Below are 114,652 nucleotides of genomic sequence, written 5' to 3' on the forward strand. Positions count from 1 at the left end.
CCTTCATAAGCGGCCACGCCGACGACCAGCAGCAGGCCGGTCATCGTCCACAGCAGGCAGGCCAGGTAGATGCGGTTGAACACCACCGCGCAGCGTTCGGTCCAGCGCATCACCGACCAGCCGATCAGGGCGAACACCAGCGCAGCCATGCTGCTGTAGAGCACCCACCACAGCAGGGTGCTGATCACCGTAAGAAGCGTCATGTGATCTGCTTGAACCCCAGTTTGCGAAACAGCTTGGCCATCAGCCAGGCCGGGCCGACCAGCAGATAGGACAGATCGGTGAGGAAACTGGGCTTGCGGCCTTCATATTTGTGCCCGATGAACTGGCCGATCCAGGCCACCACGAACACGCCGATCGCGAGGTAGCACAGCTGCGCGGCGCCGAGCCGGTAGTACAGGAAATTGGTGAGCAGGCCGAACAGGGCGAACACGACCAGCAGGCCGAGCGCCAGCCGATGCGAGCGCCGCCAGTACCAGTAGAACGCCAGCACCATCACCAGCACCGCCCACGAGCCGGGACGCAACTGGCTGATCGGCACCGGGATCGCCCACAGCAGCGCGATCACCGACCACAGGATCGGCGGCACGCAGAACCAGTGGAACACCTGGTTGGTCGGGTTCTGGTGGTCGCTGCTGTAGCTGTCGAGCCAGTCCTGCATGGTGCGCATGGCGTTCCCCGTTGAACGTTTCAGTCGAGCCGGATGCCTGCCAGTCGCTGCAGGGCCTCGGCATATTTGGCGGCGGTGCGGGCGATCACGTCGTCCGGAATCACCGGGCCGGGCGCGGTCTTGTTCCAGTCCTGCGTCTCCAGCCAGTCGCGCACGAACTGCTTGTCGTAGCTGGGCGGACTGATGCCCACGCGGTATTCGTCGGCAGGCCAGAAGCGCGAGGAATCCGGCGTCAGCATCTCGTCCATCACGTACAGCTTGCCGCTGGCATCGGTGCCGAACTCGAACTTGGTGTCGGCGATGATGATGCCACGTTCGGCCGCATAGGCGGCTGCCCAGCGATAGATCGCCAGGGTGGCGTCGCGCACCTGGCCGGCCAGTTCGCCGCCGACCGCATCGATCACCGCGTCGAAGCTGACGTTCTCGTCGTGGTCGCCCACCGCGGCCTTGGTCGACGGCGTGAAGATCGGTTCGGGCAGTTGCTGCGCCTGCTGCAGGCCGGCGGGCAGGGCGATGCCGCACAGCGCGCCGGTGGCCCGGTAATCCTTCCAGCCCGAACCGATCAGGTAGCCACGGGCGATGCATTCCACCGGCACCGGCTTCAGCCGCCGCGTCACCACCGCGCGCTTTTCGTACAGCGCGAGATCGGTGCCCGGCGGCAGCACGTCGGCCAGCGGCACGTCGAGCAGGTGGTTCGGCACCAGGTGGGCGGTCTTGCCGAACCAGAAATTGGACATCTGGGTGAGCATTTCGCCCTTGCCCGGGATCGGGTTGGGCAGCACCACGTCGAATGCCGACAGGCGATCGGTGGCCACCATCAGCAGGCGGTCGTCGTCCAGCGCATAGACATCCCGCACCTTGCCGCGGTGGATCAGTTCGAGTCCGGGAAGGTTCGATTGCGGCAGGATGGTGGGCACGGCAGCGGGTTCCACATGGCGGGGAAGCGCCCATTCTAGCCGTTGCGGCACCGTCGCCGGTAACGCGCTGTGGGGTTTCGGGGGCACTGCTAGAATTGGCGTCCTTTGGCCCCATGTGTTGCCGATGCGCATTCCATTGATCGCGGTGCTGGTCCTGCTCGCCGCCCCCACGCTCCACGCCGGCACGCCGGCAGCCCCGGCCCGGCTCGGTCTGTGTGCCGCTTGCCACGGTGCCGACGGCCACGCCAGCATGCCCGGCGTGCCGAACCTGGCCGGGCAGCGGCTGGACTATCTGCGCGACGCGCTGAAGCAGTACCGCGACGGCCGCCGCAACATCCCGGTGATGCGCGCCGCGATCGGCCCGGTCAGCGACGCCGAGCTCGACGCGCTGGCGCGCTGGTACAGCGCGCAGCTTCCCCAACCGCAAGCCCAACCGCAAGGGCAGCCATGAGCTTCACTTATACGCTGTGGTTCGCGTTCTTCGGACTGATCATCGGCCACCTGCCCGGTGCGGTCACCGGCGCGGTGCTCGGTTTCATCTTCGACAACATGCGCTACAGCCAGCGCAAGAACGCCACGCCGGAAGCCGGCGGTTTCGTGGGCCCGCTGTTCACCCTGCTGGGCGCGGTGGCGAAGTCCGACGGCCGCGTGTCGGAGCAGGAGATCGCGATCGCCGAACGGCTGATGACGCGAATGAACCTGGATGCCGAGCTGCGCAAGCAGGCGGTGGTCAGTTTCAACGTGGGCAAACAGCCGGAGTTCGACGTCACTCGCACCATCGCCGAGTTGCGCAACTGGGTCGGCCTGCGTCGCGACCATGCCTTCCCCGTGCTCGACGTGGTGATCGAGACGGTGCTGGCCGAAGGCAATCCGCCGCCGGAGAAGATGTCGATCCTGCGCCAGCTTGCCTTCGCCCTGCGCATCAGCGACATGGAGCTGATGGCGCTGATGGCGATGAAGGGCTACGCGTGGAATGCCGGCCCCGGCGGTCCGCGCGGCGGCAACCAGCATTACGGCAGCGGCGGTGGCTACGTGCCGCCGCAGCGCACCCCGCAGGGGCCGGACCCGTACGCGGTGCTGGGCATCGACCGCAACGCCGACGAACGCGCGATCAAGCGCGCCTACCGCAAGCTGATCTCCGAACACCACCCCGACCGCCTCGGCGACCTGCCCGAAGACATGCGCAAGCGCGCCGAATCGCGCGCCAGCGAGATCAATGCGGCGTACGACCGGATCAAAGAGCAGCGCGGGTTCAAATAAAGTGAGATGTTCTCCCTCCCCTGCCTGCAGGGGAGGGCCGGGGTGGGGTCGCTCTTGATCTTCAAGTCAAAAGCGCGCCCCCTCACCTGAAGGACTTCTTTCGGTCGCCAACCTCTCCCTGCTGCGCAGGTGGAGGAGCCAGACGGCCATGTCGTGGCAGACTTTGCACTCCGTACTTACCCTCATTCCGGCAACTACCATGCCCAAGCAATCCCCCATCATCGCCCCCTCCATCCTCGCCGCCGATTTCGCGCGGCTCGGCGAGGACACCGCCGCGGCGCTGGCAGCCGGTGCCGACTGGGTGCACTTCGACGTGATGGACAACCATTACGTGCCGAATCTCACGATCGGGCCGATGGTGCTGCAGTCGCTGCGCAAGTTCGGCATCACCGCGCCGATCGACGTGCATCTGATGGTCAAGCCGGTGGACCGCATCGTGCCGGACTTCGCCAAGGCCGGCGCCAGCCTGATCAGCTTCCATCCGGAGGCCAGCGAACACATCGACCGCACGCTCGGCCTGATCAGGGAATCCGGTTGCCAGGCCGGCCTGGTGTTCAATCCGGCCACGCCGCTGGATCATCTCGACTACGTGATGGACAAGCTCGACATGATCCTGATCATGTCGGTGAACCCGGGTTTCGGCGGCCAGAAATTCATCCCCGGCACGCTGGACAAGCTGCGCCAGGTGCGCGAGCGGATCGAGGCCAGCGGCCGCGACATCCGGCTCGAAGTGGATGGCGGTGTCACCGCGCAGAACATCGGTGCGATCGCCGCCGCCGGCGCCGACACCTTCGTGGCCGGCTCGGCGATCTTCCACGCCGCGGACTATCGCGCCGAGATCGAGGCCATGCACCGGGCGATTGCCGGATCGCGCACATAAAAATCCCGACGCAGTGAACGGCTGCGCCGGGATAAACGTCGTCGGAGACGTGAGAGGAAACACCATGATTGGTGTGCCGGCACGGCCACTATGGGGAGGGACTCACGCCGTGCCGGCACGTTCCACGGCAAGGAACCGCACCAATCACAAGTTCTGACCGGGCTGGTCGGCTTTGGTTCCCGCGATGCGGGGCGAAACCGCCGCGCCGTCATTCAGTTTCAGCCGGCGCGCCTGCACCACGTAGCGCAGCGGGCCGCCCGGAACCACCGCATCGAACGGATAGCAGGTGACCAGCCACAGCCCGTCCATGCTGTCGCGGGGCGGAACGCGCGCCTGCCGACTGTCGATGACGCGGCTGTCCGTCACCACGTAGTCGCTGCTGCCGCGCGGGCCGTCCAGGGCCAGCCGGTCGCCCGGGCGCAGCGAGGGCAGGAAGCGGAACTGGGTGTCGCGATGCGCGCTGATCACGCCGAGTCCCGCGGCGCCCGGGCGCGCGCCGCCGGTACTCCAGCCCGGGCCGAACGCCAGCGCCTGGCCGCTGTCGCCATCCAGCACGATCAGGTCCTGATGCAGGCGCGGTACGCGCAGCCGCGCCAGCGGGGCGATGTCGGCCCACGGCCACGGCCGCTGGGAGATCCGTCCGTGATCGGAGCGCGTCCAAGCCCGCTCCAGCAGCAGCTGTGCCAGCGCGGCCTTGGCGTGAATCCAGACGCCGTCCAGGCCCAGTCCCGCGGCCAGCATCAGCGCGCCGAACATCAGCGCGCGCCATGCCCGCTGCCGGATCATCGGCATGCCCGTTGCCGCCACCACGCCAGCGCCGCCAGCAGCAGCGCCAGCAGGGCCAGCCAGAGTTCCAGCTCGGCCGCCGTGGCGGTTTGCGCGAAGTGGGTGCCGACGGGCATCACGTTGGGAATCTGCTGGTGCTTCAGTGCGGCATCGGCGCTGCGCGCCGGGGTCTGGTCCACCGCCACCAGGCTGGTATAGGCGCTGACCAGATGGGCGTCCAGCGCGGTGCGGGTGATCGCCTCGACCAGCTCCGGCGCATCGCCGCCGCGGGCCAGCTGGTCGGACAGGTCGGCGATGCGCGACTGCGCCCACAGCCGATCCAGTCCCGCGGCCGGCCTGGCGGCGGACAGATCCGCGGGCACCGTCCACGCCTGCTCGGCCAGCTGGCCGTGCACCTGCACGCGGTCGACCGGCGCGGCCAGCCTGGCGGTGACCAGCAGCGGCTCGCCCAGGTACAGGTCGGGCAACTGCCGCGGATAGACGTCGCTGCCGGCCGGCCAGTCCACCTTGAGGTCGCGCAGGGCAGGGTGGTCCAGCCGGGCCAGCAGGCTGACCATCGCCTTGCCCACGTTGCCGGTGTCGGTGACCAGGGTTTCGCTGCCGCGGCCATGACGCGCGGCGGCCTGCAGGAAGCCCGCGTTCGGCGCATTGCCGATGCCGATCGGGAACAGTCGCGAATCACCCAGCTGCTCGTCGATCAACTGCATCAGGCCGTTCGGATCGTCGACCGCGCCGTCGGTGGCGAACAGCACCTGGCGCACGTAGCCGGGCGGCGCGTGGCCGGCCAGCGCGAAGCGCAGCGCCGGCGCCATCTCGGTGCCGCCGTTGGCCTGCAACTGGTCGACCCAGGCGCGGGCTTTCTGCAACGCCTCGGGCGTGGCGGCCACCGCTTCGCTGGACCACGGGTTCAGTGTCGAATTGAATTCGGCCACGTTGAAGCGGTCGCCCGGCTGCAGCTGGCTCAGCGCCAGGTCCAGCGCCGCGCGCGCCTGGCGGATCGATTCGCCGCCCATCGAGCCGGAGGTGTCGATGATCAGGATCAGCTCGCGCGGCAGGCGCTGCGCCTGTTGCTGCGGCGGCATCAGCATCAGCATCGTGTAATGGGCGCCGTCGATGTCCTGGCGGAAGCTGGCCACGTTGGGCTGGGTTTGCGGCTGCGGCTGCCAGCTCAGCATGAAGTCGCGGTCCGGCAGCACGCTGGCGTCGCGCAGGCGGATGTCCCAGCGCTGGTCGTGCCGCGTGCTGATGATCGCGTGACTGGAGCTGTCCACGCTGGCCAGTGGCACGCCGGCATCCAGCTGCACCGCGATGTGCGTGCGCAGCGGCGCCTGCGCGTTGTCGTCGGCAAACACCTGCGGCGTGTCGATGCCGGCGTCGCCGGGCCGGGCGCCGTCGCGCATGTGGTAGCGCGGGGTGAAGGTCAGCGGAAAGCGCAGCGAGAACCTGCCCGCGCTGTAGTCGACGCGCTGCCAGTAGCGCAGCACGATCGTCACCGTTTCGCCCGGCGCCACGTTGGTCACCGCGGTGCGGAACAGGTTGCCCTCGTCGGCCTCGACCAGGGCCGCGCGCTTGCCGCTGTTGCGGGCCTGTTCGAACACCTTCTTCGCCGCTTCCTTGCGCTGGATGTCGGCCACGACGCGGCGTTCGCCGATCTCCAGCGACATCGAATACACCGCCGCACCGTCGGGCAGCGGCAGCAGGTACTGCGCCTCCAGCCAGTCCTTGCCGCTGTTGCGGAACTGCTGGCGCAGCTGGACTTCGGCAACCAGCCCGCTGACCTTGTACTCGACATCGGTGTCGAGACTGGCAAGCGCCTGCAACTGGCCGCTGGCATCGCGCCAGCGCAGCTCGCCGCTGCCCGGTTCGGTGGCGTGCGCGGCGAGCCCGAACGAGGGCCCGGCGAACAGCAGCCCGGCGAACAGCAGCAGGTGAAAGAAGAGTCTGGATGATGCGCGCATGGCCGTCCCTTGGTCGTTGGCGGGGTTGTTGGCGGGTGCTACGGCTGCATTGCCGCATCCGGCGCGGCGCGGGCCGCGTCGGGAATGCGGCGGCTTGCGGCGCAATCGGGGCAGAACGATGGCAGGCGCTACGGACAAAAAAATCCCCTCGCGAGGAGGGGACAAGGAACCACCATGGAGGACGGAACGGGGGAGGTCGGAACTAAAGCGGCTGCCAGTCCGCGTCGGGCTCGTCCTGGCCAACGCCCGCTGCGCTTCCCTGCGCAGCGAACGTGCCAGTGCCTTCCACGGCGGGCGGAAGCAGGCGGAACAGGGGGAATCGGTGGAGGGTCATGACAGTCTCCCGAATCAGGGGTGGAGCATCAGACGCCGAGCAGCAGGCCCAGCAGCAGGGCGCCCAGCGCCAGGGTGATGCGCAGCGGTTCGAAGCCGTGCAGTTCGGCATTCGCGTCGCGCGGGTCGGTATCGAGTTTCATGAGTTTTCTCGTCGGGGGGACGACTCCATCAAAACGCCGGTGGCGGCGCGTGCGGCGGCGGCGAGCGGCCGGTTTGCCGTTCGCTTGTGGCAAAACGCGGGCATTCGTCGCCGATGGCTTGCGTCCGGGTGCTTCGCATAGCACGCTGCGCCCACCATTCGAAGGGAACGCATCATGGGCCGCAGCATTGCCATCGTCGAAGACGAACCGTTGATCCGCGCCAACTACGTCGAGGCGCTGAACCGCTTCGGCTACGACGCGCGGGGCTACGGCTCGCGCCAGGAGGCGTCCAGCGCATTCGCGATGAAGCTGCCCGAGCTGGTGATCATCGACATCGGCCTGGGCGACGAGCCGGAAGGCGGTTTCGACCTGTGCCGCGAGCTGCGCGCGAAATCCTCGACGCTGCCGCTGATCTTCCTCACCGCGCGCGATTCGGATTTCGACGTGATCTCCGGCCTGCGCCTGGGCGCCGACGACTACCTCAGCAAGGACACCAGCCTGCACCAGCTGGCCGCGCGCATCGCCGCGCTGTTCCGCCGCATCGAATCGCTGAAGGCGCCGGCTTCCAGCGAGACGGTGATCGAGCACGGCCCGCTGAAGCTGGAATCCGAGCGCATGCGGATCACCTGGAACGACGAGGAGATCCCGCTCACCGTCACCGAGTTCTGGATGGTGCACACGTTGATCCGCTTCCCCGGCCACGTGAAGAACCGCGACCAGCTGATGCGCGAGGCGGAACTCGTCGTGGACGATGCCACCATCACCTCGCACATCAAGCGCATCCGCAAGAAGTTCATCGCGGTGGCGCCGGAGTTCGACGCGATCGAGACCGTGCACGGCGTGGGCTACCGGTGGAAGCCGTGACGCGTGGCGCATGGCTGGTCGTGGCGTTGTGCGGATGGGCCACGCTGGCGCAAGCCGCCACGCCGATGGATGACGTGCTGGCCCGCGGCGCCCGCGACGGCAGCGCTCCCGCATGGGCGATCAGCGTGGCCACACCGGCCGGCTGGACGCGCGACTGCTGCACCTACGCCCGCGCCATCGGCGTCAATGCGGTGCTGTACCAGGGCGAATGGAGCGGCAAGCCGCAGCGGGTGATGGTGCTCAACGTGTGGCCGCGCGAGCTGGGCACGCTGGCCGATGAAGTGCAGGCCGATCGCAAGCGCTACCTGCAGCACGACCCGGCCGGCAAGACCTCCACCTTCGTCGTGCGCCATCCGGCGATGCCGTGCGAGGCTTCGGTGTACGAAGGCAGCGACCACGTCGACGACGTGCTGGTGTTCTGCGACCCCGGCGCCGCCAGCGGCGTGCGGCTGAGCTGGTCGATGGCCTTCGACGATGCCGATCCCGCGCGCCAGGCGCTGCTCGATGACTTCATGCGCGTGGTGGTGGCCAGCCGCTGGATGAAGGACACCGCGGCGCCGGCCACGCATGCGCCCTGATCTTCCTCGCCCTGATCTTCCTCGCCCTGATCGACCGCTCCGATGAGCCTGCGCCGCAAACTGCTGCTGGTCGCGCTGTGCACGCTGGCCCTGCCGATCGCAGGCTGGCTGTACGTGCGGCAGATGGAAACGCTGCTGCGCGAGGGCCAGGCGCAGGCCCTGCTGGCTTCGGCCAATGCGGTGGCGCGCAGCCTGGTGGTGACCGGCGCGCTGCCGCCGGTGAGCGCCAGCAACTGGTACGTGGAATCGAGCGCGCAACCGATTACCGTCGACGGCTACGGCGACGACTGGGCGCCGCTGACGCCGTGGAGCCAGTCGCTGGGGTCGCACGGCAAACTGCTGCTGGCGGGCGACGAGGACTGGCTGTACCTGTATGCCGACGTGCGCGACACCCGTCGCACGCGCGCCGATGCCGATGATGCGAACGCGCTGGCGGCCGACCACCTGATCCTGGCGCTGGGCAATGCGAACGGCCAGCGCCGCTACCTGGTGGCCAGCGCGGCGCCCGGTGCGCTGGCGGCGCGTCCGCTCGATCCGCCGGTCGACGGCCTGCCCGAAATGATCCCCGCGCAATGGCAGGAGGATGGCAGCGGCTACCGCGTCGAACTGCGGTTGCCACGCAGCCTCGCCTTGCGCCGCCTCGGCGTCGGCATCTACGACGCGACGGCCGGCGGCGACCGCATGGCAGCCGACACGCGCCCGCTGCTCGACTACTCGGACAAGTTGTCCGGCGAACTGGCCCAACTGGTGCCCGACCAGGTGCAGGCGCGCGTGCTGGCGCCGCAGGGCTGGCTGCTGGGGCGCAGCGGAAGGTTGAACACCTTGCCGGGCAGCGATGGCCAGCCGGGCTGGTTCGCCGCGCTGGTCTATCGCTCGCTGCTGGCCAACCGGCTGGAGGATGCCAACCTGTGGGCGCAGGACGTGCCGCGGCTGGACAGCGGTGAAGTGCGCCGCGCCGCGGGCGGACAGCCTGCCACAGTGTGGCGCAGCGGCGAGGAGCGCGGCAGCGTGGTGCTGGCCGCCGCGGTACCGATCGAGCGGGCCGGCAAGGTCGATGGCGTGCTGCTGCTGGAACAGCCCAGCCGCACCGTGCCGCTGCTGGCCAACCGCGCCCTGCTCGGGCTGTTGCTGACCAGTTTCGGCGTACTGCTGGTGGCCGGCGGCATCCTGCTGTGGTTCGCCACGCGGCTGAGCCTGCGACTGGGCCGGCTGCGCAACGCGGCCGAGCGCGCCCAGTTCAACGACGGACGTCTGGACGGCCTTTTCGACAGCGGCAAGTTCCCGATGACCGACGCGCCGGACGAGATCGGCGACCTGGCCCGCAGCTTCGAGCGGCTGTTCGAGGTGGTCGGCAGCTATACCGACTACCTGCGCACGCTGGCCTCGAAACTCTCGCACGAACTGAACACGCCGCTGGCCATCGTGAAGTCCTCGCTGGACAACCTCGAACACGCCCTGCAGGCGCAGGACCGCCTGCCCGCCGACGCGCAGCCCTACCTGGCGCGCGCCCGCGACGGCGTGGCGCGGCTGGGCGCGCTGGTGCGCGCGATGAGCGAGTCGAGCCGGATGGAGCGTTCGATCACCGCGGCGGAGCCGGAAGATGTCGACTTGCGCGAGGTGGTGCGCGGTTGCGCCGAGGCCTACCGGCCGCTGATCGGAACGCGCCGCCTGGCCTGCGAACTCCCGACCGGCGCGATCAACCTGCACTGCGCGCCCGAGCTGATCGCCCAGGCGCTGGACAAGCTGCTCGACAACGCGCTGTCGTTCACCCCGCCCGACGGCTGGTTGCGCCTGAGCCTTGCCGCCACGCCCGACGGCGCCGAGATCGAGCTGGCCAACCAGGGCCCGCCGCTGCCGGCCGCGATGCAGGGCCGGCTGTTCGACTCGCTGGTCAGCCTGCGCGACAAGGCCACCCCCGGCGACGCGCCGCATCTGGGCCTGGGTCTGTACGTGGTGCGCCTGGTCGCCGAACGCCACGGCGGCGTGGCCAGCGCACGCAACCTCGACGACGGCAGCGGCGTGGCGTTCTCGCTGCGCCTGCACGGAATGCCGCGGCCGCGGTTGTGAACCGCGCCGTTCGTTCACGCTGTCGCCGGCTCTGCCCTACAATCGGCGATCCTGCCAACCACGGATTGAGCACGTGATCTCCCCAGACAAAATCAGCCGGGACGAATTCGACGCGCTGGTTGCCCAAGGCCACACGCGCATACCGCTGGTGCGCGAGGTGTTTTCCGACCTCGACACGCCGCTGTCGGTGTACCTGAAACTGGCCGATGGCCCGTACACCTTCCTGTTCGAATCGGTCGAGGGCGGCGCCACCTGGGGACGTTATTCGATCATCGGCCTGCCGGCGAAGCGGGTGTATCGCCTGCGCGGCCACGAGCTGGAGGTCGAGGACTCCGGCGAGGTCACCGAACGTCGCCACCTCGACGATCCGCTGGGCGAGATCGAGAAGCTGCGCGCGCAGTACGACGTGCCGCGGCTGCCGCAGCTGCCCGCGTTCTCGGGCGGCCTGGTCGGCTACTTCGGCTTCGAGACGATCGGCTACATCGAGCCCCGGCTCGCCCAGTGGGATCGTGCCGACGAGCTGGGCACGCCCGACGTGCTGCTGATGCTGGCCGAGGAAGTGGCGGTATTCGACAACCTCAAGGGCCGGCTGTACCTGATCGTGCACGCCGATCCGTCGCAGCCGCAGGCGTACGCCGAGGCGCAGCGCCGGCTCGATGCGCTGGTCTACCGGCTGCGCCAGGGCGGCGCGTCGTACCCCCAGCTGACCCAGTCGGTCGCGCTGGACGAGGGCGATTTCAAATCCTCCTTCACGAAGGAGGAGTTCGAGGCGATGGTCGAGAAGGCCAAGGAATACATCCGCGCCGGTGACATTTTCCAGGTGGTGCCGTCGCAGCGGCTCAGCGTGGGTTTCAACGCGCGACCGGTCGACGTGTACCGCGCGTTGCGCGCGCTGAACCCGTCGCCGTATATGTACTTCGTCGACCTGGGCGATACCCAGATCGTGGGTTCCTCGCCGGAAATCCTCGCCCGGCTGAAGGACGGCAAGGTGGTGGTGCGTCCGCTGGCCGGCACGCGCAAGCGCGGCGCCACCGAAGAGGAGGACCAGGCGCTGGAAGCCGAGCTGCTGGCCGATCCCAAGGAACGCGCCGAGCACGTGATGCTGATCGACCTGGGCCGCAACGACATCGGCCGGATCAGCGAGAACGGCACGGTGGAAGTCAGCGAATCGTTCGTGATCGAGCGCTACTCGCACGTGATGCACATCGTCTCGCAGGTGCAGGGCACGGCGAAGCCGAACCTGAGTTACATGGACGTGCTGAAAGCCACCTTCCCGGCCGGCACGCTCAGCGGCGCGCCGAAGATCCGCGCGCTGGAGATCATCCAGGAACTGGAGCCGTACAAGCGCAACATCTACGCCGGCGCGATCGGCTGGATCGGCTGGTGGGGCGACGCCGACACCGCCATCGCGATCCGCACCGCGGTGATCCAGAACGGCCGCCTGCACGTGCAGGCGGGCGCCGGCATCGTCTACGACTCCGACCCCGCGGCGGAGTGGGAAGAGACGATGAACAAGGGTCGCGCACTGTTCCGCGCGGTGGCGCAGGCGGCGAAAGGGCTATAGTTTTTCAGAAGTCGCTCGTTACCGATGGATGCGAGGAAAGCCCATTTTTGACTGGGAAGGCGATAAGAAAATATGCAGATCACGCCTCACCAAGCCAATTACTATGCTCACGCACTGACCAGCCGTGAGGATGCCGACGGCATCGGCGGTATTTCCCAGTCGCTGTTCGACGCCAGCGTCGATCTGAACCCGCATCAGGTCGATGCCGCACTGTTCGCCTGCCAGAACCCGCTGTCGCAGGGGGTGATCCTGGCCGATGAGGTGGGGCTGGGGAAAACTATCGAGGCCGGGCTTGTCATCTCCCAATGCTGGGCTGAGCGTCGTCGCCGCATCCTGATCATCGTGCCTGCCAACCTGCGCAAGCAGTGGCATCAGGAGCTGCAGGAGAAATTTGCGCTCGACGGCATACTGCTGGAGAGCAAGAACTATAGCGCCATGCGCAAGCAGACGGCCCAAAGTCCGTTCGATTCGCCTGATCGTCTTGTCATCTGCTCATACCAGTTCGCCAAGTCCAAGGCGGACGACATCGCCGCCATCGGTTGGGATCTGGTAGTGATGGACGAGGCACATCGCCTGCGCAACGTCTACAAGAAAGGCAATGTGATCGCCCGTACCATCAAGGACGCGCTGACGCATGTGCGGGCCAAGGTGTTGCTCACTGCCACGCCGCTGCAAAACACCCTGCTGGAGCTGTACGGCCTGGTCAGCATGATCGACGACCGTGTCTTCGGTGATCTCGACAGCTTTCGCTCGCAATTCAGCCAGCCCAGTGAAGGTGCACTGGCCAGCCTACGCAGTCGTCTCGGCAGTGTTTGCAAGCGCACGCTGCGCAGGCAAGTGCAGCAATACGTGTCCTACACCGCGCGGCGCGCGATCCTGCAGGAGTTCACCCCGTCGGTGGGTGAGCAGGAGCTCTCTCGTCTCGTGGGGGACTACCTGCGCCGCCCCAGCCTGAAAGCGTTGCCGGACGGCCAGCGCCAGCTGATTTCGCTAGTGCTGTGGAAATTGCTGGCCTCGTCATCCCATGCTATTGCCGGTGCGCTCGATACTATGGCTAATCGGCTGCAGGGCGTGCTGGACGAGGCGCCTGAAGTCGATTTGAGCGAAGCCCTGGATCAGGACTACGAGTCGCTTGACGAGACCGCCGACGAGTGGAGCACGGATGGCGTCAGCGAGGCGCCGCCGTCCGTGCAGGAGCGCGAAGCCATCGCCAGCGAGATGGCCGAGCTGCGCCATTTCAAGTCACTGGCCACCGGCATCCGCGAAAACGCCAAGGGCCGGGCGTTGCTCATCGCGCTGGACAAGGCCTTCGCCGAACTGAATCGGTTGGGCGCTGCGCGCAAGGCGATCATCTTCACCGAGTCGCGCAAAACTCAGGACTATCTGCTGTCGCTGCTCGCCGATACGCCCTACGGCGACGGCATCGTGCTGTTCAACGGCACCAACAGCGACTCCCGCGCCAAGGCAATCTACAAGGCATGGCTCGATCGCCACCAGGGCACCGACAAGATCACCGGGTCACGCACCGCCGACACCCGCGCCGCCCTGGTCGAGCACTTCCGCGACAATGGCACCATGATGATCGCCACCGAAGCGGGTGCCGAAGGCATCAACCTGCAGTTCTGCTCGTTGGTCATCAACTACGACTTGCCGTGGAATCCGCAGCGCATCGAACAGCGCATCGGTCGTTGCCATCGCTACGGGCAAAAGCACGATGTGGTGGTGGTCAACTTCGTCGATCGCTCCAACGAGGCCGACGCGCGCGTCTACGAGCTGTTGTCGCGCAAGTTCCAGTTGTTCGAAGGTGTGTTCGGTGCCAGCGACGAGGTGCTTGGGGCCATCGGCTCAGGCGTAGATTTCGAGCGTCGCATTGCCGACATCTACCGGAACTGCCGCGAGCCGGAGGCCATCCGCGCCAGCTTCGAACAGCTGCAGCTCGATCTCTCGAGCGAGATCAACGAGCAGATGGTCAGGACGCGCCAGATCCTGCTGGAAAACTTCGACGAAGACGTCCACGACAAGCTGCGCCTGCGTGCCGAGGACAGCACCAACACGCTGGATCGTTACGGCCAGATGCTGATGGCGCTTACTGAGTCCGAACTGGCCGAATGCGCCAACTTCGAAGCGGGTGGATTCGTGTTACGTCAGTTGCCCGATGCCAATCTGCGCGGCGTGGAACTAGGGCGCTACGAATTACCCCGTCGCAGCGGCGAGGCCCATCTGTATCGCCTCGGGCACCCGTTGGCCGAATGGCTGATCGATCGAGCCAAACAGCGAGAGCTGGAGGGCGCCCACCTGGTGTTCGACTACGACGCTTACGGCAAACGGATTACCACGCTGGAGCCGTTTCGCGGCAAGAGCGGTTGGCTCAGCGTTCACCGTGTCAGCGTCACGGCGCTCGGCCGCGAAGAGGCTCACCTGGTCGTGGCGGCGGTGACCGCCGGCGGCGTGGCGCTGGAGGAGGGCGACCCGGAAAAGCTGTTGCGGCTCCCGGCGGAGATGAAGCCGGCGGGCCTGTTCGGTCCGGGCGACGCAGCACTCGACCTGGAGGTCGAGCGTCGCACGCACGCGCTGATGCAGGGTATCAGTGAGCGCAACCTCGGCTATTTCGGGCAGGAAGTAGAGAAGCTCGATGCATGGGCGGATGATCTGAAACTGGGGCTTGAGCAGGAGATCAAGGCCGTCGATGTACAGATCAAGGAGACCCGACGCCATGCTGCGATTGCCGCTACGCTGGAGCAGAAGCTGGTACAGCAGAAGGCGCAGCGTGAGCTGGAAGGGAAGCGCAGCAAGCTGCGGCGTGAGCTGTTCCAACGGCAGGATGAAGTGGAAGCGCGGCGCAATGCGCTGATCGAGCAGTTGGAAGAGCAGATGCAGCAGAAAGTGACCCAGGAACTGTCGTTTCTCGTCGCATGGGAGCTGCGCTAGGTTTGGAGTGAATCGCCGGTCACATGGAAACAGGGGAAGGATCGTGAAAACGCTATCGGAAGAGCTTGCAGGGAAGGTAATGCCAGTGCTGGTCGAGCAGGGGCTATTCCTGCCGGAAGATGCGCAGCGCTACGAAGCCAAACTGGCCTCCGGGAAAATGAAGGCCGAAGACTGGCGCCTTATCGCTGAGAAGGCCGCCGCGAAAGAGGTGAGCCTGTGAGCGCCGGCGCGCTGCTTCAGCTGACGGTAGAACACCTCCGTGGCTCTGTTGTGCCGTTTTCCTTTTCATTCGAAAAGGGCAAGAAGCTCACCATCGTCTACGGTGAGAACGGCACCGGAAAATCCACTCTGTGCGATGCCTTCGATCTATTGGGCAACGGCAACGTCGGGTCGTTGGACGGCCGTGGCTTAGGGACGACCAAGCGTTACTGGCAGTCAGTCGGCAAGCTGCCGATTGATATCAAAGTATCCCTGTCTACGTCATCGGGTGACTGCACTGCTACGATCGGTAAAAAGGATGTGGTTGTAATCCCGGATGAGCACAGGCCGAGCGTAGAAGTGCTGCGCAGGAGCCAGATACTTGGCCTAGTGGAGGCCAAACCCGCCGAACGCTATGGCGCCATCAGTCGGTTCATCGATGTCTCGGGTGTGGAGGACTCCGAAAGCAGCCTCCGGAAGCTGATCCTGGAGGTCGTGCGAGAACAGCAGACAGCGCTGACGCGGGTGAACGAAAATCGGGAGCAGATCGAGCGATTTTGGCTGGCCGCAGGCAAGCCCTTGGCCGATGCACGCGCGTGGGCTGGGCTTGAGATTCAGAAGGACCCCGCCGACATTGATCGACGCAGAGTGGCGATAGACGGCCTAATTGCCACATGGGAGCCGGTTTCAAAATTTCCACTAAAGCACCAAATGCTCGCCGGCAAACTGAAGGCAGCGTCAGACGAGCTGGTCAGGGCAAAGGCCGCGCTGGCTGCAATCAACGAGGAGGCCGCCAGCGACTATCTTGCCGTGCTGGACATCCTGCAGGCGGCGCAACGTCATTTTAGACAGCACCCGGACCCCGCCGTTTGCCCCCTTTGCGAAAGCAGTGAAAAGGCGGCTGGACTAGCCGCCGAAGTGGATCGGCGTGTCAATGCGCAGCATCTGGCAGGCAAGCTGAAGGAATCGAAAAGCCAGGTCGACGCCAAGGAGCGTGAGGTCCAGCAGGCGATGCAGCGCATCACCGATCTGGAACAATCCGCTCGAAATGACGCGGCGGCACTGGAGGCCAGCTGCAAGCACAACGAACTACCTGCCGGTACAGCCTGCCCCGCATTCCCTGTTCCTGCCGATCTGGCGCAGTGGCAGACATGGCTGGATGACCAAGCTGCGCTTGTCGCTCAATGGCGCGAGGCGTCGGATGAGTGCGTGGATGCGAAGAAGTTCGTCACCACGTTGCGCACCTCGCTCGAAGCGCTGGAGTTGAACGAGCAGTTGGCAGGAGAGCTTGAGACGCTTCTGCCGGCACTTCAGCGTACGCTGGCCGTGGTCGAGCAGGAGCGCAAGAAATTTACCGATGGAATTCTCGCCGCCATCGCGACACGCGTCGGCGAGTTGTACGACCTCGTGCATCCTGGCGAGGGGCTCAACAAGATCAGCCTGGAACTGGACGCCGCCAAGCGTGCGTCCCTGGAAATATCGACCGACTTTGGCGGCATGCACAATGCACCGCCGCAAGCGTACTTCAGCGATTCGCATCTGGACACGCTCGGGTTGTGTGTCTTCCTCGCCTTGGCCGAGCGGGAGCTCCCCGCGGAGACCATTCTGGTGCTGGACGACGTTCTGGGCAGTGTGGATGAGCCGCACGTGGACCGGGTTATCGACATGCTTTATGACGAAGCGAAACGTTTCAGGCATTGCGTGATAGCCACCCACTACGGCCCATGGCGCCAGAAGTACCGCTGGGGCTTCTTGAGGAACGGCCAGTGCCAGTTCGTGGAGTTGACGCGCTGGTCCATGGATAAGGGCATTTCGCTCACCAAGAGCGTGCCCGATATCGAGAAGCTGCGGCTCGCCCTGGCCGAGTCGCGCCCGGATGTGCAGGTGGTCTGCTCAAAGGCGGGAGTGGTGCTCGAGGCCGTACTGGATTTCCTGACCCTGCTTTACGGCTGCCGCGTGGCGCGCCGGCTGGATGGCAACTACACGCTGGGTGATCTACTGCCGGCGGTGGACAAGAAACTGAGGTCGGCACTGTGCGTCGAGCATCGAGAAGAGGATGCCTTGGGCGCCGTTACCTACACCGCCAGGCCGCTTGCTGCCCATCTGGACAAGCTGGAGAGCATCGCCCAGGCGAGAAACGTTTTTGGCTGCCACTTCAACACCGCGTCGTTCGGCCTGCCCGACAACGATGCGATGATGTTCGCTGGCGAGGTGCTGGCACTGGCCGAGGCGCTTGTCGATCCCGAAGCCGGCTGGCCGCGAAGCAACAAATCAGGCAGTTACTGGGCGACAAGCGGCGAGACGCGCCGTTTGCACCCACTTCAGAAACCGAGTTGAGACATGGCAGTAAACAAGCAAAAACTGGAACTCACCTGGATCGGCAAGGAGAGGCGGCCGAAGCTGGAGCCGCGGATTCTGCTGGAGGAGCCGGAGCGGTCGTATCACGCGGCGCAGCGAGTGAGCGAGGATGACTTGTTCGACAACAGACTGATCTTCGGCGACAACCTGCTGGCGCTGAAGGCGCTGGAGCAGGAGTTCGCCGGCAAGGTGAAGTGTGTCTTTATCGATCCGCCGTACAACACGGGTAGCGCGTTCGCTCAGTATGACGATGGGTTGGAGCATTCAATTTGGCTGTCTCTTATCCGAGATCGCCTAGAAATCATTCGTAACCTGCTACGCGACGACGGTTCACTTTGGATAACCATCGATGACAACGAGGCGCACTACTTAAAAGTGCTTGGCGACGAGGTGTTCGGGCGCAGTTGCTTTGTCGCTGATTTGTCTTGGCAAAAACGCGACGGACCGCCCAATGATCGAAAAATTGGTTCCATACATGACCACGTTTTGGTGTGGGCCAAGACTCGTTCGGGAAATAGCAAGAAGACCGCGGCTGAGGAAGCATTTAATTTAATGCCGCGGACGGAAAAGGCCGACGCGCAGTACCAAGTCTTCACTGAACCTAGTGGGCCCGATCATCGAGGTGCTTTCCGCAAGATCGATACCACAGCCAACGGCAAGGGTGGGCGATACGTAGAGAGCCTTTTTTATCCAATTCGTAATCCTTACACCGGCAAGGATGTTTGGCCACGTGAAGGAACTTGCTGGCGTCATCGTAAAGAAGAGATGGAGCGACTTCAGGCTGATGGTCGTCTGTTTTGGGGCGCGAAGGGTACAGCTTCGACCCCCATGCGTAAGCTCTTCAAGTTTGAAACAAAGCAGGGGATGACAGCCCCTTCGATCTGGTCGGATTGCGGTCTCAATCAGCACGCTTCTGCGCATATGGAGGGCTTGTTCGGAGAGAAAGCTTTCTTCGAAACGCCGAAACCAGAGGAGCTTCTATATCGCGTGATCCATATCGCCACGAATCCCGGCGACCTGATCCTCGATTCTTTCGCCGGCTCCGGCACCACCGGCGCGGTCGCTCACAAGATGGGCCGGCGCTGGATCATGGTGGAGCTGGGCGAGCACTGTCATACGCACATCATTCCGCGCCTGAAGAAGGTGATCAATGGCGAGGATCAGGGTGGTATCAGCAAGGCGGTGAATTGGCGCGGCGGCGGTGGCTTCCGCTATTACCGGGTGGCGCCGAGCCTGATCGTCGACGACCACTGGGGCAATCCGGTGGTGAACCCGGCCTATAACGCCACGCAGCTGGCCGAAGCCTTGTGCAAGCTGGAGGGCTTCACCTACGCACCGTCGGAAACGCTGTGGTGGCAGCACGGCCATTCCAGCGAGCGTGACTTCATCTGCGTCACCACGCAGAACCTGTCGGCCGAGCAGCTGGAGGCGCTGGCGGAGGAGGTGGGCGTCGAGCGCAGCCTGCTGGTGTGCTGCGCCGCGTTCCATGGCGTGACCGCCGCTGCCGCGGTGGGGCGCTGGCCCAACCTGACGCTGAAGAAGATCCCCAAGATGGTGCTGAGCCGCTGTGAGTGGGGGCATGACGATTACAGCCTCAACGTGGCGAATCTGCCGATGGCGGAGCCAGAACTCGAGCCGGGTCCGTCGGCATCCAAAGGGGTCAAACGCCGCGCGAAGCGTGCGGCCGATGCGGAGCCGGATTTGTTCGGCGACGCGGCGGCTGAGGACGAAGCATGAGCGCCGAGGACGAAGAGGCGCCGGCATCCGAGCTGATCCTCTACCGCACCGAGGATGCGCAGACGCGCATTCAGGTGCGGCTGGAAGGCGGCTCGGTGTGGCTGACCCAGGCGCAGATGGGTGAGCTGTTCGACACCTCGCCGCAGAACATCACCTTGCATCTGAAGGCGATCTTCGCCGAGGGTGAGCTGGACGAGGCGGCAACCTGTAAGGATTACTTACAAGTTCGCCAGGAAGGCGCGCGCCAGGTGTCGCGACGCCTGCGGCACTACAACCTCGACGCCATTCTGGCCGTGGGTTACCGGGTGCGCTCGCCGCGCGGCACCCAGTTCCGCCAATGGGCCACGGCGCACCTGCGCGAGTTTCTGGTCAAGGGTTTCAGCATTGATGCCGAGCGCCTGAAGCGCGGTCAGGACGATGCCTATTTCGAAGATCTGCTGGCGACGATCCGCGATATCCGCTCCTCGGAGAAGATGTTCTGGCGCAAGGTGCTGGCGATCTACGCCACCAGCGTCGACTACGACGCCTCGGCTGAGGCAAGCCAGCAGTTCTTTGCCACGGTGCAGAACAAAATGCACTGGGCCGCGCACGGGCACACCGCCGCCGAGCTGATCGTGGCCCGCGCCGATGGCGACAAGCCGAACGGCGGCATGACCAACTGGACGGGTAGCGCCCCTCGCAAAGCGGACGCGCGCGTCGCCAAGAGCTATCTGCATGCGGATGAGCTCGAAGCGTTGAACCGCATCGTCACCGCGTATCTGGAGTTTGCCGAGTTGCAGGCATTGAACCGCAAGCTGATGACCATGGCCGACTGGATCACCAAGCTGGACGACTTTTTGCGGCTGAGTGATCGGGAGATCCTGACCCACGCCGGGCGCATCAGCCACGAACAGGCGCTGGAGTTCGCCAATACACAATTCGAGCGGCTCCGCCAACGCAGGATCAACGAGCCGTCGGCGGTGGAGCGGGATTTCGACGAGGCTACCAAAAAGCTGGATGCGCTGAAAAGAAGCCGCGGCGGAAGAGCGGGCGGTGGTGACAGGGAGGACAAGGCATGAGCGCACGCGCACAACACTACGTGGCCGGGCGGCTGTCGCTGCGCCCGCCGCAGGCCGAATCGCTGGCGCGGCTCGCGCAGGCGCTGGACGCCGCCCCTGGCATGCGCTCGCACGAGCGTGATCTCGATGCGGTGCTAGCGACGCTCAAGACGGAGTTCGCCACGCTGCAGGATTTCGAGCGCGACTTTCCCTCGCTGTGCTTCGCCCTGGCCACCGGCGTGGGCAAGACCCGCTTGATGGGTGCGTTTGTCGCCTATCTGCACTTGGCGTACGGCATCAACAATTTCTTTGTGCTGGCGCCCAACCTCACCATCTACAACAAGCTGATTGCGGACTTCACCCCCAACACGTCCAAGTACGTGTTCAAGGGCATTGCCGAGTTCGCCCAGCAGTCGCCGGAGATCATCACCGGCGACAACTACGAGGAGCGCGGCAGTTCGCTGGGTTTGCTGTCGCCGGTGACGATCAACATCTTCAACATCTCCAAGATCAATTCGGAGGTGCGCGGTGGCAAGGAGCCGCGCATCAAGCGCATGCGCGAGGTGCTTGGCGACAGCTACTTCAACTATCTGGCCGGGCTGGACGACCTGGTGATGCTGATGGACGAGTCGCACCGCTACCGCGCCAGCGCGGGCGTGCGGTCCATTAACGAGCTCAAGCCGCTGTTCGGGCTGGAGCTGACGGCAACGCCGTTCGTGGAGTCCAGCCGCGGGCCGGTGCCGTTCAAGAACGTGGTAATGGACTACCCCTTGGCTCGGGCGATGGACGACGGCTTCGTCAAGGAGCCTGCGGCGGTCACCCAACGCAACTTCGATGCGCGGGCGCACACGCCGGAAGAGATCGAGAAGATCAAGCTGGAAGACGGCGTGCGCCTGCACGAGGCGACCAAGGTGGAGCTGCTGACCTACGCACGTGAGAACGACGTGCCGGTGGTCAAGCCGTTCATGCTGGTGATCGCCCGCGATACCACTCATGCGGGTCAGTTACTGGCATGGATGGAGTCGCTGGAATTTTTCGAGGGTCGCTATGCGGGCAAGGTGATCCAGGTCGATTCCAGCAAGTCCGGCAAGGACGAGGAGGAGATGATCACGCGGCTGCTGGCGGTGGAGAGTGTGGACGAGCCGACCGAGATCGTGATCCACGTGAACATGCTCAAGGAAGGTTGGGACGTCACCAACCTGTACACCATCGTGCCGCTGCGTGCGGCCAATGCCCGCACGCTGATCGAGCAATCCATCGGGCGCGGCCTGCGCCTGCCGTACGGCAAGCGCACCGGGGTGGCGGCGGTGGACCGGCTCAACATCGTGGCGCACGACAAGTTCCAGGAAATCATCGATGAGGCCAATCGTGGCGATTCGCCGATTCGCCTGAAGCAGCTCATTCTGGATGCACAGGGCCGGGACGAGCGCAAGACCAGCGTGCAGGTACCGGCTAGTGTTGACGAGCGGCTGGGATTGGCCGAACCGACACACCAGCCGCCTGCCGTCGGCGTCGATCAGTCGGAAGTGCCGCCAGCGCCCGTGTTCACCACCGAACCGGAGCGCAGGGCGGCGCGCATGGTGATGGATGTGATCGGCACCTACGAGGTGCGTGGCGCCGAGGTGCCGACCAGCGGTGCACTGATGACGCCTGAAGTGCAGCGCGAGATTGCCGCCAAGGTGGCCGAGCGACTCAAGCCGATGCAGTCCTCGCTGTTGCCGGAGCCCGCGATCGATCTGAACGATGTGGTGGCTAAGACCACGCGGATACTGATCGACCAGACCATCGACATCCCGCGCATCGCGGTAGTGCCCAAGGGGGAAGTCAGCACCGGCTTCCACCCATTCACGTTAGATGTTGCTTCGCTGCACCTGCAGCCGAGCGAGCGCGAGATCGTGATCCAGAACCTCCATACCAACGCGCAGGAAACGATGGAGGCCGAGCAGGGCTTTCACGAAGAGCGGCTGGAGAATTACATCGTCCACGCGTTGGTGGACTACGACGACATCGACTACGTGGCCCACGCCGACTTGCTGTACGACTTGGCCGGACAGATGGTGCGGCACCTGTTGAGCTACCTGTCGGAGTTCGAGGCGCGCAGTGTGCTCAATGGCAGCCGCAAGTTGATCGCCGGCGAGATTCACGCGCAGATGCTGAAGCACTTCTGGACACGCGCCACCTCGTACGAGGTTCAGGTGAGCCGCGGGTTTACCGGGCTGCGCCCGAGCACCTACACCGTCGCGGAAAACCAGCCGGTGCAGCATTTTCGCGAAACCCCGAAGGAAGTGGGGCGGATCAAGCAGATGCTGTTTGGCGGCTTTTCCCGCTGCCTTTACCCGTTGCAGAAATTCGATTCGGACTCCGAGCGGCGCTTTGCCGTGATCCTGGAGCGAGATGCGCTCAAGTGGTTCAAGCCGGCCAAGCGGCAATTCCAGATCTACTACAAACTGGGCATCGAGCAGCCCGAATACGTGCCGGACTTCGTGGCCGAGATGGCTGACACCATCTTCATGGTGGAAACCAAAGCTCGGGACGACATGACCTCAATTGAGGTCTCCGCCAAGGCCGAAGCAGCCTTGCGTTGGTGCGGACATGCCACGGACTATGCAGCGCAAGTTGGCTCCAAGCCTTGGTGCTATTTGCTGATCCCACATGACGAAGTGCTTGAATCAAAGCGATGGAACGATTATGTCCGGCATGCAGTCAAGGCATGATCGTGGCAGCGGACCGCACCGCAATGCGTCCGCGTGGCCCAAGATGGCTTCGCATACTTTAACGAGCGGTGGAGACCTGCAAGGAGTCTCCACAGACCTTTACACTGTCGTTATTGATCGTTTGTCCACATCTGCAACCGCAATTGCTGTGTTCGGTCAGGCGCGCTTCCATTCGCGCGTCATGGTGCGTCTGGGCATTGTGGCCGACAGGTGACGCTGCTAGCGCCAATACCTTGATGTCCACAGCAAGAAGGCGACGACGACAGCCACTATGGCAATGGCTCTCTCCCGGCGCGACTTCGCCGTCGCCATCAAGGCGAGCTGACTGACCACGATCGCAACCAGCAGAAGCAGCGCGAACATCGCGCCGTTGTCCGAGCCGGCATCCGGCGGCGCGGTGATCGAGGGATCCATCTGCTGCATCCAGTCGTAGCGATGGACGGGCAGGGCAAGGAACACCAGCGCGCCCCACGCGAACAACGCCCACGCGGCGATTCTGGCGAAAAATCGGGGCGTTGCCGGCTTCACTTGAGCAGGCCGCTGAAGCGGGGCCAGAACTTCACGATGAAATCGCCGTAGCTGGTGTTCTTGCGGATCTGCTCCAGGCTCAGGCCGATGCCGCGGTTGTAGCGGGCTCCTGCAATGCGAACCTCATCCATGCCCAGCGCGGGCGGCTGCGTCTGCAGTCCGTCGTGATCGATGAGCATGCGCAGGTGACGGGCGACCAGTGCGATGTTGAACACATCCTTCTGCAGGCAGTCCGCAAGGTTGCTCAACTGTGCGTGCGACATCCGGGCCGGGTCCATGCCGAGGGTCTGCGATGCCGTGCGCAATTGCATGCTGACCGAGCCGAACGATGTCCTGGCCGGGTGATGGGTCACCGTGAGGTGCCGATCAATCCAGTCCGGGCCGCTCCAGTCGAACGAGCGCACGTCGAAGGCCACCCGATCGATGGAGTCGGGATCGCCGCCCACCTCGATCCAGCACACGCCTGCCAGAAGTTCGGCTGGCATGGCGTATTGCGCCGCGTTCGAGGTGATCAATTTCCGGTTGTGCCGGACCCACGCATCCTTGAAACGCTGGATGAAGGGTATGCCGCCGCCGAGTCGTTCCGGCACCAGCTTCCAGGCGAACAGATCCACCCATCCCCAGGTCGGGGAGCCATTGGATACGGGGCACGCAAGGTCCGTCATGGTGCGGGTTCTCGGTCCGGGTCGTGGCCGGGAGATGCGCCACGTTAGGCGGGCGGTCCGCAATTGACAAGCGGATTCGACGTAATTTCTTGCAGGCTTTCGCCACGGCTTGGTACGTTATATCGTTGCGGCCCCGATCTTTCCGTGCAGACGCGTCCGCATGAACAATCCGTGGTTCGAGCGCTTGCCGGTGCCGTCGAAGTGACGGCTGCGATGTTCGGGCGGGTGCGTTCCCCGGGGCGGCTGCTTGTCGCGGCCATCGCCGCACTGGCGATCGGCGGTTGCGCGGTGGGGCCGGACTTTCATCGGCCGTCCGCGCCGGAGATGGACAGCGTGGCCGCAGATCCGCTGCCCGCCAGCACGGCCAGCGCGAACGTGGCCGGCGGCCGGGCGCAACATTTCGTCGCCGGCGCGGACATTCCCGCGCAGTGGTGGACGCTGTTCCATTCCACCGCATTGAACGCGCTGTTCGAACAGGCGCTGGCGCACAACGCCGACCTCAAGGCGGCGCAGGCCGCGCTGGACGTGGCGCGCGAAACGACCCTGGCCGGACGCGGCGCCCGCTACCCCAGCGTCAGCGCTGGCGTGTCGGCCAGCCGCGAACAGGACCCGCCCGGCGCGCTGGCGCCGGTGCCCAGCAACAACGCGTTTCTGTACAACCTGTTCACCCCGCAGGTCAGCGTGTCGTATGTGCCGGACGTGTTCGGGCTCAACCGGCGCACGCAGGAGTCGCTGCAGGCGCAGCAGCAGGCGGTGCGTTTCCAGATGCTGGCCACGCGCATCACGCTGAGCACCAACGTGGTGGCGGCGGCCGTGCAGCAGGCGTCGTTGCGGGCGCAGGTCGCGGCGACGCGCGAACTGGTCGGGATCAACGCCCACATGGTGCAGATCCTGCAGTACCAGCGGGACAAGGGTTATGCCGGCGGGCTCGAGCTGGCCGCGCAGCAAGCGCAGCTGGCGCAGGTCAAGGCGAGCCTGCCACCGCTGCTGACCCAGCTGGAGCAGCAGAACCACTTGCTGGCGGTGCTGGCCGGGCAGTTGCCGGAGCAGGCGTCGTCGCCGTCGTTCGATCTCGCCGCCCTGCAGTTGCCGCAGGCGTTGCCGCTGAGCCTGCCTTCGACGCTGGTGGCGCAACGTCCCGACGTGCGCCAGGCCGAAGCGAACATGCATGCGGCCAGCGCCCAGATCGGCGTGGCCATCGCCAACCGGTTGCCGAACATTTCGCTGAGCGCGAACGCGGGCAGCACGGCGCTGGCGATCAACCAGCTGTTCAAGTCCGGCACCGGCTTCTGGAGCGTGGGCGCGGACTTGGCTGCGCCGATCTTCCAGGGTGGCAGCCTGCTGCATCAGGAACGGGCGGCGAAGGCTGCCTATGCGCAGGCCGCCGAGGAGTATCGGGGCACGGTACTGACCGCGTTCCAGAACGTGGCCGACGTGCTGTCAGCGTTGCAGCACGACGCCGAGGGTCTGCAAGCCGCGGCCGGCGCGGAGCAGGCCGCGAAGCTCACCCTGGACCTGTCGCAACGCCAGTACCAGGCCGGCTACGCCAGCTATCTGTCGCTGCTTTCCGCGGAGCAGGGCTACCAGCAGGCGCGCATCGCGCTGGTGCAGGCGCAGGCCAGTCGCTACGCCGACACTGCCGCGCTGTTTCAGGCGCTGGGTGGCGGCTGGTGGCATGCGGACGACGCTTCTTCGGATCAGCCAAGGCACAACCCGGGACATCGATGAAAAGCAGATCCTCTTCGGTGGCGCATCGCACGCCGCCCGTTCGCCTGGCCTGCCTGCTCGCGCTGGGCATGCTCATCGGCGTGGCAGGTTGTTCCTCGAAATCCGCCGCACCGCAGGTTGCGGCGGCCGACACGCCGAAGAACGTGACGATGACCGCGGCACAGCGGCAGCACATCCGCCTGCTCACGCTGGCGCCGGCGAGTTTCCATCGCACGGTCGACACCACCGGCGTGGTGGATTTCGACAACGACCAGGCCACCAGCGTGCTGGCGCCATTCTCCGGCCCGGTGGCGCGGCTGCTGGTCGCGCCGGGCGACAAGGTGCGCCAGGGACAGCCGCTGGCGCTGGTGGATTCGCCGGACTTTTCCGCGGCGATCGGCAGCTATCGCAAGGCGCTGATCACGGCGCGGAACGCGCGGCGGCTGGCCGACGCCGACAAGGACCTGTTGCAACACGAAGGCGTGTCGCGGCGCGAAGCCGAGCAGGCGCAGATCGATGCGGCCAGCGCCGAGGCCGATCGCGATGCGGCGCTGCAGGCGCTGGTGGCGCTCGATGTCGATGCGGCCACGATCAAGGCGATCCAGGCCGGTCGCACGGTGACGCAGGTGCAGGGCGTCATCCGCGCGCCGATCGCCGGCACCGTGGTGGACAAGCTGATCACTCCCGGGCAGCTGCTGCAGGCCGGCAGCACGCCGTGCTTCACCGTGGCCGACCTGTCGAAGGTGTGGGTGATGGCGCAACTGTCGGCGGCGGAACTGGCCGGGATCAGGGTCGGTGATCCGGCGCAGGTGGATGCCGGCACGCCGGGCGAGGAGTGGCCTGGCACGGTGGACAACATCGCCGCGGTGGTGAACCCGGATACCCGGGCGATCGCTGCGCGCATCGTGGTGCGCAATCCCGACCACATGCTGCGCAAGCAGATGTACGTGCGCGTGCGCATCCAGTCGCGCCAGGCCGGCGAAGGCCTGCGGATTCCCGCCTCGGCGTTGCTGCGCGACGACGAGAACCTGCCGTTCGTCTACCTGCTGCAGCACGATGGCAGCTTCGCGCGCCGCCATGTCACCACGGGGACGCGCAGCGGCGACGGCTACCTGATCAGCGAAGGCCTGCGGGCCGGCGACCGCATCGTGGTCGACGGCGGCATCTTCGTGCAGTTCATGCAAAACCAATGAGCGAGCACCTGCCGCCCATGCCGCCGCGCGCGGCGTCGCTGATGAACCGGCTCGTCGGCGCCTCGCTGGCGCAGCGTTTCCTGGTGGCGCTGCTGGTGCTGGTGCTGATCGGTGCGGGCGTGCATGCGCTGCACCGGCTGCCAGTGGATGCGTATCCCGACCTGTCGCCGCCCAGCGTGGAGATCGTTACCCAATGGCCGGGCCACACCGCCGAGGAAGTGGAACGGCTGATCACGGTGCCGGCCGAGCAGGGCATGACCGGCATTCCGAAAACCGACAACGTCCGCTCGATTTCGCTGTACGGCCTGTCGGTGGTGACGCTCACCTTCGACAACGGCACCGACAATTATTTCGCGCGCCAGCAGGTGTTCAACCGGCTCGGCGACCTCGACCTGCCCGACGGGGTGAAGCCATCGGTGTCGCCGCTGTCGTCGCCGTCGGGCCTGATCTACCGCTACGTGCTGCAAAGCTCCGACCGCTCGCCGATGGAGCTGAAGACCTTCGAGGACTGGGTGGTCGAGCCGCAGTACCGCGCCGTGGCCGGCGTGGCCGACGACTCCGGTTTTGGCGGCGGCAGCATGCAGTACCAGGTGTTGCTGGACCCGGCGAAGATCGCCGGCGTCGGGCTCACCGCGCAGCAGGTGCAGGCCGCGCTGGCCGCCAACAACGGCAATGCCGGCGGCGGTTTCTACGCGCAGGGCGGCCAGTTCTACTACGTGCGTGGCGTGGGCCGGCTGCAGACGCTGGAGGACATCGGCAACGTGGTGCTGGCCGTGCACGACGGCGCTCCGGTGCTGGTGAAGGACGTCGGCCGCGTGGTGATCGGCGTCGCGCCGCGGCTGGGCCAGTTCGGCTTCGAGCAGCAGAACGACGCGGTCGAGGGCGTGATCTCGCTGCGCACCGGCGAGAAGACCCAGGACGTGCTGAAGCGGGTCGAGGCGAAGACGAAGGAACTCAACGAACAGATCCTGCCGAAGGACATCAAGGTCCATCCGTTCTACGACCGCAGCGATCTCGTCGCGGTGACCACCCAGGTGGTCAGGGACAACCTGCTGCGCGGCATGCTGCTGGTCGTGGTGGTGCTGATCTTCTTCCTCTACGACGTGCGCGCCGGCCTGATCGTGGCGGTGACCATTCCGCTGTCCCTGCTGGTCGCCTTCATCGGGCTGGATTTGCAGGGCGCCTCGGCCAACCTGCTGTCGATCGGCGCGATCGACTTCGGCATCCTGGTCGACGCGGCGGTGGTGATGGTGGAGAACATCCACCGCCAGCTCGCCGATCGCGAAGGCACGAAGTTCAACCTGATCGAGGTGATCCGCGACGCGGCGGCCGAAGTCGATCGCCCGCTGTTCTACGCGGTGGCGGTGATCGTGGTCAGCTTCCTGCCGATCTACGTGCTGTCCGGCCCGTCCGGCACGCTGTTCAAGCCGATGGCCGACACCATGGTGTTCGCGCTGGTCGGTTCGCTGGTGGTCACCCTGACCCTGTTGCCGGTGCTGTGCTCCTGGCTGATGCGCAAGGGCGTGCGCGAGCGGCGCAACCGCGCGTTCGAGGCGATCAGGTCGGTCTACATCCGGGGACTGGACTTCTGCCTGGCCCGGGTGTGGCTCACCACGATCGCCTCGGCCCTGCTGCTGGGGCTATCGCTGCTGCTGATCCCGCGCATCGGCGCGGAGTTCATGCCGCACCTGGACGAGGGCGCGCTGTGGGTGCGCGCGACCATGCCGTACACCATCTCGTTCGACGAGTCGGCGAAGATCACCCCGCAGATCCGCGACATCCTGCGTTCGTTCCCCCAGGTCACCACGGTGGCCTCGGAGCTGGGTCGGCCCGACGACGGCACCGACTCCACCGGCTTCTTCAACGTCGAGTTCTACGTCGGGCTGAAACCGTATTCACAGTGGACCGGAAAATACCGCAACAAGGCCGAGCTGACCGCGGCGATCAACCAGAAACTGCAGAGCTTCCCCGGCATCACCTTCAACTACACCCAGCCGGCCGAGGATGCGGTGGACGAGGCCGAGACCGGCCTGAAGAGCGCGCTGGCGGTGAAGGTGTTCGGCCCCGACCTCGACACGCTGCAGGCCAGGGGCAAGGCGATCAAGCATGTGCTGGAACAGGTGCGCGGCATCCGCGACGTGACCCTGGTGCAGGAGCTCGGCCAGCCCAGCCTCAGCATACGCATCAAGCGCGCGGCGATCGCCCGTTACGGCCTCAACGTGGACGACATCAACGGTCTGATCCAGACCGCCATCGGCGGCGATGTGGCGACCGAGGTGATCCAGGGCGAGAAGCAGTTCGACCTGGTGGTGCGGCTGGACCGGCAGTATCGCGACAACGCCGAGGCGATCGGCAACATCCTGGTGGCCACGCCCGGCGGCCAGCAGCTGCCGCTGAAGGAATTCGCCGATATCGCGGTGACCGACGGCGCCTCCTTCATCTACCGGCAGGACAACTCGCGTTACATCGGCGTGCAGTTCTCGGTGGAAGGACGCGACCTGGCCGGCGCGGTGGAGGACGCGATCGCCCAGGTCAATGCGAAAGTGAAACTGCAGCGGGGCTACCGGCTGGACTGGGGCGGCGAGTACAAGGAATACACCGCCTCGCGCGCGCAGCTGAACCTGATCGTGCCGCTCACCGTGGGGCTGATCTTCCTGCTGCTGTTCACCCTGTACAGCAACTTCAAGTTTCCGTTCATCACCGTGCTCGGCGTGGTGCTGTCCGCGCCGGCCGGCGGCATCATCGCGCTGTGGCTGACCGGCACGCCGTTCTCGGTGTCGTCGGGGATCGGCTTCCTCGCGCTGTTCGGCGTCTCGGTGCAGACTGCCGTGGTGTACATCTCCTACGTCAACGAGCTGCGCCGCAACGGTGTCGAGGTGACCGAGGCGATCCGCGAAGGCGCGATCCTGCGCCTGCGCCCGATCATGATGACGGCGCTGGTGGCGGCGCTGGGCCTGTTGCCGGCGGCGCTGGCCACCGGCGTGGGCACCGACACGCAGCGGCCGTTCGCCCTGGTCATCGTCAGCGGCCTGTTCACCCGCCTGCTGATCAGCGTGTTCCTGATGCCGGCGCTGTACTCGCTGGTGGCGCGGCCGGGCGACCGGCTGGAAGTGTGAGGCCACTTCCGGCAGGCTCGGGCTTTCCCCGGGACTCGCGCGTCGCTGCCCGTGCGGCAGGCGCGCGACACATGACCATGACTCGATCGCTGCTGCGTGCCACCCCGGTTGCCCTGTTCTTGCTGCTGGCCTGCAGCGCCGCCATCGCGCGCGAACCGGTTGCCGGTGGCTGGCGTGATACGCCGCAGGGACGGATGCAGGCGCAGCGGATGCTGCAAACCCTCAATGCCGACCTGCTCGGCCATGACAGCGCCACGCTGACGCTCGAACGCTGGTGCGCCGCGCATCGGATGGCGTCGCCGGCGCGCGTGGTGGCGCATCGGGTGCGCGGCGTGGACAAGCCGCTGCCGCCCGAGCTGCGCGCGCAACTGATGGCGGGAGCCGACCAGCGGGTGAAATACCGGCGGGTGCAACTGGCCTGCGGCGACCATGTGCTGTCGGAGGCGGACAACTGGTATCTGCCCGATCGCCTCACCGCGGCGATGAACCACCAGCTCGACACCAGCGACGTGCCGTTCGGCAAGGTGGTACGGCCGCTGCATTTCCGGCGGAAAACACTGAGCGCACGGGTGCTGTGGTCGGTGTCCGCGGCAGCCGGCACGCAGGCGATTCCCCACGCGATCCTGCAGCATCGCGCGCTGTTGTATGACGCAGGCAACCGGCCGTTCAGCGCCCTGATCGAGACCTATACCGACCAGGTGCTGGCGTTTCCGCCGCGGGCTGCCACGCCGGCCGTGATGCCGCGCTTCGAGGGCGCGGCGTCCGATCTCCGGCGGATCGCCGAGCCGCCCGCGGAAACGCTCAGTCGGTAAGCGGCGTGCCGCGTTCGACGATCTGCGCCAGGTTGTAGAGAATGCGCAGATCCTGCGCGTCAAGCGCGTCGCCGCCGATGCCGCGGTAGTGGTTGTGGAACGCGCGCACCGCCGCGGCGCGGTCTTCCAGCGGGTAGCCGACCAGGCCCAGTGCCATCCACGGATCGAAGCCTAAGGGCGGATCGATCAGTTCACCCTGCGGCCACAAGCCGAAGCCGGCGGCAGCCAGTTGCGGCCAGGGGAACAGCGGGCCGGGATCGTCCTTGCGCGTGGGCGCGAAATCCTGGTGGCCGATGATCTGCGTGCGTGGGATGTGCAGGCGCGTGGTGAGGTCGGTGAGCAGGCGCAACAGGCTGTCGATCTGCGCCTGGGCGAACGGCGAATGGCCGTCGTTGTCCAGCTCGATGCCGATCGAGGCGGAGTTGATGTCGGTGATCGTGCCCCAGTGGCCGCCACCGCCGTGCCAGGCGCGCAACTGGTCGGACACCAGCTGGTAGATGTGGCCGTCGCTGCCCACCAGGTAATGCGAGCTCACCGGGCCGCCGCTGTTCTTCGTGCGCAGCGTGTCCAGGCTTTCCTGCGCCGAGTGCTGGTTGGTGAAGTGCACCACGATCAGCACCGGCCGGCGGATGTCGTGGTTGGGCGAGGGCACCCAGGTCGCCAGCGGGTTGCGCGGCGGCGCGTGGGCGCAGGCGGCGAGCAGGGCGACCAGCGCCAGGACGGCGACGCTGCACGACAAACGGAGCGGACGGGACATCACGGTTCCTGCAGGTAAGGCTGCGCGATCGCCAGCGCGGTGCGGTACGGCTCCGGCTCGTTGCGGTTGCTGAGCAGGATCACGGTGAGGTGCTGCTTCGGCCAGCGCACGATCACGTTGCGGAAGCCGATGCTTTCGCCGGAGTGCCACAGCGTGTCGCCGGTGATGCGCCAGCCGTAGCCGTAGCTGGCCTCGTACGGTTCACCGGTGACCTTCACGTGCGGGCTGAAGGCGAGCTGGCGCGAAGCGTCGCTGAGCAGGCGGTTGTCGTACAGCGCGGCGTCCCACTTCGCCATGTCCTCGACCGAGGAATAGATGCCGCCGTCGCCGCGGGTGGCGCTGGTGATGCTCTGGTCGGTGCGCGTCCAGCTGCCGTTCTCTTCGCTGTAGCCGTAGGCGCGATGCTCCACTTCGGGACCACCGCTCATGTACATCAGGGTGTGGTCCATGTGCAGCGGACGGAAGATGTGCTGCTGCAGGTACAGCGGCAGGCTGATGCCGGAGGCACGCTCCACCACCAGGCCCAGCAGCACGTAGCCCGAGTTGCTGTAGCGATAGCTCGTGCCTGGCGCGAAATAGCTCTTCGAGGTGGCCGACAGCATCCGCAGCACGTCGTTGTCGCTGACCTGGTCGGTGGTGCCGGGCGGGATCAGGTCCTCGTAGTCGACCAGGCCGCCGGTGTGGGTCAGCAGCTGGCGCAGGGTGACGGCGGAGTCCGTCTCCGGCAGCGTGGGCAGCCAGCGACGCACCGGATCGTCGAGGTGGAGCCGGCCGCTTTCGGCCAGCAGCAGGATCGCCGCCGCGGTGAACTGCTTGCTCACCGAGGCGAGCCGATAGTTGGTGACCGGCGTGGTCTCGTCATGGTCCTCGAGATTGGCCAGGCCGTAGCTGCGGCTGACGATGGGCTTGCCGTCCTTGAGCACCAGCAGCGAGGCGCCGGGCACGTCGCCGGCATAGCGCGCCATCAGCGCATCGGTGGGATCGACCGGCTTGGTGCCGGAGGCGCAGCCGCCGAGCAGGACGGCAACGGCGAGGCTGGCAAGGGGTTTGTACATGGCATGTCGCCTTTGCGCTGCGGGTTTCGGATCATTGCACCGGCACGTCGTAGAGCGTGTGCGGCGTCGGCTCCGGGTCGAGGGTGTAATGCCACCACTCCATAGGATAGTTGCGGAAGCCCTCGCGCTCCATCGCATCGCGCAGCAGCAGGCGGTTGGCGTGTTGCTGCGGCGTGACGTCGGGCGTGTCGGTGTGCGCGCGCACGTCGAAGAAGTCGAAATCCGTGCCCATGTCCAGCGGCTCGCAGTGGCCGCCGTCGGCGGCGCACTGTTGCATGGTCAGGTCGATGGTGGCGCCGCGGCTGTGGCCCGAGCTTTCCGCGATGTAGCCGTGCAGAAGTTCGGACTTGTCCAGCCGCGGGTAGTGCTGCGGCTTGGTGCGCTGGTCGGAAAGATCGTGGGCCCAACGCACGAAATGCGCCACCGCGCGGGCGGGGCGGTAGCAGTCCCAGATCTTCAGGCGCTGGTGGCGCGTGCGCAGGTCACGCTCGACCCGCGCCAGCGCTTCGGCGACCGGGCGCAGCAGCAGGCAGGCCGGGGCGCGATAGCCGTCCGCCGGCGTGCCCATGAAATTGTCGCTGCCGGCGTACTTGATGTCCTCGGCCATGTCGGGCACCAGCGTGCGGATGTCGACCAGGTTCGCTTCGGCGGCGGTTTTCGCGGGTGACAGGGCGGGTTTGTCCTGGGCGTGGAGGCTGCCGATGCAGAGGCAGAGCATCAAGGCCAGCACGATCTTCCTTCCCCCGCTGGCGGGGGAAGGTGCCCGGAGGGCGGATGGGGGCACACGCCGACCCAAAGCCCCCCATCCGCCTTGCGTGCCGCTCCTGCGGCACGCCCTTCGGGCCGGCTTCGCCGTCCGCTTCGGCATCCTGCCTTCGCAGTTGGCACCTTTCCCCGCCAGTGGGGGCAGGGGCTTTGCGAGGGGCGCGTTCTTCATGGGCAGTCTCCCGTGCGCTGGAAGTCGAGGTCTTCGTAGTCGGAGCTGAAGTCGCCCTGCGGATCGAGCTTGGCCATGCGCAAGCTGACCGGCGTGCCTGCGGAAGCGCCGTGGAAATCGAGCCATGCATCGAGCTCGCCGCCGTCCCAGTGCACCAGGTAGCGCTCGCCCAGGCGCATCACGGTGCCGGTCAGCGAAGGCGATTTGGCGGCGGCGAAACGGACCTTGCCGTCGCGCGGGCACAGCGAGACGTCGCCGAACCACGGGTCGCGGTATGAGCCGGTCCACGGAGCGAGTTCGGCCGTGGTGGCCGGGCGTTGTGCCGAGGTGTCCGGCGCCGTGGCGTCGGCGGGGCGTTGCGCGGCCCGCCGCTCCAGCGCGTCGGCGTACCAGTTCACGTCCCGCGGTTCGGCGGGCGCGGTGAAGTGCTTGGTCAGCATCTCGCCGAGCACGGTGCGTGCATCGTCCGCCTCGCCGTTGATCATGAACACGAAACCGCTGTTGCGATCGGGCAGCAGGGCCAGCATCGAGTACATGCCGTTCAGGGTGCCGGTGTGCCAGACCAGCCACTGGCCGTCGACGTCGGTCATGCGCCAGCCGTAGCCGTAGGCCATCACGTGCGAGTTGTCCCAGGCGCGGCGTTGCGCGGAGACCGGGATCAGCATGTGCGGCGCCTGCAGCACGTCGCGTTGCACCGGCGACAGCCACTGCAACTGTGCGTGGGTCGGCACCAGCCAGTTGCGTGCCCAGCTCAGCATGTCGGTGAGGTCGCAGCGGATGCCGCCGGCCGGCGCGGAGGTTATCGCCGGGATCGCAGCGGCTTCCGGGATCGGCACGTTGCGATCGCCGTCGCGGCGATGCGGCGTGGCCACGTCGCCCACCGCGTCGCGGTTCCACGCGCCGACCTGGCAACGGTCCAGGTGCAGCGGCGCGAACACTTCGCGATGCATCAGCGTTTCGTACGACGCGCCGCCCGCGGCGGCGGCCACTTCGCCGGCCACCACGTAGAGCAGGTTGTCGTACTGGTATTGCGAACGGAAGCTGTAGCCGGGCTTGATGAAGGCCAAGCCGTGGATGATGTCGGCGCGGGTGAACGCGTTCGGCTCGGGCCACAGCATCAGGTCGCCGCCGCCTTCGGGCAGGCCGCTGGAGTGGGTGAGCAGGTCGGCCACGCGCATGTTCGCGGTGACCCACGGATCGTGCATGCGAAATTCCGGCAGGTATTTCGTCACCGGATCGTCCCAGCGCAGCTTGCCCTGGTCGACCAGGCGGCCGAGCAGGGCCGTGGTCATCGCCTTGCTGTTGGAGGCGATCTTGAACAGCGTCTGCGGAGTGATCTTCTGGCCGGAGCCGGCGACGGTTTCGCCGGCAGTGCGGGTGTAGACGACCTTGCCGTTCTCGATCACGCCCACGGCGATGCCGGGCAGGTGGTAGCGGGCGATGGTGGCGTCGACGATCTTGTCGTAGGCGGGGTTGGCGGTTTGGGCGATGGCGCTGGAACTGGCGAGCAGGAGCGTAAGCACAAGAGCACCCCACCCCAACCCTCCCCTGCTGCGCCCCACAGGGACTTCCTTCGGTCGCAGGGGAGGGAGCAGAGCTTGATCAGTGCTGTGCATGGCGCTCGACCTCGCCCCACACGCGCAACAGGTTGCCGCCCCACAGCTTGGCGATGTCCGCGTCGCTGAAGCCGGCCTTGCGCAGGGCGGCGGTGACGTTGCGGGTTTCGCTGGCGTCCTTCCAGCCGGTGATGCCGCCACCGCCGTCGAAGTCGGAGGAAATGCCGACGTGGTCGATGCCGGCCACCTTCACCATGTGGCGGATCTGCTTCACGTAATCGTCCAGCGTGGCCAGCGGATATTTCTTCTGGATCTCGGCCATGCCCGCTTCCATCTCGGGGCGGTAGTCGTCGCTGTCGCTGTCGTATGCCTTTTCGCCGGCCTTCTTCGCCACGGCGTCCTGCAGTTTCTTTTCCGCGGCCTCGCGGCCCGGATCCTTCTTGAGGAATTCCTTGTAGGCCACGGCGTCGATCACGCCGCCCTTGGCGGCGATCGCCCGCAGCAGGTCGTCGGGCAGGTTGCGCGGATGGTCGAGCACGGCGCGGGCGCCGGAGTGGGTGGCGATGATCGGCGTGGCGGAGGCCTTAAGCGCGTCGCGCACGCAGTTGTCCGAGGCGTGCGAGATGTCGACCATCATGCCGAGCTGGTTGGCGCGCTTCACCACGGCGCGGCCAAAGTCGCTCATGCCCTGGTCGCCGGCGCTGTTCATCGCCGGCTCGCCGTGTTCGGTGTCGGGCAGCGAGCTGGTGCACAGGTCGTTGTTGCCGACGTGGACCAGGCCGACCGAGCGCGCGCCACGATCGAAGGCGGCGTCGAGGCGGCGGATGTCGTGGCCGAGCGAGTAGGCGTTCTCGATCTCGATGGTGGCCGAGAGCAGACCGGCCTTGTGGTTGGCCAGCAGCTGTTCGGGCGTGGTGGCCAGGCGGATGCGGTCGGGATACATCATCAGCATGCGGCCGATGCCGTCGTACTTCTGGCTGGCCTGCTGCACCGCCTTGGCGTAGCCCGCGGCGTCGAGCTGGTGTTGCGGCACCCAGATCACGAAGAACGCCGCGTTGAGGCCGCCGCGTTCCATCTTGCCCAGGTCGACCAGCAGGCGGGTGTCGTGCCCGACGTCGAAGCGCGGCTCGCCCATGTAGTTGAACGGGATGTCGACGTGGCTGTCGATGGTGACCGGCGGGTCCTGTGCCGGCTGCGCCGATACGGCGGTGCTGGTGGCCAGTGCGGCGAGCAGGGCAAGGCGGAGGATGGTGTTCATGCGGTCTCCCATTGGCGGGCCGGCTGCTCGCCGGCAATCATTTCCTCGAAGTGCTGGCGGCGCCGCACGATGGCGTAGCGGCCGTTCTGCAGCATCACCTCGGCGGCCAGCGGTCGCGAGTTGTAGGTGGATGCCATCGATGCACCGTACGCGCCGGTGGCCCTGATCAGCAACAGGTCGCCTGCTTCGCAGCGGGGCAACTCGCGGCCGCGGGCGAAGGTGTCGCCGGTTTCGCAGACCGGGCCGACGATGTCATAGGTGGTGACGGGGCGGCCCTCGTCGATGACCGGGACGATGTCGTGCCAGGCGTCGTACAGGCTGGGGCGCTGCAGGTCGTTCATCGCCGCGTCCAGCACCAGGAACTGGCGCTGCTCGCCCGGCTTGACCCGGATCACCCGGGTCAGCAGCATGCCAGCCTCGGCCACCAGGTAGCGGCCGGGCTCCAGCAGCAGGCGGCCGTGGTAGCCGGCCAGCGCGGCGCGGATCACGGCCACGTAGTCGGCGGCGGCCACCGGCTGATCCACGCCGGCGCGGTAGCACACGCCGAGCCCGCCACCGACGTCGATGCTGCGGATCGGGTGGCCGGCCTGTTCGAGTTCGCGCCAGAACGCGGCGACGCGCTGCAGCGCGAGCCTGAACGGTTCGACGCTGAGGATCTGCGAGCCGATGTGCACGTGCAGGCCATCGAGTTGCACGTGGCTCAGCGATTTGCGCTCGGCGAACCAGCGGCGCGCCTCGTCGATGCTGACGCCGAACTTGTTCTCCGACTTGCCGGTGGAAATCTTCGCGTGGGTCTGTGCATCCACGTCGGGGTTGATGCGCACCGCGGCGCGCGCCACCACGTCCTGGGCCCGGGCCACGCGTTGCAGGGTGAGCAGTTCGTCGTGCGATTCCACGTTGAAGCGCTGGATGCCGACGTTCAGCGCGCCGGCGATCTCGTCGGCGTTCTTGCCGACGCCGGAGAACACGATGCGTTCGGCGGGAATGCCTGCATGCAGCGCACGGCGCAGTTCGCCCACCGAGACGATGTCGGCGCCCACGCCGGCATTCGCCATCAGCTGCAGGATGGCCAGGTTCGAATTGGCCTTCACCGCGTAGCAGATCAGTGCGTCCAGCCCGTGCAGGGCGGCGTGCAGTTCATCGATGCGCTGGCGGATCGCGCTGGCCGAGTAGGCGTGCAGCGGCGTGCCCATGCGTTCAGCCAGCCGTGGCAGGTCGACGCCATCGAACAGGCGGGACTCGTCGGTGGTTTCGGAGATCGGCGCCGGCGATGCGGGACGGCTGGTTTGCGGAAGCATGGCAGGTACGCCGTCTTTCGGAAAAGGAGGGTTTCAAAAAAGTGCGGCCCGCCAGCTGGCGGGCCGCGATCGGGGAGGTCGATCAGAAGTTGACGGACATGGTCAGCTGGGTGAACCGCGGCGACTGGAAGCCCAGCGGCTGGCGGAAGGTGCTGCTGGTTTCATTGGAGATGTCGGTCTGCAGATCCTGGTCCACCGACGTGGTGCGCTTCTGGTTGAGCAGGTTGTAGACGGCCAGCTTCACCCGGAATTCGCCGCCATCGAACGGCTTCACGTAGGTGATGCCGGCGTTAAGGTTGTAGGTCCACGGCAGGCGGCCGTACTTGCCGCGCGGCGAGCGTTCGTAGACGCGGTCCTCGGACGTCGGCGAGTCGCAGTTGTCCACGCAGATGAAGTAGCTGTGGTAGTTGGTGCCGTCGTACGGATTGCCCACGCCGAAGCCGGTGATCGGTCCGCCGGAGGCCACGTTGAGGTCGGCGCCGAGCTGCCAGTGCGGGGTCAGCGCATAGGTGCCGCGCAGCTTGAACTGGTGACGGCGGTCGTTCGGCAGGTAGCCATCGCCGCCCATGTTGACCCACGGATCATCGAAGTTCTCGGTGCGGCCGGTGTCGTCGAAGTTGGTGTCGGAGTTGACCGGACCCTCCGCGTTGCCGCGGTTCCACGACATCGTGTACGAGGCGTTCATCGACCACTTCTCGTCCCACGCGCGATCCAGCTGCAGTTCGACGGCGGCGTAGGTGCGCTTGGGCTTCACCCAGCCGCGCTGGCCCAGGTAGTTGCCGTCGGCGTCGTACATCGCCCAGCCTTCCTTCGAGGTGTCGACGGTGAGGTAGCCATCGGCGTCGCCGTCGCAGTTGGTGTCGCCCCAGACGGTGACCTTCTGGCCGGGATTGGCCATCACCCAGCCGATGTAGCCATCCTCGCCGCACTGGGCGGTGGCGCTGATCTCCATGTCGTCGATCGCGTTGTGCAGGCGACGGTAGGTGCCCTTGACGCCCCACGACCACTGCGAGCTGATCAGCTGCTGGAAGCCGAGGATCGCCTCGTCCTGGTAGACCGGGTCCATGTCATGGTCGACTTCCGCGCGCAGGTCGCCGACGGTGCCGTCGCCCTGCGAATCGTCGACCGCCCCGATCTGCGGGCCAAGCTTGGGCACGGCGTATTCCACGCCGTTGAGCGTCTGGATGTCCCAGCCGTCGAACGCGTAATAGGTGCGCTCGTCGAGCAGGCCGCCGGCCTGCTTGATGTTGATCACGTTGGCCACCGGCAGGTAGTAGCGGCCGAGGTTGCCGAACAGCTTGGCGCTGCCGTCACCCTTCATGTCCCAGGAGAAGCCCAGTCGCGGGGCGATCTGCCGATCCATCTTGATGTAGCTGCGGCCCGCCGCATCCTCGTTGTCGAAGCTGTCGTTGCGCACGCCGAGGTTGAGCACCAGGTTGGGGCTGACCTGCCAGTTGTCCTCGATGTAGTAGGCGGCGTTCTTGGTGGTGAACGTGCCGGAGATCTCGTAGCGGCGGGCGCGGATGTAGGAGTCGTAGCCGGCCGGCATCACGCCGCCGTTGGGGATGGTCGAGCCGGCGCTGGCCGCATAGAGGTTGTAGTAGTACGCGCCCGGCCCGGCGTAGTAGCGACTGTAGTCGGAGGTGTCGTTCTCGTGGTCGTAGCCGAAACGCAGCAGGTGGTCGCCCAGCGTCCATTCGAAGTCGGCGCGCGCCTGCTTGCGGACGTCGTTGCGATCGTAGACGGTGGAATTGCTGGTGCAACCCAGCGCGACACCCGGGTCGTGGAGCTGCAGGAAGGCGTTGTTGCCCGACACGTAGTTGCAGCCGATGTCCAGCTGCGAGCGGGTGAACGCTTCACGCTCGTTGCGGCCGTACATCAGCTTCATCGACAGGTCGTTGGTGAGGTAGCTGGTCCAGGTCAGCGCCCAGTCCTTGCCGCCGGTATCGCTGAAGACCTTGTTGGTGAGCGGGCCGACGGTGTTGCTGTCGTAGTCGTAGCTGTAGACGTCGCCGGTGTTCTTGTTCTTGTCGGAGAAGGCCATCAGCTGCAGCACGTTGCTGTCGGTGATGTTCCAGTCGATCGTGGTGCCCCAGAAGCCGGTGTTGGCGCTGTTCGAGGTGAGCGTGTTGCCCGCGTCGTTGGTGTTGCGCGGGCTGCTGCCGCGGGCTTCGTACATCGCGAAGATGAACAGCTTGTCCTTGATGATCGGGCCGGACGCCCAGACGTTCGTCTTCACCAGCGAGCCCTGGTCGCGGCTGGCGGTGATGTAGCGATGGCCGTCGGCGTCGTACTGGTCGTCGGCCCGCGAATGCCAGTTGCCCGGCTCCAGGGTGATCTCGACGCCGCCCTTCAGCTCATTGGTGCCCGAGCGCGCCACGGCATTGACCACGCCGCCGGTGGTGCGGCCGAACTCCACCGAATAGCCGCCGGTCTTGACCTGGAACTGGTCGTAGAAGGCGAACGGGGCTTCGGAGAAGCCGTTGCGGTTGTAGAAGTCGGTGACGTTGAGGCCGTTGACGTAGAACGCGTTCTCGGCGATCGACGAACCGCCGAAGGAAATGCCGCCGAAGCCCGCGTTGCCCTTGACCACGCCCGGCGCCAGCAGGGCCACCGAGGTGACGTTCTGGTCGACCGGCAGGCGCACCAGTTCGGCGCGCGAGACATTGGTGGCCGACTCGGTCGAGGTCACGTCGATCACCGGCAGGCCGTTGCCGGTGACCTGGATCGCCGACAGTTCGGTGGCATTGGGCGAGGCGCCCAGGTCCAGCGTGGTGGCATTGCCGAGGCTGACCGTGACGGTGCGCGGCTGGCCGAGCGGCTGGCCGTTCACGCTGGCACTGACGGTGTAGTCACCGACGGGAAGGAACGGGAAGCGGTAGTTGCCGCGCTGGTCGGCGGTGATCGTGCGGGTCAGCCCGGTGGCCGGATTCACCGCGGTGATCACCGCGCCGGCCTGGGCATGGCCCACCACCGAGCCGTCATTGTTGCCGGCGAAGGCCGCCGGCGCGGCCAGTGACCCCAGGCCGAGGCCCAGCGCCATGCAAAGTACGGTTCTGCGCAAGCTGCGACTGTTGCTCATTTCCCCATCTCCCCATCGACGCCGTCGATGCCATGTTTATTGAAGGCTTTCTGTTATTTGCCGCTGCGTCCCTGCGCCGCCGGCAGCAGCTGCCAGTCGAAGTCGTAATCCAGCTGATCGAAATAGATGTTGCCGCCGCGCCATTCCGCCTCGCCGCGCTGCGAGTCCACGTTGTCCGAACGGAACTGCTGCTTGGCCGGCTGGAACGGACGGTCGTAGTCGCTGTTGAAGGCGATGCGGTATTCGTCGAGCCCGCCGAGGTAGAACCATTCCAGCGCCGGGTCGTCCGCAGGCGACGGATGCAGGCGACCGGTGGTGACGTCCATCGGCACCCAGCCGTAGGGCGCGAGGTAGGCGAAGCCCCAGTCGTGGATGTTGCTGTAGCCGCTGCCGTCGTTGGAGAACACCATGCCCGACTGCCAGCGCGTGGGTATGCCGTTGAGCCGCAGCAGGGTCATCAGCAACAGGGTCTGCTGGCCGCAGTCGGCATGGCCGGCGTGCAGGGCGTAGTCGCTGATGTTGGAGATCGTCGAATATTCGCGGGCGCCGGCCCAGGGAATCCGGTCGACCGCGGCGAACAGTTTCTGCGCGATGCGGTACGGGTTCTTCTCGTCGCCGACCACCTTGCGCGAGAACGCGCGCATCGCGTCGGTGAACACGATGTGGGGCGAGCGCTCGGCCACGAACGGCGCCAGCTCGGGGGTGATCGTGGCGGGCACCACGCGGGCCGGATCGATCGCGTGGTACTGCGCGTACTGGGTCAGTTCCCAGGTCACCGAGAACACGGTCTTCTGCCCGGCCACCGCCGGCTTCTCCAGATACGCGGTGCGCTGCGGCGCGGACTCGGGCGCGATGCGGTGCTGCGCCGGCACGCTGGCCACGTAGCGGATGTCTTCCTGCTGGCCGGGTATCGCCTGCGGATACGGAATCCACGCGCGCACGGTTTCGCCGGCGGGGACGGCGTCGGCGGCGACGGTCAGCGTCTGCGTCATGCGCAAGCGGCGCGGCAGCACGCTGCTGCGATGTCCGGCCAGCGCCGCCTTGTAGATCGCGCGCTGGTGATCGTTCAGCGCTTCCATCGGGCCGTCGCTGATCGGCGTCTGCACCGCGCGCCGCGCCACCGCCTCGGCGCTGAGCCGGAACAGGTTGCCCGGCGAACGCTTAAAATAAAGTGTCTTGCCGTCGATCAGCTGATGCTCGAACAGGCCGGCCGCGTTCCACTTCGCGAATTCCGCGTCGGTGAGGTCGGGGATCTGCTTGCGCACGCGCGCCTCGACGTCGTCCGCGCTCAGGGTGAAGTCGAGCAGGATGCGGCGCATGCGCTCGCGCTGGAAGGCCAGTTCGTGCTGCGTGTCGGCCGGCACGCCGGGCTGTGCCAGCGCGGCGGTGATCGCCGCTTCGGCGGCCTGGAAATGGCCGGCATCGATCTGGGCGATGATGGGGGCGGTGGTTCCGTTGCTGGCATCCACGCCGGCGAAGGCGACGGAACTGCCAAGCAGCAGGGCGAACAGGCACGCCGTCAGGCGCAGCCCGCGTGTGGGCTGACGTGTTACCGGTGCGACAGGTAGCAACGTATCCATCGACAAACGTCCCCGCGATTGAACCCCTGAAACGGTTGTGTAACACGCTTGCAAATGCTGGTCAATAATTTATGCTTCGATTGAAATCAACAAGAATCAGCTATTCCTTGCTGGCCGCAAACCGCCAGCCTGTGGATGCCCGCAAACGATCCACGAGGGGGTGCACGTGATCCATACGGTCTGGCCTTATCTGGCGCTGATGTTGCTGGTCGCCGGACTGTTTCCGGCGATCGAGCGCCGCTTCGGCTGGAAGATTTTTTCGGTGCTGCCGCCGATCGTGCTGACCTACCTGCTGGTCACCGCGCTGGCGGTGTCGGGGCTGTGGCAGGTCAATGCCGAGATCAAGGCGGCGCAGTCGATGCTGGTGTCGCACATGGTGCCGGCCCTGCTGTTCCTGCTGATGATCAATTGCGACCTGCGCGCGATCTGGCGGCTGGGGCCGCGCGTGCTGGGCGTGTTCGCCTGCACCTCGGTCAGCCTGTTCGTGGCCTTCATCGCCAGCTTCCTGATCTATCGCCACTGGCTGCCGGGCAACCAGTGGCAGCCACTGGCCGCGCTGTCCGGCAGCTGGGTCGGCGGCACCGCCAACATGATCGCGGTGAAGCAGGCGATCGCCATGCCCGACGACCTGCTGGCGATGTCGCTGCTGACCGACGCGCTCTGCTACTCGATGTGGGTGGTGGTGCTGTTTTCGGTGGCGCGGCTGGCGCCGGCGTTCAACCGCTGGACCCGGGCCAAGTCCAGCGGCGACATCCCGCTGGCCGAGCCGAAGACCAGCGCGCCGACCACCTACGACAGCGTGCTGCTGTGGCTGGGCATGGCGCTGGCAGTGGCGGCGTTGTCGGGCTGGCTGGCCGGCTGGCTGCCGGTGTCGGGCATGGTCAGCGCCACCACCTGGACCATCCTGCTGGCCACCGGCTGCGGGCTGGTGGTGGCGCATACGCCGCTGGCGCGGTTTCCCGGTGCCGGCACGATTTCCAGCGCGATGCTGATCAGCGTGGTGGCGGTGCTGGCCTCGCAGAGCAATTTCCAGGGGATCGCCGCGGCACCGCTGTACCTGCTGTGCGGAGTCACCGTCATCGCGATCCACGCGGTGCTGCTGGTCGGCTTTGCCAAGCTGTTCCGCTTCGATCTGTACCTGTGCGGCATCTCCTCGCTGGCGCATATTGGCGGCGTGGCCGCCACGCCGATCCTGGCGGCCAGCTACTCGGCCGCGCTGGTACCGGTGGGTATCCTGCTGGCCTTGCTCGGTTACATCCTGGGCACGGGCTTCGGCTTGCTGGTGGCGACGATCATGTCGGCACTGGCGCTACCGTGATGCGTATTCGATACAGGACCTGAACGATGCGATTTTCCCTGATTGCCGCCAGCGTGCTTGCCTTCGCCTTCGCCGGCGCACCGCTGCAGGCGCGCGAGGCGAATGACGCGCTGACGATACCGCCGTCGGGCGTGCTGGGCGTGGGCGAGGCGCAGCTGACCCCGCAGTTCTGGATCGGCCTGCAGGCGCAGCCCGACCGGGTGATCATGGATCGCGCCACGATCGAGGCGGAGAACGCGAAGCTGCTGCAGCTCGATCCGTCGATGCACGACCTGCGCAAGCTGCCGGCCACGCTCTCCCGCGAGCAGATCAGTGGCTGGATCACGCATGTTTCGGAGCGCCCCACGCGCCAGCGCTACGACGTCGAGGGCAAGCCGGTGCCGTCGACGAGGCTCGATGCGCTGGTGGCGGATCTCGCCCTGGACAAGGTCCCGGCCAGCCAGCCCACGCGTTACGGACTGATCGTGCAGCGCGCCGCGTTCCGCGCGTTTCCCACCGACCTGCGCGTGTTCAGCTCGAACGATGACACCGACATCGACCGCTTCCAGGAAACCGCCGAGTTCCCCGGCGTGCCGGTGGTGATCGCCCATGCCAGTGCCGACGGCCGGTGGCTGTTCGTGCTGAGCCCGCGCTATGCCGCGTGGACGAAGGCGGAGAACGTGGCCGAGGGCAGCGCGGCGCAGGTCTTCGGCTACGTCGACAAGTCGCCGTACCGGGTGATCACCGGAGCCAGCGAGCGCACGGTGTTCACCCGCGAACGCCCCGAGCTGTCGCAACTGCAACTGGACATGAGCACGCGCGTGCCGCTGGCCAGCGGCCTGGCGCCGGACCAGCCGGTCAACGGGCAGACGGCGTACGCCGCGTACACGCTGGAACTGCCGTGGCGCGATGCCGCCGGCAAGCTGCAGTTCTCGCCCGCGCTGCTGCAGAAGAACACCGACACGGCCGGCGACTACCTGCCGCTAACCCCGGCCAACATCCTCCACCAGGCCTTCAAGTTCCTCGGCGAGCGCTATGGCTGGGGGCATGCCTACGACGGCCGCGACTGCAGCGGTTTTGTTTCCGACGTGTATCGCAGCATGGGCGTGCAGATGCCGCGCGATACCAGCAAGCAGTCGATCAGCCCGGCGCTGGAGCATCGGCTGTTCACCGACAAGGACAGCCGCGAGGCGCGCCTCAAGGCCGCGCATGAACTGCAGGTGGGCGACCTGGTCTACATCCCCGGCCACGTGATGATGGTGATCGGCCAGTACAAGGGCCAGCCCTGGGTGATCCACGACGTGGGCGGCATGAGCTATCGCAAGGCCGATGGCAGCAAGGCCCGCGTCAAGCTCAACGCGGTATCGGTGACGCCGTTGCTGCCGATGCTCTACAACGACAAGCAGACCTTTGTCGACCGCATGACCAGCATCGTGCGCATCCGGCCATGAAGGAAGTCCACTCACTCTCTCGCGGCGTCATTCCCGCGCAAGCGGGAATCCACTTTGCTTTTCGGGTCAGGGGCAAGATGGATTCCCGCTTGCGCGGGAATGACGTCGTGAAGTGTCATCGCACAGGATCAGAGCACGTCAAATCATGAAAATCACCGACATCCAGTTCGGCATGCTGCGGGTGCCGCTGAAGACCCCGTTCAAGACGGCCCTGCGTACCGTCTCCACGGTGGAAGACATCGTGGTGATGGTGCACACCGACAGCGGCGAGATCGGCTATGGCGAAGCGCCGGCCACCGCGGTGATCACCGGTGACACCCACGGCTCGATCATCGACGCGATCCGGCACTACATTTCGCCGCGGCTGATCGGCCAGGACATCGCCAACCTCAACCACATCACCCAGCTGATCCAGTCGTCGATGGAGAAGAACACCAGCGCCAAGGCGGCGGTGGAGATCGCGGTGTACGACCTGTGGGGCCAGCTCTACAACGCGCCGCTGTACAAGCTGCTCGGCGGCGGCGATCCGGTGATCACCACCGACATCACCATCAGCGTCGACTACATCGACAAGATGGTGGCCGACTCGATCTCGGCGGTGGAGCGCGGCTTCGAGTCGCTGAAGATCAAGGTCGGCAAGGACATCGGCGTCGACATCGAGCGGGTCAAGGCGATCTACGCCGCGGTCGAGGGCCGCGCGCTGCTGCGGCTGGACGCGAACCAGGGCTGGACCGCCAAGCAGGCGGTGTACGCCTTGCAGACGCTGGAAGACGCCGGCATCAAGCTGGAGCTGATCGAGCAGCCGGTCAAGGCGCGCGACCTGGCCGGCATGCGCTACGTCACCGAACGGGTGCACACGCCGGTGATGGCCGACGAAAGCGTGTTCGGCCCGATGGAGGTGATCGAGCTGATCCGCCTGCGCGCGGCCGACATCATCAACATCAAGCTGATGAAGACCGGAGGCATCTCCAACGCGATCCGCATCGCCGACATCGCCGGCATGCACGGCATCGAATGCATGATCGGCTGCATGCTGGAGACCAGCATCAGCGTGGCGGCTGCCGTGCACGTGGCGGTGGCCAAGGCCGACGTGATCACCAAGATCGACCTGGACGGACCTTCGCTGGGCCAGTTCAACCCGGTCGACGGTGGGGTAATCTTCAACGAATCGGAGATCTCGGTGACGGACGCACCCGGCCTGGGCATCCGCGAGATACGGGGCCTGGAGAGGATCGAAGACTGATGTCGCCGCTGGTCAAAATCCGTTCGGAACGCGACCAGATGTCGGCAGTGGAGCGGCGCATCGCCGACTTCGTGCTGGAGAACGCGCAGCTGCTGCGCGACTACTCCTCGCAGCAACTGGCCAATGCGCTGGGCATCAGCCAGTCCAGCGTGGTCAAGTTCACCCAGAAGCTGGGCTTCAAGGGTTATCCCGACCTGAAGTATTCGGTGGGCGAGGCGATCGCCCGCGCCGACAACGGCGACGCGCCGCAGCTGGCGACGGCCAGCGACGGCGATGCCGGCGGCTCGACCCTGTGGCGGCGCAAGTCCGAGGCCGAGGAGGCGACCCGGCTGATCAACCCGCCGGAAACGCTGCAGGCGGTGGCCGAGGCGATCGCCCAGGCTGGCCGCAGCGGCAAGGTGTTCATCATCGGCCTGGGCGAGGACGACATCTACGCGCGCAACTTCGCGCTGCGGCTGTCGCTGCTGGGCATCCTCACCGTGCACAACTTCGACACCGCGCGGATGACCGCCAACATCTCCGTCGCCGGCGCCGGCGACGTGCTGCTGGTGTTCTCCGAGCACGGCAACCATCCGGCGCTGGGCAAGATCGCCCGCTACTTCCGCGAGCGTCGCGGCCAGGTGATCACGGTGACCCGGCACACCGCCAACCCGCTGCGCACGCTGGCCGACCTCGCCCTGGTGGTGTCCGCCCACGACGAGCTGCCGTACATCCAGCCATTGCTGTACCAGTCGGCGCTGCAGCACCTGCTGGACGGCCTGTTCGTGCAGCTGTGCGAAGGCGGCGACGACCGGCACGCGCAACTGCTGGCCAACCTCGATCGCATCCAGCTGATGCTGGAGCCTTGAGGGCGGGGATTCGGGATTAGGGATTTGCAAAGGCGGCGCCCGCGCGGCCTCCCACAACATGTTGCGTGACGATGACCTGCCGAGTGGAAAGCCGATGACTGTGAACCGCCGAACCCTTGCCCTGTTGACGTTCGCCGTCACGCTCGCCGGCGCCGCGCACGCCGGCACGGCGAAGACGCCGTGGCATGACGCGCGCCAGATGATCGTGGTGACCACGGCCGGCTGGAACGTGGACCACGGCACGCTGCGCACGTTCGCGCGGGCAGGCGATGGCTGGCGCGAGGTGCGCGCCGCGGTGCCGGTGACCATCGGCAAGAACGGTGCTGGCTGGGGCCTGGGGCTGAACGCGCCGCAGGCCGACGCCGGCGGGCCGGTCAAGCGCGAGGGCGACAACCGCAGCCCGGCCGGGGTGTTCCGCATCGGCGACAGCTTCGGTTATGCCGCCAGCGTCGACACCGCGATGCCGTACCTGGCGCTCAACGCCACCGAATACTGCGTCGACGTCAGCGGCGCGAAGCATTACAACCGCATCGTCGACGCCAGCGTGGTCGGCGCCGCGGCGGTGAAGGGTTCCACCGAGCCGATGCGGCGCGACCTGCACGCGCACGGCGACCAGCGCTACCGCATGGGCTTCGTGATCGAGCAGAACCCCGCGAACGTTCCGCAGGCCGGCAGCTGCATCTTCGCCCACCTGTGGAAGTCACCCAGCGACGCCACCGCCGGCTGCACCGCGATGACGCCCGCGGTGATGCAGTCGCTGCTGGGGTGGCTGAAGCCGGAAGATCACCCGGTGTTCGTGCTGCTGCCGCAGGGCGAGTACGAGCGGCTGCGCACGGCGTGGCAGTTGCCGGCCATCGCCGCCACGGATGCCGCCCGATGAGTGCGACGTCCCGTGTGCTGACCGGACTGGCCGCGGGCGCGGTGATCGGCCTGCTGCTGGCCGGCTGGAACGAAACCGCGGCGTTGCAGGTGGCCAACGTGGTGCAGCCGATCGGCAAGCTGTGGCTGAACGCGCTGCAGATGACCGTGGTGCCGCTGGTGCTGGCGCTGGTGGTGGTGGGCGTCAACACCGCCAGCGACGCGGCGGCGTCCGGGCGCATCGCGCGGCGGGCGATCGTGACCTTCCTGCTGATCCTGACCGGCGGCGCGCTGTTCGCGGCGCTGGCCGCGCCGCTGGTGTTCTCGCTGTTTCCGCACAATCCCGCCCTGGTCGTGGCGCTCGATCACGCCAGCGTGCCGGCCGCCGCGCAGGCGGCGCCGAACTGGATCGATACGCTGGTGGCGATCGTGCCCAGCAACGCGATCATGGCCGCGGCGCAGAGCGCGATGCTGCCGCTGGTGGTGTTCGCGCTGTTCCTGGGTTTCGCACTGACCCGCATCGAGCCGGCACGTCGCGCGATGCTGGTGGAATTCTTCCAGGCGATCGCCGACGCCATGATCGTGATCGTGCGCTGGGTGCTGTGGGTGGCGCCGCTGGGCGTGTTCGCGCTGATCCTTTCCGTATGCGCCCGCTCCGGGCTGGGCATGCTCAGCGCGCTGGGTGTCTACGTGCTGGTGGAATGCCTGCTGTACCTGTCGGTCACCGTGATGATGCTGCCGGTGGCGCTGTTCTTCGGCGGCGAACGGCTGCGCCGCTTCGTGCCCGCGCTGGTGCCGGCGCAGGTGGTGGCGATCAGCACGCAGTCGTCGCTGGCCTCGCTGCCGGCGATGCTGGAAAGCGCCGACCGCCGGCTTGGTTATCCGAAGCAGGTGGCCGCGCTGGTGCTGCCGATGGCGGTGAGCCTGTTCCGCCTGACCAGCCCGGTGCAGTACGTCACCTCGGCGGTGTTCATCGCCTGGGCCTACGGCGTCGACCTGTCCACCGCGCAGCTGCTGGCCGGCGCGCTGCTGGCGGTGGTGATCAGCCTGGGCTCGGTGGGCTTGCCGGGGCAGGTCACCTTCGTCGCCACCAACTTGCCGGTGGCGCAGGCGATGGGCCTGCCGCTCAGTCCGCTGGGCCTGATGCTGGCGGTGGACACGATTCCCGACGCGCTGGCCACCCTGGGCAACGTCACCGGCGACCTTGCCGCCACCAGCGTGGTCAATCGTCAGTCACGGCAAGTCGGGAATGGCGAAGCAGAGCCCTAGAACCCCGCTTTCCCCGTTCCCCATTCCCCCATCTTCAACCCCGAGCTCGAAATGGATCTGATCGAAACCGACGTGATCGTGATCGGTGCCGGCATGGCCGGCGCCTCGGTCGCCTACTTCCTTGCGCCGCATGCGCGCGTGCTGGTGCTGGAGCGCGAGTCCTACGCCGGCATGCATTCGACCGGCCGCTCGGCGGCGCTGTTCAGCGAAACCTACGGTTCGGCCCAGGTGCGTGCACTGACCCGCGCCACCCGACCGTTCCTGGCCTCGCCGCCGGCCGGTTTCGCCGCCGAGCCCATCCTCGGTCCGCGCGGCGCCACCCTGGTCGGCAACGCGGCGCAGGTGGATGACGTGAGCGCGTTGTACGAGGCGATCCGGCCGTTCACGCGCGACATCGAGCTGCATGACGCAGCGCAGTTGCAGGCCACCGTGCCGGTGCTGCGGCCGGAGTTTGCGCAGATCGGCCTGCACGAGCCGGGCGCGGCCGACATCGATGTCAACGAACTGCATCAGGGCTTCCTGCGCGGGCTGCGTGCCCGCGGTGGCCAGTTGCGGGTGGACGTGGCGATCCGGGCGATCGAGCGCGATGCCGGCGGCTGGCGCGTGGAGGCTGGCGAGCACGCGTACCGCGCGCCGTTGCTGATCAACGCGGCCGGCGCCTGGGTCGACCAGGTGGCCAGGCTCGCCGGCGTGGCGCCGCTGGGCATCGTGCCGAAGCGGCGCTCCGCCTTCGTGTTCGATCCGCCCGAGGCGCTGGCCACCGCGCGCTGGCCCTTCATCAACGACTTCAGCGAAACCTTCTATTTCAAGCCCGACGCCGGCCTGTTGCTGGGCTCGTGCGCGAACGCCGATCCGGTCGAGCCGCATGACGTGCAGCCGGAGGAATACGACATCGCGCTGGGCATCCACAACATCGAGCAGGCGACCACGATGACGATCCGCCGGCCCCGCCGCACCTGGGCCGGCCTGCGTTCGTTCGTCGCCGACGGCGACCTGGTCGGCGGGTTCGCAACGGATGCGCCCGGCTTCTTCTGGGTCGCCGCGCAGGGCGGCTACGGCATCCAGACCAGCGCCGCGATGGGCGAAGCCTGCGCCCACCTGGCGCTGGGCCTGCCGCTGCCGGCGCCGCTGGTGGATGCGGGGCTGTCGGCGGCGATGCTGGCCCCGCGCGGCTGAGCCGGGCTCCCCGTCGGCGCGGGCGCGGCAGACGCACTGTGGTTATCATGACGCACTGCGCCAATGCCACGAAGCGATGCCCCCATGCTGCTGATGATCGACAACTACGACAGCTTCACCTACAACCTCGTGCAGTACCTGGGCGAGCTGGGTCAGCAGGTGAAGGTGGTGCGCAACGATGCGCTGGATGTCGCCGGCATCCGCGCGCTGCGGCCTGCGCACATCATGATTTCGCCCGGACCCGGCACGCCGGATGATTCGGGCGTGTCGCTGGACGTGCTGCGCGAGCTGGCCGGCGAGATCCCGGTGTTCGGCGTGTGCCTGGGCCACCAGGCGATCGGCCAGGTGTTCGGCGGCAAGGTGATCCGGGCCAAGCAGATCATGCACGGCAAGACCTCGCCGGTGATCCATCGCGGCCAGGGCGTGTTCGCCGGCCTGCCCAATCCGTTCGAGGCGACGCGCTACCACTCGCTGGTGGTGGAGAAGTCGTCGCTGCCCGATTGCCTCGAAGTCACCGCATGGACGGAAAATCCGGACGGCTCGATCGACGAGATCATGGGACTGCGCCACAAGACGCTGGCGGTCGAGGGCGTGCAGTTCCATCCGGAGTCGATCCTGACCCAGCACGGCCACGACCTGCTGCGCAATTTCCTGGGACAGCCGCTGCGGGCAGCGGCATGAACGACAGCGTGCAGACCATCACGATCACGCCGCAGGAAGCCCTGCAACGGCTGATCGAGCATCGCGAAATCTTCCACGACGAGATGATCGCGCTGATGCGCCAGATCATGAACGGCGAGGTGAGCCCGCTGATGACGGCGGCGATCATCACCGGCCTGCGGGTGAAGAAGGAAACCGTGGGCGAGATCACCGGCGCGGCGCGGGTGATGCGCGAGCTGTCGGCGAAGGTCGAGGCGCCGGCACATCCGCATTTCCTGGATATCGTCGGCACCGGCGGCGACGGTGCGTCGAGCTTCAACATTTCCACCGCCTCGATGTTCGTGGCGGCGGCGGCCGGCGCGCGCATCGCCAAGCATGGCGGTCGCAGCGTGTCGTCGAAGTCCGGCAGCGCGGACGTGCTGGAGGCGCTGGGCGCGTCGATCGAGCTGGCGCCGGCACAGGTCGCCGCGTGCATGGCCGAGACCGACATCGGCTTCATGTTCGCGCCGAACCATCATCCGGCGATGAAGGTGGTGGCGCCGGTGCGCAAGGAAATGGGCGTGCGCACGCTGTTCAACATCCTCGGCCCGCTGACCAACCCGGCCGGCGCCCCGAACATCCTGATGGGCGTGTTCCATCCCGACCTGGTCGGCATCCAGGTGCGCGCGCTGCAGCAGCTCGGCGCGCGGCATGCGCTGGTGGTGTGGGGCCGCGACGGCATGGACGAGATCTCGCTGGGCGCGGCGACCCTGGTCGGCGAACTGCGCGACGGCGTGGTGCGCGAGTACGAGGTGGAGCCGGAGGACTTCGGCCTGGCGATGGCGTCCAGCCGCAACCTGCGGGTGGAGAACGCGGAAGAGTCCAGGGCGATGCTGCTGGGCGCGCTGCAGGGCGAGGCCGGCGTGCCGCACGACATCGTCTGCCTCAACGCGGGCGCGGCGCTGTACGCCGCCGACGTGGTCGCCTCGATCGCCGACGGCATCGAGCTGGCCCGCGCCACGATTGCCAGCGGTGCCGCCCATGCGAAAATGCAGGCCTTCGTGGCGGTCACCCGTCGACTTTCCGGCCTGGTGCCCGTGGGCGTTTGAACTTCGCCGACGTCGCCATCGCTTTCATCGCGCGAGCTGCGCACCATCCAAGTGAGATGCCATGACTGACATCCTCAATCGCATTCTTGTCCGCAAGACCGAGGAAGTGGCCGAACGCCGGGCCCGCGTGCCCGAGGCCGAACTGGTCGCGCGCATCGCCGAGCTGCCGCCCACGCGCGGTTTCGGCGCGGCGATCGAGGCGAAGATCGCCGCGGGCCTGCCGGCGGTGATCGCCGAAGTGAAAAAGGCCAGCCCCAGCAAGGGACTGATCCGGGGCGATTTCGATCCCGCCGCGATCGCGGCCAGCTACGCGGCCGCCGGCGCGGCCTGTTTGTCGGTGCTGACCGACAGCGACTTCTTCCAGGGCAGCGAGGCGTTCCTGCAGCAGGCGCGCGAAGCCTGTGCGCTGCCGGTGCTGCGCAAGGATTTCATCATCGACGCGTACCAGGTGTACGAGGCGCGGGCGATCGGTGCCGACTGCATCCTGCTGATCGTCTCGGCGCTGGATGACGACATGTTGCTGCAGCTGTCGCTGCTGGCGGCCGAGCTGGACATGGACGTGCTGTGCGAAGTGCACGACGAGGAAGAGCTCGAGCGCGCGCTGGCCCTGCCGGTGCCGCTGATCGGCGTCAACAACCGCAACCTGCGCAGTTTCGAGACCTCGCTGGAGACCTCGCTGGCGCTGCAGGAGCTGATCGAATACGACCGCGTGCTGGTGGCCGAGTCCGGCATCCACACCCCGGAAGACGTGGCGCGCCTGCGCGAAGGGGGCATCCAGGCGTTCCTGGTCGGCGAGGCGTTCATGCGTGCCGAGGACCCGGGCAGCGAACTGCGGCGGCTGTTCTCGCTGCCGTGATCGTGATGCCGGAGCCGGAAACCCTGCTGCCCGCCGATGCCGCCGGCGATGTCGAGGCGGTCGCGCCGCGCGTGGTGCTGTTCGATTTCGACGGCGTGCTGTTTCGCGGCGACGCGTTCCATCTGTTCATCCGCGAGCGCTATCGCCGCTCGTGGTGGCGCTGGCTGCCCGCCGTGCTGGTGGCGCCGTTGCTGCTGCTGATCCTGCCGTTCTCGTGGCGCCTGCCGATGCATGTGCTGGTGCGCATCGCGCTGTTCGGGCTGGGCGAGCGCCGTTACCGGCTTGCCGCGGAAACGTTTGCCGCCGATCTCGCACGCCGGCCCCGGCAGTTCCACCGCGACGCCTTGCAGGTGTTGCGCCAGCATCAGCTGCAGGGCGACCGGGTGATCGTGGTGACCGGTTGCGAACACACCCTGGTCAGCGGGATCGTGCAGCAACTGGGGCTGACCGGCCTGGACGTGCTGGCCTCGCAACTGCGCCCCGGCTGGCTGGGCATGCGCGTGCACTGGCACAACGTGGGCAGGCGCAAGGTGCAGCTGCTGGCGAAACAGGGTCTGTCGGCATGGCAGGTCGCCTACGGCGATTCGATGCATGACGTGGCGATGCTGAAGGTCGCCGCCGAGCCGGTGCTGGTCAATGGCACGCCGACCCTGTGCAAGAAGGTCGAGAAGGCGCTGGGCCGTACGGTCGCCCGCGTCGAGTGGTTCTGAGGACGATCCGCAGGTCGCGCGGTTCCCGTCTATCGAAGCAAGGTCTGCACCAGCTGGCCCAGGCTGATCAGCACGATCAGGCTGCCGACGGCCGCCATCACCGCGCGTTCGGGCAGGTGTCGCACCAGCCAGGCGGCGAACGGCGCAGCGATCACGCCACCGGTGAGCAGGCCCAGCACGATCGACCAGTGGCCGATGCCCACATGCAACACCAGGGTGGCGGACACGCAGAGGGTGACCACGAACTCGGCCGCGTTGACCGAGCCGATCGTGCTGCGCACGGCGCCGCCGCGGGCGATCAGCGTGCTGGTGGCCAGCGGTCCCCAGCCACCTCCGCCGATCGCGTCGAGCAGTCCGGCAAGAAAGCCCAGTACGCCGCTGTGCTGCACCTGGTGCCGGGTCAGCCGCTTGCCGAAGGCGCGCAGCAGGATCATCGCGCCGAGGATCAGCAGGTAGGCATTGACCCAGGGGCGGATCGCCTCGCCCGGCACGCTGGCCAGGAAGGTGGCGCCAAGGACGCCGCCGATGGCGCCGGGAATCGCCAGTTGCCAGAACAGCGTCCAGCGCACATTGCCGAACCACGCGTGCGAGGCGCCGGAGACGCCGATGGTGACCACTTCGGCCGTATGCACGGTGGCGCTGGCCACCGCCGGAGGCAGGCCCAGCGCCAGCAGGATCGAGTTGGAGACCAGGCCATAGGCCATGCCCAGCGCGCCGTCGACCAGCTGGGCGAGCAGGCCGACACCGACGAAGATGAAGAACTGTTCGTAATCCAAGCGTGGTCTCGCAGCGGACGGCGGAACGCCATCCTCAACCAGTCGTCGTAAAAAACCGGTTCAGGGGAGGGCTTTCCGGAATGCGCCGACGATCAGCGGGTGCCGCGCACCACGATGGTCTTGCCGGACACGTCGATCATGCGCTGCTCTTCCAGCTGCTTGAGCACGCGACCGACCATTTCGCGCGAGCAGCCCACGATGCGGCTGACTTCCTGGCGCGAGATGCGGATCTGGGTGCCGTCCGGATGGGTCATCGAATCCGGCTCCTGGCACAGGTCGAGCAGGGTGCGCGAGATGCGGTTGGTGACGTCCATGAAGGCCATCCGGCTGACCTGGCGCGAGGTGCGCAGCAGACGGTTGGTGAGCTGGGCGCCGATCGCGAACAGGATCTTCGGGCATTCCTCGCGCAGCGGGCCTTCCATCAGCTGGAACAGGCGCTCGTAGCTGATCTCGGCCATCTCGCAGGCCGTGCGCGTGCGCACCATCGACTCGCGCTGGGCCTGTTCGACGAACAGCCCCATTTCGCCGATGAACTGGCCGCGGCTGATATAGGCGAGGATGAGTTCGCGACCCTGTTCGTCCTCGGTGCACACCGCCAGCGAACCGTCCACCACGTAGTACAAGGTGTTGGCCGGGTCACCCGGACGGATGATCGCGGTCTTGCCCGGGTAGCGGCGGCGATGGCACAGCCCCAGGAAACGTTCCATCGCGGCGGGGTCGGGAGCAAAGCCCAGGGGGGCCTGCGAGCGTTCGAAAGCTTGTTGGAGCTGGTACTTGAGCTGAGCCACGGGCATCCCCTACAGGTAATCTTGTCACGCCGGGCATCATGGCCACATGTTGTACACGTCCGTCCGGACATCATGACAGGCTTGGTCATTATGACAAAGCCGCGGATTCCACGCAGGTTCAAATTCCTCCGCTTTTGCCGCATACTTCGCGGTCTTTCGACAGCAGCCAGTCCGTTGCCGTCGTTCACAAGGGTCGTGCAGGCACCTGCCTGTACTCCAAACCAAGCCGCGGGGACCCTTGTCGCTAACCCGCCTCTGATGTTGGCCGATATCCGGTCATGGAGCGCCGCCCGTGGTCAAACCACTTCCCCGTCTGCGTCTGCAGGGTTTCAACAACCTGACCAAGGCGTTGAGTTTCAACATCTACGACATCTGCTACGCGGTGTCGGAAGACCAGCGTCGCCGCTACATCGAGTACATCGATGAGCAGTACGACGCCGACCGGCTGACCCAGATCCTCACCGACGTGGCCGAGATCATCGGCGCGAACATCCTCAACGTGGCCCGCCAGGACTACGACCCGCAGGGTGCCTCGGTGACGATCCTGATCTCCGAGGAGCCGGTGGTCGAGAAGCTCGGTCGCGACACCATCTCCGGTGCCGTGGTCGCGCACATGGACAAGAGCCACATCACCGTCCACACCTATCCGGAAACGCATCCGCACAACGGCATCGCCACCTTCCGCGCCGACATCGATGTGGCCACCTGCGGCGTGATCTCGCCGCTGAAGGCGTTGAACTACCTGATCGACAGCTTCGAGTCGGACATCGTGATCGCCGACTACCGCGTGCGCGGCTTCACCCGCGACGTGAAGGGCAAGAAGCACTTCATCGACCACAAGATCAACTCGGTGCAGGACTACCTGGCGCGACACATCCGCCAGAAGTACGAGATGTTCGACGTCAACGTGTACCAGGAAAACATGTTCCACACGAAGATGCACATCAAGGACTTCGACCTGGACACCTACCTGTTCGAGGCCCACGCCGACGACCTGTCGTTCAAGGAACGCCAGCGAATCGAGTCGCTGCTGCGACGCGAGATCGAGGAACTGTTCCACGGCCGCAACCTGATGTGACAAAAACCCGCCGAAAGGCGGGTTTTTTTTCAGGTGCGCACCCGCCGAAAGGCGTTTTCAATGGATATGGCGCCCGCCGAGCGCGCGGTGCTTCTACAGCCGATAAGCGACCGTCTTCATCACCATCGAGCTGGCGTGCATCAGCTGCGGCAGCGGAAACGGCAGGTCGATGCCGCCGCGTTGCTGCGCGGCCTGCGCGTGGCGGATCTCGTCGGCCTGCATCCGGGCCAACACGACGCGCGAACGCTCGTCCCGGGGTGGCAGCTGTTGCAGATGATCGGCCAGGTGGGCCTCGACCTGGCGTTCGGTTTCCACCACGAAGCCCAGGCTCAGCGCGTCGCCGGCCAGCGCGGCGGCGGCGCCGATCGCGTAGCTGCCCGCATACCACAGCGGATTGAGCAGGCTGGGGCGGCTGTCCAGTTGCTGCAGGCGTTCGGCGCACCAGGCCAGGTGGTCGGTTTCCTCGGCGGCGGCATGCAGCAGGTGCTCGCGGTTGTCTGCATCGCGGGCGAGCGCGGCCTGGCCCAGGTAAAGCGCTTGCGCGCAGACCTCGCCGGTGTGGTTGATCCGCATCAGGCCGGCGGCGTGGCGGCGTTCGGCCTCATCGAGTTCGTTTTCGGCGAGATCGGCGGACGGTGAGGGGCGCTGCGCCAGTGGCGCGCCGCCCACCGCTTCCAGTGCACGCTCGCAGCCGGCCAGCAGGCGGTCGAGGCGGCTCAGGGTGCGTACGCTCATGCGTTGTTCTCCAGCTAGAGGATCGGCCAGCAGGTCAATGGGGGTTGCCTTGGCCAGGGCAAGCCGTGCGTCACGCCAGCGGCAAGGTGCCGGCGACCCAACGGCCATGCGGGTTGCGACCGGGAAGCCTGGGGGTCTTTTCAAGCGGCCCGGTGGTCATGCTATCATTGCCAACTCACAGCCCGCCGGTCGGTGGGCTTGCGCCGTGGATGAAGGCTCCGCTATCATCTCGCGCCTTTGATCCACCGATTACGCGTACCGCCTCACGGCGGCAGACAGGTATTCTGAAATGAAAACGTTTAGCGCCAATGCAGACAACGTCAAGCGCGACTGGTTCGTGGTTGACGCCACGAACAAGACGCTCGGTCGCCTGTCGACCGAAATCGCCCACCGTCTGCGCGGCAAGCACAAGCCGGAATACACCCCGCATTGCGACACCGGCGATTATATCGTGGTGATCAATGCGCAGAAGGTGCACGTTACCGGTGCCAAGCTGGACGACAAGATGTACCACCGCTTCACCGGCTACGTCGGCAACCTGAAGACCACCAGTCTGAAGGACCTGCTGGCGACCTACCCGGAGCGCGTGATCGAGATCGCCGTCAAGGGCATGCTGCCGAAGAACCCGCTGGGTCGCGAGATGTATCGCAAGCTCAAGGTCTACGGTGGTGCCGAGCATCCGCATACCGCACAGCAGCCGCAGGCGCTGGAAATCTAAGGAAATATCATGAGCATCCAGCAGAATTACGGCACCGGCCGCCGCAAGACCTCCGCCGCTCGCGTGTTCCTGCGCAAGGGCAAGGGCGAAATCATCGTCAACGGCAAGACGCTCGAAGCCTTCTTCGGCCGCGAGACCTCCTGCATGATCGTGCGCCAGCCGCTTGAGCTGACCGACAACACCGACAAGTTCGACATCAAGGTGACGGTCGCCGGTGGCGGCATCACCGGTCAGGCCGGCGCGATCCGCCTGGGCATCGCCCGCGCGCTGGTCGAGTACGACGAAAGCCTGAAGTCGCCGCTGCGCAAGGCCGGTTTCGTGACCCGTGACGCCCGTGAAGTCGAGCGCAAGAAGGTCGGTCTGCACAAGGCACGTCGCGCCACCCAGTTCTCCAAGCGCTAAGCTCAGTTCTACAGCCCCGTCGCCAAGCGGTAAGGCACCTGACTCTGACTCAGGCATCGGTGGTTCGAATCCATCCGGGGCTGCCAATACAAACGCCGTCGCCCGCCGCAAGGCGTGGCAAGTCGGCCGAGAAGCCCGCCATCCGGCGGGCTTTTTCGTTGGCGGGGGGCGCTGGCGCAGGATCTTTCGTCGCCGCTCGTGCTTCCTTACCCTTCGGTTTTGCACTGCAGCAGCGTAAAATTTCGGCCTTTGACTCGTGGGCACTTTGATGACGACGGCAAGCGACAACGATCCCGGCCGCCCGGCGGTCCGCACCGAGGGCAGTACCGACGCGTTGCCGCTGGCGCCGACCATGGGCATGAGCCTGGATGCGGCCCGGATGCCGCGCCGCTCCACCCTGGTCGATCGTCGGGTGTTGCGCATCACCGCGGTGTCGATCGTGCTGGGCGTGCTGGCTGCGCTGATTGCGCGGTTGCTGACGGCTCTTATCGGCGTGGTGACCAATCTGGCCTTCTACGGCCGCTGGTCCACCGCGTTCTCCTCGCCTGCCGACGCGGTGCCCCGACTGGGCTGGTGGGTGGTGCTGGTGCCGGTGGTCGGCGGCCTGATCGTGGGCGTGATGGCGCGCTGGGGTTCGCGCGCGATTCGCGGCCACGGCATCCCCGAGGCGATGGAGCAGGTACTGCTCAATGAGTCGAAGATTCCGCCGCGGATCACCTTCCTGAAGCCGATCTCCTCGGCGATCGCGATCGGCACCGGCGGCCCGTTCGGCGCCGAGGGTCCGATCATCGCCACCGGCGGCGCGCTGGGTTCGTTCATCGGCCAGGTGCTGAAGGTAACCGGCAGCGAGCGCAAGGTGCTGCTGGCGGCGGGTGCGGCCGCGGGCATGGCCGCGGTGTTCTCGGCGCCGATCGCGGCGGTGGTGCTGGCGGTGGAGCTGCTGTTGTTCGAGCTGCGCCCGCGCTCGCTGATCCCGGTGGCGCTGGCTTGCGTGGCTTCGACCGGTACGCGATACCTGCTGCAGGGTTCGACCGCGGTGTTTGCGATGGGAGCGGTGGCGTCGCCGGGAGCGATGGCCTTGCTCGTCTACGTGCTGCTCGGCGCGCTGATCGGCGTGGTCAGCGTGTGGACCACCCGCATCGTCTACGGCATCGAAGACCTGTTCGAGAAGCTGCCCATCCACTGGATGTGGTGGCCGGCGATCGGCGGACTGGTGGTCGGTGCGGTCGGCTACTTCGCGCCGCTGACCCTGGGCGTGGGCTATACCAACATCGAGGACATCCTCAACGGCAAGCTGACGCTGACCGCGCTGGCCTTCCTGTGCGTGATGAAATTCATCTCCTGGTCGATCGCGCTGGGCAGCGGCACCTCGGGCGGCACGCTGGCACCGCTGTTCACCATCGGCGGTGCGCTGGGTGCGCTGGTCGGCATCGGCATCGCCGCCGTGGCGCCGCAATTTGGCGTGGATCCCCGCATTGCCGCACTGGTCGGCATGGCGGCTATCTTCGCCGGCGCCTCACGCGCGCTGCTCACCGCGGTGGTGTTCGCGTTCGAGACCACCGGCCAGCCCGCGGGGCTGCTGCCGTTGCTGGGCGGTTGCACCGCGGCCTACCTGATCTCGGCCCTGATGATGCGCAACACCATCATGACCGAGAAGATCGTGCGGCGTGGCGTGCGCGTGCCATCCGAATACGTGGCCGATTACCTCGACCAGGTCGGGGTGGGCGAGGCCTGCACGCGCGACGTGGTGACCCTGGACAACACGCAGACGCTGGCTGAAGTGCGTCGCTGGCTGGCCGAGGACGTCGAGCAGACCCAGCACCAGGGTTACCCGGTGCTGGACGAACACCGCCGCGTGCTTGGCGTGCTGACCCGGCGCAGCCTGCTCGACCCGCAGTGGCACTACACGCTGAGCCTGGGCGAACTGCTGACCCGGCCGCCGATCGCGGTCAGCGAGGCACATTCACTGCGCGAGGCGGCGGACCACATGGTGGCCGAGAGCGTGGGTCGGCTGGTCGTGGTGAGCAAGGACGATCCGCACAAGCTGGTGGGCATCATCACCCGCGGTGACATCCTGGCGGCCCATGCGCGACGCCTGCGCGAAGCGCGGCACTCGGCCCGCCACCTGCGTTTCCGTGACGGCCTGAAGCCGCGGCCGGCGCAGTAAGGTGCTGAAACAAGAAACGGCCCGCAAGGGCCGTTTTTTTTCGGGAAGCGGGCGACGCGACGAATCACATCTCCCGGTCGCCGATCAGCACCACGTCGGCGGGACGCTGCGCAAACAGGCCCACGGTGACGATGCCGGGCAACTGATTCAGTTCGCTTTCGAGCGCGGCCGGGTCGACGATCTGCCAGCCGTGCACGTCGATGATCCAGTTGCCGTTGTCGGTGACCACGCCGTCGCGCCACACCGGGTTGCCGCCGCGCTTGACGATCTCGCGGCCGATCAGGCTGCGCGCCATCGGGATCACCTCGATCGGCACCGGGAACTTGCCGAGCAGGTCGACCCGCTTGCTGGAATCGATGATGCAGACGAACTTCTCGCTGGCCGCCGCCACGATCTTCTCGCGGGTCAGCGCCGCGCCGCCGCCCTTGATCAGCCGCTTGTACGGATCGCATTCGTCGGCGCCGTCGATGTAGATGGTCAGCGGACCGGCGGCGTTGAGGTCGAGCACCGGGATGCCGAGGCGCTTCAGCTGCGCGGTCGACTGCTCCGAGCTCGACACCGCACCCTGGATGCGATCCTTCAGGTCGGCCAGCGCATCGATGAAGAACGCCACGGTGGAGCCGGTGCCGACGCCCACGATGGCGCCGTCCTCGACGTAGCGGATGGCGGCTTCGCCGGCCAGCTTTTTCTCGTTTGCGTTGCTCATGGATGGTTTCCGGTGAAAGGGGGTCGGGTGACGTTCATTCCAGCGCCAGGATGTATTTCCAGTGCGCCGCATCGACCGGCATCACCGACAGCCGGTTGCCCTTGCGCAGCAGCGGCATCTCGGCCAGTGCGGGATCGTTCTTCATTTCGTCCAGGCTGATCGTGCGCTTGAGCTTCTTCACGAACTTCACGTCGACCAGCATCCAGCGCGGATTGTCGCGCGAGCTGCCGGGGTCGAAATACTTGCTCTTCGGATCGAACTGGCTGGGATCGGGGTACGCGTCGGTGGCCACTTCGGCGACGCCGACGATGCCGGGCACAGCGCAGTTGGAGTGGTAGAAGAACACCTTGTCGCCGGGGCGCATGCCGTCGCGCATGAAGTTGCGCGCCTGGTAGTTGCGCACGCCGTCCCAGGCTTCGCGCTTCTTGCGCTTGAGGTCGTCGATCGAGAACGCGTCCGGTTCGGACTTCATCAGCCAGTGGTTCACGCGGGAGTCTCCGGTTCTGAATCGGGCCTGGTGCAGTCGATCAGCTCGCGCTCGGTGGCGACGAAGTCGAGCGGGACATCCCAGTCCTCTTCCTCGACTTCGGGCAATTCCTGGAACGCATAGGCGATGCCGACCAGCAGCGGCTCGGTGGGGCGCACCTGTTCGTTGAGGAAGGCGAAGCTGCGGTCGTAGTAGCCGCCGCCGTGGCCGAGCCGGTTGCCGCGGCGGTCGAAACCGAGCAGCGGCACCAGCACCAGGTCGATCTGGAACGGCTCCAGCAATTCGGGCGGATCGACCGGCTCGGGAATGCCGTAACGATTGGGCTGCACCCCGTCGCCCGCCTTCCACGGTGCGAAGCGCAGTTGCCGGCCCGCGCCGATCACCGGCAGCAGGAATTGCTGGCCACGCGTGGCCAGCGGCGGGATCACCAGGTTCAACGGCAGTTCGCCGTGGCTGGCCCAGTAGCCCGCCACGCGGGCGTCGGTGAAATACTCGGGCAGTTGCTCCAGGCTGCGGCGCAGGCCCTGGGCGGCGGCGATGCGTTCGGCCGGCGGCAAGGCGCGGCGGCGTTCGGCCAGTTGCTGACGCAGATCGCGGCGTTGGGCGTTGACGTCCACGTGGCGCGCGGCTCCGGCGTGATCGTCCCGTTCGTGGCTCGACGAACGGGACGGGGGAAAGAAGTGGCGCAGACCGCGATGCCGCTGCCCACCGAACGACCTTGATCCAAGATGGATCAGGTGGGAGGGTTACATGGTCTAAAGGCTTTCCGCACGCGGCGGACATGCACAACAACCGATGTGAAACCGACCCGGGGCCGTATGTAGGAACAAGGCAAATGTAAGAGTGTGCTGGCGCACATCGCAGAAAACGCCGGGTGTCATTTTAGGCGCTTGATCCGCAATGTGCCACTGGCGCGATGGATGTCGCAGGCTGCGGTTCAGCGCCTCGGCACTTCGTGCTCGAACGCGTCGTCGAGCTTGCGCTGCAAGGTGGCAAGGCCGTCGCTCAGGCGCTGTTCCTGGCTTTCGTGCTGCTTGCGCAGGCCGAGGAACTCGTGCGCGACGCTGATCGCGGCCAGCACGGCCAGTCGTTCGAAGCTGGGTGCCTTGGCGTTCGCGCGCAGCTCGCGCATCTTGCGGTCGAGAAAGCCGGCGGCTTCGAGCAGGCCTTCGCGCTCTTCCGGCGCGCAGGCGATCAGGAACTCTCGGTCGATCAGTCGCAGCGCGACCGGTTCACTGGCGGGTGTGCTCATCAGCCGTTGCTCTCCAGCGACTTCAGGCGCTGGATCATCGCCTCCACGCGGCTGCGGGCCTGTTCGTTGCGCGCCATCAGGCCGGCGCGTTCGCCGGACAGCTGTTCCTGGCTCTGCCGCAGGCTGCGGTTTTCCTCGTTCAGCCGACGCACCGTTTCCAGCAAATGGTCAAGCTGGCGGGCCAGCGCGGCCAACTGCTGGTGGACCGGATCGGACGGGGCGGGATCGGGCGTGCTCATGGCCGAAACTATAGCAGGACGTTGCGGGAAATCTGCGAGCCGGTCGACGGGTGCGGAGGGCGCCGCCCGGTGCATTAAACTGGCCGTCATTCTTGCGAAGGAGCACCGCCATGGCGGCTACCGGGCCGATCGGCCACGACGATATCGATGCGCTGGTCATGCGTCTGCGCCTGGGCACCGAAGCCAGCGAACTGCACGGGTCGCTGTGCGGCTACCTGGCCGGCGGCGCCCGTCCGCAGGGCGGCGACGTGCTTGCCGCGCTGCAGCTGGATGGCGAGGCGACCGACCCCACGGACGAGGATCTTGCGCTGCTGCAGCGGCTGACCCGCCAGTGCGAGCGCGAGCTGGCCGACAGCGAACTGGGCTTCGAGCCGCTGCTGCCCGATGACGATCGCCCGCTGCTCGAACGCGCCGAGGCGGTGGTGGACTGGTGTCGCGGCTTCCTCGGCGGCTTCGGCCTGGCCGGTACCGCGGCGCACGCGTCATTGTCGGAGGAGGCGCAGGAGATCCTGCGCGACTTCGGCACCATCGCCGCCTCGTCGTTCGACTTCAACAACGAGGACGAAGACGAGGACGCGCTGATCGAGGTGCAGGAGTTCGTGCGGGTCGGCGCGCTGCTGCTGCATGCCGAGTGCAACCGGCACGATCCGGCGTCCAGCGGCAGCGTGCATTGATACCGGTCGAACACGGCTCGACCCCTGCGGCGATCGACCCCGAGGAATTCGCCCGTCGCCGTCGCCAGCTGATGAAGATGGCCGGCGAGGATGCGGTGCTGCTGGTCGCCGCCGCGCCCGAGCGCATGCGCAACGCGGACGCCGCCTGGCCGTACCGGCAGGACTCGGATTTCCACTACCTCGCTGGCTTCCCGGAAAGCGACGCCGTGCTGGCGCTGTTGCCCGGACGCCAGCACGGCGAAGTGGTGCTGTTCTGTCGCGAGCGTGATGCCGAGCGCGAGCGCTGGCACGGCCATGCGATCGGCACCGAACAGGCGGTGGCCGGCTACGGCATGGACGATGCGTTCCCGATCGACGACATCGACGACATCCTGCCCGGCATGATCGAGGGCCGCGCCCGCGTGTATTGCCACTTCGGCCGCGAGCCCCAGTTCGATGCGCAACTGCTGGGCTGGATGCGCCGCCTGCGCCAGTTGCGCGGCGGCGGCGTGGTGCCCAAGGAATTCGTGGCGCTGGGCCACCTGTTGCACGACCTGCGGCTGTACAAGTCGAAGGCCGAGCTGCGGCTGATGCGCACGGCGGCCGGGATCGCGGTGGAAGCGCACATGGCGGCGCTGGGCGCGGCCACGCCGGGACGCCACGAGTACGAGGTGGAGGCCGAGCTGCTGCGGGTCATGCGCAGCCGCGGCGCGGTGCCGGCGTTCGTGCCGATCGTCGCCGGCGGCACCAACGCCTGCGTGATGCACTATCAGAACAACCGGGCGCGACTGCGTGACGGCGACCTGCTGCTGATTGATGCGGGCGCCGAATGGGATTGCTACGCCTCCGACATCAGCAGGACATTTCCCGTCAACGGGCGTTACAGCCGCGAGCAGCGGGCGCTGTATGAAGTGGTGCTGGCCGCCCAGCTGGCGGCGATCGACGAGGTCCGTCCCGGCCGTCCGTTCAACGCGGCGCATCTCGCGGCGGTGCGCGTGCTGAGCGAGGGTCTGTGCGAACTCGGCCTGCTCAAGGGCGGCGCCGATGCGGCGGTGGCCGATGGCAGCTATCAGCGGTTCTTCCCGGCCAAGACCGGCCACTGGCTGGGGCTGGACGTGCATGACGTGGGCGACTACCGCATCGACGGCGAGTCGCGCCTGCTCGAGCCGGGCATGGTGTTGACCGTCGAGCCGGGTCTTTACGTGCCGCCGGACGACCGCTCGGTGGCCGAGCGCTGGCGCGGCATCGGCATCCGCATCGAGGACGACGTGGCGGTCACCCGCGACGGCAACGAGGTGCTCACCGCGGCGATGCCCCGCCAGGCCGAGGAGATCGAGGCACTGCTGGCCGCGCGCTAGCTCAACTCGTCCGGCAGTTCGGCGTCGCTGCGCAGACGATTCGCCTCGTCCGTGGCGTGCACCTCGTACCACATCGCGTTGAGGATGGCGAAGGCGCAAGCCAGGCCCAGGCCGAGGATCCACGAGAAATACCACATCGGTTCGTACTCCTCTCAATAACCGCCGTGCGCCTTGCGCACCTGCTCCAGCGTCACCCGTCCGCGCATCACCCGATAGACCCAGCCGGTATAGAGGATGACGATCGGCAACAGCACCGCGGTGACCAGCAGCATCAGTTGCAGGGTGCCGCGACTGGACGAGGCATCCCATACGGTCAGGCCGGAGCGCGGGTCCAGGCTGGAGGGCAGCAGGAACGGAAACAGCGCGAAGCCGGCCGAGGCGATCGTGCTGCCCACCATCAGGCTGCTGGCGATGAAGCCGGCCACGCTGCGCCGGCCGATCAGCGCCTGCACGCCCACGGCCGAGGCCAGCGCCAGCAACGGCGCCACCCAGAACCACGGATACTGCATGTAGCCCGCAAACCAGCTGCCACCCACCGCGACCTGCTTGAACAATGGGTTGGCCGGGCCGTCGGTCACCACCGGTCCGGCGATGGCAAAACCGGGAACACCCCAGGCCAGCCACACCCCGGCCAGCACGTACAGCACGGCGAACAGCAGGGTGGTCCAGCGTCCGACCGTCACCGCCCGCGCCGCGATCGCGTGGTCAGCCTTCATCGCGGCGAAACAGCTGCCATGCGCCAGCAGCATCGCCAGCGAGACCAGGCCGCACAGCAGCGCGAACGGATGCAGCAGGTCGAAGAAGCCGCCCTGCCAGCTCATCCGCAGATCGCCGTCGAAACGGAACGGCAGGCCCAGGAACAGATTGCCGAACGCCACGCCGGCCACCAGCATCACCACCACGCCGGATGCGCTGAGCACCCAGTCCCACGCTGATGCCCAGCGCGGGTCGTGGATCTTGCCGCGGAAATTGAAGCCGACCGGGCGCAGGATCAGTGCCAGCAGCACCAGCGCGATGGCGAAGTACATGCCCGAGAACGACACCGCGTACAGCATCGGCCAGGCCGCGAAGGTGGCGCCGCCGGCCAGGATGAACCACACCTGGTTGCCTTCCCAGGTCGGCTCGATGCCTTCCAGCAGCACCTGTCGTTCCTCGTTGTCGCGGCCCAGCACCTTCAGCAACGCGGCCACGCCGAAGTCGAAGCCGTCCATGATCGCGAAGCCGATCAGCAGCGTGCCGAGGATGGCCCACCAGATCACCCGCAAGGTTTCATAGTCAAACATCGCCGTTCTCCTTTGCCTCCTCTCCCCCTCGGGGAGAGGATTGAGGTGAGGGGCGGGCGCTCGCCATGGTGCTGATCGAAGCACGCTTCAATGTGTGCACCTCGCCAGCCCGGCCCATCATCCCAACCCTCTTCCCGCAGGCGAGGGGGAGCCATCCGTGGACGGCCAGATGCCCAGGCCATCCGGCCCCTTGCGCACGAACTTCAGCATCAGGAACACGTCGATCACCGCCAGCGCGGTATAGAACAGCACGAAGCCGCCCAGCGACGTCATTACCTGGCCTGCGCTCACCGACGACACGCCCAGCGCGGTGGGCAATACGCCCTCGATGGCCCACGGCTGGCGGCCGTACTCGGCGACGATCCAGCCCAGCTCGATCGCGACCCAAGGCAGCGGCAGACTCCACAAGGCCAGGCGCAGATACCAGCGCTGCGTATCGAGCTGGCGCGTGCTGGCCTTCCAGAACGAGAAGGCGAACAGCGCGATGAAATAGAAGCCGCAGCCGACCATGATGCGGAACGCCCAGAACAGCACCGGCACGTTCGGGATGGTGCTGTCGGCGGCCTTCTGGATGTCTGCCGGGGTGGCCTGGCGCGGGTCGTCCACGTACTTCTTCAGCAGCAACGCATAGCCCAGGTCCTTGTCGTGCGCGGCCAGCGTGGCCCTGGCTTTTGCGTTGTCCCGGTCCTGACGCAGCACCAGCATGGCGTCGTAGGCCTGGATGCCGGTGCCGATCCGACCCTTGGCGGTCTCCACCAGTTCGGCGATGCCGGGCATCGTCTCGTCGATCGAACGGGTGCCGATCAGGCCCATGACCCAGGGAATCTTCACGGCATAGTCCGTGCTGCGTCGTTGCACGTCCGGAAGGCCAAACACGGTGAACGAGGCCGGCGCCGGCTCGGTGTGCCACATCGCCTCGATCGCGGCCATCTTCATCTTCTGGTTCAGCGACACCGTGTAGCCCGAGGCATCGCCGAGCACCACCACCGACAGCGCCGCAGCCAGGCCGAAGCTTGCGGCCACCGTCATCGAGCGTTTGGCGAAATCCACGTTGCGGCCGCGCAGCAGGTACCACGCGCTGATCGACAGCACGAACATCGCGCCCAGCACGTAGCCGGCGCTCACCGTGTGCACGAATTTCTCCTGCGCCACCGGGTTGAAGAACACCTCGGAGAACGAGGTCACCTCCATCCGCATCGTGGTCGGGTTGAACGCCGAACCGACCGGATGCTGCATCCACGCGTTGGCGACCAGGATCCACAACGCCGACAGGCTGGTGCCCAGCGCGAGGAACCAGGTCACCAGCAGGTGCTTGATCCGCGAGATGCGATCCCAGCCCATGAAGAACACGCCGATCAGGGTGGCCTCCAGGAAGAACGCCATCAGTCCCTCGATCGCCAGCGGCGCGCCGAAGATGTCGCCCACGTAATGCGAGTAGTACGCCCAGTTCATGCCGAACTGGAATTCCATGGTCACTCCGGTGGCCACGCCCATCGCGAAATTGATGCCGAACAGCACGCCCCAGAAGCGCACCATCTGCCTCCACACCTCGCGCCCGGTCATCACGTAGACGCTCTCCATGATGGCCAGCATCCACACCAGGCCCAGGGTCAGCGGCACGAACAGGAAGTGGTACATCGCGGTCAGCGCGAACTGCAGGCGCGACAGCGTGACGACATCGGCGTCGATGATCATGGGCGGGCTTCCGCGGCGGCGTGGGACGCGGGGGCGAGCCGCTGCGCGATCGCCTCCGCGCTGGTGTCGGGCTTCGGCTGCGGTGCAAACACCACCCACCAGATCAGCGTCAGCGCCGCGATCTTCAGCGCGATGATCGCGAACAGTTCAAGGCTCAACCGCCGCAATGGCCGCGGCGACGTGCCGAAGGTCTCGGCGGAAGTGCTGGAAACCGGGGAGCTGGACATGCGACGAATCCGGGCCTTGCCTGCCCGTCAGCATACGCCGCGGGGATGTCTCGGCCATGTGGACGAATGTCGCAGCGGCGACTTACAGCATGCCGAACGCATCCCGGGTGAGGTTTTCCGGCGCGTCGTCGGTGCACGCCACGTCGTCCTCGATGCGGATGCCGCCGTACTGGCGGAAGTGGTCGACCTTCGCCCAGTCGATGTCGGCCGCGATCGGTTTGTCGCGCAGTTCGGCCAGCAGCATGTCGATGAAATACAGGCCGGGCTCGATCGTCACCACCATGCCCGGCTCCAGCACGCGGGTCATGCGCAGGTACGGATGGCCGTCCGGACGGGCGATGCTGCCGCCGCGTTCGCCTTGCTGGAAGCCGGCCACGTCGTGCACCTGCAGGCCGATCGGATGGCCCAGGCCGTGCGGAAAGAACGCGCCGGTCACGCCGGACTCGACCGCGCTTTCCGCGCTCATGCGCAGGAAGCCATGCTCGCGCAGCACGCCGGCCAGCACGTGGTGGGCATGGATGTGCAGCTCGGGGTAGCCCTGCCCGGCGCGCACTTTCGCCGCGAAGCCGCGCTGCGCGGCGTCGACGCTGTCGATCAGCGACTGGAATTCGCCCGCCTGCGGCGAGGCGTAGGTGCGGGTGATGTCGCTGGCGTAACCCGCCGCGCTGGCGCCGGCGTCGATCAGGAACGAGCGCGACGCCGCCGGCGGCGTGCGGTCGAAGTGCGTGTAGTGCAGCACCGCGCCGTGTTCGTTCAGGGCCACGATGCTGGCGTAGGGCAACTCGGCATCGATCTGTTTCGCGGCAGCGAGATAGGCCATGTGGATGCCGAACTCGCTTTCGCCGGCGTGGAACGCCGCTTCGGCGGCGTGATGGGCGCGCGTGCCGATGCGGCTGGCTTCGCGCATCAGGGCCAGTTCGTACGGCGTCTTGTAGCTGCGGTGCCAGTGCAGGTAGTCGAGCACGGCCGGCGGGTTGTTCGCCTCCACGCCATCGGTGACGGGGCAGGCGGCGGCGATCACCGCGCGCCTGCCGGCGGGCAGTTGCGCGATCGCTTCGGCGGCGCTGCGCACGATCACGATGTCGAAGTGCTCCACCCAGTAGCCGTGCGGCGCCGCAGGCACCACGTGCCAGTAGTCGCGCGGCTGCACGAAGACCAGCTTCGGCTTGCTGCCCGGCGTGTACGCGACCCAGCTGCCCGGCGCGTCGGTCAGCGGCAGCCAGTGCTTGAAGTGCGGATTGACCACGAACGGGTAGTCCTGGTCGTCGAGGAACTTGCCCGGCGGCGTGCCGGCGGCGACCAGCAGGTGGTCGTAGCCGCCCAGCGCAAGCGCGCGGTCGGCGCGTTCGCGCACGGTGGCGAGGTGCTGCGGATACAGCGGGGCGAACAAGTCGGACATGGAGACTCCTGCGACGACGAATCGTTGCGCGGCCGCCGCGCGGATGCGGCGGGAGCGAGCGTTTCGCGGTGGACCGGGGATGGGCGGGGCAGGCGTCATGATGACGCCGCCGCGCCGCAACTTCCAGTCAGGGTCAGGCCTGCGCCAGCCAGCTCTCGAGGCGTGCGGCGTCGGCGTCGCTGATCGCCACGATGCGATAGCCGGCCCAGATCTGCCCGGAACTGGCGGCCGCTTCGTGCCACTGTTCCTGGATGCCGACCTCGATCGGTTGCGACTGGGTCAGCATCCGGCCCGAGCCGGGCAGGGTCATGCTGACCTGATACAAGGCCTCGCTGCGCGGCGCCTGGGCGCTGATCAGCAGCATGCCGGTGCTGGAAAGATTGCCGAGGTGGCCGATCGGCAGGCCGCTGATCACGTCGGTGACGATCGCATTGACGGAGGCCCGCTTGCGCTCGGCACGGCGCTGGTTGCTGGTGCTCATGGGCGGGCGCTCCCGGACGGCGGGCGTCGTGGCTGCAGGCTGCCGGTGAGGCTGCGCCATGCGCGGTCGAGCAGGCTGTCCGGCTGGGCCGGCACTTCGCAGACGCGGCCGCTGGCGACTTCATGGGCAAGCTGGGTCAGGCTCATTTCCTCGCCGCGCTGGCCGCGCCGGCTGACCAGCAGGCAGCGGCCGGACATCGGCGAGTACCAGGCCAGCTTGCGTCGGGAGATCTGCCCGCTGGCCGGGTCGATGAACTCGAACCAGCTGCCGAACGGCAGTTCCTTCAGATGCTGTTCGATGCGCCGCACCCGCGGATCGACCGCGTCATCCTGCTGCTGCGACGTCGCCGCGGCGGCCGGCGCATGCGGCGGCGCCGGTTCGCTGCGGGCCGCCGGCGCGGTCGTGCTTTTGCGCGGGGACGGCGGGGCGGCGGCCGGGCCTGCCATCGTTTCGTGGCTGGACTGTTGCTCGCCCAGCCGCTGGTGCTGCTTCAGGCGCAGCGCCAGGTCGGTGGCGCTGGGTAGCTCGGTGGAGGGGTCCGGCGTGCCGGCGCCCAGCAGCCGCTGGGCCACCTGCACCGCCTCTTCGGCGTGCATGCCGATCTGCTGCAGGCCCGATTCCACTTCCGTCTGCAGGTGCAGGCGGTCGTCGACCGGCAGGCGGCCGAGCAGCTGGTCGGTGATCTTCAGTTGCTCGCGGAACGCCTCGCTCTGTTCGCCGTGGCGCAGCAGGGTCAGCGCCAGCACGTCCGACCAGGCGCGGTCGAGCAGGGCGCGCAGCAGGCCACGCGGTGGCGATTGCGCGAACCGCTCGGCCATCAGCTCGCCGGCGCGGCGACGTGCCTGGTCGAGTCGCTCGCGACCCTGGGCCGCTTCCACGTGGCGCCGCTCGGCGGCCTGCGCCTTGCGCGTGAGCAGGGCCAGATGATGTTCGATGTCGGCCAGCAAGGTGGTGTACAGGCCGGCGCTGGGCGGCTCCTGGTTGGCGCGGCTGACCAATTGCTCCAGCTTGCTCGCCAGCGGCCGGTTGCTTTCGTCGTCGCTGCCGTCCAGCCAGTCGTTGGCGGCGGCGGTGACGGTGTCCAGCAGCCGGCGTGCCGGGTGCTCGCGTTTCTCGAAGAAGCCATGGTCGGCCACGGCCATGCGCAGCACCGGCAACTGCAGGTCGGTCAGCAGGTGGCTGGCGTTGCCGCCCTGCTGCAGCTGATGGCCGAGCTGCTCGAACAGGCGCGCGACCAGCTCCACCGTGTCGCCCTGTTCGTCGCTGAGCTGGGTGCGTGGCGCGCCGGCGGGCTTGCCGAAGTTGAGCTGGGCCACCAGTTCCTCGCGCAGGCGGGCGGCGGTGCGCAGTTCGCGGCTGGCCTGGTCGGTGACCTGGGCCAGGTGCTGCTGCAAGGCGCCCAGTGCCGACTGCAGTTCGTCCTCGCTGGCCGCGCGCCCGGCGGAGCCGCCGCTGAGACCGCCCTGGACGGCGCGTTGCTGCGCCAGCAGATCGCGCAGGGATTCCAGTACCTCGATCGGCGCTCCCGGCGCGCCGCCCGATGCATGGGCGGGCGTGGCGCTTGCGCCGAGGCTTGCCGGTGTCGTCGCGGCTTCGCCGGCGGCCTCACCGCCGGCGCCGGTGGTGCGGGATCGCTTGCCGATGTTCCGCGGGATCGGGATGCTGCGCAGCTGCGGCAGGATGCCGTCGGCCTTGAGCTGGGCGTTGATGCTCTCGTACAGCGGGCCCAGCGGCTGGATCACCCACTGATCGAAGTGCTGCAGCAACAGCAGCTGGTGCTTGAGCGGCAGCTCGAACTCGCTGCTGGCGGCGTGGCAGGCCCTGGCCATGGCGTGAGGACCGAGGGGCAGCGCCGGGCCTTCCAGCGGCGGCGCGCCGATCAGTACCGCCAGCCGGTAACCCAGTTCGTACAGGGTGTTGCTGTGGCGGACCTCGCCGCGGGCGCCCAGCTGTTCGAGCATCATGGCCACTTCCTGCTCGCCCGGGTCGACCAGTTCGAGCACCTGCCACGACTTCTCGTTGCCGGCCGACTCGGCCGAGTCGGGGTTGCGCTCGTCTACCTGGTCGAGCGCGGCGCCGAGCTGTTCCATGAAGCGCTGGGCAAACGCGGCGCGATCCTGCAGCACGCGTTGCCGACTGGCGAAGCAATCCTGCTGGACGCCGGCATTGTGGGCGCGCTCGGCCAGCGCAAACAGCTGTTTCTCGAATTCGCCCAGGCAGCGCCGCAGGGGTTCCTGCAGTCCTTCCACGCACAGCGTGTAACTGGTTTCGAACAGGCGCTGCGCACGCGCAGGCCAGCGCGCGCTAGTCCTGCCGCCCTGATGCGACGCAAACGAGTGACGTCGATCGTGTCCGACATCCATGCAAGTGCCTGTGAATTCCCCCCGGAGCGGCCAGTTTATGCTGGTTCCCGCGGCTATGCCATGCGGAGGCCGAAATTCGGGGGACGACGATCGACGGGGTCGTGGCGAAAGCGGGCATGCGATGGTCGCCCCGAGCCGCCGGGGCAGGTCTATATTGTGCGGCCGGAAAGGTTCGCGACGACGTTGTGTTGATGCCTGTTCGGGCAGGTTGGCGAATTGGCGGGCGATCGCTGCGCCGCGGTGCGGGGTCATGCGAATGCCGGTGTGTGGCACGCTCTGGCCGGACAGGGCAGGGAAAACAGGCAGTGCAAACGACATCGACAAGATCCTGGCGCCGCCAGCCACGGCAATGGACGACGCCGTGCGCGACGCTACTGCTGGTACTGGCGGTATCCGGTTGCGTGCGACCGACCCGTTCCGTGGTGGTCAGCCCTTCGGCCCCGCGCGCGACGGGTGTTGCCCGCACGGTGGGCACTGATGCGTCGTTTGCGACGATCGTCGACGAGCTGCAGCATGGTCATTACGCGGAAGGCGAACAGGCGCTGCGCCAGCATCTGGCGAGGCATCCGGGCGATCGTGCGGCGCAGGCCATGCTGCACCAGCTCACCGGCGATCCGCAGCAGTTGCTTGGCCGTTCGTCGCAGGCCCATGTGGTGCAGGAAGGTGAGTCCTACAGCTTGCTGGCGGCTCGTCATCTCGGTGATGCCCGCCGGTTCCTGATCCTGGCGCGCTACAACGGTTCGACCAACCCCTCGCGCTTGCAGGTGGGCCAGACGGTGCAGTTGCCGATGTCCGGGGCCGCTGTCCCGGCGGATGCGGAGCCGGCGGTGGCTGGCACCGGCGAAGCCGGTCGTGGCGCCACGGGCGAGCCGTCGGCACCGGCGCAGGCGGATGCGCGACGCCCCGTGGCGGCAGTCGCGGAATCATCGGCGCAGAAGGCGCGACGGTTGCAGAAGGAAAGCGTGGCCCTGCTCGGCCAGGGGCAACGACAGCAGGCGCTGGCGCGCCTCGACGAAGCCTTGACCATCGATCCGCGGCTGCCGCCGGGCGGGTCCGGGGCGGCGTCCCTGCGCAAGGATCTGCTGGCCGGATGCCACCAGCGGGCCATCGTGCTGTATCGCAACCAGCAGCTGGACCCGGCCATCGCGTTGTGGGACCACGTGCTGGCCATCGATCCGGACTATGAGCCGGCCACCATCTACCGCGCCCGCGCGCTCGAGTTGAAGCAGCGGCTCAAGCAGTTCTGATCGTCGGGCACGGGCAGTGGGCGGGATGCCGCCGGATCGCGTCGTCGATCAGGATGGGTGGTGTGTGTCGTCGTCGCCGTCTACAGCCTGGCCGTCCGCCACCGGCAGGATCAGCGTAGGTCGGGTGACGTCTTCCACGGTGGCGGCGGCGGCCGTTTCCCCGGGATGTCGCCGACGGCCCTGCAGCGCACCGTTCATCAGGTTGAATGCGGCGAACAGCCGGCCAAGTTCGTCGCGGCGAACCAGCCGGATGCGGTAGCGGAAGTCGCCCCGCGCCACCCGCAGCATCGCGTTGCCGAGCAGGTCCAGCAGGGTCAGCAATTGCCGCGACAGCCAGTACGTGGCGCCGATCACCGCGACCAGCGTCACCACCAGCACGGCGATGATGACCCACAGCGTGGTCTTGCTGGCTGCCCGCAGCGGCGCGTCGCTGATGCCCAGATGCAGTTCGCCCACCGTGGCCGTCTGGTAATGGACCGGCACGTCGAACAGCAGCATCTCGTCGCGGCCGGGGGCGCCGGTATCGCTGCCCCGATAGCTGTCGATATCGTCCGATCGCGACAGCGGCTTCTTCCCGGTCAGCGCCGGCAGCCGGGTGCCGACCTCATCCGCCTGCGTGCTGGCGATGATTTCGCCATAACGATCGGCGATGGCCAGATAGTGGATCTGCTGGTTGCGGGCGATGCTCTCGACCAGTGCGCGGGTGGCGGCGCGATCGCCGAGCAGCAGGTTCTCCGCCGATTCGTTGGCGACCATGCGCCCCAGCGAGCTGCCGAAATCCAGCGCCAGGCCGGTGACGGCGGCGTTCTGCTTGGCGTGGATCGCCGCCAGTCCCAGCAGCAGGGTGAGGCTGAGCGTGGCGCCGAGGACGCCGACCCAGCGCAGGCGCAGCGAGGTGATGTGGCTGGTCAGCGGCCGTTCGTGCAGGCGCTCGTACTCGCGTCGGGCCAGCCGCAGGTCGGCGACGACTTCGCTTCCCCGCTGATAGCGCTCCGTCGCCGCGGGCGCCAGCAAGGTGTGCACGATGCCGACCAGGATTGACGGCGCGGACGGGTCGCGTGGCTGGATCGACGGGTTGGGCAGGCGCTGGCGCGCACGGATCAGCTGCCGGATGTCGCCGGTCTCCGGCCATGGCAGCTTGCCGGTGAGCAGCCAGTACAGCACCACACCCAGCGAGAACAGGTCGCTGCGTGCGTCGGTCGGTTCGCCGCGCAGGTGCTCCGGCGCCATGTAGGCCGGCGTGCCGGCGATCTGGGTGCGCGTGGCGCCGGGCCTGTCTTGCCCGCCGCGTCGTTCGGCGATGCCGAAATCGTTGACCTTGGCGTGTTGCCAGCCCTCGGCCAGCATGATGTTCTCGGGCTTGATGTCGTGGTGCACGACGCCCTGGGCGTGGGCGTAGTCGAGTGCGGCGGCGACCTGTCCGGCCAGCTCCATGATCGCCGGCAGTGAAGGAAAACCCTCGCGACTGACGCGGCTGGCCAGCGTCTCGCCGGAGAGCCGCTCCATCGCGATGTACGGACTGCCGTCGTCGGTCTCTCCCACGTCGAAGATGGTGACGATGTGGGGATGGGTGAGGTGGCCGGCGGCTCGCGCCTCGACCAGGAAGCGGTCGCGATAGACGGGGTCGGCGGCAACCTCCCGGTGCAGGCACTTGATCGCCACCGCACGCTGGATGTCCGGGTCGAAGCCGGCGTAGACGACGGCCATCGCGCCCTCGCCGAGGACGCCGTCGATGCGGTAGCGACCGACCTTCGACGGGATCGCGCGCGCGGTCACGGCAGCGGGTTCAGATCAGCCACCAGGCCAGCGCGACCACGGCCATGAGCACCAGCGCCCCGGCCGCGATCCGGCGCCCGTTTGCGGCGCGGCGTACATCGTGTTCGCGGGTCAGGAACACGAACTCCGCGTGACCCAGCCGGATGTGGTCGCTGTGCTTCAGCATCGTCATGTGGATGCGCTTGTCGTTCACGAACGTGCCATTGGTGGACAGCGTGTTCATGATGATGTGGCGGCCCTGCTTGTTGGTGATCCAGGCATGCGAGGCGGACACGCTCGGGTCGTCGACGACGATGTGGTTGTCGTTGCCCCGGCCGATGGTCTGCCTGCCCTCGTTCAGGGTGAAGCGCCGGCCCGCCAGCCCGGGACTGATTCCCTCGAGCACCGGCTGGTGCACGCTGGCCAGGCCATCCAGGGGCGCTTCGGCCTCGCTGGTGTACCGGCGCAACATCTCGGTCGAAAAGAAGCGGGTTCCCTGCGGTCCGGAGGAGCGTTTGTCGGCCGGGTCCGTCGGTGTCTGGTTGTGGCCGTTCATGGAGATCCTGGGACCGATTTCGGGGTCACTATAACCAACCGTCCGACCATGCGAACACCTCCCGGCGAGGCGTGTCGGCGCAGGTTCACCCCATCATTCAGCAACCGCGTGAGGGTGGTGTCGACGGCTTGCCGAACCCATGCCGCCGGGCGATCGCTTCAATCGAGAAAGCTGGCAATGACATCGTTGAGGAAGCGCTGGCCGAGTGCGGTGGCGTGCAGGCGATCCGGATCGTCGCGCAGCCAGCCGCGCTGGCGGGCGGCGGCCAGGCCGCCAGCGATGCGTTCGGCCGGCAGGCCGGTGCGCTCGGCGAAGGCCGCCATCGGCACGCCGTCGATCAGTCGCAGCGCGTTGAGCATGTATTCGAACGGCAGCTCGCTGGCCTCCACCCGGTTGTCGCCACCGATGCGTGCGGGGCCGGCGGCGGCGTCCATGTAGGCGCGCGGGCCGCGGGTCTTCCAGCGGCGGTGGATGTCGCCGCTGGCGGCGTCGCTGAGCTTGCCGTGGGCCCCGGCGCCGATGCCGAGGTAGTCGCCGAACTGCCAGTAGTTGAGGTTGTGCACGCAGCGCCGGCCGGGCCTGGCGTAGGCGGAGATTTCGTACTGGCCGTAGCCGGCGGCGGCCAGGCGCGCCTCGCAGGCTTCCTGCATCGCCCACGCATCGTCGTCGTCCGGCAGCGGCGGCGGGTTCGCGGCGAACACGGTGTTCGGCTCCAGGGTGAGCTGGTAGTGCGAGACGTGGGTGGGCTGCAGCGCGACGGCGCGTTCCACGTCGGCCAGGGCGCCGTCGAGGTCCTGCTGCGGCAGCGCGTACATCAGGTCGAGGTTGATGTTGTCGTAGCCGGCGTCCTGCGCCGACTTCACCGCGGCCTCGGCCTCGTTCGCCGAGTGGATGCGGCCGAGCCGGCGCAGCTTGTCGTCGTCGAAGCTCTGCACGCCGAACGAGATGCGGTTGACCCCGGCGGCCAGGTAACCGTCGAAGCGGCCATGCTCGACGGTGCCGGGATTGGTTTCCAGGGTGATCTCCGCGTCATCGGCCAGCGGCAGGCGCTCGCGCACGCCGTCGAGCAGGCGCTCGATCAGTTCCGGCGAAAACAGGCTGGGCGTGCCGCCGCCGAAGAAGATGCTGATGACGGGGCGGCCATCCAGCGCCGCGGCGAAATCTGCGCGGTCCGCGTCGAGGTCGGCCAGCAGGTGGTCGATGTACTCCGCGTACGGCGGCGGCTCGCTGCGCAGGCCGTGTGAATTGAAGTCGCAGTACGGGCACTTCTTCACGCACCACGGCATGTGCACGTACAGCGACAGCGGTGGCGCGATCAGGCTCATGCGTGGTGGCGTTCGCGCAGCCGCTCGTGCAGTTTCACCAGCGCCTGGCCGCGATGGCTGAGGCGGTTCTTCAGCGCGTCGTCCATTTCGGCCACGCTTTGCTGGTAGCCCTCGGGCAGGAACACGGGGTTGTAGCCGAAGCCGCCCGTGCCGCGCCCCTCGGTGAGGATGCGGCCGTGCCAGCGCGCTTCGGCGATCAGCGGGGCGGGGTCGCTGGCGTGCTGCAGCAGCACCAGCACGCAGATGAAGAACGCGCCGCGCTGTTCGGTCGGCACGCCGTCGAGTTCGCGCAGCAGCTTCGCATTGTTCGCCGCGGCATCGCCGTGGCCGCCGCTGTAGCGCGCCGAGTACAGGCCGGGTGCGCCGTGCAGGTGGTCGACGCACAGGCCGGAATCGTCGGCCAGCGCAGGCAGGCCGCTGGCCTGGGCGGCGTGGCGTGCCTTGAGCAGGGCGTTCTCGACGAAGGTCAGTCCGGTCTCGTCGGCATCGCTGATGCCCAGGCTGGTCTGCGGGATCACCTCGAGGCCGCTGTCGGCCAGCAGCGCACTGAATTCCTTCAGCTTGCCGGGGTTGCTGCTGGCCAGCACGATGCGTTGCATGGTGATGTGGTTTCCTTGAGTCCGGTTGCCCTCACCCCTTGCCCTCTCCCACAGGCGGGAGAGGGGGAGTGATTGTCGCGCTGCGCGCGACGGCTTCAATGGGATAAAAGCGCCGCACGTTGCGCGGCAACCAATTCGCCGATGCCTTTTTCGGCCAGCGCCAGCATCGCGTCCATTTCGTCGCGGCGGAACGCATGGCCTTCGGCGGTGCCCTGCACTTCGATGAAGCCGCCGCCGTCGTTCATCACCACGTTCATGTCGGTGTCGCAATCCGAGTCCTCGGCGTAGTCGAGGTCGAGCACGGGCTGGCCCTTGTAGATGCCCACCGAGACCGCGGCGATCGCGCCGATCACCGGATTGCGCTTGAGGTTCTCGCGCTTCATCAGCAGGTTCACTGCGTCGACCAGGGCCACGTAGGCGCCGGTGATCGCCGCGGTGCGGGTGCCGCCGTCGGCCTGCAGCACGTCGCAGTCCAGCGTGATCACCCGTTCGCCCAGCGCCTGCCGGTTGATGCAGGCGCGCAGGCTGCGGCCGATCAGCCGCTGGATCTCCATGGTGCGGCCGCCCTGGCCGCCGCGCGCGGCTTCGCGCTGCATGCGGGTGTTGGTGGCGCGCGGCAGCATGCCGTATTCGGCGGTGATCCAGCCCTCGCCCTTGCCGCGCAGCCAGGCCGGCGCGCGATCCTCGATGCTGGCGGTGCACAGCACGCGGGTGTCACCAAAGCTCACCAGCACCGAGCCTTCGGCGTGGCGGGTGTAGTGGCGTTCGATGCTGACGGCGCGCAGCTGGTCGCTGGCGCGGCCGCTGGGGCGGGAGACGGAATTCATGGGGCGGGTCCTGGGGTCAGCCTGGCCGGATTGGGCAAGCAGGATCGGAGAGTTTACCATTGCGTCCTTTCCCCACGCCCGGAAGGCGCCGATGATCCGCAGCATGACGGCCTATGCCAGCGCCGAAACCACCGGCCCCGCCGGTACGCTCGGCTGCGAGCTGCGCACGGTCAACCACCGCTACCTGGAGCTGAGCCCGCGGCTGCCGGACGACCTGCGCGCGTTCGAATCGCAATTGCGCGAGCGGGTGGCGAGCAAGCTGTCGCGCGGCAAGCTGGACCTGACCGTGCGGCGTACCGGCGACGGGCGCAGCGAATCGCTGCAGGTGAACAGTGCGCTGCTGGCGCGCCTGTCGGAGCTGAACCTGGACATGGCCGCGCTGTTCCCCGGCCTGCAGGTGCAGTTCACCGAACTGCTGCGCTTCCCCGGCGTGATGCAGCAGGCCGAAACCGATCCCGAGGCGCAGCAGGCCGCACTGTTCGACGTGCTCGACCGCGCGCTGGACGCGCTCACCGCCACCCGCGAGCGCGAGGGCGCCAAGCTGGGCGAGATCCTGCGCGAGAAGCTGGACGGCATTGAGCGCGTGGTGGCCGACGTGCGCGGCTGGATGCCGGAGATCCGCGCCGCGTTGCGCACCCGCCTGGAAACGCGGCTGGCCGACCTGAAGCAGCCGGTCGAGCCGGGCCGGCTGGAGCAGGAACTGGTGCTGCAGATCACCCGCACCGACGTCGACGAGGAACTGGACCGGCTCAGCACGCATATCGCCGAGACGCGCCGCGTGCTGGGGCTGAAGGAGCCGGTCGGCCGCCGGCTGGACTTCCTGATGCAGGAATTCAACCGCGAGGCGAACACGCTGGGTTCCAAGTCGGTCGACGCGCGCAGCACCAACGCGGCGGTCGAGCTGAAGGTGCTGATCGAGCAGATGCGCGAACAGGTGCAGAACATCGAATGAACATGGGCTTGCTGATCTCGATTCCGCGCAGGCCGTGGCCCCTCACCCCAACCCTCTCCCCGGAAGGGAGAGGGGGCGAACGTGCTGCGCATCGTCATGAATATTGAGGCGGCGGGCACGCTGTTCGTGGTCGCCGCGCCCTCCGGCGCGGGCAAGTCCACCCTGGTGAACGCGCTGCTCGAGCGCGAGCGCGCGATCTCGCTGTCGGTGTCGCACACCACGCGGCCGCCGCGTCCCGGTGAAATGTACGGACGGCATTACTACTTCGTCGAACGCGCGGAGTTCGAGCGCGAGATCGCCGAAGGCATTTTCCTGGAACACGCCGAGGTGCATGGCAACCTCTACGGCACCTCGCGCACCACGGTGCAGGACCTGCTGGCGCAGGGTCGCGACGTGCTGCTGGAGATCGACTGGCAGGGCGCCGAGCAGATCCGTCGCAGCAAGCCCGATTGCGTCAGCGTGTTCATCCTGCCGCCGTCGCGGGCCGAGCTGGAACGGCGCCTGCGTGGCCGCGGTTCGGATGCGCCGGAGGTGATCGAGCGCCGCCTGCGCAACTCGCGCGGCGAGATCGCCCACGCCCATGAGTTCGACTACGTCCTGGTCAACGACGTGTTCGACGATGCGCTGGCCGACCTGCAGGCGATCGTGCGGGCGGTGCGCCTGCGCAGCGCGCTGCAGTGGCAGCGCCACGAAGCCCTGATCGCCGAACTGCTCGCCCCCGGCGGCTGAAACGCCGGCCGTCGCATGGTCTTCGAACCGCGCATCGGCTACCTTGTCCGCTTTCTCCACGTCGTTTGCCGCCCATGACCGACCCCGTTCGCGCCACACCCGACGACGCCACCCTGGTGCGGATCCGTGGCCTGACCACGGTGCTCAACGGCAAGACCATTTTCGATGCGCTGGACATGGACATCCCCCGCGGCAGGATCACCGCGATCATGGGCCCCAGCGGCACCGGCAAGACCACCCTGCTCAAGCACATCACCGGGCAGATGCGCGCCGACGCGGGCACGATCCACGTCAACGGCGCGAACCTGGCCCAGCTGTCGCGCGAACAGCTGTACAAGCTGCGCGAGGGGATCGGCTACCTGTTCCAGAATTCGGCGCTGCTGACCGACTTCGACGTGTTCGAGAACGTGGCGTTCCCGTTGCGCCAGCACACGAAGCTGCCGGAGGAGCTGATCCGCAACCTGGTGCTGCTGAAGCTGCAGGCCGTCGGCCTGCGCGGCGCGGCGCGGTTGAGCCCGGACGAGCTGTCCGGCGGCATGGCGCGGCGCGTGGCGCTGGCGCGGGCGATCGTGTTCGATCCGATGCTGATCCTGTATGACGAGCCGTTCGTGGGGCTGGACCCGGTGGCGCTGAACCAGGTGCTGAAACTGATCCGCACGTTGAACGAGACGCTGGGCATCACCAGCGTGCTGGTGGCGCACGAGCTGGAAGCGGTCAAGCGGGTGGCCGACCACGTGTACCTGATCGCCAACGGCAAGGTGGTGGCGCAGGGCGATCCGAAGACGATCGCCGATGACGGCTCGGCGTGGACGCGCCAGTTCTTCGGCGGCGAGGCGGACGGCCCGGTGCCGTTCCAGTATCCGGCCGGTGATTACGCGCAGGCACTGGGTCTGGCGGGAGTGGCGAAATGACCGCGCGCGGGCCACAAGCCAACAATGTCGTGCTCCGCTCGCTGGCGCAGATCGGGGCCAGCGGACTGTTCCTGCTGACCCTGCTGGCGGCGGTTCCGCGCAGCTTCCGCCACGTGCGCGAGACGATCCGCCAGCTGTGGTTCGTCGGCGCGATGAGCCTGACCATCATCATGGTCTGCGGCCTGTTCGTGGGCATGGTGCTGATGCTGCAGCTGTACCACGTGCTGTCGATCTTCGGCGGCACCTCGGCCAGCGGCATGGTGGTGGCGTTGTCGGTGTACCGCGAGCTGGGTCCGGTGGTCACCGCGCTGCTGTTCGCCGGCCGCGCCGGTACCGCGATCACCGCCGAGATCGGCCTGATGCGCGCCACCGACCAGATCTCGGCGATGGAGATGATGGCGGTCGACCCGATCGCCTACGTCGCCACGCCGCGCTTCCTGGCCGGGCTGATCGCGATGCCGCTGCTGTGCTGCGTGTTCTGCGCGATGGCGGTGTTCGGCGGCCACCTGGTCGGCGTCACCTGGCTGGGCATCGACAACGGCACGTTCTGGTCGAACATGACGGCGGTGGTCGACGTGCGCACCGACATCGTCAACGGCGTGCTGTTCAAGAGCCTGGCCTTCGGCGCGGTGGTGTCGCTGATCGCGGTGTTCCAGGGCTTCACCACCGCGCCCACCAGCGAAGGCGTGGCGTATGCCACCACGCGCACCGTGGTCGCCTCGTCGATCGCCATCCTGGCGCTCGATTTCGTGCTCACCGCTTTCCTGATGTAACTGCCATGACCCATCGTTTTCCGAGGATTCTGCCGTGAGCCAACCCAGAAGTTCGTATGCCGTCGGCACCGGCCTGTTCATCGTGCTCGGCTTCGCCGCGCTGGCCTACCTGGCGACCCAGACCAGTTCGGTGGCGAACGTCCACCAGGGCGACAGCTACACCGTCCAGGCACAGTTCACCAACATCGGCCAGCTGAAGGAGCGCGCGCCGGTGAAGATCGCCGGGGTGCGGGTGGGCCAGGTGCAGTCGATCACGCTGAAGCCCGATCACGACGTGGCCGACGTGACGCTGTCGATCGACAGGAACTACAACCACATTCCGCAGGATTCGGTGGCCACCATCTTCACCAGCGGCCTGCTCGGCGACCAGTACGTGGGCATCGAGTACGGCAGCGCGAAGCAGGCGGTGGCCGGCGGCGGCACGCTGGCGCGGACCAAGTCCACCCAGCCGCTGGAAGAGATGCTGGGCAAGTTCTTCGGCGCCGGCGGCGTGGTCGACAACGTGGGCGGCAGCTATGCGGTCAAGGCGAGCTTCACCAACGTCGGCACGCTGTCGGCCGGCGCGCCGGTGAAGATGGCCGGCGTGGTGATCGGCAGCGTGCAGTCGGTGCACGCCGATCCGGTCAAGCTCAACGCCGAAGTGGTGTTGTCGATCGACAAGCGCTACGACGCGATCCCCGACGATTCGGCCGCCGCGGTGTTCACCAGCGGTTTGATCGGCACCCAGTATGTTGCGATCCAGCCGGGCGGTTCACCCGATGCGCTCAAGGACGGTGACGAGATGATCCTGACCCAGTCCGCGATGCAGCTGGAGGACCTGATCGGCAAGTTCCTGGTGAACGGTTCGTCCAGTGACAAGAAAGACGCCGGCAACGGCAGCAAATAGCCCGCCATCCCTGTCGGCTCGACGAGCCGGTACCGCTTGAGGAGTTACCCATGTTGCGCAGACTGGCTCTTGCCACCGCGATCGCCTTCGGCACCGTCGTCGCCGCCCCCGCGTTTGCCCAGACGTCCGCACCCGCTGCGGCCGATGCCACGCAGCCGACGCCGGCCCAGGTCGTGCAGACGATCGCCGACCAGCTGGCCTCGGCGATCGAGGGGCATCGCGACGAGCTGAAGAAGAACCAGGAGAAGCTCATCAGCGTCATCGATGAGGTGTTCCTGCCGCATTTCGACCTGGACTACGCCTCGATCCTGGTGCTGGGCCAGCACGCCCGCGAAGCGACACCTGCCCAGCGCGAGCGTTTCGCCAAGGCGTTCTACAACTCGATCACCCACCGCTACGCCGAAGGCCTGCTCAACTACACCCGCGGCCGGGTCAAGGTGCTGCCGTTCAAGGGCGACCTCAACGACAAGCGCACCGTGGTGCGTACCCAGGTGGTGCTGGACGACGGCAAGCTGGTGTCGATCGACTACGCGTTCCGCAAGGGCCGCAATGGCGACTGGAAGGCCTACGACGTGATCATCGAGGGCATTTCCTATGTCACCAACTACCGCAACCAGGTGGATGCGGAAATCCGCAAGGTCGGCATCGAGCAGCTGATCACCAACCTCGAGACCCAGGGTGAGAAGGCGCTGGAGACGATGGCCAAGGACAACAAGGACAAGCCGTGACGAAGGCCGTCGCTGCTTCCGGCTTCCGCCTGGACGTGGCCTCGCCGGCGACCCTGGCGGTGGCCGGCGAACTCGGTTTCGACACGGCGAAGGATGCCCTGCAGGCGATGCAGTCCGCACTGGTGGCCGACGTTCGGATCAGCCGGCTCGACCTGGCCGGGGTGACCCGCAGCGACAGCGCCGGGCTGGCCTGCGTGCTTGCCGTGGTGGCCGACGTCCGTGGCCGTGGCCGATCGCTGGAGGTCGCCCACATGCCTGCGGGGATGCGGGCGCTGGCCCAGGTCTGCGAAGTCGACCGGATGATGGGCTGACCCGACGGAGCGGCAAAATGAAAAGGGGCCTCGCGGCCCCTCTTCGTGGTCATCCGGTCGCCCCCTTCCTGGGGGACCGCCCGGCGATGCCGGTTCGGTCAGCGCTGGCTCGATTGGCCCGGATGGCTGTTTTCCCACTGATGCTGCTGGTCGAGCAACTCCTCGGGATCGAAGTTCTGCTCGTCCAGGCCCTGCATCTGCTGGATGATCTCCACCGGCGGGTTGCCGTCGTAGATCTTGTACAGGCGCTGCTGCCGGTAGGCGTCGCGGATGAACACGTACGGATCATAGGCGGACTGCAGGAAGCCCTCCGCGTCGATCGCGCGCGAGCGGATCGTCACCAGGTACATCATCTGCGGCATGTACTGCAGGCCGTTGTAGTGATGGTTGTTGGCGAACAGGGTCAGCGGATCGAAGAAATAGCTGTCCACCGGGCGCTGCCAGATGTCGCGCACGGTGCTGGGACCGAGCAGGGGCAGCATCAGGTAGTCGCCTTCCGGGGCGCCCCAGCGCGCCAGGGTGACGCCGAAATCGTTGTCTTCCAGCGGCAGGCCCAGCTGGCTGGCCGGATCGAAGAAGCCGCCGATGCCCAGGGTCAGGTTGACCAGGAACCGGCCGGTGCTCTGCAGCGCCTGCTTCGGCCGCGCCTGCAGCAGGTCGTTGGCGACCGTGATCGGCATCCGGATGTTGGTGAAGAAGTCGCTGAACGAGCGGCGCACCGGCGGGTTGGTCACCTTGCGGTAACCCAGCGCGACGGGACGGATCACCGCCTTGTCCACGGCGTCGTTGAACTTGTAGGCGCCGCGGTTGAACTTCTCCAGCGGATCGTCGGTGCGCGGCTTGGCAATCGTGCAGCCAGCCAGCAACGCGATCGCCAGCACGGGCAACCAGCGGCCAAGCAGGGAAGAGCGAAGCGAAGAAGGCATCAGTGCAGGGTTCGCGTCGGGGGACAGTTAAGTGTACTGTCTGGTTTTGTATCTTGCACGGTTTTCGGCAGGTTTTTGCCCAGCGCGTCCATCCGTGGCCAGCCGGCCATGATACGCGCCGTGCGCATTGCCAGCAAAGCATCCGCTCAACTACACTGTCAGACCATATAAGTCTCTATTCCCTAAGGAATTCGCATGGCCCGTATTACCGTGGAGGACTGCCTTGAGGTGGTCGACAACCGTTTTGAACTGGTATTGATGGCGACCAAGCGCGCGCGCCAGCTGGAAAAGGGCGCCGAACCGGCCGTCAATCCGGATCACGACAAGCCCACCGTGCTGGCCCTGCGCGAGATCGCCGCGCGCCGCATCGATCAGGCCACGATCGACCAGATCGACAAGGCCGAGCGCGAGCGCGCCGAGCGTGAGGCGCTGGAATGGGCGGCGGCCGAAGTGGACGACGATCTCTCCAAGGGTGGCGACGACTGATGGATGGCGGTTGCTGTAGCACGTGCTCGCGCGACATCGGCATGGCCGGTGTCATCCAGCGCGCACGTCCGGCAGCCGCACGCTTCTCCCGACTCGAGGCAGGCGCCTGAACAGGCGCCGGCAACGATGACTGCGGCCACCCACCCCGCCACGGTCGACCTGTCCGCGCTGCCACCGTATGCGCTGGCCCTGAAGGAACGCATCAACTACCTGCCCGAAGCGCAGGTGACGCGGGTCATGCGCGCGTTCCAGATCGGCGCGCAGGCGCACGCCGGCCAGGAGCGCAAGAGCGGCGAGCCGTACATCACCCATCCGGTGGCGGTGGCGGGCATCCTGGCCGAACTGGGGCTGGATGCCGAGACGATCATCGCGGCGATCCTGCACGACACCCTGGAAGACACCGAGCTCAGCCGCGAGGACATCGCCGCCGAGTTCGGCGAGGTCGTGGCCGAACTGGTCGACGGCGTCACCAAGCTGGACAAGATGCGCTTCGGCACCCGCCAGGAAGCCGATGCGGAAAGCTTCCGCAAGATGCTGCTGGCGATGGCGCGCGACATCCGCGTGATCCTGATCAAGCTGTCCGACCGGCTGCACAACATGCGCACGCTGGGCGCCAAGGACGGCTCCTCGCGCCGGCGCATTGCCCGCGAAACGCTGGAGATCTTCGCGCCGATCGCGCAGCGCCTGGGCATGAACAAGTTCAAGGCCGAGTTGCAGGACCTGGGCTTCCACGCCCTGTATCCGGATCGCTATCGCGTGATCAGCGAGCGCATCCGCGCGGCGCTCGGCAACCGACGCGAGGCGATGGGCAAGATCGAGGCGGCGCTGACCGCGCGCCTGCAGGCCGACCACCTGCCGGCCCTGGTGGTGGGGCGGATCAAGTCGCCGTGGAGCATCTATTCGAAGATGCGTGGCGAGCACAAGAGCTTCGCCCAGCTGATGGACGTCTACGGTTTCCGCGTGGTGGTCGACAGCGCGATGAGCTGCTACATGGCGCTCGGCATGGTGCACGCGCTGTACAAGCCGGTCGACAAGCGCTTCAAGGACTTCATCGCGATTCCCAAGGCGAATGGCTACCAGTCGCTGCACACCGTGCTGCTGGGGCCGTTCGGCGCGCCCATCGAGGTGCAGATCCGCACGGCCGAGATGGATTCGGTGGCCGAGAGTGGCGTGGCAGCGCACTGGGCCTACAAGACCGAGAGCGGCCCGGCCAACAGCGCGCAGGCGCGTGCGCGGGAATGGTTATCCTCGCTGGTCGACAGTTCGGCCAACACGGTGTCGTCGTCGGAGTTCATCGAGAACGTCAAGATCGACCTGTTCCCCGACGAGGTCTACCTGTTCACGCCGCGCGGCGACATCTTGTCGCTGCCGCGCAATGCCACCGCCCTGGATTTCGCCTACGCCGTGCACACCGACGTGGGCGACCACGCGGTGGCTGCGCGGGTCGACAAGCGGCTGCTGCCGCTGCGCACCCGACTGGAATCCGGCCAACTGGTGGAGATCATCACCGCGCCGTCGGCGGTGCCGAACCCGGCATGGCTGGAAGTGGTGGTGACCGGCAAGGCGCGTGCCGCCATCCGCCAGTACCTGAAGCACCTGCAGCACGAGGACGCGGTGGATTTCGGCCATCGCATGCTCGATCGCGCGCTGGACGCCCTGGGCAGCAGCCTCGATGGCGTCCCGCCGGCGGTGCTCGACCGCTTCCTGGAGACCTCCAAGCTCAAGCGGCTGGAGGAGTTGCTGTCCGACATCGCGCTGGGCAACCGCATGCCCGACGTGGTGGCCGGCCAGTTGCTCGCCTCGCGCGGCAGGAAGGCCGGCAAGCCGCAGCTGCCGGTGCACACGCACGAGAAGATCCGCATCACCGGCGCCGAGCGCGGCGTGCTCAGCTTCGCCAACTGCTGCCACCCGCTGCCGGGCGACGACATCATCGGCTACCTGTCCTCGGGCAAGGGCATCGTGGTGCATCGCGAGGAATGCCCGAACGTGTTCGAGCTGAGCAAGTCGCCCGAACGCCGCGTGGCGATCGAATGGGACCGCGACGTGCAGGGCGACTATCGGGCCGAGCTGCGCATCGAGGTGATCAATCGCCCCGGCGTGCTGGCCACCGTGGCCGCCGCGATCGCCGCCGCCGACTCGAACATCGAGAACGTGGAGTACGTCGAACGCGACTCCGCGGCAGCCACCCTGCTGTTCGCGATGGAAGTGAAAAGCCGCAAGCACCTGGCCGACGTGATCCGTCGCGTGCGCCGTACCGGGGTGGTCAGCGGGGCGTATCGGTATCCGCTGTAAGCCGGGAATGGAGAATCGGCAATGGTTCGCCGTTTCGATGCTCCGGGGTTTGCATGGCCACGACGACGCGATAACTTTCCCGATTCCCGATTCCCGATTCCCGATTCCCGATTCCCGATTCCCGATTCCCTGAGGAAACCCCATGTCCCGCAGCATCATCACCACCGAACAGGCGCCGGCCGCGATCGGTCCGTATTCGCAGGCGGTACGAGCCGGCAACACCGTTTACTTCTCCGGCCAGATTCCGCTGGACCCGGCCACCGGCGCGCTGGTCGATGGCGATGTCACCGCGCAGACACGGCGCGTGTTCGACAACCTCACGGCGGTGGCCACGGCCGCCGGCGGCTCGCTGGCGCAGATCGTGCGGGTGGGCATCTACGTCACCGACCTGGCGAACTTCGCCGCGGTGAACGCGGTGATGGCGGAATACTTCCAGCTGCCGTATCCGGCGCGCTCCACGATCGAGGTATCCGCGCTGCCGAAGGCGGCCCAGGTCGAGGTGGACGCGGTGATGGTGCTGTCCTGAGCGACATCGGCTGATCCAGCGCGAGGCCGACGCCGACAGCATGCGTCGCCGTCCGGCTTACGATGGATGAGGATGCTCGGGTAGGCTTGTCGTTCATGGCCACACGTCCCGCCCGCCCCGCAGTCCCCATCGACACCGATCCCGGCCTCACGCCGGTCGGCAAGCTGCCGGGAGTGGGGCCGGCGCTGGTCGCGTCGCTGGCCCGGCTGGGCCTGGAACGGGTGCAGGACCTGTGGTTCCACCTGCCTTTGCGCTACGAGGACAAGACCCGGGTTACCCCGATCGCCGAGCTGCGTCCGGGCGACCGGGCCCAGGTCGAAGGCGTGGTCGAGGCGGTCGAGCGGGGCTTTCGCTATCGACCCCAGCTGAAAGTGGCGATCGGCGACGACAGCCGGCAGACCCTGCTGCTGCGCTTCTTCCATTTCAATCGCGCCCAGGCCGAGCAGTTGCTGCCGGGCGCGCGACTGCTTTGTTACGGCGAGGTTCGCCATGGCGCGCAGGGCCTGGAAATGGTGCATCCGACTTACCAGCGCCTGACCGGCGAGGCCGTGGCGGCCGTCGACGACCTGCTCAGCCCGGTCTATCCGACCACCGAGGGGCTGGGGCCGAAGCGGCTGGCCGGGGTGATCGGCAAGGCACTGGCGCTGCTGCCACCCGCGGCCCAACTGGAGCTGATTCCGTCGGCGCTGTGCGCCGAACATGGCCTTACGTCGCTGCGTGACGCACTGCTGTACGTGCATCGCCCGCCGCCGGACGCGCGCCTGGACCAGTTGGTGCTGGGCCGGCATCCGGCGCAGCAGCGACTGGCGTTCGAGGAGTTGCTGACCCAGCACCTGAGCCTGCGCCGCATGCGCGAGGCGGTGCGTCGCCGCCGTGCGCCGAAGCTCGGTGGTGACGGCGGGCTGCGCCGGCAGTTGCTGGCCAGCCTGTCGTTCCGGCTGACGGCGGCGCAGCAGCGGGTCACCGACGAAGTGGCTGGCGACCTGGCACGCAACCATCCGATGCTGCGACTGGTGCAGGGCGACGTTGGCAGCGGCAAGACCGTGGTGGCGGCGCTGGCTGCGCTGGCGGCGGTCGAAGCCGGTCATCAGGTGGCGTTGATGGCGCCGACCGAACTGCTGGCCGAACAGCACCTGCACAATTTCCGGCACTGGCTGCAGCCGCTCGGCATCGAGCTCGAGTGGCTGGCTGGCAAGGTCACCGGCAAGGCGCGCCAGCAGGCGCTGGCCCGGGTTGCCGGCGGTGCAGCGGTGGTGATCGGCACCCACGCGCTGATGCAGGAGGGCGTGGCGTTTGAACGGCTCGGTCTGGTGATCGTCGACGAACAGCACCGCTTCGGCGTGCAGCAACGCCTGGCCCTGCGCGACAAGGGCAGGGACGGGCAACTGGTGCCGCACCAGCTGGTGCTGACCGCGACGCCGATCCCGCGCACGCTGGCGATGAGCGCGTATGCCGACCTGGATGTCTCGTCGATCGACGAACTGCCGCCCGGACGCACGCCGGTGCAGACCATCGCGATCTCCAACGCGCGGCGGATCGAGGTGATCGAGCGCATCCACGCCGCTTGCGGCGAGGGGCGCCAGGTGTACTGGGTGTGCACCCTGATCGAGGAATCCGAGCAACTGCGTGCGCAGGCGGCCGAAGTGGCGCACGCGGAACTTTCCGCGGCGCTGGCCGGCTTCAAGGTCGGCCTGATCCATGGCCGCATGAAGCCGAAGGAAAAGCAGGCGGTGATGGATGCGTTCAAGGCCGGCGAGCTCGCCGTGCTGGTGGCCACCACGGTGATCGAGGTCGGCGTGGACGTGCCGAACGCCAGCCTGATGGTGATCGAGAACAGCGAGCGGCTGGGCCTGGCCCAGTTGCACCAGTTGCGCGGCCGGGTCGGCCGCGGCGCGGTGGCCTCCAACTGCGTGCTGCTGTACCAGCCGCCGCTGGGCCAGCTGGCACGCGAGCGCCTGCAGGTGATGCGGGAAACCAGCGACGGGTTCCGCGTCGCCGAAAAGGACCTGGAGCTGCGCGGGCCCGGCGAAGTGCTGGGTACCCGCCAGACGGGGCAGCTCAGTTTCCGCATCGCCGACCTCACCCGCGACGCACACCTGTTGCCGGCCGTGCAGCAGGTCGGCGAACGGATGCTGGCGGAGCATCCGCAGCAGACCGGCCAGTTGATCGAGCGCTGGATCGGCGGCGCCGCCCGTTACGCGCATGCGTGAGGGGTGAGGCGGGAATCGGGGCGAAGCGCTGGCTTCTGTTCCCCGTTCCCGGTTCCCTTTAAGCTACCCCGTTGATCTCACCCGACCTGTCCACATGACCAAGCCGCAACTCCTGATCGACACCGATCCCGGTGTCGACGATGCCCTCGCCATCCTGATGGCTTACGCCCATGCCGATCTGGCCGGCCTCAGCATCGCCGCGGGCAACGTGGGCCTGGGCCACACCGTGCGCAACGCGCGCACCCTGGTCGACCTGGTGGGCATGACGACGCCGGTCTTCGCCGGGTGCGCCATGCCGCTGGTGCGCGCGCCGGAAGAAGACGCCGCCTTCGTGCATGGCCAGGACGGTTTCGGCGACGTGGGTTTCGCCGAACCCGCCGCCGCGGTGTCGACCGAGTCGGCGGCGCTGGCGCTGTTGCGCCTGACCCGCGAGCGCCCCGGCGAGTTGACCCTGGTGGCGCTGGGCCCGCTGACCAACCTGGCGCTGGCGCTGCGGCTGGACCCGGGCCTGCCCGAACGGGTGGCGCGACTGGTGGTGATGGGTGGCGCGGTCACCGGTCACGGCAACACCGGCAAGGTGCCGGCGGAATTCAACATCGGCTTCGACCCCGAGGCGGCCCACGTGGTGTTCGAGGCGTTCCCGGCATTCGACCTGGTCGACTGGGAAGCCACCCTGCGGCACGCCTTCGACGATGCCGAGTTCGACGGCTGGCTGGCCGCCGGCGACCATCGCGCGGATTTCTTCGGGCGGATCGTGGCCACGGCGCGTCGCTACAACGCCCTGCACGAACGCACGGGGCTGGTCGCCGCGGACGCCCTGGCGATGGCCGTCGCGCTGGACCCCTCGATCGTCACCCGCAGCGAAAGGCGGGCGGTGGCGGTGGAGCTGGATGGTCGACTGACCCGCGGCGCCACCGTGGTCGACTGGACGGCGCGGCTGGGCCGACCGGCCCAGGCGAACATCGTGCTGGAGGTAGACCAGGCCCGCTTTGCGGCGATGGTGAAGCGCGCGCTGGGCGTTCCGGGCTGATCCGCGGGCCGGGGCGACTTGCGCAGCCAGGCGCATCCTCGTTACAATGCCGCTCTTTTCACCACCGCTTTAGAGCCAGCCATGAAGCCTGATATCCATCCGAATTACGTCCCGGTGGTGTTCCAGGACCTGTCGTCCGACTTCTCGTTCCTGACCAAGTCGACCATGTCCAGCAAGGAAACCATCAAGTGGGAAGACGGCAACGAGTACCCGCTGATCAAGGTGGATATCTCCAGCCATTCGCACCCGTTCTACACCGGCAAGCAGAAGACGCTTGACGTGGGCGGCCGCGTCGACAAGTTCCGTCGCCGTTACGCGGGCTCCGTCAAGGAGTAATCGCCGGTTGCTGCGGGCCGGTTGCTGCAGGCGCCTGGCGCCGGTCAGCAGATCCGATCGCCAACGCGGTTCGAAGACACGGGGCAGGCGCAGGCCTGCCCCGTGTCTTTTCGTGTCCGGCATTCGACCATTCGCCATCGAATGCGCGCGTGGCCTTGTGCGATAATGGCGGGTGAGCTGACGCCAAGGCGTTCGTTGCTTCGGCTGTTTTCCCCGGCCGCCGAAGCCAGGCATTCCGCACCGGACGGCATCGCCCATGGCGATGCCGTCCGGTGATGACCCACATGCAAGGAGATTTCCGTGTCCGATCCCAAGATCGTCAAGTTGGTGGATGAGTCGACCAGTCGCAGCAGCGAGCTGCCCCTGGTCAGCGGCACGCTGGGACCAGCGTGCATCGACATCGCCACCCTGTACAAGGACACCGGCCATTTCACCTACGACCCGGGTTTCGGCAGCACCGCCAGCACCAAGAGTGCGATCACCTACATCGACGGTGACAAGGGCGTGCTGCTGTATCGCGGTTACCCGATCGAGCAGCTGGCGGAGAAGTCCAGCTTCCTAGAGGTGGCCTACCTGCTGCTGAACGGCGAGCTGCCCAAGGCGGACGAGTTTGCTGCGTTCGAGCACGATGTCTCGCATCACACCATGCTGCACGAGTCGCTGAAGAACTTCTTCCAGGGCTTCCACCACGACGCGCACCCGATGGCGATGCTGGCCGCGGCCGTCGCCTCGTTGTCGGCGTTCTACCACGACGACCTCAACGTCGATGATCCGGCCGACCGCAAGCTGGCCGCGATCCGCCTGATCGCCAAGATGCCGACGATCGCCGCGGCCTGCTACCGCTATTCGATCGGCTGGCCGTCGCGCTATCCGCGCAACAACCTCGAGTACGTCGACCGTTTCCTGCACATGATGTTCGAGGTGCCGAGCGAGCCGTTGCAGATGAATCCGGTCGCGGCCAAGGCGCTGGACCTGCTGTTCATCCTGCACGCCGACCACGAGCAGAACGCGTCGACCTCGACTGTGCGCCTGGTCGGTTCCACCGGCGCCAATCCGTATGCGTCGATCGCCGCCGGCATCACCGCGCTGTGGGGCCCGGCCCACGGTGGCGCGAACGAGGCCGTGCTCAAGCAGCTCGAGGAAATCGGCAGCCCGGACAACGTCGAGTCGGCGATCCTGCGCGCCAAGGACAAGAACGACAGCTTCCGCCTGATGGGCTTCGGCCATCGCGTGTACAAGAACTTCGACCCGCGCGCGAAGATCATCCGCGAGATGTGCCACAAGGTGCTGGCCGAACTGGGTGTGAAGGATCCGCTGCTGGATGTGGCGATGAAGCTGGAAGAGGCGGCGCTGAAGGACGAATACTTCATCGAGCGCAAGCTGTATCCGAACGTCGATTTCTACTCGGGCATCATCTACAAGGCGCTGGGCATTCCCACCGAGATGTTCACCGTGATGTTCGCCATCGCCCGCACCGCCGGCTGGATCGCGCACTGGATCGAGCAGCATGAAACGCCGGGATCGCGGATCGGTCGCCCGCGCCAGGTCTATACCGGTGCCGACGTGCGCGACTTCGTGCCGACGACGAAGCGCTGAGCATCTGCGGTTGAAGGAAAGCCCCGGCCATGGTCGGGGCTTTTTTCATGCGGGGCAGATCGCTTCAGCGCAGGGCGGCGCTCAACTGCTGCTCGAAATCGTCGGCGGGATCTTCCGCCAGCAGCAGTTCCACCTGGGTCAATGACGCGCGCCGCATCGGCCGGTCGTCGGCACGATCCAGTGGCGCCTGGCGCAGCGCGTCGCGCGGCAGCACGGTGAGGTCGAACGGCAGTTCGTCGGCGGCGAACAGCAGTACCTGATATTCCGGCTGATCCTCGTCGCGGCCGTAGCGCAGCCGGCGCACCTGGGTATCGAACGGCACGCCGTGTTCGCGCAGGTAGAGCATCACGGCCTCCGGATCGTCGCTGTAGACGTGCAGGCACACGGCCGAGTGGGCGTCCGCCGTGCCTTCCAGCACCGCGCCGACCAGGCGTGGTTCGAAGGCGGCCAGGAAACGCATCGCGTCGAGCGCCGCCTCCCGGCGTTGCCGCAGCAGTTGCGGCTGGCTGTCGCCGAGGAACAGGCGCTGGTGTTCGCGCAAGGCCTGCTCGATTTCCTGGTTGCGGGGCAGCGCCTGGGTGTCGAGGATGCCCAGGCGTTCCGCCGCCTTCAGCTTGGCGTGGTGGAAATCGCGGATGCCGTGCTCGCTCATCAGCCGCGCCGCTTCCTGGGCGATGCGGACACGGTTGCGTTGCAGGCGGTCATGCGTGTGGATGCGGTGGTGCTCGCCTCGTGACATGGACAGGGCGCTCCTCATCATGCGGTAACCGGCAGCTTCCGTCGGTCGGGCCGCTGCCGGCGAGGGTTCAGAAGATGTCGTAGGCGTGTTGCTGGTCCTGCTCCTTCTGCTGGGCAGCCTGGCTGCGCAACCGGTCGACGTCCTCCACTTTGAATATCTCGCTCATGGCATCGGGATCGCCCGCGCCGGAGGGCAGTCCGCTGTAACGGTTGATCATTACCGTACTGATTCCCGGCGGCATCGGCAACGTGCTGGATGGCTGGTCCTTGAGCGCGCTGCCCATGTAGGACATCCAGATCGGCAGCGCTGCCTTGGCGCCGAACTCGCCCCGGCCGAGTGAGCTGTAGTCGTCGAAGCCCACCCACACGGCGGTCGACAGCTCGCCGTTGAAGCCGACGAACCAGGCGTCGCGGTGGTCGTTGGTGGAGCCGGTCTTGCCGGCCAGGTCGTCGCGTCCCAGCGCGCGGGCGGCCGAACCGGTGCCGCGCAGGATCACGTCCTTCATCAGCGACACCATCAGGTAGTCGTTGCGCACTTCGATCACGTGCGGCGCCAGCACCGGGGCGTGCGCGCCGGCGCCGTGTGCATCGGCCGGGAGCACGGCTTCGCCCACGCCGTCGACGCTGCTCGACTCGGCCGGCTCGCCGGCCTGGCTGGCCAGGTTGTTGGCCGGCGTCGGATTCATGTCGGCTGGCGGCGGGCCGGGCGGATTGGTGTCCAGCAGGCGCTCCTGGCAATTGCGGCAGGCGCGGGCCGGGTTCGCCACGTAGACCGGCGTGCCATTGCGGTCGTCGATCTCGTGGATGAAATACGGCGTGACCAGGTAGCCGCCATTGGCGAACACGGCGTAGCCGCGAGCCATGCTCATCGGCGACACCGAGGCGGTGCCCAGCGCCATCGACAGGTTGGCCGGGATGGCGTCCTGCGAGAAACCGAAGCGGGTCGCGTACTCGCGCATGAAGCGCACGCCGATGGCGTCGAGCAGGCGCACCGAGACCAGGTTCTTCGATTGCACCAGCGCCTCGCGCAGGCGCATCGGACCGGCGAACTTGCCATCGTCGTTGGAAGGCGTCCAGATGCCGTTCGGTCGCGATGGGTCGGGCAGGGCCAGCGGTGCGTCATTGATGATCGAGGAGGGCGTAAAGCCCCGCTCGAACGCTCCCGAGTACAGGTACGGCTTGAAGCTGGAGCCGGGCTGGCGGGCGGCCATGACCGCGCGGTTGAACTTGCTGCGGACGAAGCTGAAACCGCCGACCAGGGCCTGGATCGAGCCGTCCTCCGGATTCACCGAGGTCAGCGCGGCCTGCGCGGCGGGGATCTGCGCCAGCTGCCACTCGCCCTTGTCGTCGCGGGCCAGGCGGATGATGTCGCCGCGCTTGAGCACGGCATCGACCCTCGTCGGCGTGGCTCCGACCCGGTCGTCACTGATGTGCGGGCGAGCCCAGCTGAGGGCGGCCAGGTCGAGAATCGCGCTTTCGTGGCTGGACAGGTAGACCGTCGCCTGTCCGGCGTCGCTGGCGGTGACGATGCCCGGCTGCATGCCCGAGATGCTGCCGTAACTGCCCAGCAGGTTGTCGAAATCGGCGTCGCCCGCATTCGCCGGCAGGTCCTGGTGGGCTTCCGGGCCGCGCCAGCCGTGGCGGCGGTCATAGGCGATCAGCCCTTCGCGCACCGAATCCACCGCGGCCTGCTGACGGCCGCTCTGCACCGTGGTCTTCACCACGTAGCCTTCGGTCAATGCGTCGTTGCCGAAACGGTCGAGCACCTGCCGGCGCACCATCTCGGCCAGGTAGGGGGCGTCCACCTCGATCGGCTGCTCATGCGGGTAGGCGTGGTTCGGCTCGGCGATCGCCTGCTCGTAGACGGCCTTGGTGATGTAGTCGTGGCGCAGCATCTCGCCCAGCACCCAGTTGCGCCGCGCAATCGCCCGCTTCTGCCCGTTGATCGGATTGACCACCGAGGGCAACTGGAAGGTCGATGCGATCAGCGCGCACTCGGCCACGCTGAGCTGGTCCAGGGTCTTGCCGTAGTAATACTCCGCTGCCGCGGCCACGCCGTAGGAACGGTGGCCGAGGAACATCTTGTTGAGGTACAGCTCGAGGATCTGGTCCTTGCTCAGCTCGTGCTCGATGCGCAGCGCGATGAAGATCTCGGTGAGCTTGCGCGAATACAGCTTCTCGGGGCTGAGGAAGAAGTTGCGCGCCACCTGCTGGGTGATCGTCGAGCCACCCGGGCCCTTGTCGCCGCCGGTCACCACCACATGCCAGCCGGCACGCGCGATGCCGTGCCAGTCCACGCCCGGGTGGTGGTAGAAGTCGGCGTCCTCGGCCGAAAGCACCGCATGCTTGAGCCGGTCGGGCACCTTGTCGATGTCCACCGGGATGCGCCGCGTCTCGCCGAAGCTGGCGATCAGCTTGCCGTCGGCACTGACCACCCGCAGCGGTACCTGCATGGGGTAGTTCTTCAGCTCGGCCACCGAGGGCAGCCGGGGAGAGATCAGCCAATACGCCACACCCACCGCGATAACTGTCAGGAGCAAACCGGAAAAGGCCAGGAGCAGAGCCCAGCGCAACAAGCGTTTGAAAATTTGCATGGTGTGGAGATAGCGAGACCTGAGTCAAAACATGGCAGAGTATAGATGTAGCAGTATTCCCCGCATGAGGCGTGGTTTGCCAAAGCTCGAACCGGCCCGCCGAAGCAAGGGTCGAGCCAAGAAGGGGTTTCGCCTAAATGTGGCCCGGATCACGCCAATCACTTGAGAAAGTTTCCGTAGACCGTTGCCATTGCATTAATTTTTCGATTTAATGCCACTGCGCACCCCGCCAGGTTTCTGGCTACGGGCGTCAGCGGCAAGGGGGAAACACCGTGGGGCTCTTTACACCGAAGAAGCCGGCGCTGATTGGTGTCGACATCAGTTCGACTGCCGTCAAGCTGCTGCAGCTAAGTCAGGCGGGTGGCCGTTATCGCGTGGAGCACTACGCGGTCGAGCCACTGCCGCCGAACGCCGTGGTCGAGAAGAACATCGTCGAGATCGAGGCGGTGGGTGATGCGATTCGTCGCGCGCTGGCACGCTCGGGCTCCAAGCTCAAGCACGCCGCTGCGGCGGTGGCCGGCTCCGCCGTGATCACCCGCATCATCCCGATGACCAGCGAGTTGTCCGACGACGATCTGGAAGGCCAGATCCAGGTCGAGGCGAACCAGTACATCCCGTATCCGATCGACGAAGTCAGTCTCGATTACGAGGTGCTCGGCCCGGTCCGCGACAACCCCGACATGAACAACGTGCTGCTGGCGGCCTCGCGCACCGAGAACGTCGACATGCGGGTGGCCGCGCTGGACCTGGGCGGACTCACCGCCGCGGTGATCGACGTGGAGGCGTTCGCGATGGAGAACGCCTTCGCCATGATCGCCGACCAGCTCAATGTCAGCCGTGAGGCGCTGGTGGCCGTGGTCGACATCGGCGCCACCATGACCACCCTGTCGGTACTGCGCAACCAGCGCACGATCTACTCGCGCGAGCAGGTCTTCGGCGGCAAGCAGCTGACCGACGAGATCATGCGGCGCTTCGGCCTTTCCTACGAGGAAGCCGGCCGCGCCAAGCGCAAGGGCGGCCTGCCCGAGTCCTACGAGACCGAGGCGCTGGAGCCGTTCAAGGAATCGCTGATCCAGCAGATCAGCCGCCTGCTGCAGTTCTTCTTTGCCGGCAGTGAATACAGCAAGGTCGACCAGGTCGTGCTGGCCGGTGGCTGCGCCTCGATCGAAGGCCTTGGTCCGATGCTCGAAGAGCAGCTCGGCGTGCCCTGTGTCGTCGCCAATCCGCTGGCCCGCATGTCGCTGTCGCCTCGGGTCCAGGCGCAGTCGCTGGCGCAGGACGCCCCCGCGTTGATGATTGCGGTGGGCCTCGCCTTGAGGAGCTTCGACTGATGGCACACGTCAATCTACTTCCGTGGCGCGCCGAGCGACGCAAGCAACGCGAGCGCGAGTTCTACATGCAGCTGGTTGCCGCCTTCGTGGTCGGCATTGGCGCGTTGCTGGTGTGGATGTTCTGGATGGACCAGCGCATCGACAACCAGAATGACCGCAACGCCTACCTGCAGACCGAGATCAAGCAGCTCGACGTGCGCATCGCCAAGATCAAGGAGCTGGAGAAGGTGCGCGAGCACCTGCTGGCCCGCAAGCAGATCATCGAGCAGTTGCAGGCCGACCGCTCGCAGATGGTGCATCTGTTCGACGAACTGGTGAAGACGATCCCGACCAGCGCCCGCCTGACCGGACTCAAGCAGAGCGGCCAGTCGATGTCGCTCGACGGCGTGGCGCAGTCCAACGCCAGCGTGGCCGAATACATGCGCAACATCGAAGTCTCGCCGTGGATGGGCCATGCCGACCTGCGCCAGACGCAGAACACGCATGATGCCTCCCGCATGCCGTACTCGTTTGGCCTGAACGTGCAACTGAGCAAGCCGAAAACCGACGAAGTCGACCCCACCAAGACGCCGTTGCCGCCCGCGGGCAGCAGCTCCAGCGCCGCGCCGGCCGTACCGGCACCGCTGGGTGCGGCGGCCAAGGCAGTGACCACGCCCGCGGCCCCGGTGACGCCGGAAGCCAAGCCGGTCAGTGCGCCGGCTGCGAAGGGAGGTGTCTGATCATGAGTTTCCTCAGTGATATCCAGAACCTCGATCGCAACAACGTCGGTGGCTGGCCGCAGTCGGTAAAGATCTTCTTCACCACGCTCCTGTTCGGCCTGGTGTTGCTGGCCGGCTGGTACTTCGTCATCAGCGACCAGCAGGACAGCCTGAATTCGCTGGTCGGCAAGGAAGGTTCGCTCAAGCAGGAATTCGCCACCAAGCAGGCCAAGTCGGTCAACCTCGAGGCACTGCAACAGCAGCTCGACGAGATGCAGGACATGCTGCGCCAGTTGCTGCGCCAGCTGCCCAGCAAGACCGAGATGCCGGAGCTGCTGACCGACATTTCGCAGACCGCGCAGTCGGCCGGCCTGGAGACCGACCTGTTCCAGCCGGGTCCGGAGACGCCGAAGGACTTCTACGCAGAGCGACCGATCGCCCTGAAGTTCAGCGGCACCTACCACCAGTTCGGCACCTTCATCAGCGGCGTGGCTTCGTTGCCGCGGGTGGTGATCCTCACCCTGCACGACGTGTCGCTGACACCGAAGGCGGCGGGCGACAAGGGCGCGAACGGGCAACTGGTCCTGCAGGGCACCGTCAAGACCTATCGCTACCTCGATGACGATGAGAGCGCGGCATCAGCCAAACCCGCGGGCAGGAACAGGGCGGGGGGCCGGAAATGAACAAGCAGACATTCATCAAGCCGGCACACGCCGCACGCTTCGCGCTGATGCTGGGCGCCGTGCTGGTCCTCGGCGGCTGCACCCGCGGCATGTCCGACCTGCGCAGCTGGGTTGCCCAGGAAAAGGCCAAGAAGGGCGCGCCGATCCAGCCGTTGCCGGTGATCAAGACCTTCGAAACATTCAAGTACGACGACCAGGATCGCCGTGACCCGTTCAGCCCGAGCACGGCCGAGCTGGACAACAACAGCACCGCCAACACCGGTCCCAGGCCGGACGCCAACCGCGCCAAGCAACCGCTTGAGCTGTTCGCGCTGGACAGCCTGAAGATGGTCGGCACGGTCGGTGCCGGCGGCAGCATGGAAGTGCTGGTCAAGGACCCGGGCGGGGTGATCCACCGCGTCCATGTCAACGAGTACATGGGTCAGAACTACGGGCATATCACGGCGATCAGCGAAGACCATATTGATCTGGTCGAGCTGGTATCCAACGGTAATGGTGGCTGGATGGAACGTCCTGCCAGCATCGCGCTCGACGCGAAATAGGTAGACAGGGGCTGATGCAATGAGCAACCAAATCCAATCCGTGCGGGGCCGTGTCATGCGCCATGCAAGCCGTTACATGCTGATGGGCCTGCTGATCGCTGGCGCCACCTGGACCAGCGCTGCGATGGCAGCCACCACCACGCTGAAGAACATCAGCTACGACGCACTGCCCGGTGGCAGCGTGGAGTTGCACATGGACTTCGGCAATGGCCCGGTGCCGGATCCGAAGATCTTCACGACCGGCAACCCGCCGCGCATCGCGGTGGACTTTGCCGACACCGACAACGCGGCGCCGCGCCATCTGGACATCGGCAAGGGCTCGACCTCGGGCGTGTCCGCCGTCTCCGCTGGCGGTCGCACCCGCGTCGTGGTGGAACTGATGCGTGAGTCGAGCTACCGCTCGCGGATCGACGGCAGCAGCCTGATCCTGACCGTGAACAACGGCAGCGCCGACCAGGCGGTGACCACCGCCGCCACGATCGACCCGACCAAGGCCCTGCCGTCCTCGTCGAACGGTCCGGCCATCTCCAACATCGACTTCCGTCGTGGCCCCAACGGCGAAGGTCGCGTGCTGATCAACTTCAGCGGCAGCGGCGCCAACGCCGAAATGACCCGCAGCGGCGACAAGGTGCTGGTCACCATTGATCACGCCAACCTGCCGGCCAACCTGGCCCAGCGCCTCGACACGCTCGACTTCGCCACGCCGGTGCAGTCGATCGTCACCCGTACCGGCAACGGTGGCGGTGCGCGCATGGAGATCGCGGTCAAGGGCAACGTGGAAACGTCCGCCTACCAGACCGCCGACCAGTACGTGGTCGAAGTGGCGCCGAAGAAGGCCGACGCCAAGCAGGCCCAGCTGGGCAAGCTCGACCAGGAGCCGAGCTACAACGGCAAGCGCGTCACCTTCAACTTCCAGGACATCCCGGTGCGCTCGGCTCTGCAGCTGATCGCGGACATCTCCGGGCTCAACCTGGTCGCTTCGGACAGCGTTGGCGGCAGCGTCACCCTGCGTCTGGTCAACGTGCCGTGGGATCAGGCGCTGGACGTGATCCTGCGTGCCAAGAGCCTCGACAAGCGCCGTAACGGCAACGTGGTCTGGGTTGCCCCGCAGGCCGAGCTGGCCAAGTACGAACAGGATCTGGCCGATGCCAAGCTGAAGGCGCAGGACACCGCCGAGCTGGTGACCGACTACGTGCCGATCAGCTATGGCAAGGCTTCGGACATCGCCACCTTGCTCACCACCGGCAGCAAGCAGGGCCAGGGCGGTGGCGGTGGCGGCAGTAGCGGCAGCAACACCCAGCGTGGCTTCCTCTCGCCCCGCGGCAGCGTCTCCTTCGACGTGCGTACCAATACCCTGCTGCTCAACGACACGCCGGAGAAGATCCGCCAGTTGCGCGAGCTGATCGCGGTGCTGGACAAGCCGGTGCAGCAGGTGCTGATCGAATCGCGCATCGTGGTCGCCACCGACGACTTCACCCGTGAACTGGGCGCGAAGTTCGGCATCAGCGGCAAGCAGACCAACCCCAGCGGCCAGGTGCTGCAGCTCGGCAGCGGCGTGCCCAGCGCGATCGGCGACAACAGCGCCCCGAACACGGTCGGCTCCGGTGGCCTCAACGTGAACCTTCCTACCAGCCTGAAGGGCGGCAGCTTCGGCCTGGCCATCCTCGGCGCGAACTATGCGCTGGATCTGGAACTCTCCGCCGCCCAGACCGAAGGTCGTGGCGAGGTGATCTCCAGCCCCCGCGTGATCACCGCCAACCAGCAGGAAGCGGTCATCCGCCAGGGTCAGGAAATCGGCTACGTGACCTTCCAGAACAGCGCCGGGGGCGGCGCCGGCAGTGGCACCGCCACGGTGCAGTTCAAGGACGCCGTGCTGGAACTGAAGGTCACCCCGACGATCACCGCCGACAACCGCGTCTACCTGATGATCAACGTCAAGAAGGATGCGCTGGCCGGTTACGTCGACGCCCCGGGAAGCGGCAAGATCCCGACCATCGACACGCGTGAAGTGAACACCTCAGCCCTGGTCGACAACGGCCAGACCGTCGTCCTCGGTGGCATCTACGAGGTCAACAAGTCCAACACCATCACCAAGGTGCCCGGTCTGGGCGACATCCCCGGCATCGGCGCCCTGTTCCGCAGCACGTCGCGGGTCAACACCAAGGCCGAGCTGCTGATCTTCGTGACGCCGCGGATTCTCAGCGACACCTTGCAGTAAGTTCTGGCAGCACCACGAAAAGAGGCGGCCTCGGCCGCCTCTTTTTTTATGCGTGACGGCTGGCATGTGCCCGGCGATGGAATTTCCGGCATGGTTGATGGTCTGTAGCACGCCGAGCGAACTTGCGGTCAGGTCGCCCCATCGGTCAGGCCGCCTTCGCCTCAACCACGGAACGCCTCATGGATACACCCGAAACCGGGCCTTCGAGCCACTTGCAATCTTCCTTTGCGCAGCTGCGCGACGATCTGCAGCAATGCATCATCGGCCAGCCGCATCTGGTGCAATGCCTGCTGGTGGCGCTGCTGGCGGACGGCCACCTGCTGGTCGAGGGCGCGCCCGGCCTGGCCAAGACCACCGCGGTCAAGGCGCTCGCGGCGCGGATCGAGGCGGACTTCCACCGCGTGCAGTTCACCCCCGACCTGTTGCCGGCGGACCTCACCGGCACCGATGTCTTCCGTCCGCAATCGGGCAGCTTCGAATTCGAGCGCGGCCCGCTGTTCCACAACATCGTCCTCGCCGACGAGATCAACCGCGCGCCGGCCAAGGTGCAATCGGCCCTGCTCGAAGCGATGGCCGAGCAGCAGATCACCGTCGGTCGTCGCACCTGGCAGCTGCCCGAGCTGTTCATGGTGATGGCGACGCAGAATCCCATCGAGCAGGAAGGCACGTTCACCCTGCCCGAAGCCCAGCTCGATCGCTTCCTGATGCATGTGACGATCGGTTATCCCGATGCCACTGCCGAGCTGGCGATCCTCAAGCTCGCTCGTGAACAGGCGAGTCGCCGGGCCCATCCGGTGGCCGCCGCTCCTGCGCTGTTGAGCCAGGCCGACGTGTTCGCCGCACGCGATGCGGCGATGGCGGTGCACATGGCGCCGGCGCTGGAGGAGTACCTGACCCAGCTGGTGCTGGCCACCCGCGATGCCGGGCACTACGGGCCGGAATTGAAGCGCTGGATCGCCTGGGGCGGCAGCCCGCGCGCCACCATCGCGCTGGATCGCTGTTCGCGGGCCCAGGCGTGGTTGTCGGGGCGCGATTACGTGCTGCCCGAGGATGTGCACGCAATTGCCCATGAAGTGCTGCGCCATCGCGTGCTGCTCAGCTACGAGGCCGAGGCCGAAGGCGTGCGGCCCGACCAGGTGATCGGCCGCCTGCTGGATCTCGTGCCGCTGCCGTGAACGCCGTCGTCTCCCGAGCCGCCGACGGCGATGGACTCAGCCGGGTATCGCTGTCCGAACTGATCGCCCTGCGCGCCAGGGTCGGCAAGGTGCGGCTGGCGCCCTTGTCGAGCCGTGCCGCCCGCAGCGGTCAGCAGTCCAGCCGTCTATACGGCCGCGGCATGGACTATGCGGAATCGCGGGTCTACCAGGCCGGCGACGACGTGCGTCGGCTCGACTGGCGGCTGACCGCGCGCAGCGGCAAGTTGCATACCAAGCTGTTCCAGGAGGATCGCGAAGGCTGCCTGCTGATCCTGCTCGACACGCATGCCAGCATGCGTTTCGGCACCCGCGTGCGCTTCAAGTCGGTGCAGGCCGCGCGCGCGGCGGCGGCGGCGGCCTGGTGCGCGGTGCGCGCCGGCGAACGCGTCGGCGTGATGGCGTACGGACACGCCGACCAGCTGGTGCGGCCACAGGCTGGCCCGCGCGGCGCGCTGGCGGTGTGCGGCGCCATGGCCGAGTGGGATGCGCACGCTGGGCCGGATCGGCTCGAACCGCTTTCCGATGCGCTGGCGCGTGCCGGCCGCGTCCTGCACGGGGCCAGCCGCGTGCTGCTGATCAGCGACGGCTTCAGTTGCGACGATGCGGCACGCAGGCGGCTGCTCGATCTGGGTCGCCATGCGCAGGTCAGCGTGCTGGTGGTGGCCGACGTGCTGGAACTGGCGCCGGCGATGCCGGGTCGTTACCCGCTGGAGCATGCCGGCGAACGCTGCGAGGTGATGCTTCAGTCCGAGCGACAGCGTGGCGATTTCCAGCGTGCGCTGGGGGCCGGGCAGGCGCGACTGGGTGAACTGGCCCGTTCGCTGGGGCTGCGCTGCAGCAGCATCGACACTACGGCGGATGCCTTCGATGCGGTGGGCGGCCTGCTCGGCACGCGGAGGGGCGCCCGATGATCGCGCCCGACGGCCCGCAACTGCGCGACATCCATCTGCCCGCCGAGCCGGCGTGGTGGCCGCCGGCGCCGGGCTGGTGGGCGCTCGCGGTCATCGCGCTGCTAATCATAGGCGTGGCGATCGTGTTCGTCCGCAAGTATCGGGATGTGCTGCGCCGGCGGCGCGAGGTGATGAGCGAACTGGAGCGGATGGCCGCGCAATACGATCGGGATGCCGACGCGGCGCGACTGGTCGGCGGGCTGCATCAGCTGCTGCGCCGGGTCGCGCGTCGTCACGATGCGCGTTCCACCCGGCAGCGTGGCGAGGCTTGGCAACGCACGCTCGCGCGGGTGCCGCTGGATGCGGCGACGATGGCGCAGCTGGCGGAGCTTGAGCAACACCTCTATCGACCGCCGATGGCATTCGACCACGTCGCGACGATTGCCGCCGTGCGTCGCTGGCTGCAGCAGGCGCTGCGGCCGCGCCGCTGGAAACCGCTGCCCGCGGAGCAGACCGATGGCTGAGTTCGCCTGGCCCTGGGTGATCGTGTTGTTGCCGCTGCCGTGGCTGCTGCGGCGCTGGCTGCGTCCCGTTGCGCCCGGCCAGGCTTTGCATCTGCCGCAACCTGGCGTGCGCCTGGCCAGCGTGGCCGGCAAGCGCGCGAGTGGACTGACGCCGTGGTTGCTGGCGCTGGCCTGGCTGTGCCTGCTGGCGGCCGCGGCGCGACCGCAATGGGTGGGCCCGCCGCTGGCGCAGCAGCGCAGTGGACGAGCGCTGATGCTGGCGGTGGACCTGTCCGGCAGCATGCGCACCGGCGACATGCAGCTGGCCGGACAGCAGGTCAATCGCTTCGCGGCGGTCGAGGCGATTGCCGGCGACTTCATCGCCCGCCGCAACGGCGACGAGATGGGCCTGATCCTGTTCGGCAGCCAGGCCTTCCTGGTCACGCCGCTGACCTACGATCTTTCCGCCGTGCGCGCGCAGTTGCAGGGCGCGGCGGTGGGGCTCGCCGGCACCGAAACAGCCATCGGCGACGCCATCGCGGTGGCGGTCAAGCGCCTGTCGGCCTTGCCCGAGCAGGCCCGCGTGCTGGTGCTGCTCACCGACGGCGTCAACAACGCGGGCAGCATTGCGCCCCGCGACGCGGCCCGCGCCGCGAAGGCGGCCGGCGTGCGGATCTACACCATCGGCATCGGCGCCACGCGGCTGCGCATCCCCGGCTTCTTCGGCAGCCAGCTGGTCAATCCTTCGGCCGACCTCGACGCCGACATGCTCACCGACATCGCCACGCAGACCGGCGGCCGCTTCTTCCGCGCCACCGACAGCAGCGAACTGGCCTCTGCGTATCGGGCGATCGATGCGCTGGAGCCGATGCCGCAGCATGGCCCGGCGCTGCGCCCGCGCCATGAGTTGTTCCGCTGGCCGTTGCTGGCGGCGATCGCGCTGCTGTTGCTGGTGGTGCTGCCGCAGCGCTTCTCGCGCGGGCCGGAGCGGTCGGCATGAACGAGTTGCTGCAGCAGTTCCATTTCCTCCGGCCGGGCTGGTTGCTCGGCCTGCTGGCGTTGCCGCTGATCGGCTGGTTCGGCACGCGCCGCGATGGCGGACAGGTTGCGTTGTCGCATCTGGTCGATCCGGCCCTGCTGCCACACCTTTTGCGCGGTCGCGCCGGCCATGCCCGTCTGCCGGTGTGGCTGTTCGCACTGGCCTGGACGCTGGCTGCGCTGGCCCTGGCCGGACCGACCTGGAGCCGCATCGAACAACCCCTGTATGCCAGCCGACCGGCGCAGGTGGTGGCGATCTCGTTGTCGCAGCACATGCTGGCCCGTGACGTCGCGCCCAGCCGGCTGGATCGCGCGCGCTACAAGGCGCGGGACCTGCTGCACGCAAACCGGGACGGTCTGAACGCGCTGGTCGGTTACGCGGGCGAAGCCTTCGTGGTGGCGCCGTTGACCGCCGATGCACACAGCCTGGATGACCTGCTCGACGCGATGGCGCCCGACACCATGCCGGTGGATGGCGACAACGCCGCTGCCGCGATCGAACGGAGCGTGACGCTGATCCACGATGGCAAGGCCGGCGGTGGTTCGCTGGTGCTGATCACCGACCAGGCCGATGCGGCGGCGCAGGCGGCGGCGCGCAAGGCAAACGCCGCGGGCGTGCACGTGTCGGTGCTCGGCGTGGGCACGCCCGCCGGCGGTCCGGTGCCCTCGCCGGATGGCGGCTTCCTGCGCGATGCGGGCGGCAACATGGTGCTGTCGCGCCGCGATGACGCCGCGCTCGGCGCACTGGCCGCCGCCGGCGGTGGACGCTACGTGGTGATGAGCGCCGACCAGGCCGACATCGACGCCCTGCACGGCGAGTTGCGCCACACCCGCGCGACCCTGGCCGAAGGCCAGGTCGGCGACGAATGGCAGGATCGCGGTCCGTGGTTGCTGCTGCCGCTGTTGCTGATCGCCGCGATGGCGTTCCGTCGTGGCTGGTTGCTGGTCGTGCCGCTGCTGGTGCTGCCGCTGTTGCCCGGCACCGCCTCGGCCACCAGTTGGAAGGACCTGTGGCAGCGCCCCGACCAGCAGGCGGCGCAGGCCCTGCGCCAGGGCGACGCGAAGCGCGCCCTGCAACTGGCCCGCGATCCGGCCTGGCGCGGCGCCGCCGCCTATCGTGCCGGCGACTACCAGGTGGCGGCGCAATCCCTGCACGAGGTTCCCGGCAGCGACGGCGCCTACAACCTGGGCAATGCGCTGGCGAAGCAGGGCGAATACAAGCAGGCGATCGCCGCTTATGACGAAGCCCTGAAACGCGATCCGGCCAACGCCGACGCCAAGGCGAATCGGCAGGCGGTCGAGGACTGGCTGCGCCAGCAACAGCAGCAGTCGCCGCAGGACCAGAAGGAGCACGAAGGCCACGACGGCAAGAAGAACCAGTCGTCGGCGGGCGAGCAGGGCAAGGCTGGCCAGCAGGGTTCGCAGGGCCAGCAGAAGAACGGCGAGGGCCAGGATCAGCCGTCCGGACAAGCCGGCAAGGGCGACAAGCCGCAGGACGAGAACGGCAAGCGCGATTCGTCGCAGGAGCCCTCCGGCAAGGAAGGCGAGAACCAGGCCAAGCCACAGACCGCGCAGGAACAGGCCGAACAGAAGGCGCAGGCCGAACGTGCGCAGCAGGCGTTGAAACGGCAGATGGATGAGGCGCTGGCCCGGCAGGCCGGGGACAAGAGCAAGGACGGCCACCAGCTCGGCGCGCTGGCCAAGGACGATCCGCAGGCGAAGCTGCCGGCGGATCTGCGCCACGCGCTGCAGCGCGTGCCGGACGATCCCGGCGCGCTGTTGCGGCGCAAGTTTCAGCTCGAGTACCAGCAGCGCCACGGCGGCGCCACGAACGAGGATGGAGAACCGTGATCCTGCGAAAGTTCATCGGCGGATGCCTGCTGGCGCTGGCCTTGCTGCCGGCGCTGGCACTGGCCGGCGACGTCTCCGCCACGCTGGATCGAAACGATGTCCAGCTGGGCGAGACGGTGACGCTCAACGTGCGGGTCAACGGCCAGGGCATGGGTGTCGCCGCGCCCGACCTGGGCGCGTTGAACCGGGACTTCCAGATCCTCGGCAGCTCGCAGAACAGCAGCTACAGCATGGTCAACGGCAAGGCCAGCGCCGAGCTGACCTTCGGTATCGCGCTGCGCCCGCGGCACACCGGCGTACTGCAGATTCCCGCGCTGAGCGTGGCCGGCAGCCAGACCACGCCGCTGCAACTCACGGTGACCGCGCCCGACCCGAATGCGGCCAGCGCCTCGTCGAAAGACGTGTTCATGGAATCGCAGATCAACCCGGCGCAGGGCTATGTCGGCCAGCAGTTCACCTACGTCACGCGGCTGTATTACGCCGCCCGCATCGGTGGTGACGCGCCGCAGCCGCCGCAGGTCGCCGGCGTGGAAATCGTGCCGCTGGGCAAGGGCCTCAACTACGACACCGAGCGCGGCGGCCGCAGCTATCACGTGCTCGAACAGCGCTACGCGGTGACGCCGCAACACGCGGGCAAGGTGGAAATTCCGCCGGTCGATTTCGAAGGCCAGGCGGCCGATCCGCGCGACCCGGACAGTTTCTTCGGCGCCACCGTGCCGGTCAGCGCCAGCGCCCCGGCGCAGACCCTCGACGTGAAGGCGGCGCCAGCGGACTTCGGCGGCAGCGCATGGCTGCCCGCGCGCGAACTGAGCCTGAGCCTGGATGGCTGGCCCACCGCGCAGGACGCCGCGCCGCGGGTCGGCCAGCCGTTCAACCTCACGATGAATCTGCAGGCCACCGGACTGTCGCAGGAAGCCCTGCCGGCGCTGAGCCTGCCGCCGCTGGACGGCGCCACCGTCTACCCGGACAAGCCGGTGAGCGGCAATCGCCAGGACGGCGAATGGGTCACCGGCCGGCGCCAGCAGTCGTTCGCGATCGTGCCCGAACGCGCCGGTCCGCTGACCATTCCCGCCACCACGCTGAAGTGGTGGAACGTGGTCAGCGACAAGATGGAAGTGGCGCGGATACCCGCCCATACGATCGACGTGCTGCCCGCCGTGGGCGCGCCAGCCACGCCACCGGCAGCAGCGGCATCCACGGCGGCGGTGACCGGCGATCACACTGTGGCCACCGGCTCGACGGACGCGACGGCAAGCACGCCGTGGCGCTGGGTCGCGCTGGCCAGTTTCGGCCTGTGGCTGCTCAGCCTGGCGGTCTGGTGGTGGCGTCGCCGCCGTTCCGGTGAGGCGGCGACGCCGGTCGCGCCCGCGCGGTCGTCCGCCCGAAATGCCCAGCTGGCGTTCCTGGCCGCCGCACGCGGCAGCGACCCGGCGGCGCAGGCGCGCGGTCTGCTGGCGTGGGCGCGGGCGGAACGTCCAGCGATCCAGCATCTGGGCGATCTGTCGGCGGCGCTGGATGATCCGCGCCAGCATGCGGCGATCGCCGCGCTGCAGCGGCGACATTACGCCGGCGCCGCCGTGCCGGAGCCCGACGCGAACCTGGCCGAGGCATTCAGGCGCGGCTTCGCGTGGCGTGCGGCGAGTGCGGCAGGCAAGGATTCCGGGCTGGCGCCGTTGTATCCGTTCAAGCTGGACTGAGCGTTCCGGCACCGCGCGGCGATGGCGGTGTCCCTAGGCGGCAAGCGCCTGTGCGAACACCGCGCGCATCGCCTCGCTGAAGCAGCACAACGTGACGTCGATGCCTTCGTCGTCGGCCAGCTCCTCGCGCAGCGTGCGCACCGCTACCGTGGCGGCCAGTTCGGGCGGGTAGCCGTAGACGCCGCAGCTGATCGCGGGAAAGGCGATCGTCCGCAGTTCCCGTTCGCGCAGCAGGCGCAGTGCGTTGCGATAGCACTGGCCCAGCAAGCGCGCTTCGTCGTGGTGGCCGCCATGCCAGACCGGTCCCACCGTGTGGATCACGTGACGCGCGGGCAAGTCGAAGCCCGGCGTGATGCGTGCCTCGCCGGTGGGACAGCGCACGCCGGGAGCGGACTGGGGAAGCGCGCGGCAGGCAGCCAGCAGGCCGGGACCGGCGGCGCGATGGATCGCGCCGTCGACACCGCCGCCACCGAGCAGGCCGGGGTTGGCCGCGTTGACGATGGCGTCGACGTCGAGGCGGGTGATGTCGGCGTGGAGGGTGCTGATCGGCATGGCTTCGCGCAATGGGCGGCTTGCCCTATGCTTCAGGCAGGCATTCTGGCGCGCTGGGGTAGCAACGCATCATGGCGAAAACGGAAGACATTTCCTTTGGTTACCTGCTCAGCGACGTAACCTTGCTGTTCCGCAAGCACTTCGATCGTCGCGCGGTGAAATTCGGGCTGACCCGCGCCCAGTGGCGTGCCACCAAGATGTTGTACCACCGCGAGGGCCTGCGGCAAAACGAGCTGGCCGAGTTTCTGGAAATGGAACCGATCGCGGTGGGCCGCGTGATTGATCGCCTGCAAGCCGCCGGCTTCGTCGAGCGCCGGCCCGACCCGAAGGATCGCCGCGCATGGCGGCTCTACGTCACCGATCAGGCGAAGGTGATCGTGGGCGACATGGAGGTCATCGCGCGGGAGCTGCGCCGGGACGTTACCCGCGGCATCGATCACGACGAGTTGAAGAAGGCGCTGGCGGTGATCGGCCAGATCAAGGAAAACCTGCAGGCACTGGAACAAGGCCCCGGCGCCGACGATTGATCATCCCGCGGCTGACCAGTGCCATCAGTCGCGGTCATGACTTGCGTCATGCGGGGCATAGTGGGCGGTGTCCCGCCCCCGCGGGGTCAACCGCAGGCGCGCTGCCGCGTTGAACCGTGGCTGCGCCAGCATCGGCCAGTGACCCGCTTCGCCATCGAGCGATCCGCCGTCGTCGCATCAGGCAAGAAGATCGAGAATCCACCGCGCATGTCCTGGAAAAAAATCGTCCTCGTGCTGGCCGCCCTGCTGGTGGTCGCTGTCGCCGTCCACTTCGGGCGCGGCGGTGGAGGCGGGGCCGACCCGGTTCGCGCGCCCACGGCGGTGCCGGTGGAAGTGGCGACGGTCACGCAGGGCGACATCGAGTTGTCGTTGAAGCTGGTTGGTCGCGTCGAGCCGTGGTCGACGGTGACCTTGCGCGCACGGGTGTCGGGCCAGTTGCAGTCGCTGTCGTTCACGCCCGGCGCGCTGGTGCGCAAGGGCAGCGTGCTGGCGCAGATCGACCCGGCCCTGCTGAAGGCGCAGCTGGACCAGGCGCGTGGCAACGTGTCGCGTGACCAGGCGCTGTTGCAAAAGGCCGAGGCCGACCAACGGCGCTATGCCGACATGCTGGGCAAGGGCTTCGTCTCCAGGGCCGACTACGACCTGTACCAGGCCAACCTCGCCGTGGCCAAGGCCAACCTGCAGAGCGATCGCGCCGCGCAGGAACTGGCGCAGACCCAGCTCGACTATGCGCGGATCGTGGCGCCGTTCGACGGCATCGCCGGCGCGCCGCTGGTCTATCCCGGCGCGCAGATCAGCGCCGACAGCACCGACATCGTGCTGCTCAACCAGGTCGAGCCGGTGCGCGTGGCGTTCAACATTCCCCAGGACAGCCTGCCGGCCGTGCGCGCCGCGCGGCAGAACGGTGCGCTCGAGGTGCAGGTGGCGGTCTCGGGCGATCAGGCCGCGCCGCTGACCGGCACGCTGGACTTCATCGACAACGCGGTCGACACCAGCACCGGCACCATCGTGCTGAAGGCGCGCTTCGACAACGCCGAGCACCGGCTCACCCCGGGCCAGTTCGTGCAAGTGATGTTGCCGACCACGCGGCTGACCAACGTGGTCAGCGTGCCGGTGCATGCGCTGCAGAGTTCGACCAACGGCAGCTTCGTGTTCGTGCTCGGCGCCGACGGCAAGGTGCAGCAGCGCACCGTCACCACCGGGCCGACCAGCGCGGGGCGCACGGTGATCGACAAGGGCCTGAAGGCCGGCGAGAAGGTGGTGACCGAAGGCCAGATGCTGCTGGTCGACGGCAGTGCTGCCACCGCCAAGCGGGGCTGAAGCCATGAATATCCCGGAGCTCTGCATCCGCCGCCCGGTGATGACCACGCTGCTGATGACGGCGCTGCTGGTGTTCGGCCTGGTTGCCTATCCGCAATTGCCGGTGAACGAGCTGCCGAACGTCGACTTCCCCACCATCAGCATCAGCGCCAGCCTGCCCGGCGCGTCGCCGGAGACGATGGCCTCGGCGGTGGCCACGCCGCTGGAAGGCAAGCTGTCGACCATCGCCGGGATCAGTTCGATGAGCTCGACCAGCGCGCTGGGTTCCACCTCGATCACGCTGACCTTCGAGCTCGATCGCAACATCGACGCGGCGGCGCAGGACGTGCAGTCGGCGATCTCCTCCGCGTTGCGCCAGTTGCCGAAGGAGATGACCACGCCGCCGACCTTCCGCAAGGTCAATCCGGCCGACTCGGCGATCCTGTACCTGGCGATGAGTTCCTCGACGATGCCGCTGACCCAGGTCGACGAATACGCCGAGACCGAACTGGCGCAGCAGTTGTCGATGATCGATGGCGTGGCCCAGGTCAGCGTGTACGGCTCGCAGAAGTACGCGGTGCGGATCAGCGTGGACCCGGACCGGCTCGCCGCCGCCGGCATCGGCATCGACCAGGTGCAGAACGCGATCGCCGACGCCAACGTCAACCAGTCCACCGGCTCGCTGTACGGATCGCGCCAGCAGCTGCCGATCCGCAGCGACGGCCAGCTGCAGCGCGCCGCCGCGTACAACGACGTGGTGGTCGCGTATCGCAACGGCGCGCCGGTGCACGTGGGCGACATCGGCGTGGCGCGCGACAGCGTGCAGGACGACCAGAAGTCCAGCTCGTACAACGGCACCCGCGCGATCGTGCTGGCGATCCAGCGTCAGCCCGGCGCGAACACGGTGGCCACGGTGGACCGGATCAAGGCCGTGCTGCCGAGCTTCCGCGCCAGCCTGCCGCCGTCGGTGAAACTGGAAACGCTGTACGATCGCTCGCAGTCGATCCGCGCCTCGGTCGACGACGTGCAGTTCACCCTGCTGCTGGCCGGCGCGCTGGTGGTGTTCGTGATCTACCTGTTCCTGGGCAGCCTGTCGGCCACGCTGATCCCCGCGGTGGCCCTGCCGATCTCGGTGCTGGGCACGTTCGGCGTGATGTACGCGCTGGGCTACAGCCTCGACAATCTCTCGCTGCTGGCGTTGACCCTGGCGGTCGGTTTCGTGGTCGACGACGCGATCGTGATGCTGGAGAACATCGTGCGTCACATGGAAGCCGGCGTGCCGCCCTACGAGGCCGCGCTGCAGGGTGCCGGCGAGATCGGCTTCACCATCTTCTCGATGACGCTGTCGCTGATCGCCGTGTTCATCCCGGTGATGTTCATGGGCGGCATCGTGGGCCGGCTGTTCCACGAGTTCGCGATCGTGATCAGCGTGGCGATCCTGATTTCCGGCATCGTGGCGATCACGCTGACGCCGATGCTGTGCAGCCGCTTCGTCAAGGCGCACGGCCATGGCGATGCCGACAAGAGCAGGAAGAACTGGCTGGTCGGCGGCTTCGATCGCGGTTTCAACGCGGTGCAACGCGGCTATGGCGACAGCCTGCGCTGGTGCATGGACCGGCCGCGGCTGGTGCTGGCCGCGTTCGGCCTCAGCCTGCTGGCCACCGCCCTGCTGTTCTACGTGGCGCCGAAGGACTTCATCCCGGCCGGCGACAACGGCACCCTGCACGTCAACACCGAGGGGCCGGAGGATGTGTCCTTCGACGGCATGCTGGCGCGACAGCAGAAGCTGGTCGACATCGTGGCGGCGGACCCGAACATCGCCGGCTACATGTCCAGCATCGGCGCCGGCGGCTCGCGCAGCACGGTCAACAACGGCTCGATCCTGCTGCTGCTGAAGCCGGCGAACCAGCGCAAGCTGGACGTGGACGGGATCACCGCCGAGTTGCGCCGGAAGCTGGCGGCAGTCACCGGCATCCGCGCCTATATCCAGAACACGCCGGCGATCCGCATCGGCGGGCGCCAGTCCAAGGCGCAGTACCAGTACACCTTGCAGTCGATCGACATGCCGGCGCTGTACGACTGGAGCGGTCGGGTCACCCGTGCGTTCGCCGCCTTGCCGGGCTTCGAGGACGTCACCAACGACCTGGACCTCAACAGCCCCTCGATCGTGGTCAAGGTCGACCGCGCCAAGCTGGCGCCGCTCGGCCTCACCATGGCCCAGGTGCAGACCGCGCTGGGCATCGGCTTCGGCGAAAACCAGGTCTCCACCATCTACGGCTCGTCAACCCAGCACTGGGTGATCCTGCAGGTCGAGCGCAAGCTGCAGGACGATCCCTCGGTGCTGTCTCAGCTGTACGTCACCTCGGGCAGCGGCGCGCTGGTGCCGCTCAGCGCGGTGGCCAGCTTCAGCCGCGAACCGCAGGCGCTCACCGTGAATCACCAGGGCCAGCTGCCGGCGGTGACGGTGTCGTTCAACCTTGCCCAGGGCGTCAGTC

The 114,652-nt window shown here is 67.2% G+C and carries 102 protein-coding genes, 1 tRNA gene and 1 other RNA gene (2 of these 104 running past the window's edge); 64 read left to right on the plus strand and 40 right to left on the minus strand.

What is annotated here, in order from left to right; genetic code table 11:
* The 3 genes in view from I6J77_RS02700 to I6J77_RS02710 are tightly spaced (at most 20 nt apart) and all read right to left on the minus strand, a layout consistent with a single transcriptional unit that may run on beyond the window.
* Positions 1-203, minus strand: the 5' portion of a protein-coding gene (locus I6J77_RS02700) for a hypothetical protein (RefSeq protein WP_056715349.1). Its footprint begins 202 nt before the window's first position; the window shows 203 of its 405 coding nt (coding positions 1-203); its start codon is at positions 201-203; its stop codon lies beyond the left edge, outside the window.
* Complete coding sequence (locus I6J77_RS02705) at positions 200-670, minus strand: DUF962 domain-containing protein (protein WP_204110477.1); 471 nt, start codon at positions 668-670, stop codon at positions 200-202. Before I6J77_RS02705 ends, I6J77_RS02700 begins: the two co-directional genes overlap by 4 nt.
* A gap of 20 nt (positions 671-690) precedes the next feature.
* The gene (locus tag I6J77_RS02710; protein WP_204110478.1) at positions 691-1,587 is read right to left on the minus strand and encodes a phosphoribosylaminoimidazolesuccinocarboxamide synthase; all 897 of its coding nucleotides are present in this window, start codon (positions 1,585-1,587) and stop codon (positions 691-693) included.
* A 124-nt stretch (positions 1,588-1,711) separates the two neighbouring features.
* Here I6J77_RS02710 and I6J77_RS02715 point away from each other — a divergent pair, with 124 nt between their 5' ends.
* The 3 genes from I6J77_RS02715 to rpe all read left to right on the plus strand — a co-directional run bounded on the left by I6J77_RS02715 (position 1,712) and on the right by rpe (position 3,727).
* Positions 1,712-2,038 (plus strand): c-type cytochrome, encoded by a 327-nt coding sequence (locus I6J77_RS02715; protein ID WP_007807366.1) that lies wholly within the window; start codon positions 1,712-1,714, stop codon positions 2,036-2,038.
* Positions 2,035-2,847: a co-chaperone DjlA gene (djlA, locus tag I6J77_RS02720; protein ID WP_056715359.1), complete on the plus strand. Its 813-nt coding sequence runs from the start codon at positions 2,035-2,037 to the stop codon at positions 2,845-2,847. The genes I6J77_RS02715 and djlA overlap by 4 nt, the downstream gene beginning before the upstream one ends.
* 199 nt (positions 2,848-3,046) lie before the next feature.
* On the plus strand, positions 3,047-3,727 hold the full coding sequence (rpe, locus tag I6J77_RS02725; RefSeq protein ID WP_007807364.1) for a ribulose-phosphate 3-epimerase: 681 nt from the start codon (positions 3,047-3,049) through the stop codon (positions 3,725-3,727).
* A 144-nt stretch (positions 3,728-3,871) separates the two neighbouring features.
* On the opposite strand, the gene I6J77_RS02730 is transcribed toward rpe, so the two are convergent.
* Positions 3,872-4,519, minus strand: coding sequence for a class GN sortase (locus I6J77_RS02730; protein ID WP_204110479.1), 648 nt, complete (start codon positions 4,517-4,519; stop codon positions 3,872-3,874).
* Positions 4,510-6,471 carry a marine proteobacterial sortase target protein gene (locus I6J77_RS02735; RefSeq protein ID WP_204110480.1) on the minus strand — a complete coding sequence of 654 codons (1,962 nt, stop codon included), beginning with the start codon at positions 6,469-6,471 and terminating at the stop codon, positions 4,510-4,512. The genes I6J77_RS02730 and I6J77_RS02735 overlap by 10 nt, the downstream gene beginning before the upstream one ends.
* 650 nt (positions 6,472-7,121) lie before the next feature.
* Between I6J77_RS02735 and pdsR the strand changes: the two genes are divergently transcribed.
* The 10 genes from pdsR (at position 7,122) to I6J77_RS02785 (ending at position 22,992) form a co-directional block, all read left to right on the plus strand.
* The gene (pdsR, locus tag I6J77_RS02740) at positions 7,122-7,811 is read left to right on the plus strand and encodes a proteobacterial dedicated sortase system response regulator (protein ID WP_007807361.1); all 690 of its coding nucleotides are present in this window, start codon (positions 7,122-7,124) and stop codon (positions 7,809-7,811) included.
* Complete coding sequence (locus tag I6J77_RS02745) at positions 7,808-8,389, plus strand: hypothetical protein (protein ID WP_204110481.1); 582 nt, start codon at positions 7,808-7,810, stop codon at positions 8,387-8,389. The genes pdsR and I6J77_RS02745 overlap by 4 nt, the downstream gene beginning before the upstream one ends.
* A gap of 42 nt (positions 8,390-8,431) precedes the next feature.
* Positions 8,432-10,456, plus strand: a complete 2,025-nt coding sequence (locus I6J77_RS02750; RefSeq protein ID WP_204110482.1) for an ATP-binding protein — start codon at positions 8,432-8,434, stop codon at positions 10,454-10,456.
* A gap of 91 nt (positions 10,457-10,547) precedes the next feature.
* Positions 10,548-12,020, plus strand: a complete 1,473-nt coding sequence (trpE, locus tag I6J77_RS02755; protein ID WP_204111375.1) for an anthranilate synthase component I — start codon at positions 10,548-10,550, stop codon at positions 12,018-12,020.
* Between the two features lie 72 nt (positions 12,021-12,092).
* Entirely contained in the window at positions 12,093-14,948 is a 2,856-nt protein-coding gene (locus I6J77_RS02760) for an SNF2-related protein (protein WP_204110483.1), read from the plus strand.
* A 43-nt stretch (positions 14,949-14,991) separates the two neighbouring features.
* The gene (locus I6J77_RS02765; RefSeq protein WP_204110484.1) at positions 14,992-15,168 is read left to right on the plus strand and encodes a hypothetical protein; all 177 of its coding nucleotides are present in this window, start codon (positions 14,992-14,994) and stop codon (positions 15,166-15,168) included.
* Complete coding sequence (locus tag I6J77_RS02770) at positions 15,165-17,483, plus strand: hypothetical protein (RefSeq protein ID WP_204110485.1); 2,319 nt, start codon at positions 15,165-15,167, stop codon at positions 17,481-17,483. Before I6J77_RS02765 ends, I6J77_RS02770 begins: the two co-directional genes overlap by 4 nt.
* A gap of 3 nt (positions 17,484-17,486) precedes the next feature.
* Positions 17,487-19,241: a site-specific DNA-methyltransferase gene (locus I6J77_RS02775; protein ID WP_204110486.1), complete on the plus strand. Its 1,755-nt coding sequence runs from the start codon at positions 17,487-17,489 to the stop codon at positions 19,239-19,241.
* Positions 19,238-20,299 (plus strand): virulence RhuM family protein, encoded by a 1,062-nt coding sequence (locus tag I6J77_RS02780; RefSeq protein WP_239309162.1) that lies wholly within the window; start codon positions 19,238-19,240, stop codon positions 20,297-20,299. The genes I6J77_RS02775 and I6J77_RS02780 overlap by 4 nt, the downstream gene beginning before the upstream one ends.
* Positions 20,296-22,992, plus strand: a complete 2,697-nt coding sequence (locus tag I6J77_RS02785) for a DEAD/DEAH box helicase family protein (RefSeq protein ID WP_204110487.1) — start codon at positions 20,296-20,298, stop codon at positions 22,990-22,992. Before I6J77_RS02780 ends, I6J77_RS02785 begins: the two co-directional genes overlap by 4 nt.
* 219 nt (positions 22,993-23,211) lie before the next feature.
* On the opposite strand, the gene I6J77_RS02790 is transcribed toward I6J77_RS02785, so the two are convergent.
* Positions 23,212-23,520: a hypothetical protein gene (locus tag I6J77_RS02790; RefSeq protein ID WP_204110488.1), complete on the minus strand. Its 309-nt coding sequence runs from the start codon at positions 23,518-23,520 to the stop codon at positions 23,212-23,214.
* Positions 23,517-24,134 (minus strand): hypothetical protein, encoded by a 618-nt coding sequence (locus I6J77_RS02795; RefSeq protein ID WP_239309164.1) that lies wholly within the window; start codon positions 24,132-24,134, stop codon positions 23,517-23,519. The genes I6J77_RS02790 and I6J77_RS02795 overlap by 4 nt, the downstream gene beginning before the upstream one ends.
* A gap of 222 nt (positions 24,135-24,356) precedes the next feature.
* On the opposite strand from I6J77_RS02795, the gene I6J77_RS02800 reads away from it, so the two are divergent.
* The 4 genes from I6J77_RS02800 to I6J77_RS02815 all read left to right on the plus strand — a co-directional run bounded on the left by I6J77_RS02800 (position 24,357) and on the right by I6J77_RS02815 (position 31,013).
* Entirely contained in the window at positions 24,357-25,913 is a 1,557-nt protein-coding gene (locus tag I6J77_RS02800; protein ID WP_239309166.1) for an efflux transporter outer membrane subunit, read from the plus strand.
* Positions 25,910-27,085, plus strand: a complete 1,176-nt coding sequence (locus I6J77_RS02805; protein ID WP_204110490.1) for an efflux RND transporter periplasmic adaptor subunit — start codon at positions 25,910-25,912, stop codon at positions 27,083-27,085. Before I6J77_RS02800 ends, I6J77_RS02805 begins: the two co-directional genes overlap by 4 nt.
* The gene (locus I6J77_RS02810; RefSeq protein WP_239309168.1) at positions 27,082-30,201 is read left to right on the plus strand and encodes an efflux RND transporter permease subunit; all 3,120 of its coding nucleotides are present in this window, start codon (positions 27,082-27,084) and stop codon (positions 30,199-30,201) included. Before I6J77_RS02805 ends, I6J77_RS02810 begins: the two co-directional genes overlap by 4 nt.
* Positions 30,202-30,272: 71 nt before the next feature.
* The gene (locus tag I6J77_RS02815) at positions 30,273-31,013 is read left to right on the plus strand and encodes a hypothetical protein (protein WP_204110491.1); all 741 of its coding nucleotides are present in this window, start codon (positions 30,273-30,275) and stop codon (positions 31,011-31,013) included.
* Here the strand turns inward: I6J77_RS02815 and I6J77_RS02820 are convergent.
* The 8 genes from I6J77_RS02820 to I6J77_RS02855 form a co-directional block, all read right to left on the minus strand.
* Positions 31,003-31,770, minus strand: coding sequence for an N-acetylmuramoyl-L-alanine amidase (locus I6J77_RS02820; RefSeq protein ID WP_204110492.1), 768 nt, complete (start codon positions 31,768-31,770; stop codon positions 31,003-31,005). The genes I6J77_RS02815 and I6J77_RS02820 overlap by 11 nt on opposite strands.
* A complete protein-coding gene (locus tag I6J77_RS02825) occupies positions 31,770-32,825 on the minus strand; it encodes a serine hydrolase (protein WP_204110493.1) in 1,056 nt (351 codons plus the stop codon). Before I6J77_RS02825 ends, I6J77_RS02820 begins: the two co-directional genes overlap by 1 nt.
* A 31-nt stretch (positions 32,826-32,856) precedes the next feature.
* Positions 32,857-33,543, minus strand: coding sequence for a M15 family metallopeptidase (locus I6J77_RS02830; RefSeq protein ID WP_204111379.1), 687 nt, complete (start codon positions 33,541-33,543; stop codon positions 32,857-32,859).
* A gap of 215 nt (positions 33,544-33,758) precedes the next feature.
* On the minus strand, positions 33,759-35,174 hold the full coding sequence (locus I6J77_RS02835) for a serine hydrolase (RefSeq protein ID WP_239309257.1): 1,416 nt from the start codon (positions 35,172-35,174) through the stop codon (positions 33,759-33,761).
* A gap of 190 nt (positions 35,175-35,364) precedes the next feature.
* Positions 35,365-36,576, minus strand: coding sequence for a dipeptidase (locus I6J77_RS02840; protein WP_204110495.1), 1,212 nt, complete (start codon positions 36,574-36,576; stop codon positions 35,365-35,367).
* Positions 36,573-37,874: a diaminopimelate decarboxylase gene (gene lysA / locus I6J77_RS02845; RefSeq protein WP_204110496.1), complete on the minus strand. Its 1,302-nt coding sequence runs from the start codon at positions 37,872-37,874 to the stop codon at positions 36,573-36,575. The genes I6J77_RS02840 and lysA overlap by 4 nt, the downstream gene beginning before the upstream one ends.
* Positions 37,875-37,956: 82 nt before the next feature.
* Positions 37,957-40,956 (minus strand): TonB-dependent receptor, encoded by a 3,000-nt coding sequence (locus tag I6J77_RS02850; RefSeq protein WP_204110497.1) that lies wholly within the window; start codon positions 40,954-40,956, stop codon positions 37,957-37,959.
* A 53-nt stretch (positions 40,957-41,009) separates the two neighbouring features.
* Complete coding sequence (locus I6J77_RS02855; protein ID WP_204110498.1) at positions 41,010-42,536, minus strand: transglutaminase-like domain-containing protein; 1,527 nt, start codon at positions 42,534-42,536, stop codon at positions 41,010-41,012.
* Positions 42,537-42,702: 166 nt separating this feature from the next.
* Here I6J77_RS02855 and I6J77_RS02860 point away from each other — a divergent pair, with 166 nt between their 5' ends.
* The 11 genes from I6J77_RS02860 (at position 42,703) to I6J77_RS02910 (ending at position 53,992) form a co-directional block, all read left to right on the plus strand.
* Entirely contained in the window at positions 42,703-43,854 is a 1,152-nt protein-coding gene (locus tag I6J77_RS02860) for a DUF819 domain-containing protein (protein WP_204110499.1), read from the plus strand.
* 26 nt (positions 43,855-43,880) lie between these two features.
* Positions 43,881-45,284: an SH3 domain-containing protein gene (locus tag I6J77_RS02865; protein ID WP_204110500.1), complete on the plus strand. Its 1,404-nt coding sequence runs from the start codon at positions 43,881-43,883 to the stop codon at positions 45,282-45,284.
* 145 nt (positions 45,285-45,429) lie between these two features.
* Complete coding sequence (locus I6J77_RS02870; RefSeq protein WP_056763731.1) at positions 45,430-46,527, plus strand: dipeptide epimerase; 1,098 nt, start codon at positions 45,430-45,432, stop codon at positions 46,525-46,527.
* Positions 46,527-47,375: a MurR/RpiR family transcriptional regulator gene (locus tag I6J77_RS02875; protein WP_056718503.1), complete on the plus strand. Its 849-nt coding sequence runs from the start codon at positions 46,527-46,529 to the stop codon at positions 47,373-47,375. Before I6J77_RS02870 ends, I6J77_RS02875 begins: the two co-directional genes overlap by 1 nt.
* 94 nt (positions 47,376-47,469) lie before the next feature.
* Positions 47,470-48,255 (plus strand): L,D-transpeptidase, encoded by a 786-nt coding sequence (locus tag I6J77_RS02880; protein ID WP_056718516.1) that lies wholly within the window; start codon positions 47,470-47,472, stop codon positions 48,253-48,255.
* Positions 48,252-49,502, plus strand: a complete 1,251-nt coding sequence (locus I6J77_RS02885) for a dicarboxylate/amino acid:cation symporter (RefSeq protein WP_204110501.1) — start codon at positions 48,252-48,254, stop codon at positions 49,500-49,502. Before I6J77_RS02880 ends, I6J77_RS02885 begins: the two co-directional genes overlap by 4 nt.
* Positions 49,503-49,553: 51 nt before the next feature.
* Entirely contained in the window at positions 49,554-50,678 is a 1,125-nt protein-coding gene (locus I6J77_RS02890; protein WP_239309170.1) for an FAD-binding oxidoreductase, read from the plus strand.
* Between the two features lie 84 nt (positions 50,679-50,762).
* Positions 50,763-51,359, plus strand: a complete 597-nt coding sequence (locus I6J77_RS02895; protein WP_056763738.1) for an aminodeoxychorismate/anthranilate synthase component II — start codon at positions 50,763-50,765, stop codon at positions 51,357-51,359.
* Complete coding sequence (gene trpD / locus I6J77_RS02900) at positions 51,356-52,426, plus strand: anthranilate phosphoribosyltransferase (RefSeq protein WP_204110502.1); 1,071 nt, start codon at positions 51,356-51,358, stop codon at positions 52,424-52,426. Before I6J77_RS02895 ends, trpD begins: the two co-directional genes overlap by 4 nt.
* 61 nt (positions 52,427-52,487) lie before the next feature.
* The gene (trpC, locus tag I6J77_RS02905) at positions 52,488-53,282 is read left to right on the plus strand and encodes an indole-3-glycerol phosphate synthase TrpC (RefSeq protein WP_056718498.1); all 795 of its coding nucleotides are present in this window, start codon (positions 52,488-52,490) and stop codon (positions 53,280-53,282) included.
* Between the two features lie 5 nt (positions 53,283-53,287).
* Positions 53,288-53,992, plus strand: coding sequence for a haloacid dehalogenase-like hydrolase (locus tag I6J77_RS02910; protein ID WP_204110503.1), 705 nt, complete (start codon positions 53,288-53,290; stop codon positions 53,990-53,992).
* Between the two features lie 29 nt (positions 53,993-54,021).
* Here I6J77_RS02910 and I6J77_RS02915 read toward each other — a convergent pair whose 3' ends face one another.
* Both I6J77_RS02915 and crp read right to left on the minus strand, forming a co-directional pair.
* On the minus strand, positions 54,022-54,768 hold the full coding sequence (locus I6J77_RS02915) for a sulfite exporter TauE/SafE family protein (RefSeq protein WP_204110504.1): 747 nt from the start codon (positions 54,766-54,768) through the stop codon (positions 54,022-54,024).
* Between the two features lie 92 nt (positions 54,769-54,860).
* Complete coding sequence (gene crp, locus I6J77_RS02920; RefSeq protein ID WP_007807303.1) at positions 54,861-55,562, minus strand: cAMP-activated global transcriptional regulator CRP; 702 nt, start codon at positions 55,560-55,562, stop codon at positions 54,861-54,863.
* A 286-nt stretch (positions 55,563-55,848) separates the two neighbouring features.
* Here crp and speD point away from each other — a divergent pair, with 286 nt between their 5' ends.
* On the plus strand, positions 55,849-56,634 hold the full coding sequence (gene speD, locus I6J77_RS02925; RefSeq protein WP_007807301.1) for an adenosylmethionine decarboxylase: 786 nt from the start codon (positions 55,849-55,851) through the stop codon (positions 56,632-56,634).
* Positions 56,635-56,727: 93 nt separating this feature from the next.
* Here speD and coq7 read toward each other — a convergent pair whose 3' ends face one another.
* Complete coding sequence (gene coq7 / locus I6J77_RS02930) at positions 56,728-57,369, minus strand: 2-polyprenyl-3-methyl-6-methoxy-1,4-benzoquinone monooxygenase (protein ID WP_204110505.1); 642 nt, start codon at positions 57,367-57,369, stop codon at positions 56,728-56,730.
* Between the two features lie 289 nt (positions 57,370-57,658).
* On the opposite strand from coq7, the gene rplM reads away from it, so the two are divergent.
* From rplM to I6J77_RS02950, 4 genes are all read left to right on the plus strand, one after another.
* Positions 57,659-58,087 carry a 50S ribosomal protein L13 gene (gene rplM / locus I6J77_RS02935; RefSeq protein WP_007807297.1) on the plus strand — a complete coding sequence of 143 codons (429 nt, stop codon included), beginning with the start codon at positions 57,659-57,661 and terminating at the stop codon, positions 58,085-58,087.
* Between the two features lie 9 nt (positions 58,088-58,096).
* Positions 58,097-58,489: a 30S ribosomal protein S9 gene (gene rpsI, locus I6J77_RS02940; RefSeq protein ID WP_007807295.1), complete on the plus strand. Its 393-nt coding sequence runs from the start codon at positions 58,097-58,099 to the stop codon at positions 58,487-58,489.
* A 12-nt stretch (positions 58,490-58,501) separates the two neighbouring features.
* A tRNA-Gln gene (locus tag I6J77_RS02945) sits at positions 58,502-58,575 on the plus strand.
* Positions 58,576-58,757: 182 nt separating this feature from the next.
* Positions 58,758-60,656 (plus strand): chloride channel protein, encoded by a 1,899-nt coding sequence (locus I6J77_RS02950; protein ID WP_204110506.1) that lies wholly within the window; start codon positions 58,758-58,760, stop codon positions 60,654-60,656.
* A gap of 64 nt (positions 60,657-60,720) precedes the next feature.
* Here I6J77_RS02950 and rpiA read toward each other — a convergent pair whose 3' ends face one another.
* The 6 genes from rpiA to I6J77_RS02980 all read right to left on the minus strand — a co-directional run bounded on the left by rpiA (position 60,721) and on the right by I6J77_RS02980 (position 63,340).
* Positions 60,721-61,362, minus strand: coding sequence for a ribose-5-phosphate isomerase RpiA (gene rpiA, locus I6J77_RS02955; protein WP_204110507.1), 642 nt, complete (start codon positions 61,360-61,362; stop codon positions 60,721-60,723).
* 34 nt (positions 61,363-61,396) lie between these two features.
* Positions 61,397-61,834: an EVE domain-containing protein gene (locus I6J77_RS02960; protein WP_200946071.1), complete on the minus strand. Its 438-nt coding sequence runs from the start codon at positions 61,832-61,834 to the stop codon at positions 61,397-61,399.
* An 11-nt stretch (positions 61,835-61,845) separates the two neighbouring features.
* Positions 61,846-62,466, minus strand: a complete 621-nt coding sequence (locus I6J77_RS02965) for a 5-formyltetrahydrofolate cyclo-ligase (protein ID WP_204110508.1) — start codon at positions 62,464-62,466, stop codon at positions 61,846-61,848.
* A gap of 66 nt (positions 62,467-62,532) precedes the next feature.
* Positions 62,533-62,719, minus strand: a non-coding RNA gene (gene ssrS / locus I6J77_RS02970) — 6S RNA.
* 67 nt (positions 62,720-62,786) lie between these two features.
* Complete coding sequence (locus I6J77_RS02975) at positions 62,787-63,101, minus strand: cell division protein ZapA (RefSeq protein ID WP_056763752.1); 315 nt, start codon at positions 63,099-63,101, stop codon at positions 62,787-62,789.
* The gene (locus tag I6J77_RS02980; RefSeq protein WP_007807283.1) at positions 63,101-63,340 is read right to left on the minus strand and encodes a TIGR02449 family protein; all 240 of its coding nucleotides are present in this window, start codon (positions 63,338-63,340) and stop codon (positions 63,101-63,103) included. The genes I6J77_RS02975 and I6J77_RS02980 overlap by 1 nt, the downstream gene beginning before the upstream one ends.
* Before the next feature lie 110 nt (positions 63,341-63,450).
* On the opposite strand from I6J77_RS02980, the gene I6J77_RS02985 reads away from it, so the two are divergent.
* On the plus strand, positions 63,451-64,014 hold the full coding sequence (locus I6J77_RS02985; protein WP_204110509.1) for a UPF0149 family protein: 564 nt from the start codon (positions 63,451-63,453) through the stop codon (positions 64,012-64,014).
* Positions 64,015-64,085: 71 nt separating this feature from the next.
* The gene (locus I6J77_RS02990) at positions 64,086-65,351 is read left to right on the plus strand and encodes an aminopeptidase P N-terminal domain-containing protein (protein ID WP_239309259.1); all 1,266 of its coding nucleotides are present in this window, start codon (positions 64,086-64,088) and stop codon (positions 65,349-65,351) included.
* Here the strand turns inward: I6J77_RS02990 and cydX are convergent.
* The 7 genes from cydX to I6J77_RS03025 all read right to left on the minus strand — a co-directional run bounded on the left by cydX (position 65,348) and on the right by I6J77_RS03025 (position 72,799).
* The gene (cydX, locus tag I6J77_RS02995) at positions 65,348-65,488 is read right to left on the minus strand and encodes a cytochrome bd-I oxidase subunit CydX (protein ID WP_056718487.1); all 141 of its coding nucleotides are present in this window, start codon (positions 65,486-65,488) and stop codon (positions 65,348-65,350) included. The two genes, I6J77_RS02990 and cydX, sit on opposite strands and share 4 nt — an antisense overlap.
* A 15-nt stretch (positions 65,489-65,503) precedes the next feature.
* Positions 65,504-66,634, minus strand: coding sequence for a cytochrome d ubiquinol oxidase subunit II (gene cydB, locus I6J77_RS03000; RefSeq protein ID WP_204110510.1), 1,131 nt, complete (start codon positions 66,632-66,634; stop codon positions 65,504-65,506).
* A 117-nt stretch (positions 66,635-66,751) separates the two neighbouring features.
* Entirely contained in the window at positions 66,752-68,329 is a 1,578-nt protein-coding gene (locus I6J77_RS03005) for a cytochrome ubiquinol oxidase subunit I (RefSeq protein ID WP_204110511.1), read from the minus strand.
* Positions 68,326-68,556, minus strand: coding sequence for a cytochrome oxidase putative small subunit CydP (gene cydP, locus I6J77_RS03010; protein WP_204110512.1), 231 nt, complete (start codon positions 68,554-68,556; stop codon positions 68,326-68,328). Before cydP ends, I6J77_RS03005 begins: the two co-directional genes overlap by 4 nt.
* Before the next feature lie 82 nt (positions 68,557-68,638).
* On the minus strand, positions 68,639-69,955 hold the full coding sequence (gene pepQ / locus I6J77_RS03015) for a Xaa-Pro dipeptidase (RefSeq protein WP_204110513.1): 1,317 nt from the start codon (positions 69,953-69,955) through the stop codon (positions 68,639-68,641).
* Between the two features lie 133 nt (positions 69,956-70,088).
* Entirely contained in the window at positions 70,089-70,436 is a 348-nt protein-coding gene (locus I6J77_RS03020; RefSeq protein ID WP_007807260.1) for a PilZ domain-containing protein, read from the minus strand.
* Positions 70,433-72,799 (minus strand): DUF1631 family protein, encoded by a 2,367-nt coding sequence (locus I6J77_RS03025; protein ID WP_204110514.1) that lies wholly within the window; start codon positions 72,797-72,799, stop codon positions 70,433-70,435. Before I6J77_RS03025 ends, I6J77_RS03020 begins: the two co-directional genes overlap by 4 nt.
* 401 nt (positions 72,800-73,200) lie before the next feature.
* Here I6J77_RS03025 and I6J77_RS03030 point away from each other — a divergent pair, with 401 nt between their 5' ends.
* A complete protein-coding gene (locus tag I6J77_RS03030) occupies positions 73,201-74,046 on the plus strand; it encodes a LysM domain-containing protein (RefSeq protein WP_239309172.1) in 846 nt (281 codons plus the stop codon).
* Between the two features lie 48 nt (positions 74,047-74,094).
* Here the strand turns inward: I6J77_RS03030 and I6J77_RS03035 are convergent, their stop codons facing one another.
* The 5 genes from I6J77_RS03035 to rph all read right to left on the minus strand — a co-directional run bounded on the left by I6J77_RS03035 (position 74,095) and on the right by rph (position 79,108).
* A complete protein-coding gene (locus I6J77_RS03035; protein ID WP_204110516.1) occupies positions 74,095-75,822 on the minus strand; it encodes a protein kinase in 1,728 nt (575 codons plus the stop codon).
* Positions 75,823-75,832: 10 nt separating this feature from the next.
* Entirely contained in the window at positions 75,833-76,357 is a 525-nt protein-coding gene (locus tag I6J77_RS03040) for an FHA domain-containing protein (protein ID WP_204110517.1), read from the minus strand.
* 158 nt (positions 76,358-76,515) lie between these two features.
* A complete protein-coding gene (gene hemW / locus I6J77_RS03045; RefSeq protein WP_204110518.1) occupies positions 76,516-77,682 on the minus strand; it encodes a radical SAM family heme chaperone HemW in 1,167 nt (388 codons plus the stop codon).
* Positions 77,679-78,281, minus strand: coding sequence for an RdgB/HAM1 family non-canonical purine NTP pyrophosphatase (rdgB, locus tag I6J77_RS03050; protein WP_204110519.1), 603 nt, complete (start codon positions 78,279-78,281; stop codon positions 77,679-77,681). Before rdgB ends, hemW begins: the two co-directional genes overlap by 4 nt.
* 95 nt (positions 78,282-78,376) lie before the next feature.
* Entirely contained in the window at positions 78,377-79,108 is a 732-nt protein-coding gene (rph, locus tag I6J77_RS03055; RefSeq protein ID WP_056763771.1) for a ribonuclease PH, read from the minus strand.
* 91 nt (positions 79,109-79,199) lie between these two features.
* Here rph and I6J77_RS03060 point away from each other — a divergent pair, with 91 nt between their 5' ends.
* From I6J77_RS03060 to I6J77_RS03090, 7 genes are all read left to right on the plus strand, one after another.
* Positions 79,200-80,060 (plus strand): YicC/YloC family endoribonuclease, encoded by an 861-nt coding sequence (locus tag I6J77_RS03060; RefSeq protein ID WP_056718474.1) that lies wholly within the window; start codon positions 79,200-79,202, stop codon positions 80,058-80,060.
* A gap of 96 nt (positions 80,061-80,156) precedes the next feature.
* Positions 80,157-80,789: a guanylate kinase gene (gene gmk, locus I6J77_RS03065; protein ID WP_204111382.1), complete on the plus strand. Its 633-nt coding sequence runs from the start codon at positions 80,157-80,159 to the stop codon at positions 80,787-80,789.
* 74 nt (positions 80,790-80,863) lie between these two features.
* Positions 80,864-81,700, plus strand: coding sequence for an ABC transporter ATP-binding protein (locus I6J77_RS03070; RefSeq protein ID WP_056763775.1), 837 nt, complete (start codon positions 80,864-80,866; stop codon positions 81,698-81,700).
* Positions 81,697-82,473 (plus strand): lipid asymmetry maintenance ABC transporter permease subunit MlaE, encoded by a 777-nt coding sequence (gene mlaE / locus I6J77_RS03075; RefSeq protein WP_204110520.1) that lies wholly within the window; start codon positions 81,697-81,699, stop codon positions 82,471-82,473. Before I6J77_RS03070 ends, mlaE begins: the two co-directional genes overlap by 4 nt.
* A 34-nt stretch (positions 82,474-82,507) precedes the next feature.
* Positions 82,508-83,359, plus strand: coding sequence for an outer membrane lipid asymmetry maintenance protein MlaD (gene mlaD / locus I6J77_RS03080; protein ID WP_204110521.1), 852 nt, complete (start codon positions 82,508-82,510; stop codon positions 83,357-83,359).
* Between the two features lie 50 nt (positions 83,360-83,409).
* Positions 83,410-84,087, plus strand: coding sequence for a phospholipid-binding protein MlaC (locus I6J77_RS03085; RefSeq protein ID WP_204110522.1), 678 nt, complete (start codon positions 83,410-83,412; stop codon positions 84,085-84,087).
* The gene (locus I6J77_RS03090) at positions 84,084-84,398 is read left to right on the plus strand and encodes a lipid asymmetry maintenance protein MlaB (RefSeq protein WP_204110523.1); all 315 of its coding nucleotides are present in this window, start codon (positions 84,084-84,086) and stop codon (positions 84,396-84,398) included. Before I6J77_RS03085 ends, I6J77_RS03090 begins: the two co-directional genes overlap by 4 nt.
* A 98-nt stretch (positions 84,399-84,496) precedes the next feature.
* Here I6J77_RS03090 and I6J77_RS03095 read toward each other — a convergent pair whose 3' ends face one another.
* On the minus strand, positions 84,497-85,324 hold the full coding sequence (locus I6J77_RS03095; RefSeq protein WP_007807236.1) for a VacJ family lipoprotein: 828 nt from the start codon (positions 85,322-85,324) through the stop codon (positions 84,497-84,499).
* 195 nt (positions 85,325-85,519) lie between these two features.
* Between I6J77_RS03095 and rpoZ the strand changes: the two genes are divergently transcribed.
* The 7 genes from rpoZ (at position 85,520) to I6J77_RS03130 (ending at position 93,800) form a co-directional block, all read left to right on the plus strand.
* Entirely contained in the window at positions 85,520-85,810 is a 291-nt protein-coding gene (rpoZ, locus tag I6J77_RS03100; RefSeq protein WP_007509529.1) for a DNA-directed RNA polymerase subunit omega, read from the plus strand.
* A gap of 126 nt (positions 85,811-85,936) precedes the next feature.
* A complete protein-coding gene (locus I6J77_RS03105; RefSeq protein ID WP_056763782.1) occupies positions 85,937-88,102 on the plus strand; it encodes a bifunctional (p)ppGpp synthetase/guanosine-3',5'-bis(diphosphate) 3'-pyrophosphohydrolase in 2,166 nt (721 codons plus the stop codon).
* Positions 88,103-88,244: 142 nt separating this feature from the next.
* Entirely contained in the window at positions 88,245-88,628 is a 384-nt protein-coding gene (locus tag I6J77_RS03110) for a RidA family protein (protein WP_204110524.1), read from the plus strand.
* A gap of 95 nt (positions 88,629-88,723) precedes the next feature.
* The gene (gene recG / locus I6J77_RS03115) at positions 88,724-90,838 is read left to right on the plus strand and encodes an ATP-dependent DNA helicase RecG (protein WP_204110525.1); all 2,115 of its coding nucleotides are present in this window, start codon (positions 88,724-88,726) and stop codon (positions 90,836-90,838) included.
* Positions 90,839-90,932: 94 nt separating this feature from the next.
* Entirely contained in the window at positions 90,933-91,868 is a 936-nt protein-coding gene (locus I6J77_RS03120; RefSeq protein ID WP_204110526.1) for a nucleoside hydrolase, read from the plus strand.
* An 81-nt stretch (positions 91,869-91,949) separates the two neighbouring features.
* Positions 91,950-92,204: a type B 50S ribosomal protein L31 gene (locus I6J77_RS03125; RefSeq protein ID WP_007807226.1), complete on the plus strand. Its 255-nt coding sequence runs from the start codon at positions 91,950-91,952 to the stop codon at positions 92,202-92,204.
* 300 nt (positions 92,205-92,504) lie between these two features.
* Positions 92,505-93,800, plus strand: a complete 1,296-nt coding sequence (locus I6J77_RS03130; protein WP_007807225.1) for a citrate synthase — start codon at positions 92,505-92,507, stop codon at positions 93,798-93,800.
* 64 nt (positions 93,801-93,864) lie between these two features.
* On the opposite strand, the gene I6J77_RS03135 is transcribed toward I6J77_RS03130, so the two are convergent.
* Both I6J77_RS03135 and I6J77_RS03140 read right to left on the minus strand, forming a co-directional pair.
* On the minus strand, positions 93,865-94,539 hold the full coding sequence (locus I6J77_RS03135) for a hypothetical protein (protein ID WP_204110527.1): 675 nt from the start codon (positions 94,537-94,539) through the stop codon (positions 93,865-93,867).
* Between the two features lie 67 nt (positions 94,540-94,606).
* Positions 94,607-97,132, minus strand: a complete 2,526-nt coding sequence (locus I6J77_RS03140) for a penicillin-binding protein 1A (protein WP_204110528.1) — start codon at positions 97,130-97,132, stop codon at positions 94,607-94,609.
* A gap of 272 nt (positions 97,133-97,404) precedes the next feature.
* On the opposite strand from I6J77_RS03140, the gene I6J77_RS03145 reads away from it, so the two are divergent.
* The 11 genes from I6J77_RS03145 (at position 97,405) to I6J77_RS03195 (ending at position 109,779) form a co-directional block, all read left to right on the plus strand.
* Positions 97,405-98,463: a pilus assembly protein PilM gene (locus tag I6J77_RS03145; protein ID WP_056718462.1), complete on the plus strand. Its 1,059-nt coding sequence runs from the start codon at positions 97,405-97,407 to the stop codon at positions 98,461-98,463.
* The gene (locus tag I6J77_RS03150; protein WP_056718461.1) at positions 98,463-99,182 is read left to right on the plus strand and encodes a PilN domain-containing protein; all 720 of its coding nucleotides are present in this window, start codon (positions 98,463-98,465) and stop codon (positions 99,180-99,182) included. Before I6J77_RS03145 ends, I6J77_RS03150 begins: the two co-directional genes overlap by 1 nt.
* A 2-nt stretch (positions 99,183-99,184) precedes the next feature.
* Entirely contained in the window at positions 99,185-99,844 is a 660-nt protein-coding gene (locus I6J77_RS03155) for a type 4a pilus biogenesis protein PilO (RefSeq protein ID WP_204110529.1), read from the plus strand.
* Positions 99,841-100,386, plus strand: a complete 546-nt coding sequence (locus I6J77_RS03160) for a pilus assembly protein PilP (RefSeq protein WP_204110530.1) — start codon at positions 99,841-99,843, stop codon at positions 100,384-100,386. Before I6J77_RS03155 ends, I6J77_RS03160 begins: the two co-directional genes overlap by 4 nt.
* Before the next feature lie 55 nt (positions 100,387-100,441).
* Positions 100,442-102,604, plus strand: a complete 2,163-nt coding sequence (pilQ, locus tag I6J77_RS03165) for a type IV pilus secretin PilQ (RefSeq protein ID WP_204110531.1) — start codon at positions 100,442-100,444, stop codon at positions 102,602-102,604.
* 179 nt (positions 102,605-102,783) lie between these two features.
* A complete protein-coding gene (locus tag I6J77_RS03170) occupies positions 102,784-103,779 on the plus strand; it encodes a MoxR family ATPase (RefSeq protein ID WP_204110532.1) in 996 nt (331 codons plus the stop codon).
* Entirely contained in the window at positions 103,776-104,711 is a 936-nt protein-coding gene (locus I6J77_RS03175; protein WP_204110533.1) for a DUF58 domain-containing protein, read from the plus strand. Before I6J77_RS03170 ends, I6J77_RS03175 begins: the two co-directional genes overlap by 4 nt.
* Entirely contained in the window at positions 104,708-105,214 is a 507-nt protein-coding gene (locus I6J77_RS03180; RefSeq protein WP_204110534.1) for a DUF4381 domain-containing protein, read from the plus strand. Before I6J77_RS03175 ends, I6J77_RS03180 begins: the two co-directional genes overlap by 4 nt.
* Positions 105,207-106,193 carry a VWA domain-containing protein gene (locus I6J77_RS03185; RefSeq protein WP_204110535.1) on the plus strand — a complete coding sequence of 329 codons (987 nt, stop codon included), beginning with the start codon at positions 105,207-105,209 and terminating at the stop codon, positions 106,191-106,193. The genes I6J77_RS03180 and I6J77_RS03185 overlap by 8 nt, the downstream gene beginning before the upstream one ends.
* Positions 106,190-108,082, plus strand: a complete 1,893-nt coding sequence (locus I6J77_RS03190; RefSeq protein WP_204110536.1) for a tetratricopeptide repeat protein — start codon at positions 106,190-106,192, stop codon at positions 108,080-108,082. The genes I6J77_RS03185 and I6J77_RS03190 overlap by 4 nt, the downstream gene beginning before the upstream one ends.
* A complete protein-coding gene (locus tag I6J77_RS03195; RefSeq protein WP_204110537.1) occupies positions 108,079-109,779 on the plus strand; it encodes a BatD family protein in 1,701 nt (566 codons plus the stop codon). Before I6J77_RS03190 ends, I6J77_RS03195 begins: the two co-directional genes overlap by 4 nt.
* 33 nt (positions 109,780-109,812) lie before the next feature.
* On the opposite strand, the gene I6J77_RS03200 is transcribed toward I6J77_RS03195, so the two are convergent.
* Complete coding sequence (locus I6J77_RS03200) at positions 109,813-110,331, minus strand: O-acetyl-ADP-ribose deacetylase (protein ID WP_204110538.1); 519 nt, start codon at positions 110,329-110,331, stop codon at positions 109,813-109,815.
* A 71-nt stretch (positions 110,332-110,402) separates the two neighbouring features.
* On the opposite strand from I6J77_RS03200, the gene I6J77_RS03205 reads away from it, so the two are divergent.
* The 3 genes from I6J77_RS03205 to I6J77_RS03215 all read left to right on the plus strand — a co-directional run.
* Complete coding sequence (locus I6J77_RS03205; RefSeq protein WP_056764470.1) at positions 110,403-110,858, plus strand: MarR family winged helix-turn-helix transcriptional regulator; 456 nt, start codon at positions 110,403-110,405, stop codon at positions 110,856-110,858.
* Positions 110,859-111,065: 207 nt separating this feature from the next.
* A complete protein-coding gene (locus tag I6J77_RS03210) occupies positions 111,066-112,178 on the plus strand; it encodes an efflux RND transporter periplasmic adaptor subunit (RefSeq protein ID WP_204110539.1) in 1,113 nt (370 codons plus the stop codon).
* Between the two features lie 4 nt (positions 112,179-112,182).
* Positions 112,183-114,652 carry the 5' portion of an efflux RND transporter permease subunit gene (locus I6J77_RS03215; protein ID WP_204110540.1) on the plus strand. It continues 656 nt past the right edge of the window, so 2,470 of the gene's 3,126 nt are visible here — the first part of the coding sequence; the start codon lies at positions 112,183-112,185; its stop codon lies off the right edge, out of view.

The organism is Rhodanobacter sp. FDAARGOS 1247, assembly GCF_016889805.1.
Lineage (GTDB): Bacteria > Pseudomonadota > Gammaproteobacteria > Xanthomonadales > Rhodanobacteraceae > Rhodanobacter.

Bases quoted from the DNA above. Each gene is read 5' to 3' on its own strand.
- I6J77_RS02705 (WP_204110477.1), bottom strand. From the start codon at position 670: ATGCGCACCATGCAGGACTGGCTCGACAGCTACAGCAGCGACCACCAG.
- I6J77_RS02715 (WP_007807366.1), top strand. From the start codon at position 1,712: ATGCGCATTCCATTGATCGCGGTGCTGGTCCTGCTCGCCGCCCCCACG.
- djlA (WP_056715359.1), top strand. From the start codon at position 2,035: ATGAGCTTCACTTATACGCTGTGGTTCGCGTTCTTCGGACTGATCATC.
- rpe (WP_007807364.1), top strand. From the start codon at position 3,047: ATGCCCAAGCAATCCCCCATCATCGCCCCCTCCATCCTCGCCGCCGAT.
- I6J77_RS02730 (WP_204110479.1), bottom strand. From the start codon at position 4,519: ATGCCGATGATCCGGCAGCGGGCATGGCGCGCGCTGATGTTCGGCGCG.
- I6J77_RS02735 (WP_204110480.1), bottom strand. From the start codon at position 6,471: ATGCGCGCATCATCCAGACTCTTCTTTCACCTGCTGCTGTTCGCCGGG.
- pdsR (WP_007807361.1), top strand. From the start codon at position 7,122: ATGGGCCGCAGCATTGCCATCGTCGAAGACGAACCGTTGATCCGCGCC.
- I6J77_RS02750 (WP_204110482.1), top strand. From the start codon at position 8,432: ATGAGCCTGCGCCGCAAACTGCTGCTGGTCGCGCTGTGCACGCTGGCC.
- I6J77_RS02760 (WP_204110483.1), top strand. From the start codon at position 12,093: ATGCAGATCACGCCTCACCAAGCCAATTACTATGCTCACGCACTGACC.
- I6J77_RS02775 (WP_204110486.1), top strand. From the start codon at position 17,487: ATGGCAGTAAACAAGCAAAAACTGGAACTCACCTGGATCGGCAAGGAG.
- I6J77_RS02780 (WP_239309162.1), top strand. From the start codon at position 19,238: ATGAGCGCCGAGGACGAAGAGGCGCCGGCATCCGAGCTGATCCTCTAC.
- I6J77_RS02785 (WP_204110487.1), top strand. From the start codon at position 20,296: ATGAGCGCACGCGCACAACACTACGTGGCCGGGCGGCTGTCGCTGCGC.
- I6J77_RS02805 (WP_204110490.1), top strand. From the start codon at position 25,910: ATGAAAAGCAGATCCTCTTCGGTGGCGCATCGCACGCCGCCCGTTCGC.
- I6J77_RS02810 (WP_239309168.1), top strand. From the start codon at position 27,082: ATGAGCGAGCACCTGCCGCCCATGCCGCCGCGCGCGGCGTCGCTGATG.
- I6J77_RS02815 (WP_204110491.1), top strand. From the start codon at position 30,273: ATGACCATGACTCGATCGCTGCTGCGTGCCACCCCGGTTGCCCTGTTC.
- I6J77_RS02820 (WP_204110492.1), bottom strand. From the start codon at position 31,770: ATGTCCCGTCCGCTCCGTTTGTCGTGCAGCGTCGCCGTCCTGGCGCTG.
- I6J77_RS02825 (WP_204110493.1), bottom strand. From the start codon at position 32,825: ATGTACAAACCCCTTGCCAGCCTCGCCGTTGCCGTCCTGCTCGGCGGC.
- I6J77_RS02830 (WP_204111379.1), bottom strand. From the start codon at position 33,543: ATGCTCTGCCTCTGCATCGGCAGCCTCCACGCCCAGGACAAACCCGCC.
- I6J77_RS02840 (WP_204110495.1), bottom strand. From the start codon at position 36,576: ATGAACACCATCCTCCGCCTTGCCCTGCTCGCCGCACTGGCCACCAGC.
- lysA (WP_204110496.1), bottom strand. From the start codon at position 37,874: ATGCTTCCGCAAACCAGCCGTCCCGCATCGCCGGCGCCGATCTCCGAA.
- I6J77_RS02850 (WP_204110497.1), bottom strand. From the start codon at position 40,956: ATGAGCAACAGTCGCAGCTTGCGCAGAACCGTACTTTGCATGGCGCTG.
- I6J77_RS02855 (WP_204110498.1), bottom strand. From the start codon at position 42,536: ATGGATACGTTGCTACCTGTCGCACCGGTAACACGTCAGCCCACACGC.
- I6J77_RS02865 (WP_204110500.1), top strand. From the start codon at position 43,881: ATGCGATTTTCCCTGATTGCCGCCAGCGTGCTTGCCTTCGCCTTCGCC.
- I6J77_RS02870 (WP_056763731.1), top strand. From the start codon at position 45,430: ATGAAAATCACCGACATCCAGTTCGGCATGCTGCGGGTGCCGCTGAAG.
- I6J77_RS02875 (WP_056718503.1), top strand. From the start codon at position 46,527: ATGTCGCCGCTGGTCAAAATCCGTTCGGAACGCGACCAGATGTCGGCA.
- I6J77_RS02880 (WP_056718516.1), top strand. From the start codon at position 47,470: ATGACTGTGAACCGCCGAACCCTTGCCCTGTTGACGTTCGCCGTCACG.
- I6J77_RS02885 (WP_204110501.1), top strand. From the start codon at position 48,252: ATGAGTGCGACGTCCCGTGTGCTGACCGGACTGGCCGCGGGCGCGGTG.
- I6J77_RS02890 (WP_239309170.1), top strand. From the start codon at position 49,554: ATGGATCTGATCGAAACCGACGTGATCGTGATCGGTGCCGGCATGGCC.
- I6J77_RS02895 (WP_056763738.1), top strand. From the start codon at position 50,763: ATGCTGCTGATGATCGACAACTACGACAGCTTCACCTACAACCTCGTG.
- trpD (WP_204110502.1), top strand. From the start codon at position 51,356: ATGAACGACAGCGTGCAGACCATCACGATCACGCCGCAGGAAGCCCTG.
- trpC (WP_056718498.1), top strand. From the start codon at position 52,488: ATGACTGACATCCTCAATCGCATTCTTGTCCGCAAGACCGAGGAAGTG.
- I6J77_RS02910 (WP_204110503.1), top strand. From the start codon at position 53,288: ATGCCGGAGCCGGAAACCCTGCTGCCCGCCGATGCCGCCGGCGATGTC.
- crp (WP_007807303.1), bottom strand. From the start codon at position 55,562: ATGCCCGTGGCTCAGCTCAAGTACCAGCTCCAACAAGCTTTCGAACGC.
- coq7 (WP_204110505.1), bottom strand. From the start codon at position 57,369: ATGAGCGTACGCACCCTGAGCCGCCTCGACCGCCTGCTGGCCGGCTGC.
- rplM (WP_007807297.1), top strand. From the start codon at position 57,659: ATGAAAACGTTTAGCGCCAATGCAGACAACGTCAAGCGCGACTGGTTC.
- rpsI (WP_007807295.1), top strand. From the start codon at position 58,097: ATGAGCATCCAGCAGAATTACGGCACCGGCCGCCGCAAGACCTCCGCC.
- I6J77_RS02950 (WP_204110506.1), top strand. From the start codon at position 58,758: ATGACGACGGCAAGCGACAACGATCCCGGCCGCCCGGCGGTCCGCACC.
- rpiA (WP_204110507.1), bottom strand. From the start codon at position 61,362: ATGAGCAACGCAAACGAGAAAAAGCTGGCCGGCGAAGCCGCCATCCGC.
- I6J77_RS02960 (WP_200946071.1), bottom strand. From the start codon at position 61,834: ATGAAGTCCGAACCGGACGCGTTCTCGATCGACGACCTCAAGCGCAAG.
- I6J77_RS02975 (WP_056763752.1), bottom strand. From the start codon at position 63,101: ATGAGCACACCCGCCAGTGAACCGGTCGCGCTGCGACTGATCGACCGA.
- I6J77_RS02980 (WP_007807283.1), bottom strand. From the start codon at position 63,340: ATGAGCACGCCCGATCCCGCCCCGTCCGATCCGGTCCACCAGCAGTTG.
- I6J77_RS02985 (WP_204110509.1), top strand. From the start codon at position 63,451: ATGGCGGCTACCGGGCCGATCGGCCACGACGATATCGATGCGCTGGTC.
- I6J77_RS02990 (WP_239309259.1), top strand. From the start codon at position 64,086: ATGAAGATGGCCGGCGAGGATGCGGTGCTGCTGGTCGCCGCCGCGCCC.
- cydX (WP_056718487.1), bottom strand. From the start codon at position 65,488: ATGTGGTATTTCTCGTGGATCCTCGGCCTGGGCCTGGCTTGCGCCTTC.
- cydB (WP_204110510.1), bottom strand. From the start codon at position 66,634: ATGTTTGACTATGAAACCTTGCGGGTGATCTGGTGGGCCATCCTCGGC.
- I6J77_RS03005 (WP_204110511.1), bottom strand. From the start codon at position 68,329: ATGATCATCGACGCCGATGTCGTCACGCTGTCGCGCCTGCAGTTCGCG.
- cydP (WP_204110512.1), bottom strand. From the start codon at position 68,556: ATGTCCAGCTCCCCGGTTTCCAGCACTTCCGCCGAGACCTTCGGCACG.
- pepQ (WP_204110513.1), bottom strand. From the start codon at position 69,955: ATGTCCGACTTGTTCGCCCCGCTGTATCCGCAGCACCTCGCCACCGTG.
- I6J77_RS03020 (WP_007807260.1), bottom strand. From the start codon at position 70,436: ATGAGCACCAGCAACCAGCGCCGTGCCGAGCGCAAGCGGGCCTCCGTC.
- I6J77_RS03025 (WP_204110514.1), bottom strand. From the start codon at position 72,799: ATGGATGTCGGACACGATCGACGTCACTCGTTTGCGTCGCATCAGGGC.
- I6J77_RS03040 (WP_204110517.1), bottom strand. From the start codon at position 76,357: ATGAACGGCCACAACCAGACACCGACGGACCCGGCCGACAAACGCTCC.
- hemW (WP_204110518.1), bottom strand. From the start codon at position 77,682: ATGAGCCTGATCGCGCCACCGCTGTCGCTGTACGTGCACATGCCGTGG.
- rdgB (WP_204110519.1), bottom strand. From the start codon at position 78,281: ATGCAACGCATCGTGCTGGCCAGCAGCAACCCCGGCAAGCTGAAGGAA.
- rph (WP_056763771.1), bottom strand. From the start codon at position 79,108: ATGAATTCCGTCTCCCGCCCCAGCGGCCGCGCCAGCGACCAGCTGCGC.
- I6J77_RS03060 (WP_056718474.1), top strand. From the start codon at position 79,200: ATGATCCGCAGCATGACGGCCTATGCCAGCGCCGAAACCACCGGCCCC.
- gmk (WP_204111382.1), top strand. From the start codon at position 80,157: ATGAATATTGAGGCGGCGGGCACGCTGTTCGTGGTCGCCGCGCCCTCC.
- I6J77_RS03070 (WP_056763775.1), top strand. From the start codon at position 80,864: ATGACCGACCCCGTTCGCGCCACACCCGACGACGCCACCCTGGTGCGG.
- mlaE (WP_204110520.1), top strand. From the start codon at position 81,697: ATGACCGCGCGCGGGCCACAAGCCAACAATGTCGTGCTCCGCTCGCTG.
- I6J77_RS03085 (WP_204110522.1), top strand. From the start codon at position 83,410: ATGTTGCGCAGACTGGCTCTTGCCACCGCGATCGCCTTCGGCACCGTC.
- I6J77_RS03095 (WP_007807236.1), bottom strand. From the start codon at position 85,324: ATGCCTTCTTCGCTTCGCTCTTCCCTGCTTGGCCGCTGGTTGCCCGTG.
- rpoZ (WP_007509529.1), top strand. From the start codon at position 85,520: ATGGCCCGTATTACCGTGGAGGACTGCCTTGAGGTGGTCGACAACCGT.
- I6J77_RS03105 (WP_056763782.1), top strand. From the start codon at position 85,937: ATGACTGCGGCCACCCACCCCGCCACGGTCGACCTGTCCGCGCTGCCA.
- I6J77_RS03110 (WP_204110524.1), top strand. From the start codon at position 88,245: ATGTCCCGCAGCATCATCACCACCGAACAGGCGCCGGCCGCGATCGGT.
- recG (WP_204110525.1), top strand. From the start codon at position 88,724: ATGGCCACACGTCCCGCCCGCCCCGCAGTCCCCATCGACACCGATCCC.
- I6J77_RS03120 (WP_204110526.1), top strand. From the start codon at position 90,933: ATGACCAAGCCGCAACTCCTGATCGACACCGATCCCGGTGTCGACGAT.
- I6J77_RS03125 (WP_007807226.1), top strand. From the start codon at position 91,950: ATGAAGCCTGATATCCATCCGAATTACGTCCCGGTGGTGTTCCAGGAC.
- I6J77_RS03135 (WP_204110527.1), bottom strand. From the start codon at position 94,539: ATGTCACGAGGCGAGCACCACCGCATCCACACGCATGACCGCCTGCAA.
- I6J77_RS03140 (WP_204110528.1), bottom strand. From the start codon at position 97,132: ATGCAAATTTTCAAACGCTTGTTGCGCTGGGCTCTGCTCCTGGCCTTT.
- I6J77_RS03150 (WP_056718461.1), top strand. From the start codon at position 98,463: ATGGCACACGTCAATCTACTTCCGTGGCGCGCCGAGCGACGCAAGCAA.
- I6J77_RS03155 (WP_204110529.1), top strand. From the start codon at position 99,185: ATGAGTTTCCTCAGTGATATCCAGAACCTCGATCGCAACAACGTCGGT.
- I6J77_RS03160 (WP_204110530.1), top strand. From the start codon at position 99,841: ATGAACAAGCAGACATTCATCAAGCCGGCACACGCCGCACGCTTCGCG.
- pilQ (WP_204110531.1), top strand. From the start codon at position 100,442: ATGCGCCATGCAAGCCGTTACATGCTGATGGGCCTGCTGATCGCTGGC.
- I6J77_RS03170 (WP_204110532.1), top strand. From the start codon at position 102,784: ATGGATACACCCGAAACCGGGCCTTCGAGCCACTTGCAATCTTCCTTT.
- I6J77_RS03180 (WP_204110534.1), top strand. From the start codon at position 104,708: ATGATCGCGCCCGACGGCCCGCAACTGCGCGACATCCATCTGCCCGCC.
- I6J77_RS03185 (WP_204110535.1), top strand. From the start codon at position 105,207: ATGGCTGAGTTCGCCTGGCCCTGGGTGATCGTGTTGTTGCCGCTGCCG.
- I6J77_RS03190 (WP_204110536.1), top strand. From the start codon at position 106,190: ATGAACGAGTTGCTGCAGCAGTTCCATTTCCTCCGGCCGGGCTGGTTG.
- I6J77_RS03200 (WP_204110538.1), bottom strand. From the start codon at position 110,331: ATGCCGATCAGCACCCTCCACGCCGACATCACCCGCCTCGACGTCGAC.
- I6J77_RS03205 (WP_056764470.1), top strand. From the start codon at position 110,403: ATGGCGAAAACGGAAGACATTTCCTTTGGTTACCTGCTCAGCGACGTA.
- I6J77_RS03210 (WP_204110539.1), top strand. From the start codon at position 111,066: ATGTCCTGGAAAAAAATCGTCCTCGTGCTGGCCGCCCTGCTGGTGGTC.